The sequence below is a fragment of the Enterococcus sp. AZ062 genome, assembly GCF_051715065.1.
GTDB classification, from domain to species: domain Bacteria; phylum Bacillota; class Bacilli; order Lactobacillales; family Enterococcaceae; genus Enterococcus_B; species Enterococcus_B mundtii.
The window spans coordinates 1-115,343 of sequence record NZ_JBIOTB010000001.1; the positions used below are offsets into that span (position 1 = coordinate 1).

The window sequence follows — 115,343 nt, forward strand, 5'->3', positions numbered from 1 at the left end:
ATGGTATCCCTCGATGCTTTATGGACTGAATTAAAAACGACTTATCAAAAAGAACTGTCTCCAGCAAGTTACAATACTTGGATTGAGACAGCACAACCTAAATCCTTAGAACAAAGCCAATTAGTGGTGACTGTTCCAAGTAAGATCCATAAGGAATATTGGGAAAAAAATCTCGCAACAAAGATTGTTGAGGTCGGCTACATGTTAACGGGAAAAGAGATCATTCCACGTTTTGTGACCGGTGAAGAAGCGGAACAAGAAGAAGTAGAAGAAATCAAAACAATGAAAGTTCCCCCAATCACACCAATCAAAAAAGCGATGTTGAATCCTAAGTATACCTTCGATACATTTGTGATCGGAAAAGGTAATCAGATGGCTCATGCCGCTGCCTTGGTCGTTGCTGAAGATCCTGGTTCGATTTATAATCCATTGTTCTTCTATGGTGGTGTCGGACTTGGTAAGACTCACTTGATGCACGCGATTGGTCATCAAATGTTGTTAAGTCAGCCAAATGCGAAGGTCAAATATGTAAGCAGTGAGACGTTTGCCAATGATTTTATCAATTCGATCCAAAATAAAACGGCCGAAGAATTTCGCCAAGAATATCGAAATGTCGACTTACTATTAGTCGATGATATTCAATTTTTTGCTGAAAAAGAAGCAACTCAAGAAGAATTTTTCCATACCTTCAATGCGCTCTACAATGAAGGCAAACAAATCGTCCTAACGAGTGATCGTTTACCAAACGAAATCCCTAAATTGCAGGAACGTCTCGTTTCTCGCTTTGCTTGGGGACTTTCAGTAGATATCACGCCACCTGACCTTGAAACAAGAACAGCTATTTTGAGAAAAAAAGCCGCAGCAGAACGCTTAGAAATTCCTGATGATACCTTAAGTTATATTGCGGGACAAATCGATTCCAACATTCGTGAACTAGAAGGCGCTCTTGTACGTGTTCAAGCATTTGCTACGATGAACAGTGAAGATATATCAACTAGTTTAGCTGCTGATGCTTTAAAGACATTGAAATCTGGCAAAGGACACCCGCAACTCTCGATTTTGCAGATCCAAGAAGAAGTTGCAAAGTATTACCATATTCAATTAAAGGATCTAAAAGGAAAGAAACGCGTCAAATCGATCGTTGTTCCTCGTCAAATCGCTATGTACTTGGCTCGGGAATTAACCGATAGCTCTCTTCCTAAAATCGGCGCTGAATTTGGTGGAAAAGATCACACAACTGTCATCCATGCGCACGAAAAAATCCAGCAGCTGATCGATTCAAGTGTCAGCATGCAAAATGAAGTATCAGAAATCAAAAATTTTCTATTAAACTAAAAAGATGCTTGATAGAAAGAAAAACACCTTGTGGATAAAATTAGAAATCATTCAAAAGTTATGCACATATTTTCCACAGCTGTTTTTTCTTTTCTCTTCTAGCATTTTTATAGTTTTCCACAGTATCAACAGTACCTAATACTTTTATTACTTTATTTACTAATAATAAAATAAATATATGGCAAAGGAGATCTACAATGAAAGTAACCTTAAACCGCGCAACATTTATGCAAGAATTGCAAACTGTTCAGCGTGCGATTTCAAGTAAAACGACAATTCCTATTTTGACAGGGGTTAAAATCACCCTCAATCAAGAAGGACTGACTTTAACAGGTAGTAATGCAGATATTTCAATTGAGACGTTTCTATCTGTTGAAAATGAAAAAGCGCAAATGCAAATTGAAGCAACAGGAGCCATTGTTCTACAAGCTCGCTTCTTCAGTGAAATCATTCGTCGATTGCCCGAAGAAACCTTTACGCTAGAAGTGTTAGAAAACAAACAAGTGGCCATTACTTCAGGGAAAGCGAATTTCTTAGTGAATGGGTTAGATGCGGATAATTACCCTCATCTTCCTGTTGTAGAGAGTCACAACCAGATGAAATTACCTGTACATGTATTGACCAAATTGATCAATGAAACAGTGTTTGCTGTTTCTCAACATGAAAGTCGCCCAATCCTTACAGGTGTTCATTTCATTTTGAAAGACAACTCGTTATTAGCAGTAGCAACTGACTCACATCGTTTGAGTCAACGAGTGATCCCGATCGAACAATCAGCTGATCAATTCGATATCGTGATTCCTGGAAAAAGTTTGACTGAATTATCACGTTCATTGACAAATGAAGAAGAAATCGTAGAAATCAGTATTATGGAAAACCAAGTATTGTTCAAAACTGAAAATATGTATTTTTATTCACGCTTGTTAGAAGGGAATTATCCCGATACGAATCGTTTGATTCCTTCAAGTTTCAATACCGAAGTTGAATTTTCTGTTCCAAGCTTTTTAGCAGCGATCGAGCGTGCCTCTTTGCTCTCACATGAAGGACGCAACAATATCGTTCGTTTGTCGATCCAGCCTGATTCTGTTGTTCTATACGGTAATTCTCCTGAAATCGGAAAAGTAGAAGAGAGCTTGAACTATACGACTAGCACCGGTGATCCGCTGGACATTTCCTTTAATCCGGACTATATGAAAGCTGCTTTGCGTGCATTTGGCGATATGAGTATCAAAGTAAAATTCATTTCTGCCATTCGTCCATTTACGTTAGAACCAACGGAAGATGGGGTACAATTCATCCAATTGATCACTCCAGTACGCACAAACTAAAATACTAATTGAAAATAAACTGAAAAATAAACCATTTTAAACAGAAGGCCCTAAAATCAATTTTAAGGCTTTCTGTTTCTTTTTGTTCAAATCACCTTTTTTCATTTAAATCCGCTCATATGGAAAAATATATGGATAAATTTGTTTTCTTGCGAAAAAAAGGGTATAATAAAGTATACTTTTAATAATGAAAATGAGGGATGAAGAGTGAAACAACAAGTCATTCTAAAAACTGAGTTTATGACGTTGGGTCAAATGCTGAAAGAAGTCACAGTCATCGGCAGTGGTGGACAAGCAAAATGGTATTTAGCAGAAAACACGGTTTTGGTTGATGGCGAGCCAGAAAATCGTCGTGGACGAAAGCTTTATCCCGGTATGATGATCGAAGTTCCAGAAGCAGGAACTTTTTTTATGGTAAAAAAAGGGAATAACGATAATGAGGCTGAATAAGCTGCACCTCAAAAATTATCGAAACTATCAAGAATTGCAAATTGATTTTTCCAAAAACCTCGTGATTTTTTTAGGAGAAAATGCCCAAGGAAAAACGAATCTTTTGGAAAGTATTTATGTGCTTGCAATGACAAGAAGTCATCGTACAAATAGTGAACAAGAGTTGATTGGATGGAACGATGAGCAGTCGATGATCCAAGGGGAGATCACCAGAGGAACCTCTAAGATTCCGTTAGAGATCCAACTGTCTAAAAAAGGACGAAAAACAAAGATCAATCATATCGAACAAAAGAAGTTGAGTAGTTATGTTGGACAATTGAATGTCATTTTATTTGCTCCTGAAGATCTTTCTTTAGTGAAAGGAAGCCCACAGATCCGACGCAAATTTTTAGATATGGAATTAGGTCAGATCAATCCAATCTATCTTTACGATCTTGTCCAATATCAAGCAGTCCTAAAGCAGAGAAATCAATATTTGAAGCAATTGAATGAGAAAAAACAAACGGATTTACTTTATCTTGATATTTTATCTGAACAACTAGCAGAATTTGGTAGCAAAGTACTAAAGGCAAGAGCGCAGTTTATCAAGCGTTTAGAATATTGGGCAAATTCTTTACATCAACAAATCACGCATCAAAGAGAACAGTTGGCAATCGAATATGTGACCGCCCTCTCTTCTTTAGACACTATGACAGTTCAAGAGATCCAGTCACAATTTTTAACGTTGCTCGAACAAAACAAAAAGAAAGATCTCTTTCGAGGGACAACGACTGTAGGTCCCCATCGAGATGACCTTTCTTTTTTTGTCAATGAAAAAAACGTGCAAAATTTTGGTTCTCAAGGTCAACAGCGAACAACGGCATTAAGTGTCAAATTAGCAGAGATCGATTTGATCAAAGAAGAAACAGGCGAGTATCCGATCCTATTACTGGATGATGTAATGAGTGAGTTAGACGACCAACGTCAACTCCATTTACTTGAAACGATTGAAGGGAAAGTACAGACATTCTTAACTACTACCTCCCTAGATCACGTTAAAAATAAAATGACTGTTGAACCTGAGATTTTTTATGTTCAGCAGGGAGAAATAAAAGGAGAATAAACATACATGACAGAAGAAAGAAGTTTAGTCGAGCGCGCAAAAGAATATGATGCCAGTCAGATTCAAGTGCTTGAAGGTCTTGAAGCCGTTCGGAAACGTCCGGGGATGTACATTGGTTCAACAAGTTCAGAAGGACTTCACCACTTAGTATGGGAAATCGTCGATAATTCGATCGATGAAGTCTTGGCAGGATTTGCGACAAAGATCCAAGTCATCATTGAGGAAGACAACAGTATCACTGTCATCGATGATGGTCGTGGGATTCCGGTCGATATCCAAGCGAAGACCGGTCGTCCAGCTGTAGAAACAGTTTTTACTGTCTTGCATGCGGGTGGTAAATTTGGCGGAGGCGGCTACAAAGTATCCGGTGGTCTTCATGGGGTTGGTTCGTCCGTTGTGAATGCACTATCGACACTATTAGATGTCAAAGTGTACAAAGATGGTAAGATCTATTACCAAGAATATCGTCGTGGGGCGGTAGTCGATGATTTGAAAGTCATCGGTGACACTGATTTAAGTGGAACGACCGTTCACTTCATCCCAGACCCAGAAATTTTTACAGAAACGACAACTTTCGACTTTAATAAATTAGCGACTCGTATTCGTGAGCTGGCTTTCTTGAATCGTGGGATGAAAATCTCAATTGAAGATCGTCGCGAAGAAAAGCCTGTCGTGAAAGAATACCATTATGACGGTGGAATCAAAAGCTACGTCGAATATTTAAATGCGAGCAAAACAGTGATTTTCCCAGAACCTGTTTATTTAGAAGGGGAACAACAAGAAATCACTGTCGAAGTTTCGATGCAATATACAGACGGTTATCATTCTAATATCATGAGTTTTGCCAACAATATCCATACGTATGAAGGCGGAACACATGAATCAGGATTTAAGACAGCTTTGACACGGGTCATCAATGATTATGCACGCAAGCAAAAATTGATGAAAGAAAATGATGATAATTTGACAGGTGAAGATGTGCGTGAAGGCTTGACAGCAGTCATTTCGATCAAGCATCCAGATCCTCAGTTTGAAGGACAAACGAAAACAAAATTAGGAAACTCAGAAGTACGTACGGTCACTGATCGTTTGTTCAGTGAGCATTTCATGAAATTCTTATTGGAAAACCCAAGTGTGGGCCGTCAGATTATCGAAAAAGGACTACTTGCCTCTAGAGCCCGCTTAGCGGCTAAACGCGCGCGTGAAGTGACGCGGAGAAAAGGGGCATTGGAAATCAGTAATCTACCTGGTAAATTAGCCGATTGTTCCAGCAATGATCCTGAAAAAAGTGAATTGTTCATCGTCGAAGGAGATTCAGCTGGTGGTTCAGCAAAACAAGGACGAAGCCGTGAATTTCAAGCGATTTTACCGATCCGTGGGAAAATCTTGAACGTTGAAAAAGCAAGTATGGATAAAATTTTAGCCAACGAAGAAATTCGCTCACTGTTTACAGCGATGGGTACAGGGTTTGGTGAAGATTTCGACGTGTCCAAAGCACGTTACCATAAATTAGTCATCATGACCGATGCCGATGTCGATGGTGCCCACATTCGTACGTTGCTATTGACGCTCTTTTATCGTTATATGCGCCCAATCGTGGAAGCTGGCTATGTTTATATCGCGCAACCACCGCTATATGGCGTTAAACAAGGAAAGAAAATCACGTATGTCCAACCAGGAAAAAATGCCGAAGAAGAGTTGAGAAAAGTCATCGAATCATTACCAGCAACACCAAAACCAAGTGTTCAACGATACAAAGGGCTTGGTGAAATGGATGATCATCAACTATGGGAAACGACGATGGACCCAAGCAAACGTATGATGGCTCGTGTCAGTGTAGATGATGCGATTGCTGCCGATGAAGTGTTTGAAATGTTGATGGGTGATCGAGTAGAACCTCGTCGTGCATTCATTGAAGAAAATGCTCACTATGTTAAAAATCTAGATATTTAATCATGAAGGAGGAAGAAAAATGAGTGAAGAAATCAGAGAAAACATCCATGATGTCAATCTAACCAGCGAAATGAAAGACTCCTTCATAGATTACGCCATGAGTGTCATTGTCGCTCGGGCTTTACCAGATGTTAGAGATGGATTAAAACCAGTTCACCGCCGTATTTTATACGGGATGAATGAGCTAGGTGTCACACCAGACAAAGCACACAAGAAATCAGCCAGAATCGTGGGGGACGTTATGGGTAAATACCATCCCCATGGTGATAGTGCGATCTATGAGTCAATGGTTCGGATGGCGCAACCTTTTAGCTATCGCTACATGTTAGTAGATGGTCATGGAAACTTTGGGTCAGTTGATGGAGATGGCGCAGCTGCGATGCGTTATACTGAAGCCAGAATGAGTAAAATCGCGACAGAAATGTTACGTGATATCAATAAAAATACGGTGGATTTCCAAAGCAACTACGATGATACGGAAAAAGAACCAGTTGTCTTACCGGCACGTTTTCCTAACTTGCTAGTCAATGGTACGACAGGGATCGCAGTCGGAATGGCGACGAATATCCCGCCACATAATCTGACAGAAGTTGTAGCAGCGATTGATCTATTGATGGAAAATCCAGATGTGACAACCAATGAATTGATGGAAGTCTTACCTGGGCCTGATTTTCCTACAGGCGGATTAGTCATGGGGAAATCCGGCATTCGTCGAGCGTATGAAACAGGAAAAGGTTCAATCACTGTTCGAGCAAAAGTAGAAATCACGGAAATGCCAAATGGAAAAGAGCGGATCTTAGTCACTGAATTGCCATACATGGTCAATAAAGCGAAATTGATTGAGCGAATTTCAGAATTGCACCGTGACAAACGAATTGAAGGTATCACGGATCTAAGAGATGAATCTTCTCGTGAAGGAATGCGTATCGTGATCGATGTGCGTCGTGACGCGAGTGCCTCTGTTATTTTGAACAATCTCTACAAATTGACATCCTTACAAAACTCATTTGGTTTCAATATGTTAGCGATCGAAAAAGGCGTACCGAAAGTTCTAAGCTTGAAGCAGATCCTTGAAAATTATATCGAACACCAACGCGAAGTTATTACACGTCGTACGGTCTTTGAAAAGGATAAAGCAGAAGCAAGAGCACATATCTTAGAAGGACTACGAATCGCCTTAGATCATATTGATGAAATCATTGCGATCATTCGTGGGTCCAAATCAGATGAAGAAGCGAAAAACGCGATGATCGAACGCTTTGATCTTTCTGACCGTCAATCGCAAGCAATCTTAGATATGCGTTTGCGCCGTTTGACTGGTTTGGAAAGAGAAAAAATCGAAAATGAATACCAAGAATTATTGAAACTCATTGAAGATTTAGCTGATATTCTTGCTCGCCCTGAACGGGTAACAGAAATCATCCAAACCGAACTTGCTGAATTGAGTCAACGATTTGGCGACAAACGTCGTACAGAATTACTGGTCGGTGAAGTCTTGAGTTTAGAAGACGAAGATTTAATCGAAGAAGAAGAAATCGTGATCACATTGACGAATAATGGCTATATCAAACGTTTAGCCAACAACGAATTCCGCGCACAACGTCGTGGGGGTCGAGGCATCCAAGGAATGGGTGTTCATAACGATGATTTCGTGAAAAATCTTGTTTCTTGCTCCACACATGATACATTGCTGTTCTTTACCAATAACGGAAAAGTGTATCGTGCGAAAGGATACGAGATCCCAGAGTACGGACGTACAGCAAAAGGGATTCCGATCATCAACTTACTTGGCATTGATTCAAGTGAGAAGATCCAAGCAATCATCGCAGTAACTGGTGAAGCAGAGGAAGGACATTACTTGTTCTTTACTACGCGACAAGGAACAGTCAAACGTACGACTGTCACTGCTTTTGCCAATATCCGTAGCAATGGGTTGATTGCGATTGGTTTGAAAGAAAATGATGAATTGGTCAACGTCTTATTGACTGATGGCAAATCAAACATCATTATTGGTACACACGATGGATATTCTGTGACTTTTGCAGAAGATGCCGTTCGTGATATGGGACGTACAGCCTCTGGGGTTCGTGGGGTTCGTTTGAGAGAAGACGATTACGTCGTTGGAGCAGCCTTGATGAATGAGGATCATGAAGTCTTGATCATCACAGAAAAAGGTTATGGAAAACGTACCAAGGTTTCTGAGTACCCTGTCAAAGGACGTGGGGGTAAAGGGATCAAAACTGCGAATATCACTGAGAAAAATGGTCCATTAGCTGGATTGACGACGGTGACAGGCGAAGAGGACATCATGTTGATCACAGACAAAGGCGTCATCATCCGCTTCAACGTTTCAACGGTTTCTCAAACAGGTCGGGCAACGCTAGGCGTGCGCTTGATCAAGATGGAAGCAGAAACGAAAGTGGTGACCATGGCAGCAGTAGAACCAGAACCTGCGGAAGAAACGACTGTCGAAGCAGAGACAGTTGATGTGGAAACTGATACTACAGAAGAATAGAAAATAGGCGTAAAACAAAAGTGAACGTCCTAAAATCAAAACTCCCAAGAATAGGTAAAACTATCTTTGGGAGTTTTTGGTCGTTTCAAAAGAAAAATTTGGAAAACAAAGAACAGCAGCTTGCTTTTTTAGTGCGTTGCGTGTATAATTGAGGATTGTGAGTAGTCTAATTTATTAGAAAACTCTCCTTGCTCTTGGGAAAGCTGAGAGCCGAAAGTCCATAGGGAGGTGAAAAATCAATGGAAAACACGAAATATGAAATCATGTATATTATTCGTCCAAACATTGATGAAGAAGCAAAAACTGCTTTAATCGAACGTTTCGATTCAATCTTGAAAGATAACGGAGCTGAAGTTATCGAATCAAAAGATTGGGAAAAACGCCGTTTAGCATACGAAATGAACGGTTACCGTGAAGGTATCTATCACATCGTTAAAGTATCTTCTCCATCATCAGCAGATGCAATCAACGAGTTTGATCGTCTTGCTAAAATCAATGACGATATCGTTCGTCACATGATCGTAAAAGAAGAAGCTTAATTATTGTTTCACATGGAACAATCAAACGATGAGAGGAGATGACCATTTTGATTAATAACGTTGTACTAGTTGGACGTCTGACAAAAGATCCAGATTTACGATATACATCAAGTGGCACTGCTGTAGCAACGTTCACTTTAGCTGTCAATCGTAACTTCACGAGCCAAAACGGCAACCGTGAGGCGGATTTTATTAATTGTGTGATTTGGCGAAAATCAGCAGAAACACTAGCAAACTATGCACATAAAGGAACTCTTTTAGGTGTAACTGGTCGTATTCAAACGCGTTCTTATGATAATCAACAAGGACAACGTGTGTACGTAACAGAAGTAGTTGCTGAAAACTTCCAATTATTGGAAAGTCGTGCAGCATCTGAAAACCGTCAACAAAGCGGTGGCTACCAAGACACTGGTCAATCGACAAATAATTTTGGCGGAAACGGCGGAAACAATAACTATAATCAAACATCTCAATCATCCAACGGTATGCCTGATTTTGATCGTGATTCTTCTGATCCATTCGGATCAAGCTCAACGATCGACATTTCAGATGATGATTTACCATTCTAAACGAATTTGATAGGAGGGAAATAGAATGGCACAACAAAGAAGAGGCGGACGTAAACGTCGTAAAGTAGACTACATCGCTGCTAACCATATTGAATATATCGATTATAAAGATATCGAATTACTAAAAAGATTTATCTCAGAACGCGGCAAAATTTTGCCACGTCGTGTAACAGGTACAGGCGCTAAAAACCAACGTAAAATTACGATTGCAATCAAACGCGCACGTATCATGGGATTACTACCATTCGTTGGCGAAGAATAATTCGCTTTAGGAATGATTCTGTAGGAATACCCAATCGTTTCAAACCATTACAGAGGAAGTTATGACTACTGTCGTGACTTCCTCTTTTTGTTCCATTTAGGTGTTTAGTCGCTTACATGACATGAGTTATGGTAAAATTAGGCTAATCAGTTACGGGAGGAAAGACATGGATAAAGAAAAAATAAAAGTAAGCCCGAGCCCTCTGCTCATTCTTTTATTGATCCTTGCAGAAGTTTTGGTTGTATTATTGATGCCATTTCGATTGATCAGTGCGTTGTTCATCCTGATCGTGAATCTATTTTGTATTCGTTATGGTTTAAAGATGAAACGGTGGTTGACTCTAAGGAATCGTGACAAGATCCAACAAGCTTCCACAGTTGCGGAATCCAATTTGAATTATGTTTCTGAGATCATGCCAGTCGGAATCATCTCTTACCAACCAGCGACACAAACCATTGATTGGCTGAATCCTTTCGCATTGAATGTGAAAGACCAAAGCTCTTTATTGGAAGCAGACTTGTTAGAAACTTTTTTTTCAGCAAAAGAAAAAAAGAAAAATCAAGTCTATTTAGCTGACAAAACGTTTCAATTTGAATTGGATACGGTGAAAGGGGTCGTTTACTTTATTGACGTGACCCAGAACCAATTACTGAAGATCCATCAAGTGAATAGCCAGCCAATCATTGGTATTCTTTCAATCGATAACTATGCAGATACGGTCGATAAATTGGATGAAAAAGAAGTTTCTTATTTGAACTCCTTCATTACGACACTGATTTCTGACTGGATGAATGAATATCATGTGTTTTTTAAACGAATCAATTCAGAGCGCTTTTTCTTTTTTGGACAGATGAGTGACTTAAAGAAAATGATGGATAAGAAATTTGATCTTTTAGATCGCTTACGAGCAGAAGCTGAAAGACAAAACCATCCGTTGACCCTTAGTATGGGCATTGCCTATGGACAACAAACACTAGAAGAAATCGGTAGCGAAGCTCAAAATAACTTAGATATCGCTTTGGTTCGTGGTGGGGATCAGGTCGTGGTGAAAGAAGTTCGTGAAGGAGCGAAACCTACTTACTATGGTGGGAAATCAGCAACGACCATCAAACGTACGCGCGTTCGTTCACGGGCGATGAGTACAGCTTTACGCAAAATTTTTGATGAAACCGGCGATGTATTTATTATGGGGCATCGCTTCCCTGATATGGACGCTATCGGTTCAGCCGTTGGAGTCAGTTGTCTGGCACGCTTCAATCAGAAAAAAGCCTATATCGTCATCGATGAAAAAGAAATCATTCCAGATGTGGAACGCTGTTTAACAGAAATCCATAAAGAACCAGAGTTGGAGATGCAATTGATTACGCCAGAACGTGCAATGGAGCTTAAGAAAGCCAAGGATCTACTCGTAATGGTCGATTACCATAAACCATCGCTATCGATCTCTCAGAGCCTTTACGAGCAATTTGATAAGATCGTGATCATTGACCATCATCGTCGAGGCGAAGAGTTTCCAAGCAAACCGCTCTTAACGTATATTGAATCTTCTGCGTCTTCTGCCTCTGAATTAGTCACAGAATTGATCCAATACCAAAGTAGCCGAACCAATCGGATCAGCCGTTTAGAGGCGACATTGTTGTTAGCTGGCATGACCGTTGATACGAATAACTTCAATGTGCGAACGACAGCACGTACGTTTGATGTTGCAAGCTATTTAAAGACTTGTAGTGCGGACGCATCCTTAGTACAATATTTATTGAGCTCTGATTTAGCCACTTATTTAGAAATCAGCCACTTGATCGCGCACAATGAACAAGTGACAGAGGATATTGTGGTGGCAGCAGGGACAGATGAAAAAGAGTATAATAGTGTTATTGCAGCAAAAACAGCAGATACGTTGCTCTCAATGGTCAATATCAACGGCGCTTTCGTCATTACGAAACGGACGGATGGCTTAGTTGGTATCAGTGCCCGCAGCACAGGAACGATCAATGTCCAATTGATCATGGAATCCCTAGGTGGTGGCGGACATTTCACCAATGCGGCAACACAACTGGAAAATGTGACTGTAGAAGAAGCAAAACAACAACTGCTCGCTGCTATCCAAGAAAATATGAATCAATTATATAAAAAGGAGTAGATGAGATGAAAGTCATTTTCTTACAAGATGTTAAAGGCAAAGGCAAAAAAGGCGATGTCAAGGAAGTTCCTACAGGCTATGCGCAAAATTATTTGATCAAAAACAATCTGGCAAAAGAAGCAAATAAAAGCAGTATCAGTCAGTTAGAAGGACAGAAAAAAGCCCAAGAAAAGCAAGAAGCAGAAATTCTTGAAGAAGCCAAAAAATTAAAAGAGTTTCTTGAAAAAGAAGAAACAGTCGTGGAATTAAAAGCCAAAGCAGGAGAAGATAGCCGTTTATTTGGCTCGATCCCATCGAAACAAATCGCTGAAGGTTTGAATAAGCAATACAAAGTAAAATTAGACAAACGTAAAATCGAGTTGAATAACCCAATTCGTACGTTAGGCTATACCAACGTACCTGTGAAACTACACCATGAAGTAACTGCAACGATCAAGGTACACGTTGTCTCTGAATAAACGAAAAGAACATGTGACGAAATCACTTCGATAAATCAGCCGCAGAGGACAAAAATCGCTTTCGATTATTTTTGACTTTTGCGGTCTATTTTCGAAGGAAGAGCTTTTGGAACAGATGTTCATTTTAGGGATGACTTTTCTGCCATTTTCTTGTAAAATGAAGCAATTGAAAGCAAGGAGCGATAGAATATGAGTGAAGTGTGGCAGGATCGAATTCCACCGCAAAATATTGAAGCTGAGCAAGCGGTTCTAGGTTCTGTTTTTCTAGACGCTGAAACGATCATCGATGCCATGGAGTACATAGAACCGAAAGATTTTTATCGTCGGGGACATCAAATCATTTTTGAAATCATGATCGAATTGAATGACCGTAGTGAAGCGATTGATGTCGTGACCGTCAAAGATCGTTTGGAGCAACGAAATCTCTTGGAAGATGCTGGTGGAGTCAGTTACTTATCTGATTTAGCTTTAGCTGTACCAACGGCAGCAAACATTGTCTACTACGCAAAAATCGTGGAAGAAAAATCATTACTCCGTAATTTGATCCAAACAGCAACAGGGATCGTGACTAGAGGTTTTGAACAAGGAGAAGAAGTCCAATCCATCTTAGATGATGCGGAACGTAGTATTCTTGAAGTATCAGAAAAACGTAATCGTAGCGGGTTCTTATCCATTGCGGAAGTCTTGAATTCTACGATTGAAAATATTGACCAACTCGCGCAAAACAATGAAGAGATCACAGGTTTGCCAACTGGTTACCAAGGATTAGATAAAATGACTGCTGGCTTCCAAGCAGAAGAGCTGATTATTTTGGCTGCACGTCCGGCGGTAGGGAAAACCGCCTTTGCCTTGAATATTGCCCAAAATGTCGGTACAAAGACAGATCGTTCCGTAGCGATCTTCAGTCTAGAGATGGGGGCAGAATCATTAGTCAACCGGATGCTTTGTGCGGAAGGTTCGATTGAAGCGAGTCACTTACGTACGGGACAGCTTTCAGAAGAAGAATGGTCCAATTTGATCGTTGCGATGGGTAGTTTATCCAAAGCAAATATCTTCATTGATGATACACCAGGGATCAAAATCTCTGAGATACGAGCAAAATGTCGGAAACTTGCACAAGAAAAAGGGAATCTAGGTTTGATACTCATCGATTACTTGCAGTTGATCGAAGGAAATGGGAAAGAAAACCGCCAACAAGAAGTATCCGATATCTCACGTCAATTGAAAAAGCTAGCGAAAGAATTAAAAGTTCCCGTCATTGCTCTTTCCCAGCTTTCTCGTGGAGTGGAACAACGCCAAGATAAACGACCTGTTTTAAGTGATATCCGTGAGTCTGGTTCGATCGAGCAGGATGCAGATATCGTAGCATTCTTATATCGTGATGATTACTATGAACGCGAAGGTGGCGAAGATGGCGATGCGCCAGAACCACAAAATGATAATGTGATCGAAGTCATCATTGAAAAAAACCGGAGTGGAGCAAGGGGAACGGTCGAATTGCTCTTTATCAAAGAATACAATAAATTTTCCTCGCTTTCTCCGCGAGAAGAATATTAGGACGAATAAATCTGAATAAATCAAACATCGAGGTCGGGACAGAAGTGTTTAGCCTCGAGAAATAAGGTGCCAGCCACGAAAATTGTTCTTCAAATTTTTGTGGCTGGCGCCTTATTTTTTGAAGTGGTTACTTCAGTTCCCGCCGTTTATTCGATTTTAGGTGGTGCGAGAGGACGAATGTCCGGACATGTTTTTTTCAAACTCAGTCAGGTCAGGCGCCTACTTGTTAGTAACCAATGGAACGTAGCAAATTATAATGTTCGCTTTTTAAACGTTTTCTCTAAAATATATTAAATATCATTCGATTTTAGTTGAATAAAGTTTGAAGTATTGTTACAATAATTCAGGATTAAATAATATTAAATGAGGTGTTCAAATGTCATCTGTAGTAGTAGTGGGTACACAATGGGGCGACGAAGGGAAAGGAAAAATTACTGACTTTCTTAGTGAAAATGCTGAAGTGATCGCACGGTACCAAGGTGGCGACAATGCGGGACACACAATTAAATTCGATGGTGTTACGTATAAACTGCACTTGATTCCTTCGGGGATTTTTTATAAAGATAAAATCAGCGTGATCGGGAATGGTGTAGTAGTCAATCCGAAATCTTTAGTCAAAGAATTGGCTTATTTACATGAAAAAGATGTGACGACAGATAATTTACGTATTTCTGATCGTGCGCATGTGATTTTACCGTATCATATCAAATTAGACCAATTGCAAGAAGATGCAAAAGGAGAAAATAAAATCGGTACGACCATCAAAGGGATCGGACCTGCTTATATGGACAAAGCCGCTCGTGTCGGTATCCGTGTAGCCGATTTATTGGATAAAGAAATTTTTGAAGAGCGTTTACGAGTGAATTTAGACGATAAAAACCGTCAATTTGTGAAAATGTTTGATTCAGAGCCAATCGACTTTGAAGAAATCTTTGAAGAATACTACGAATATGGCCAACAAATCAAACAGTACGTGACGGATACATCAGTTATCTTAAATGATGCGTTAGATGCAGGAAAACGTGTTTTATTTGAAGGCGCACAAGGTGTGATGTTAGATATCGATCAAGGAACGTATCCATTTGTTACCTCATCGAATCCAGTGGCTGGTGGTGTAACGATCGGTAGTGGGGTCGGACCTTCTAAAATCAATAAAGTGGTCGGTGTATGTAAAGCTTACACATCACGTGTGGGAGATGGCCCATTCCCTACTGAATTGTTTGATGAAACAGGTCAACAAATTCGTGAAGTCGGTCGCGAATATGGTACAACGACTGGACGTCCACGTCGTGTCGGCTGGTTTGATACAGTCGTGATGCGTCACTCAAAACGTGTGTCAGGTATCACGAATCTATCATTGAATTCGATCGATGTCTTGAGCGGTTTAGAAACAGTGAAAATCTGTACAGCGTACGAATTAGACGGCGAACGAATCTATCATTATCCAGCGAGTTTGAAAGAATTGAACCGTTGCAAACCAATCTACGAAGAATTGCCAGGTTGGTCAGAAGACATTACTGCTTGTCGCACACTAGCTGAATTACCAGAAAATGCACGTAACTATGTAAGACGTATCTCAGAGCTTGTAGGCGTGCGTATTTCAACATTTTCAGTAGGTCCTGACCGAAACCAAACAAATATCTTAGAAAGCGTGTGGGCGCAAATCTAAGCCTTTCAGTGATGATTCGCTAACAGGAACATTCTTTTAAGAATGAGTGGACCACTGAAATCACGTGAAATAAATGAAATCGGGACAGAAGTGTTTAGCCTCGAGAAATACGGCGACAACCACGAAAATTGTTTTTCTAATTTTTGTGGTTGTCGCTTTATTTTCCAAGAGATTACTCCTGTTGCCATTATTTATCGGTTTTAGGGCGACACACAAAAATGAATGTGACTTTTGTTTTAGACTGATCGTGTTCATTTAAGCGTTCGCTTGATTGGCTTGTACCAAGTACAACGAATATAAGAGCTGAAGTTATTTAAAATTAAAGGAGTTTGCTATAATAGACTGCGATGAAAAGTGGAGAAAAAAAGGAGTTGGAACGAATGTATCAAATAGTCACAGATTCATGTTGCGATCTGCCCTATCAAGTGTTGGCAAATGCAAATGTTGATTTTTTATCCATGGAGATCCAGATTGGTGAGGAAATACGAATCGATGATCTGGGAAAAACATTTGATTATGAAGGGTACATCCAACAGTTACGTGAAGGAGCAATGCCTACGACCTCACAAATCAATGTGGGTCGCTATTTGGAATTCTTCCGTAGCTATGTGGAGAAAGGCATCCCAGTCTTGTACGTTGCTTTTTCGAGTGGCATGAGTGGTTCTTACAGCAGTGCCTTACAAGCAGTCGAATTATTGAAAGAAACCTATGAGGACCCGCAAGTTCATGTGTTTGATACGAAAGCCGCAAGTATCGGGGAAGGACTACTTGTATTAGAAGCTGTTCGTTTGAAAGAATCGGGTTATTCTTTGGAAGAAACATTGGCTTGGTTAAAAAATAATTACCTCAAAGTTCATTCTTGGGTAACCGTTGATGATTTAAAACATTTAGAACGTGGAGGACGCATCTCTAAAGCAAGTGCTGCTATTGGTAGTCTGTTAAGCGTGAAGCCGATCATTACCGTTGAACCAAGTGGTCATTTGAAGAATGTCGATAAAGTGCGTGGTAGAAACAAATCCATTCAGAAAATCGTGGAGGAAACGGTCAAAACGATCGTCGCTCCATTGGAACAAACGGTGTATATCGCTTATGCCGGAGACCTAGAAAGTGCTGAGAAAGCCAAAAAATTATTAGAAGAAAATATCAAAACAAAAGAAATCAAACTCTATCCCTTAGGACCAACGATCGCCAGTCATACAGGCTATGGGTGTATCGCCATCTTTTCAATGGGTGTGAGTCGATAAAAAAGAAAAACAGCTGTACAACGTAAGACTACTCAACGTTGTACAGCTGTTTTTATAGTTATTTTTGGAATATTTAGTTCCACAATTGTTCTAATTGTTTTTGGATGTCTTTGTTCTCTAAGAATTCATCATATGTCGTATCTGCACGATCGATAACGCCTTTATCAGAAACAGCAATGATACGATTTGCTAACGTTTGGATGAATTGGTGGTCATGAGAAGCAAATAGGATCGAACCTGAAAATGCCATCAAACCATCATTCAACGCAGTAATTGATTCTAAATCTAAATGATTCGTTGGGTCGTCTAAGACAAGTACGTTTGCTTTTGAAAGCATCAATTTAGAAAGCATGCAACGCACTTTTTCGCCCCCAGAAAGAACATTCACGGGTTTTAGTACTTCCTCACCAGAAAACAACATACGACCTAAGAAGCTACGTAAGAACGTATTGTCGTCTTCTTCTTTACTTGCATATTGACGTAACCAATCAAGAATCGTTAAGTCCGTATCGAATTCCTTCGTTGTATCCTTTGGTAGATAAGCATTGCTTGTTGTTACACCCCAACGGACAGTACCGGTATCAGGTGTTAGATCACCCATGATGACTTTAAATAGCGTTGTAGTTGTTATATCGTTTTCGGCAACGAATGCTACCTTGTCTTCTTTGTTTAATGTAAATGATATATCATCTAAAATCTTTTTACCATCTATTGTCACACTAACGTTTTCTACTTGTAGTAAGTCATTTCCAATTTCACGCTCTGGTTTGAATCCAACGAAAGGATAGCGACGTGAAGAAGGTTGGATATCATCCAATGTGATTTTTTCTAACATTTTTTTACGGGATGTTGCTTGTTTTGATTTTGACGCATTTGCACTGAAGCGTGCGATAAAGTCTTGTAATTCTTTGATTTGTTCTTCTTTTTTCGCATTGGCGTTTGCTTGTAACTTAGTTGCTAATTGGCTTGATTCTAACCAGAAATCGTAGTTTCCTACATAAAGCTTGATTTTTCCAAAGTCTAAATCTGCCATATGGGTACATACTTTATTCAAGAAGTGACGGTCATGGGAAACAACGATCACTGTATTCTCAAATTCGATCAAAAATTCTTCTAACCAGTTGATCGATTGGATATCTAGTCCGTTTGTCGGCTCATCTAAAAGTAAAACATCTGGTTTACCGAATAGCGTTTGTGCAAGCAACACTTTCACTTTTTGGCCACCAGTCAGTTCGCTCATCAATTGATGATGCAACTCTTCAGGGATATTCAATCCTTGAAGTAAAACCGCTGCTTCTGGCTCTGCTTCCCAACCGTTTAATTCTGCAAATTCGCCTTCTAATTCTGCCGCACGAATCCCATCTTCATCTGTGAAATCTTCTTTCATATAGATGGCATCTTTTTCTTTCATTACTTCATATAAACGTTTATGGCCCATGATTACTGTTTCCATCACAGTATATTCTTCATAGTCATAGTGGTTTTGTTTCAAAACAGCCATACGTTCATCTGGACCTAATGTGACAGAGCCTGTTGAAGGTTGCAAGTCACCTGATAACACTTTAAGGAATGTTGATTTACCTGCGCCATTTGCTCCAATTAAGCCATAACAATTGCCGGGAGTGAATTTTATATTAACATCATCAAATAGTTTGCGATCTGAAAAGTGCAAACTTACATCATTTACAGTAATCAATTTTTTTCCTCACTTTATGTTTATAATATTTGCCAAGTCTTCTAGAATTATATAGGGGAATGTTGAAAGTTTCAAGGAAATCAGTAATTCTTTACGTTTCACGTGAAACAATCAAAAGAAGAAAAGAGATAAACCGTTTTTTTACAACTAAAGCATTTTCATAAATGCTAAATTTTTGAAGTTATTTAAATGGGGGCGTAAGATAGAAATAGATTAAAAGAAAGTAGGGATTAAAATGAAAGAAAGTAGAAAAATTGATTGGGGTTCACTCGTTTTAGGGATATTATTTGTTTTAGTTTCCTTGATTTCTTTTCGCGATCCAGTAGGTAACTTAGTTGCTATCGTTATTGTATTTGCTATTTTTGCGATCCTAAAAGGATTATTTGAGTTATTTCTACGTAGTCGAGTAAAAGAACTGACAGGATATAAAGGGAAGATGCCGATAGTGATTGGGATCATTGATTTATTGATTGGGATCTTTTTCATTTTCAATATTGGTGCTGGGGTAGTTGCACTACCATTTGTCTTCGCTGTTTGGTTTATTATTGATTCTGTTTTGGCTTTATTTACTGCTGATTTATTCAGAGGAATAAGCGAAGGACATTATTGGTTTACAGTGGTCATCAATGTATTGGGTATCTTACTAGGTATTATTTTATTATTCAATCCTTTATCCTCTGCGTTGACGCTAAGTTTTTTAGTTGGATTTTATTTTATGGTCGTTGGGATCAATCAGATTGTTTATGCGTTTAGATGATTAGTAATAAAATAAGTGTATGAAATTTGAAAAAGATCCACCTCAAATCCTATCAATTTGAGGTGGATCTTTTCTCACTAACTTGTGGTTTACTGGATTTTTACAACTGTTTAGAAAGATGATGCGTATATATTTCATGAAGCACCGGCATATCATGTACTTCGTATTTTTCTTTGAAGCGCTCAATTTCTTCTTCGCTATACTTTCTTGGGTCTAAGTGTAAGTCTTCGACAGGTAAGGGCCGTTTGTTGGGGATCTTGACGTCGATCACGACTGGTCGATCAGATTTCGCCGCAGCATCGAAGGCAGGGCGTAATTGTTCGTAGTGTGTGATCGTGAAGCCATCGGCACCTAAGGCTTCGCAGGCTTTCCCAAAATCAGCTTGTTCAAGGGAAACACCAAATTTTTGTTGTTCAGTATCTTCTTGTTCTGCTTCGATAAATCCGAATGAATCATTTGAGAAAACGACATTGATGATTGGCAACTGATAGCTGACTTGGGTCAAGATATCTTGCATCACCATGGCAAAACCGCCGTCTCCGCTTAAAGTAAAGACTTGTCTCTCCGGAAAACTTAATTTAGCAGCAATGCCTCCTGGTACACCGTTGCCCATCGTTGCAAACCAACCAGAAGTAGTGTGTAACTGCTCACCAGTCATGTTCAGCAAACGGATCGAATGAATGGTCGTATTTCCAACATCTGTCACAAAAATAGCATCACGCTCAGCAATCCGGTTGATTTCTTTATAGATTGCTTCTGGTCGAATCGATTGCTCTGTGGGTTCTTCAAACGATGTTAACCAACGCCGCCAATTGCGAAGATTTTCTTGATTGGCTAGATACCAAGCATCTTCTGAGCGCTCTTTCCCCAATTCAACTAGGTTTTCTAACGTTGTTTTACCATCACCTAAGATAGCTAAATCGGTGTGGTGGCGGCGGCCGAATTTGGCGGCATCAATATCGACTTGGATAAAGGCAGCTTCTGGATTGAAGAACGCCCGCCCAAAAGGGAAGTCACTTCCTACAAATAAAATCAAATCGGCTTCTGCCAACGCTTCATTCGCAGGTTTTGTCGCTACCCGACCTGCAAATCCAAGAAAATTTTTGTCTTCATCTGGCACGATCCCTTTTGCTAAAACAGAGGCAACCACTGGCATTTTGAAATATTCGGTAAATTTCTTGATCTGATCATAGCCATGACGAACACCTTGACCGATGAACAAGACAGGCTTTTGAGCTTGTTCGAGATAAGGAAGGGCTGCTTTCACGTCTTCCATCTCAGGGAGGATCACCCCTGTTTTGTACGTAGAAGCATTAGAAACATCCTGCCACTCGATTTCTTCAAAACCAAAATCAACTGGGATCGTCACAACAGCGACTCCTTGATGTGCATAAGCTGCCTTGATCGCTTCGTCAACGACATAAGGTAAACTTTCTGGTGTCATGACTGTCCGATTATAAACACTAACATCAGCGAAAATTGGATTTTCATTTAATTCTTGAAAGGCAGTATAATTCATAGAAGTCGAAGCCACTTGTCCTAAAAGGGCGACAACTGGGACGTGATCCATTTGGGCATCATAAAGTCCGTTGATCAAATGGGTGGCTCCAGGACCAGCTGAGCCAAAGACAGCTCCGACTTTTCCTGTTAATTTGGCATCCGCTGCGGCAGCTAACGCGCCCACTTCTTCATGACGTACTTGGATATAATCGATTTGGTCTTTTTCATGGTACAACGCATCCATAATGGAATTGAACGAACCACCCGGAATCCCATAAATATGATCAACTCCCCAGCTTTCAAGCACTTTTACCATGGCAATACCGGCATTTATCGTTGACATTTTGATCCACTCCTTAAAAAAACAAATTATATTTATTGTCTAAAGTATAAATCTTCCTTATCAAAAGCCCAACTAAAGCGACTTTCAACCAAGTAGAGTGAATTGCCAGTAATGTGTGAAACTATGTTATAGTGGATTCAAAATGTTAGGAGGAAGAGTATGCTGAAAATCGGGATTATGAGCGGTGCCTCGATCGTACCTCGTTTTGTGGAGGGAATCAAAGAAAGTGGCGTGGCACAAGCTGTAGCGATTGCGACACGTCGCTTAGAAAAGGCGCAACAGTTAGCCACAGAGTTAGGTATTCCAAAAGCGTATGGCAGTTACGCAGCGTTACTTTCTGATAACGAGATAGAACTGATTTATATTCCATTGATCAATCACTTGCATTTTTCAGCTGCGAAAGACGCGATCCAAGCAAAGAAACATGTGCTTTTGGAGAAGCCTTTTACGCTACATTCGGAGCAAGCACAAGAACTCTATGCCTTGGCTAAGGAACACAAGGTTTTTCTCATGGAAGCACAAAAAGCCCTATTTCTACCTGCAATCGAAGACGTAAAAAAAACCATTGGATCAGGAAAAATCGGTCAAGTAAAATTAGTCGATATTCGTGATGCTCGACCGGGTTCTGAAAAAATCCCTTGGTTCTGGAAGATGGAACAAGGAGGTGGCGTATTGATTTCCAACGCCTCTTACCCATTAAGTGTCAGTCAATATTTATTTGGTACAGGATTTGATGAATATAACGGCTTATGTGTAGAACATGGAGAAGGTCTGACGGACGAAGAGTGTATGGTCAACCTGAAGAAGAAAGACCTTTTAATCAGTTTATTCCTTACGACAAAAATGGATTTTACTAGTACGTATACCATCATTGGAGAAAAGGGCACGATCATCATCCCTAACTATTGGAAAACAGACCATTATACGATCCAGATGAATAACGGAGAAGTGTTAACAAAAGATTTTCCAATGGATAGTGAATTTGTCTTTGAGATCCGTCATGTCGCCGATTTGCTTTCTTCAGGTAAGAAGCAAGATACGGTGGTCGATCCAAACATGACGATTATAAATGTTCAAGTCGTTGATGATCTTTACCATAAGTGGTTTGGGAATGATTGGAAAAGCGTGAGGGGATAATCGCTTAGAATAAGCGATCATCAGATTAATAGTAGAATAGTAGTCACATTTTTGGCAATATGCTAGAGTAAGAATAAAAAGGTGAAAGGGGAATTGTATGGTTGATTGGTTACTGAAGCTAGAACCTTGGCAGCAAGCGTTGATGGGTACGGCATTTACTTATTTTATGACTGCGCTTGGGGCTGGCTTAGTATTTTTCTTTAAAGAAATCAAAAAAGATGTACTCAATTTGATGTTAGGTTTCGCTTCGGGTGTGATGATCGCCGCCAGTTTTTGGTCTTTATTAGATCCGGCAATCACAAAAGCAGAAGAAAATGGTGATATTGCTTGGCTTGTGGTGAGTATTGGTTTTGGGCTAGGGGGATTATTTTTATACATTGCCGACAAAACCTTACCACACATGCATTTTGGTCCAGCACACGAAAAAGAAGGCTTACCAACACATTTAAAACGCACGATTTTGCTTGTCTTTTCCATTACCTTGCATAATATTCCAGAAGGATTAGCAGTAGGTGTTGCATTTGGTGCAGCGGCAACTGCAGATAATCCAACGACTGCGGTGCTAGCAGCGATCTCTGTTGCGCTAGGTATTGGTATTCAAAACTTTCCAGAAGGTGCGGCTGTTTCGATTCCTCTCCGACAAGAAGGATTAAGTCGAACAAAAGCTTTTGTCTATGGGCAAGCTTCAGGAGTGGTTGAACCGATTGCTGGAGTCATCGGGGCAATCTTAGTGACAAAAGTTGCAGTCTTACTACCTTATGCCTTAGCTTTTGCTGCGGGTGCAATGATTTACGTCGTCGTGGAGGAACTGATTCCTGAAGCGCAACAAACACTTTCAAGTAAACGACACTATGCAGTTTTTGGTGTTATGACTGGTTTTATTATCATGATGATCTTAGATGTAGCATTAGGTTAAATGATATATCATTTAAAAGAAGTAAAAAAAGAGGCAGAAATTTTCTGTCTCTTTTTGTTTTTCATTTAGGAAAATAGTATTAGTAGTATTTTCTTTGTTGCGTGGTGCGAGTGATCCAACGGACTAACCAAATTGCAATGGCTGCTGGAATCAACAATTTAATACCTAACCATAATAAACCACTGATCACGCCAACGAATAGATTGAGGACAAAGCTAGCTACGACGAAACCTACCACTAATAGGATGATTGTTTGAAACGTATTTCTTTTTTGCATGATGATCGCCTCTTTTCTCGTTTGATAAACTTCTCAATAGAAGTTACGCTTGCTGTTTTCTATATAGTAAGTATAGCAAGGATTGATTGACTTAACCTCCACCCAGAGCCCGATTTCTACTTGCTACTTTGGTGTGAAAAGGTTGCTTTTTTGCCCTTATTACGAATAAAATGAAGCGAAAGGAGAGGAAAGTCATGCCGAAAAATCGACTAGAAGCCTTTACAGACGCTGTGATCGCTATTATTATGACGATTTTAGTGTTGGAGCTACATGAACCACACTCAGATACCTTGGAAGCGCTAGTTGCACTTGCGCCACGTTTTCTTATTTATATCATTAGTTTCTTTACCCTAGGCATTTATTGGAATAACCACCATCATTTGTTTCAAGCCGTCCACAAAGTGAATGGGCGAGTGCTCTGGGTGAATAGCTTTTTTATTTTTTTCCTGTCGCTGTTTCCTTTCGTTACTTCATGGATCAGCGAATACAGTAACAGTCTTGTCCCTGAAATGACCTATGGTATAGTGATATTAGGAGCGAATCTCACGTATTATTTGTTAGCAAGGACATTAGTTGCCTCAGAAGAAGACGAGAATGCATCTATCAAAGAGTTGTTTGGCAATTATCGTAAATCCTACGTATCTATTGGTTTGAATGTCGTGGGATTGATTTTGGGATATTTGATTGCGCCCATCGCCGTGTTAATAGTCAATGTCTTGATTTTGGTTACTTGGTTGATCCCAAGTCGTAAAATTGAAGCGTACTATCGCTAGATACTTGAATAACATAGTCAATCAAAAGACACAGAATAGTTAGGGAATACTCCTTTCCTGTTCTATGTTTTTTTGTATGCTCTTGACTCGTTTAACGATTATAAAAAAATTTAACAGAAACATAAGTAAAAAATAAAAAAACAATCGAATTTTTTAGGCACAATGATAGTTAAAGAGGGATGCATATGAGAAAACGAAAAAAATTTTATCCAGCAATCATTACAAGTTTTATTACCGTACTTATTTATGTAGAGCAATCGAGGTGTAATTTGCTCGTTCTCCTGTTGTCAGTTTTACTTACTGCCATCGTTACCCTTAAAGGATAGGCGATACAAAGAAGTAAACAAACCTGAGCTCGATCGGTCACCAAGTTAAAGATGACGGATTTTGTGGACAAATAGAAAGAGCTAACGAGTTATCCACTGTGGATAACTCGTTATTAAATCAAAACTTTAGATAACAATTACTTTTATTTGTTATTGTTATTTTAAATAACATAGATCAAACGATACTAAAGGATGGACAGATATTCGTTGGAACTCAAAAAAAAAGCAAACTGAAAGGAAGAGGAATTTCTTCGTTTCAGTTTGCTTTTTTATAGTCTAAATGTAAATTTATATTTACCCCTGCAGGGTATATCAGCGTGTGTTGTAAGGTTCTCCTTCAATGGATACATTGTTTTTGTAGGCAAAGTAGCGATCATTTTTTTTCGCAATGCCAAATGTATCAGAAACATGAATGTTTTGTGGAGAGAATTTTATTGCTGGAATCGAGAACGATTGCTCTTTTGGATCAGTCACTCTGATTTCAAACGATAGTTCATTTTCATCTTCTTTTGTTAGTACGATATGGGGTGTATCATTAAAATTGATTTCTGTTACTTCGTAGATGCCTAAAAAATCGACCGAGTCACCAATGCTTTTCAATAATTGATTTTTTGTAGGAACATATTCCATTTTAATTTCGTCTGTTTGGATCATTTCAGCTTTGGAGGTAACATCTCGAACAGGAGAATTCAAAAAATGAATAAAAGAAAATAAACCGACACATGCAAACAAGCTACTGATAATTAAAATAATTTTCTTCATTTTCCTTACTTTTTGTCCTTTCTGTGTTCTCCAACGTATATGTCTGATGTTAAAATCAAAAAAACTTTATGTAACAATAAATTTTAATTTTTTTTTGTTATTAAAAATGATTTCTTTCATAGTATTAATTTAAAATACAAAAAAATAAAGCAGATTTCACAAATTCTTTGACTAGATGAAAAGCTTTTAATTTTAGATAGCTAAAACTATCTATATTATTACAAATAATGGTGGTTATTATTAATTAATTATAATATTTAATTAGTTATTTAATGATTGGTGGGAATTTCTGGCTGTTTAAGCGATGAAAATTGGTGTTATACTAGATAAAGTAAATTCGTTTAAATTTTTCTCTGGAAAACTCTCCTTTTACTTCTAATAGTTGATTTCTTTGATACTTCTTATAAATAGACAAGACATCCTTAAGGCGAAAACGATTTTTATATACATTTCAAAATAAGGAGGTTTTTTATGGTTAAATCTTATTTTACATTTAACAAAATTCAAGAAAATCCATTTCGTATCATGAATCTGATGGTGATGATCTTTCTCGTTTTATGGATCGGTTACATCAATCATAATTTTTTGATTTCAAGTTTCTCTTCTCTAGGTATCTTTACCTTCTTTTACTACCAGAACATTCCGATGAAGCAATTATTAAAGCGCCTATTTTTGATTGGTTGCGGTCTATTACTGGCTTTTACATTAGGGCTATTGTCGACGTATGTCATCTGGCTTGAACCATTTGCTGTTGGAGCAGTTGCTTTTTTCAGTCGATTTATTTTGCGTTTGTTCCATATTTCTAAACCAGGGGGCTTATTCTTTGCGATGCTAGCGGCTATGGGAACGAGTATGTCCGTTCCATTTTCCCATTTGCCGACAGTAGCTTCTTTTTTCTTTATGGGTGTTGTGTTTGCTTTGATTGCTGCATTTCTAACGAAAAAAATGGATTCACGCCCGGAACAGGAAGTGATAAAGGTATCCTTGAAGGAGCGTTTTCACCAAGAACCTTTAGTGATCATTGATTCTATTTTTTACAGCGCTGCATTATTCCTTTCCGTTTATGTGAGCCATGGCTTGAACATGAAAAATCCTTATTGGCTGACACTGTCTTGTGCCTCGATTTTATTGGCTGAGAATTTAGATGCGATGAAACATCGGCAAGTGCAATATTTGATTGGTTCGATGTTAGGGTTGTGTTTATCGGCTGTCTTATCACTGATTCCTTTTTCCCAACTTGAAACGATTTTTTTAATTACGTTTCTTTATGGTATTTCTCAGTTTTTAGTGGCTCGAAATTATGCAGTGGCGAATATTTTCTTGAACCCCATGGCATTGATGCTTTCGACACTGGTCAGGAACACGTACTTGATCTCATTGATCGAGTATCGTTTTATTGGTATCGTCATCGGTAGTTTCATTGGTCTAGGCGTAGCCTGGGTAATGAATATCGGTCTGCAACATTACTTAGCAGTTGTGAAAGAAAAATATGAAACATAACAAAGAAAGGCGGTCACGACAATGAAGTCGGATCGCCTTTCTTTCTTTGTTCGTTACTAAAGCTGTTCACCATTTGTTTCAATCACTTGTTGGTACCAAGCAAAGGAATCTTTTTTCAAACGTTGTAAGGTTCCGTTACCGGTATTATCTTTATCGACATAGATCATGCCATAGCGTTTTTCCATTTCACCACTGCCAAAGCTGACGATATCGATGATTCCCCAAGGTGTATAACCAATTAATGGTACGCCATCTTCAACTACTGCTTTTTTCATTTGTTCGATGTGTTCTCTTAAATAATTGATCCGGTAGTCATCATGGATCTCATTTGAATCAGTTAACTGATCGTAGGCACCAAAACCATTTTCAACGATAAACAGTGGGAGATCATAACGCTGGTACACCGTATTCAATACATAACGCAACCCAACAGGATCAATCGGCCAGCCCCAGTCAGAAGCAGTAATATAAGGATTTTTAACTAGTTTGGCTGAAGGAATATCTTCTGTTTGTCTGCCCTCAACATCGGGAAGGGTTGTGATCGTTCCCGACATATAATAGCTAAAACCGATATAGTCAACAGTTCCTTGACGTAAAATTTGTCGTTCTTTCTCGCTGATCTCGATTGTGAGCCCTTTTTGTTCCCAATACTTTTCTGTGTAGGTAGGGATTTCTCCGCGTACATGGACGTCACTGTAGAAGAAACGACGTTCATTTGCTTTGACTGAAGCGATCATATCTTCTGGCGCACAGGAGTAGGGATAGATTGGAACGTAAGCCATCATACAACCAATCTGAAAATCGGGATTGATCTTTTTCCCTTCATTGACAGCCCAAGCACTGGCAATCAGTTCGTTGACCCCTGCTTGGAATACTAAGGCCTCTTTATCTTGGTCATCTTCAATGATCATGGCTGAATTGGTCCAAACATGAACGGGCTCTTGTCCGTCCGCCTGATTATTGATTTCATTGAAGGTCATCCAGTAAGTTACTTTGTCTTTGTAACGGTCAAATACGCACTGAGCAAATTTAACAAATAAAGGAATGACCGCTTTATTGGCAAAGCCACCAAAATCTTCATAAATGGCATAAGGAATCTCAAAATGAGACAACGTGACTACCGGTTCGATCCCGTTTTTTAAGCATTCGTCAAAAAGATCATCGTAAAATTTTAATCCCTGTTCATTCGGTGTTTCTTCTTGACCAGTAGGAAAGATCCGACTCCATGAAATGGATGTGCGTAGACATTTTAAGCCTAGTTCTTTAAATAATTGGATGTCTTCTTTGTAACGATGGTAAAAATCAATGGCTTCGTGGTTTGGGTAATATTCCCCTTCGACGACTCCTTTAGTGATCTTCCGCGGAATCCCATTTCCGCCAGCAGTCATAACGTCAGCGATACTTGGACCTCGTCCATCAATATTCCAAGCACCTTCTGCTTGATGAGCAGCAATTGCGCCTCCCCATAAAAAATCTTTGGGTAACTCTCTATTCATACAAATTCCTCCTAAGTTTCATTGATTCTTAAGTTATATCTCTGTGCGTTGTGCGCGGTTGGAAGCCATGACAAAAGGTAGGTAAATCAAAACGGAAATCGCTAAACAAAGTACGCCTATTACAATTCCCATGATATTCCCACCAGTTCCTAAAAACAAATTGATGATCCCTGGGGTGGTCCAAGGTAAACCAATTGCTGGTGATGGCATGATTGGCCAGACGACTGTGACGAAGTAACCGACCAGAATATTGACCATCGGTGTTAAAACAAAAGGAATGATCATAATTGGATTTAAGACGATCGGTAGTCCAAAAATCATCGGTTCATTGATTTGGAAAATACCTGGTACAAAAGATAGTTTGGCAATTTCGCGATATTCAGGTCGTCGTGAAGCAATAAAAATCGCAATGATCAAGCCTAAGGTCATACCCGTTCCACCCATGTTTGCAAACATATCATTCAAGATGCCCCAAGTTTCCTTGTAAGGGACATCCCATAGCGAACCACCATCATTGATGAATTGGAGATTGGCTAAGTCTTGCTCGGTAAAAATCGCTGAACGAACAGCATTCAATGTGTTTGGACCATGAATACCAATAGAAAATAGCAGTGTCTGAATAAAAGCTAAGAGTAGGACACCAAACACATTCCCACCTAAGTCACGTAAAGGTGCTTGGATACCGGCATAAATCAACTCGTTGATTCCTTCAGGCGCGATCATCAAGACGAAGAAGTTGATCAAAGCTGACATAGAAACAACGATAATGATTGGGATCATCCCAGAAAAAGAGCGAGAAACAGCTGGTGGAACGAGTTCAGGCATCTTGATTTGTAATTTCTTGACTTTGAATAATTTCGGTAAGAATTCGCCAACCAAGCAAGCGACAATCATCGCAACGAACAAACCTTGAGCACCCAAATATTGCGTCGAGATGACATTCATTTCATCGACTGCAAACGAAGTAGGGTAAAAGATCATAAAGCAAGCGACACTAGTTAGCCCAACTAAGGTTGCATCAGCTTCGAAATGCTTTGCTAAAAGCTGAGCGACTAAAAATGCAATAAACAAACTCATGATATTGATTGTGCCGTTTGCTACAGAAGCAAGGACTTGTTGCGCACTTTCTAAATTTGGAAAGATACGTGAAAGTTGAAATAATTGCACGATAAAACTGTCTTTTGAAAATAAAATATTATTGACTAGGATGACTAATGAAGAAGAAATCGTCAATGGAAAAATAAGCATGAATGCATCTCGAACGGCTGCAATATGTCGTTGGTTGTTTAACCGTGTTGCAATAGGAACAAGACTTCGATCTAATAAATCATTGAATTTTTGCATAAGAATAACACCTTTCGCTATATGATGGATTCATTATAGCGAAAGGTGTGAAAGAAAAGTAAGCGCATTCTTATTTAGGATAAAAATTTGGAACAATGAAAATTATTTCGTGGTAGGAACATAGTGTTCCAAATTGAGTGGTGAATCATTCATCCTCTAAATAACCGATCAGTGTTTCAAGGATCGCCATGGAAGGTAGCTGACTAGTCAAATCAAGAAAGATGTCTTTCCGTTCTTCTTTAATGGCATAGTCAATTGAGTAATCACACAATTGGGCCAAAGAACTTTCTTTATGAGCGGTAATACAATACTTATGCACGCTATCCGCATGAGCTAAACCTGAAATTACTTCGATCAGTTCTTTTGTTTCACCTGAAACACTCAAAAAGACTAACGCATTTTTTTGATCTGGACGCAAAAAACTACGAATGGGGTAAGTCAGTTCATCTAAGCTAATACAAAAGTAACCGATATTCGCTAATTTTCTTGCCACATATTGCGCTAATGCTCCCGAAGCTCCCATGCCCATAAATAGAATAAAATCAGCTTGACGCAATGTTTTTGCCATTTTTTTGATTTGATATTCAATATCGGGATGAAAAATCGTCATGTTCAACTGATTGATTCGTTCTTCTAACATTAATTGCTTGTCATCTGTTTCATAATGGGCTTTTTCCAAATGGTTTTTAATATAAAAACGAAATTCCGGAAATGACTCAAAGCCGACTTTTTGGATAAAACGAAAGACAGAGGTTGAAGAAACATGCGCATCCGTCGCAATATCTCGTACCCGCATATAAGGTATTTTCTCAAGGTTATTAACGATAAAGCGATAAATCTCTTGTTCAACGGCAGACAATTTATTTAAGTTAAGACTTTCAAAGATAGCCATGTGTTTACCTCAAGATTCTTTTTCTTTAGAGTATAGCACGATGGAAAGGGTTTTTCTAAAAAAATTGGAAATGGCATCGTGAGAAGACTACATATTGAACCGGTTCTCTAGTTTTTGTTTGTGGTGATGAATGATTTCTTCGAAGGATAGGTCATATTTATCAGCAAGAATCAGAACATTATCTAAGACATCACCCAATTCCTCCATCAGATTTTCCTTGTAAAAATCAATTGTTTGTATAGATTCATCCGGACGATCCCGACCGATTTCGAGACTTCGAACCGCTCTTGAAACTTCGCCAACTTCTTCAGTTAAAAAGCCGATACGGATAAATGGATCGTAGTCGTACCACTTTCTTTTTTTATAAAAATCAACCACCCAGTCATTGTATTCTTTTATGTTCATGTTGAGGTTAACCACCTTTCAATTATATAATAGCATAAGCTGAAAAAAAATTGGAAGGGGTTTCGGGAATGAACATTGCAGTCTATTGCGGAGCAAGTAAAGGGAATTCTCCAGAATTTTAACGAGTAACGAGAAGCTTAGGTGAGTGGATCGGGAAGAATGAGTATCAATTGGTTTATGGTGGTGGAAATGCTGGTTTGATGGGGATTATTGCTGATTCAGTACTAGGATCTGGAGGAAAAGTGACAGGTATCATGCCTGACTTTTTGGCAAAACGAGAACTAGCAAAAAAAGATGTCACCTCTTTGATGATCGTGTCGTCGATGCACGAACGGAAACAAAAAATGATTGAATTATCAGATGTGTATATTGCACTGCCCGGCGGTCCTGGAACCATCGAAGAAATTACTGAAGTGATTTCTTGGGGAAGGATCGGCCAGCATGTCAATCCATGTGTGTTAATGAATCACCAAGGTTTTTTCGATCCATTGAAGCAACAGTATCAATCGATGGTCGATCAAGGATTTTTAACAAGAGAAGACTTCGATAAAATTTTGTTTGCGGATGCGCTGACAGAAATTCAACCTTTTGTAGATCAGTATATCCCGCCTAAAATCAGGGAGTATAAATAAAAGCAATTACATGAACGCTCTCCTTTCAAAACGACTAAAATAGTTGACTGCGCCATCCAGGAATATTTCTCCCGTTTAGAAAAAATTACTTTGGTGTACCATTATTTTATAGATATGCTTCTTTTACAATCGTTTTATATTTACCAGAGAAAAAATTGACAATTACTGGTATGTCCTATAGAATGAAACTATAAATTTAACAGAAAAAGGTGATGAATCCGGCATATCAGATGTTATATAATCAGTAACATGGGTATGACTGGAAGCGAGTAAATAAAATCAATTCAATAGGTAAAAAATTTAGCTGAGACACAGCTTTATTTAGCGTACCTATGTATTTGATTTTATTTTACTCGCATCTTCGCCTTATGCAGGGAAGCCGTAGAGTAAAATCTACGGCTTTTTTCTTTTGTTCAAATTTATAAAAAAAATGAGGAGATGGAAAACAATGATTGAAACACTTTTTAACAAACCAACACTTTATCAACAAACGAAAGGCGCATTTTGGGATGATCGTCACATCTCAAAACAAATGTTACAAGCACATCTTGACCCTGAATTTGAAGGCGCAAGTCGAAAAGCTAGGTTTATTGATGAATCTGTTCGTTGGATCAATACAGTAATTCCGCCGAAAACCTATCCAACGTTATTAGATATTGGCTGTGGTCCGGGAATCTATGCAGAAAAATTTAGTCGATTAGGGTATGAAGTAACGGGGCTTGATTTTTCTAAGCGTTCGATAGCGTATGCCAAAAAATCCGCGGAAGACCAACAGTTACCGATTACGTACCATTATGCAGATTATCTGACAATGGATTTAGATAAACAATACGATAGCATCACAATGATCTATTGTGACTTTGGAGCGTTATCAGCGAGTGATAGAAAAAGATTATTAGGAAAGATTTATCAGCATCTAAAACCGACGGGGAAAGTTTTATTGGATGTTTTTTCGATGGCAAGTTATCAATCATTTGAAGAAAAGCGAGTTTGGGATACTTGTCCAGACGGAGGATTTTGGACAGAGGAACCTCATGTAGCATTACAATATAATACAAAATACAACGAACATGTAACTTTAGAACAAACGACGATCCTTACCGATCATGAAAACAAAAATTATTATCTATGGATGACGTATTTTACAAAAGAAACTCTGCAAAAAGAAATGGAAGCTGCTGGTTTTGTTGTTAGTGGGTTTTACGGGGATGTAAAAGGAAGTCCTTATGATGAGAACTCGCCGACAATGGCTGTAGTGTTAGAAAAGAAAGAATAAAAATTTTACTATTAGTCCGAAAGAGAAATATTTAACATAGATAAAAGTAGGAATCCACAAAAGTCGTTCATCGGATTTTTGTGGATTCTTACTTGTTTTTTTAAGAGGATGGAGGTTAGATTTATACAATCGTTTCTACACGAGAAGAGATTTGAATGAACTTATTGGCAAAGTTTTTATTTTCCTTGTCATGAGAGGTGAATAAAATGATTTTATTTTGTCTTACGTTCATGAGTGTGTCAAAGATGGCATCCGCAGAGTCTTTGTCGATACTACTCGTACTTTCATCTAGAATCCATATCCTACTATCTTGTAGTATCATACGGGCAATGAACACGCGTTGTTTTTCGCCCCCCGACAGGTTTGCGCCATTATCAATGATTAAAGAATCCCAGTCTTTGTTTTTAAAAATCGGAGCAAGAAGTGTTGAATTTCTCAGCGCTTCTTTTTTTTCTTCTGAAATCGGTTGACCAAGAGTGATATTGTATTCAAGTGTATTTGAAAAGAGCAAAGTTGTTTGAGAAAGATAAGTGATTTGTTCTCTGACTTGCTTTCCATTCATCTGATCAAGAGGGAAGTCGTTGATATAGATACCATTACTTGCATAAAAGCTCAAGATGGCTTTTATCAGCGTCGATTTTCCAGAACCTGAAGGGCCTTCGATATAACAAATATCTCCTAAATTCAGTGTTTCAGTCAATGACAAATGGATTCTTTTCGCATTTAATGCCATCGTGATTTGCGGATCGGTAAATTTGATGCTAGTGATTGGATCAATTGGTGTGCCGGATAAATCTTCTTGATGAAGTTCTAAGTTTTCTTGAACAAATTGTTGGTTTGCTACGACTGTTCGATAATCGACATTGATTTTGGATAAATCAGAAAGGGAAGTGAAGAAAACGGGCATTAATATACTAACTACCATCATATTATTCAACTGGAGCTGTTGGTTATACACCAAGTAGCTGATCGTTATAAAAATAATATTTTGAGAAAGTTGGTTGATGAATGAGACAGTATAACTAGTGATTTGAGCAAATTTATTTGTTGCTGCCAAACTTGTGTACATTTTTTTGAGTGTTTTTGAAGTTAGTTGTTTGACAGTATCAAAGCTAGTTAACATTTTAAATTGTTCTGGATTACCCAAGAGTAAAATCAAATCTTTTTGAGCATTGGCATTTTCGTCTTGCATCGTTTTGATTCTTTGATTGAGTGTTTTATTGATAAAAAGATAAGAGAAGATGTTTATAGGGATCAAAAGAAGCGTAATCAGGAAAATAGTTGAATCGAGCGTTAAAAATATACCTAACACGATAAGAATTGAGATGGCTGATTTCAGTACTAAAAAGAAGCTGGTCGTCATAAACATATAGGAAGTATCCACAATTCTGAAAATTCGAGTGACTAGATTACCAGATTCTAAATTGATATATTTTTCAAATTTCAAAGTATATATTTTGGCTAACAAATCGGAAATTGAGTTCAAATTGAATTTTTTTGCAAAATTTTCTCGGTAAATGATCAAACAAACCTGAAAAAGATAAGAGAGTGACATGGCACCAATTATTAGGAAGATAATAGGAAAAATAGTGGTTGACTGATAACTATTGATACTATTAAGAATAAAGGGAGCAATCAAGGTGGTTAGTACGGTTACTAAAACTAATAACATAGATATAAATAGATATATGTAGCCTTTCTTTGTGAGAAAATTCATTTTTCATTACACTCCTTAAGTACGTGGTTGACAAATCATTATAAAGAATATTATACTTTTGTTAGGAAAAAATGGAAAGGTTATTTTTCTCTTTTTTTCATAAATATATGAGTGTGTAAAGACAGAAAAATTAGGTGGTTACTTAACAGAATTTATGTTGTTTCGTATGCTCATGCTGATTTTTTGATATGGTTTGAAAACGTAAAGGAGGAATAGTAATGTTCAAAAAACCTGAATTGAAAAGAATTACAGGTACATACGCAGTTCCATGCGACTGTGGGATTATTGCTGGTCAAGGATCGTAAATAGAGATGAGACGATGACAACATGTCTTACCTCAAGAAATAAGCTGAAGATTACGGAAATTGTTCATGCGATTTTTGTGACTTTCAGCTTATTTTTGAAAGGGGTTTTAAATTTTTGCTACTTATTTTTGGTGCAGAAAGTGGGCGCTCCCTTCGGTTTACCCTGCGAAAATGAACTTGTGGTTTAAAAAATGAGGTGATTTTATCCGAATCAAAGAGAATCTTCATGCCTATCGATTCAATGAACAATTTATTGTACATAATGTCCTACGTAGTACATGGATATTAGTTGATCAAGAAGAATTAAACAAAATAAAAAAGCAAGATTACAAACATCTACCAATGGCAACCCAGAAAAAGATGGATCTGTTTCAAATCCTTTTAGAAGACCCGATTGAAGTAGAAAAAACGGAGCATGGAATACCAGAGACAGCTTATTTGGTTATGACCCATCAATGCAATTTGAAGTGTGTTTACTGCTATGCAGAAGCCAGTCCTGAAAAGGAATATGAGGATAGTTTAAACTTTGTCGAATGGATCGACGTTCTCAATCAATTGAAGGATTGCGGTGTAAAGAAAATTATCTTTACTGGCGGTGAGGTTGGGTTAAGTAAGGATGCGCTAAAATATATCGATTATGCCAAAAAAATTGGTCTAACTATTGGTTTGATAACGAATGGGACTTTAGTGCGGAATGCAAAAGATGCAGCGTTTCTAGCTGAAAGATGTGCTTCGATCACCATCAGCTTAGATTCGATCGACCAAGTCGCAAATGATAAAAATAGAGGAAAAGGCTGTTATCGCATAGCAATGAGAGGGATTCAAAATCTATTAGACTTGAATTATCCAAATATTGCAGTCAATACAATCATTACCAATAATAATTTTAATAATATTGACGAAACGGTGGAATTTTTAAAGAAGAATAACATCAATTATAAATTAGGCGGATTCAGTGAACTAGGACGTGCAAAAATGGCAGAAATTTCTTTAACTGAGAGTGAGAGAACGGAAATCGAGTTAAAACAAAAGAACAAAAATCGTTCACCATTTTTAAAACCTTTCACCATCAAAGAATTCTGTGGACTTGGCGTTGGAGAATTTGCAATCAATCCTGTTGGTGATATATTTGCCTGTAAACTGTTAGAAACTGCTGACTACAAACTGGGAAATATTAGAGAAAAGCAACTTAGCGAGGTTTTTGGCGAAGAGAATATTACCTTTATTCGCTCTCAAAGCATCAATCATTTAACAAAATGTAACGATTGTTCATTCCGTTACTTATGCGGTGGAGGATGTCGTGCACATCATTATTATGCAACCAATGATACCCAAGGTGTAGACGAAGCAGAGTGTAATTTGATCAAGGAAATCCTAAAGCATCAAATGGTTCGTAGCTGTACAAATGAATAACGAAAAGAGTGGAAGACATGAAACTCAATGAGCACATCACATATGAAAAAATGGGAAATGACTTATACATCATGGTCGAGGATGAACGTTTTGTTTTAGACAATGACGTAGCAATTGATATATTTAATTTGTTAAAGGCTGAATCGACGAAAGAAAACATAAAAGCCTTTGTGCGAGACAAGTATCGTTTAGATCAAGAATTTACAGATGATGAAAAAGATAGTTATGTAGAGGAATTTTTGACCGTACTTAAAATTAATGGAATTATGATTGGATCTTGAAGATCGTTGAATCTAGCAAAATAAGCAGCAACCGATCAAATTTGATGGGTTGCTGCTTATTTTTTCGAGAGGAGACCGATTTGTTCTACTCTCGTTTTTAGTGATGCTGAAAGTAGCACGCCATTGACACGTATGGACGAAAAGTACTAAAAACTACTTCCCCAAACAATTTTTAGTCCCGATTGTTTCATCCACAATAATTGTATTCAGGATAGCAGTCCTTCGTTCGTTTATCAATAATCTAATTTTTGATACAATATAAGATAACGAACCAATCTATATTGTATTACTGAGCTATCCATTATCCAAAGTATAACATCTTTTTCCTTCCGCTCTATTTATTATTTTTTCTCAAATTAAAAAAAATAGTATACTAAATCAATTTGTTTTTAGATTTGATAAATTATTGAGTTCACTCATAAAAAAATATATTTCAATCTCAAGATAGACTGGTCGAAAATGAATAACCAAGCTATCTTTTCTAAAACTACTAGTACAGAAATAAAAACAGTGTATATTTATCTGTGAGTAAAAAAGTTGCTTTTTCCTTTCTTTTAATGGATTATAAAAATAGATGTTTTTGTACTTTATTTACTCTTTTAAAAATTCAGATAAATCTTTTATTAGCAATAAAATTAATACAGTTTTTTTCTTTGTATTATTCTTTTAATTGCATGTATAGACTGGAGGAAAAATGTGATCGAGCTAGTAAATGTGTCGAAGCAGTATGAAAAGACCAAGTCGTTGCATAAGATTAGTTTTACTGTAAAACAAGGGGAAGTGATCGGGATCGTTGGGAAAAGTGGTTCTGGGAAATCGACCTTGTTACGTTTATTGAATTTGATGGAAACGCCTACTGAAGGCACAATCAAACTAAATGGTGTAGATGTTCAGTCATTATCAAAAAAAGAGCGCCGGCAGCAACAACAAAAAATAGGCATGATTTTTCAACATCATAACCTACTTGAAAATTTACGTGTTTATGAAAATGTCGCATTACCATTGAAGTTACAAAGGAAAAAAGAGCCTAAAAAAATCAATGATCTACTCGATTTTGTTGGCATGAGTCATAAAGCAGAAAGCTATCCAGTCAAACTTTCTGGCGGAGAAAGACAACGGGTTTCTATTGCAAGAGCGTTAAGTAGAGATCCGCATTTGTTACTTTGTGATGAAGCAACGAGTTCTTTAGACGAAGAAAATACAGAAAGTGTGGTTCGTTTATTACATAAAACACATGCCGAGTTTCAACCGACTATTTTTTTTGTTAGTCATGAACTGGAAACGGTCAAACGCTTATGTAAACGGATCTTAGTCATGGAAAATGGGCATCTGATCGGTGAATTGACGAATGACCCAAAACAGTACGAGGAAGAGGAACTAACTTATTTTGAAAAAATAAAAAGGAGTTTGACTGATGAACTTGCCCACAGCATTGATTGAATATTGGCCGTCTCTAATCAATAGTTTGAAAGAAACGGGCATCATGATGGCGATTTCCATGTTCGTTTGTGTGTTGGGAGGTTTGCCAGTAGGATTAGGTCTATATTTGACGAATCCCAAGGTCAGAGGGACACACCCTTGGTTATACTGGTTGCTCAACTTCATTGTGACAGTCGTTCGCTCGTTTCCTTATCTTTTATTAGTGATTGCGTTGATCCCAGTGACGCGATCAATTTTAGGAAAGGCCTTTGGACCTGTTCCTTCATCTATACCACTTAGTATTGTAGCAGTCGCGATTTTTGCTCGTTTAGTGGAGCAAGTGTTGTTAGATGTCCCTGAAGAAATCTATGCCTTATCGAATTCATTAGGTGCTTCCAGATTTCAATACATCTGGCACTTCTTATTTGTTGAAGCGCGAAGCGGCTTAGTGTTGGCTTATACTACGACAACAGTTAGTATGATCTCTTATTCTACCGTCATGGGTGTCGTAGGTGGGGGCGGGATCGGTGATTTTGCTGTCCGTGTCGGCTATCAACGGTATGAGTATGGTGTCATGTATGTTGCTATTGTGATCATGATCGCTTTGGTCTTCATTTTACAAATGTTTGGAAATTTTGTTGCACAATCATTAGATAAACGAAAGTAGGAGAAAAGTTATGAAAAAGTTTTATTTATTTGCGTTTGCTTTAGTTGGAGTTCTAGTTTTAGCAGCCTGTGGTGGAAGCAATGAAAGCGCAGAAAGCAAAAAAGAAATCACTGTAGCGGTTCAATTGGAATCCTCAAAAGATATTCTAGAAATTGCCAAAAAAGAAGTAGAAAAATCAGGCTACACAATCAATATCATGGAAGTCAGTGATAATGTTGCTTATAATGATGCCGTCCAACATAAGGAAGCAGATGCAAACTTTGCGCAACACGAACCCTTTATGGAACGATTCAATCAAGAAAAAGACGCTGATTTAGTAGCTGTCCAACCAATCTATTATTTTGCTGGCGGATTTTATTCAAAAGAATATGATGATGTCAATGATTTGCCAGAAAACGCAAAAGTCGGTATCCCTAGCGATCCAACAAATGAAGGTCGTGCGTTAGCGATTTTGAATGAGAATGGGATCATTCAATTGAAAGATGGAGTTGGTTTTGATGGTACAGTCGCAGATATTGTAGAGAATCCTAAAAATCTTACCTTTGAAAGTATTGATCTTTTGAATCTAGTAAAAGCTTACGATGAAAGTGATATTGCGATGGTCTTTTGTTACCCAGCATATTTGGAACCAGCAAACTTGACGACAGAAGATGCCTTGTTACTTGAAGATGAAGCAGCAAGCAAACATTATGCGTTGCAATTGGTTACTCGAAAGGAAGAAAAAGATAGCGAGAAAATCAAGGTGTTGAAAGAAGCGATGACTACACCAGAAGTCGCTGACTACATCAAAAATAATTCAAAAGGCTCAAATATCCCAGCATTTTAAACAACGTGCTCACCATAACGAAAAATGTTGTGAGTGATACCTTTAGGTGTTATGTTCTGATAGATTGATTTTCTTGGATGATTTCTAAAATAAAATTCAAAAAATACAGCCTTGTGCTGTATTTTTTTATTTTATCCAAGAAAAGGAATAATTGAAATCATTCGATGAACTTAGTGAACTGTTGATTTTTTACGGTTATTGTCCATTACTTATTTTTGTCCAGTGTTATGTTTCCATAAAAATATTTTTTCAGAAAAAAGTGTTTTCTTGTTGAGATATTTATCAGTTATTCTTTTTAAAGAGCGAGATAGATTATGTTTTATGGTTTACTGTATAACGAACTATCCGCTAAAAAAATCAATAAGGAGCTTGAGATGAAAAAAAACAACTTGAAAAAAATTGCAGCAACAAGCATGTTACTTCTTACATTAGGAGGACCAGTCGTGACATCTGCGGCAAGTCAATCAACAGGTGATTCGGCGAATGTCAGTAATCAGGTAGAAGAACAGTTGACGATCAAAAACGGTGATTTCAATGAGGGTTTGAACCATTGGATCGTTTCTAGTCCAGGTACACAGAATCCAACAATCGAAGAGTTAAGCGGAAATAAATATGCAGTTGCTACTTATGGGGAAAACATTCATCAATATTTGGCACTGAAACCAAACACGACCTATACATTCGGCTATGATGTAGCAGGTAGTGCTGATTTTCCAGCAAAAGTTGAATTTGGCACGATGAATCATGATGAAGGTTTTATTTCGTTAGAAGAAACATCACACAACAATGAAAACTGGACACGTAGAGAATTTACATTTACTACACCTGAAACAGACAATACATACATTATTCGTTTCTCTTCAACAGGAAATGGCTGGGCGAAATTTGACAATATTCAAGTAGAACCAGAAAAAACAGAAACGAGTTTATTGACTGTAGGAACACAAGATCGTGAAGCTTATGCGTATTTAAATCTAGATGCAGAACGTTTCAACAGTTCAGAACGATTGATGGTCTATGTTGATGGTCGTTATCATTTTGAAACCTATAAAGGTAAAGCTTACTATTCATTTACAAGCAAAACCGATGAAGGTACTCAAGTACGTCGTAGCATTTCCGGTGTCAAAGGACAAGTAATCGAAGTCTATACCGCACCAAATTCACCTGGTCACAGCTCAACAGGCAAGCGCTTGTTAGAATCGATCACATTAGAAGAAGATTTAGCAGTGGACACTTCTTTATTAGAACATGCGGTGAAGAATATTCAATTAACAGGAAACAGATTAGACGTTGATTTTGATCGTGCAAGTTTCGAAGGGAACAACCGAATGTTCATTCGTAAAAATGGTGCCTATGTCGCAGAAATCTATAAAGGTAAAGTTTATTATGGATCAGTTCGTGAAAGAGCAGAGGACAGCGTAAAAGTTAGTAAAACAATTGATTATAAAGCTGGCGATGTGATCTCAGTTGAATTAAGCAGTGGAACACCTGGTGGTTCATCGAATGTGTTGCAAGTATTAGCAACGTATGAAGTAGAATAAATCGATCAGAAGCTGAAACAATAGGAGGTATCCTCCAAACATCAGGCGGCAACTACAAAGCTTTCGTAGTTGCCGCCTTATTTCTCGGGAAATGTGAACAATTGTAATGATATAGATAGCTTATAAAAAGTGTCCAATGGATTTACTGTCATTATTTTGTCGGAAAATCAATCAATGACACAAATCAAACTAAAAAATTAAGGAATAAATCGAAGACTAATGCGTAATTGGAAGTTTAAATTTTATTGAACGAAAATCTTGGCTATTTGGGTTAAGTAAATCACGTAGATAATAGTATTCAATATTAATTGTTTGAACGTTAGTGTTTTTCATATCTTCATCTAATACAAAGTATGACTCGACTACTCCTGTTGCACCAATTTCTAAAGGATCAGTTTCCGGTTGATTGTCTGGTTGGGATTGCACTGTAGGATCGACATGGATGTTATCTTCTGTAGTAATCTCAAAGTTTCTGTAGAACTTCGATCCATTGTTAAAATCTTTTATTGAATGATTTTTCATGCGAATGTCAAGTCTAATGATAGTATCTATAGGATAAGCCAAGTACTCTTGTTCTTGAATGATATCATTAGGGTGGGCACTGGATTTAATAATTTCGATAGTAACTGCAGGTTCTCCATTTAAGTAGATTGTGGCCGGATCGTTTAATCCATGAAGTGTTGTCGTATCATTTGATGATTCGCTCTCTGAATCTGAGTGATCAGAGGGTGTTGCGGATGATTCATTATCTGTAGTTACTGTACTAGCGATTACCGAAGAGTCTGTGTTTGTGGTACTTGTAGATTTGCAGCTTGTTAATGTAACCAAAAAAAATAAGCTACTCATTGTTAAAAAAAAACCTTGTTTTTCATATACTCGTGAACTCCTAAGTGATAGATATAGTTTGAATACATATTATTATAACATCAGTATTTTAACTTAGTACAGGCATCTATCACTCATCCAGCAGAAAGCTTACTAAAGGGCTGAAAATGGTATTTAGTCGCAGATGGAGTAGAAGATTTAAAAGATCCAGAAGGTCAAACGCAATATGAAATTGATGCGAGAATTAATGTTGCTTATGTAAGTTTTACAAGTAGCGAGGGCTATTTATACGATGCAAACTCATTTATAAAAGCTCAAAAGGAAATCGTCATTATGGATTTGAAATTCAATGTCAAGGCGTGTAGTATAAAGATGCTTATACGAGTTTTTGGAATTGGACAAATCAATTTACCGATGTATTTTTAAGTTAAATAAAAAAGATTGTAGATGAATTAGACAAGGTAAATTACGCAGCAGCAATCCAGCATTTTAAGGTTATACGATTGGTAATTTCCTTGACTATGTACCTGATCAAGATTGGTTAGAAAAAATTCGTCCTAAATTGATTGCTAAACGATGCAAGAAGATGTAGTAAATGAGGTGACTATATTTAATAGATACAAAGATACAAGATTTATCTAGTTCATCAGATATATGAAGAGTCTTAATTGTAGTGGGATGTATATTCTGGTAGTAATAGTCATTGTTTCTTTTTTGAGTTTTAATTTTTTGTAATCTATGGAGTTCACTTATTTAAAATTTTCAGTTGGTTTTGTGATGAGACTTATCAATATCGAAAATTCTACTGCAAATCATCTATAGATTTGGATAGAGAACTGACTCGAGATAGTAAATAGAGTCAAGATCAGGAAAAATTGGAGAAGAGTAAATCGTTAAGTTAAAAGATTTTATCTTAATAATAAAGATAAAGCTGTTCAATGAGGTATATAATATATACTCTGTTGTGCATGGCTAAAAAATAAATATTTTACGGGTTAGTTTTTTTGATTGTTATTGAAAAATTTTGTCAAGTAAGAACACGTGGATTTGATAGTACGAACATACTGAGATCAGTGGGTAAGGTATTCGACGGAATATCTTACCCACTAAACTTAGTATGTTTTTATCAAAAATATTAGTTGAATTAATGCTTTAAAGTATCATAATGAGATAGAATCAATAATCTTTTTGTTTTCAGATAGCCAGGTACTAAATGATACTTCATTGAGTCCGTTATTATTATCCCACTCTATATTTGATAAAATTTTTGAATTTTTATAAATGATGAATGCTGGTGTTTGTGAGAATCCATACTTCTCTTTGAATTTTAGCCATTCACTTTTATTAGTTCTTAAATAGCTACATTCGATATAAGATAACTTGTTTTCTAAATTGAATTCTTTGAATTTTTCTTTGAAAATAGGGTAAAATGCGGAGCAATCAGAACATTCTAAATTCCCCATGTAAACGAACATCAAATCTCCATTTGAGACTTTATTCTCAAATGTATTAATAGGGTATGAAATAATATCTTGATATATTTGTACATTGTTTTTTTCTATTTGCAATGATTTATCAATTTGATTTAGCTTGTCTTGTTGTATTTTGAAAATTGTTACTAACAACAAAATTATGAATATACCTATTAAGCAAAGTACAATTTTTGTTTTATCAAACTTATTTAGGCTCATATTTAAGTTCTCCAATCATTTTTTGTAATTCTTGATTATCAAACTCACCAACTATTCTTGCTCTTTCAATACCTTTTTTAAAAAAAATAATAGTTGGATAGAGAGAAATTTCAAACTTATTAACTAATGAATTCTGTTCTTTTTCTTTATTTGCAGTTATTGCTAGAATATCGATATTTGTCATCTTAGCAGCTTCATTTATAATTGGTTCAACATTTTCACAATGTATACAACCATCTTTTTTTATGAAAAGAATGAAATCTCTTTGATCCTTGGTTTTCGAAATAATTTCGTCGTATGAAATTGGTTCATAGTTTTTTATTGTTTCTTCAGTAATTTTATTAAATGCAACGTAAAAGCCTGCAATTCCAATAAAAATTAGAAATAATGTAACCATTTTTTTCATATTACACCTCACTAACTTGTTAACTTATCTACATTTATTTCTTTGTGACAACTTTGCACAAGTTCTGTATCATGAGTAATAAAGATTTTAATTCCTGGTAATCCTATCAAATAATTGATTAATTTTGATTTATTAGCTTTATCTAGTCCGTTAGTTATTTCGTCAAATATATATATTCTTTTTTCTTCAACTGTAGCCCTAGCAATTTTGATAAGTTGTTTTTGTCCTAAGCTTAGATTTATCCCATCAATACCTATAGGTGTATCATAACCCATTGGAAGATTTTGTATGAGATCGTGTAAACCAGTAGATTCAGATATTTGTTTTAATTTTTCGCTATCTATAATTCGACCTAAACAAATGTTTTCTAGAATTGTTGCTGACATTATCTTTTCTTCACTGTCAATATAAATCAAATTTTTTACTAATTCAGATTCACTTATACAATTTATATTAGTTCTGTTTAGTAATATTTCTCCTTTGTCTGGTAAATACAATCTAGCTAGTAACTTTCCAAGTGTTGTTTTACCTGAACCATTACTTCCGGTAAAAGCTATGGACGTTTTATCTTCGATTTTTAAGTTAATATTTTTTAGAAGAGGTTTTCTACCGTCAAATGCAAACCCTAAATTTTTTACTATAATTGCGTTTTTAGTTTCCAGGTTAGGAAAAGAACTTGAGCCAAAATGATTAAGTTCACTACTAAGTAAATTAAATAGCAATTCTTCAGCCACTTTACCTTGTGTTATTAAAGACTGAGAATTTATAAGCATTAAAATAGGATTGATAGTAAAACCAATTATCGAATTATACATTAACAATGTGCCTGTTACAAAAGTCCCTTTAATTATTAAATAAGAACCTAGTGAGAACAAAATCACATTAAACATATCTAAAACCATTGCTTTAATACCTTCAAGTTTAGCATCAAAATTAAGTAGCGAATTTCTTATTGAAATATTCTCTACTAATTTATTTTTACCTCTATCTACAAAATAGGTTTCTTGTTGATACTGTTTAATTGTATTTATATTTGAAAAGGTATCAATTATATTGTCATTAAATTCTTTATTTGACTGAATTAATTTTTTGCTAAATGACAGATATTTTTCATTTGAGTAGATGATAATAAGCAAAAATATAATAATAAGAGATAGCAAAAGAAATGCTAAATATAGATTTATTCTAGTTAAAATATAAAAACTACTTAGTACTAAGATAACATTTAGTGGTACGGCAATAATTAAAGTAAAGAACCGCTGTCTAATCATAATTATGTTTGATAGAGTCGCAATGATATCACCCATACCAAAATACTCTAGAGAGGCTGTTGACTTTCTAAATAGCGTCTGGAAAAATTCTGTACTTAAAACAGCATCTATTGTTTTGTTAAGTGAATTTGTTACAATAGTAGTTAAAAAATTTAATATGAACTTGAATAGTGCTGCAATCAAATAGACTATCATAATGGAAAATATCAAACCAATTAAGGAATTAGGAACAATTATATCAAAATATGTAGTATACATAGATGCTATAAAGAGTCCTAACATGTAGCTGAGAAGCGATAAAATAATTATAAGTGTGACCTTACCTTTAACGTTTCTGAGCAAACCTCTATAATTTAATTTTTGGAGATTTTCAATTATATCTAAATCAAGGGCGGAGTTTTTTAGGTCAATTTGTATGATATAGGGTATCCAAGATTTTATAAAAACATCAATAGTTTTTTTTTGTATCTTAGATAACTCAGGATCTGCGTAATAAACATGTTTGTTTGTAATTTTGATTAGTAGCAAATAATGATACGAATTATCCGTTTTTTTTATTTGTGTTAATAGAGGTGCTTTCATTTCATTAAATGCCGCTTTGTCTTTTTCTGCTTTGAAAATTGTTGCTTTAATTCCAATTTTCGTTAACCCTTCTTTTAAATCACCAAAAGAGGTTCCAGTATGAGTATTTTTTATTATAGGTCTAATTTCACATAATGATACTACTTTATTAAAATAATTGGTCAATAGCATACTTACGCAAGCTGCTCCACAATCCGCTTCTCCACTCTGAGGGGTAATTTTAAAGTTCATTTTCATCCCCCTTATTCCAAGGTAACAACTGGAATAATTCGTTTAGCATACCTTTATAGTTAACTTCTTCTAATTTTTGTTCAATTTTTATTGCTCTTGAAATATCACCTAACGACCAATATAAAAATCCGATGATATCGTCAAAATTATACCCATTTTCAACGGTCCTATAAGAATCGTTTTCTATATTATTTTTTGTGTTAATCATAATTCTTAGCAATTCTTGCTGAGTTGCCATTATTTTTTGGATTTCATTAAGTACTGTTAAGTAGACTAAACCCGTGTTTGAAAATGTCTCGCTGTTCTTTAAATCTTCCCAATATTCTTTTATATATGTTTCTGCCAAATCAGTCTTACCTTGCTCAATTAAGCAACTAATTAAATCTAAATAGACTTCGTTTTTAAATCTGCTAGTAGGAAACAGATCAAAAAAATTTATTAGTGAAAGTTCATAGTCGGTTATACTCAACAATGGTTTAGCATCTCTACAATAAAAATAATAGTACCTATCATTATCAGGATACTTTTTAAGCATTTTTTCATTCAAAAAAGTATTTCTTTTTGATTTTCTTTTTTCTTCCATAATATTTTCTTCGTAACCATCATGAACCATTACTACTTCTTCAAGAATAATTGTCTTAATGTTATCTGTATTTATATTATCTTCACATACTGGGAATTCATGGACACACCCGCAAAATTTATATAATCCATTGTTTTTAATTATTCTGCCAGTATTATAAACGATGCTATCATTTGTATTGAGAACTTTTGGACAAAAAACGACAGCTTCATCTGATAATTTCTCTATTTCTTTAATATATTTTTTTGCATTATTTAATCCCTCAGATTGAATTACCTCATCTGCATCAATAAAGAAAATCCACTCTTTTTTAGATAGAGTAATAATGAAATTACGAATTTCTGAAAAATCATTCCTCCAGTCTTTAAAATAAAGCCTAACTTCTGAAAATTTTTCTTTTATTATATTTATGGTTTGGTCTGTAGATCCTGTGTCGACAATAATAATTTCATCGGTGTTTTCTATTTGCAATTGTATAGCGTTTATACATCTTTCAATACTTCTTTCTTCGTTCTTGCACATTATCCCTATAGAAATTGAAGGGCTATTCATTTTTTTCCTCCTTCACAAAAAAATTGCTATATATTTGTGTGTATTCAAAAAGCGAGTTAGAATCAACTCGCTTTTTGAACTAAATTAACGACAATATTTTGATAAGTAAGAAGACATAGTTTGATAATCTCTGCAACCACATTTGTTTCCTGCAGCACAAAGCGCTGCCGCAATAGGTAATTGCGCAGCATAAATTGCGCACCATCCGCTAGCTCCACCGTTTTTAGTTTCATTATTAACTTCTGTGACACTGATCTTTTTTAAAAATGAACTCATAGTATTATACCTCTTTCTTATTTTTTCAGTTTTTTAAGGGAACTTAAACCCTGGATCCCAATGGAAATAATAAATATAAATTAATAAAGTATTAGTAGTAAGTACCACATATGATTACTCCTATACATATTTTTTAATTCTTTAATGTGATTATATTATATATTTTAATGTGTTATAAAAAACTCGCATATTTGGGAGGTCAATATTGGTTTAAAAAAAGTTAAACTTATATTGTTATAAAATAAATTATTTTCATAAGATAAGGAGAGATAAATAATATGTACTCAAGAAAATCAATCGGAAAAACAATCTCTATCATTCAAAAAAAGAAAAATATTAAAATAAAAAATATCTGCACAGATTATTTTTCAGAGTCAACATATTTCAGAATAGTCAATGATATGGTAGAAACATCAATAATAAATTTTGATCACATAATTGAAAAACTAAATGTGTCATATGATGAATTCTTTTTTTTATGCAATGAAAAAACTGCTCAAACACATGAAACACTAATGCATGATATAAAAATTGCATATTTAAAAAAAGATGTTTCTGAATTACAAAACATAAAAAAAGCAATGGTTAATATAGAGAAAAATTCTAAGATCCTGCATTTAAAGTGGATATGTGATTTATTAATTAAGCGATTAGAAAATAGAGTAACTCTAAACAATGAAAATAAACTGGCCCAATATCTTTTATCTATTGAGGAATGGACTAGATATGAATTGATGTTATTTAATAATAGTATTTTTTCTTTTGATATTGATGCTGTAAATTTGGTAATCCAAAATACTCTAACAAAAAACTCTTTTCAAAATTCTTACAAAAAAAACAATAAAGAACTATTTAAATTACTAATTAACGTAACTTGTTGCAATATTCAAAATAATAATTATAACAAAGCAAAAGAAATATTTTTTAGAGCAAAAGAAATATTTTTAGAAGAAGAGGCTCTCTTTGAAAAAACGATTATCCTTTTTTGGGATGGTTTTTTTGAATTTCATGATGGAAATGAAGTTGGAAAGAAAGATATAGAAAGTGCATTAAATATTTTCCAATTACTTGGATCAACAAATTTATTGAATATGCATAATGAGCTATATGAATTTTTTTAAAGAAATAATGTTCATTTAATAAGGAGATAAAATCGTTTTAAAATATGATAAAATAGAATTCAACTAATAGTTTAGGTATCATTACCTCTATTCAACAATCAGTTCATTGAAAAGTTACCCTAATGGGAGGTATATTAATGTTAGATATAGGAAAAAAAATCAAAGAATTAAGACAATCTAAAAAGATGACCCAAAAAAGCTTAGCAAAAATTTTGAATGTTACTCCACAAGCTGTATCAAAGTGGGAAAGAAATGAGAGTAATCCAGATATTCAGACTCTTATAGCTTTGAGTAACTACTTCAATGTTTCTGTTGACGAGATTTTGGGGAAGAAACGACCCACTTTTTTTGAGACTCTTTTTTCTAAAAAGAAAGGATACCAGCAAATGGAAAAAACAGGAGATTTAATTAAAACAAATGATTCAGTAGAAGAAAAGAAACGGAAAAAAGTAATTATTTTTGATATCGTTTTCAGTTTTATTACGGATCGAGGGATTTTACAAACCCAAGCTTTAAATAGGAAGCTGGAGTTGTTAATGCAGAAAAAAGGGCAGCAAGTTTTAATTGAGACATATAATTCGAATAAGGTAGATCAACATGGCGGTGAAGCTGATCTTATTTTGTTGACACCTACTTTTGGATATGCCAAAAATGATATCGAAAAAAAATTTCCTACAACACCAGTCAGGGTCATTTCAAAACAAGATTACGGGATGCTTAATGTTGAAAAATTATACAAAGAGATAGAAAGTGTATTGGAACTATAAGTGATCACAAGATTTTTTACTTTCTAAGATAAAAGCTATACGTGAGAGAGGGTACCTATAAATAAGTACCCTTTTTTCTTTGTTCCCTATTGAGGTACGAATATTATTATTTGTTAAATATGTCATTACTATCTTCATGTCAAATATCTGTTCTTCATAAAAGGAGTCCAACAGAGTACACCCTATTGTTACATTTTTCAGAGATTTTATTATTTCAATTTTAAGTAATATATATAATATTGCAATAGTATACAAATTGTAATAATAAAAATGGACTGATGCATACTGTATTTAAATAAATTAAATATTTATTTAAATACATAGGAATGGGGAAAAAAATGAAAGTAATGTCTAAATTATTATTAGGTGCGGTGGTTGGAGTAAGTTTATTCGCAGGAGGTAATTCTGTAGCTGCAGGTTCTATTGATGATGGAACTGACCATGGAGGCGTTTTTGATAATATACCAGTTTATGTTAAAAGTTATGAGGATAAGTCATATGCTCTTACTTGGAGTAAAGTAGCAAATATGGATGAAGTTAGCATGCAAAAGACTACTAACGATGACTCTCAAAAATGGGTTATGAAGTATGATAAAGCTACAAATACCTACAAACTTCAAACTTATTCACAATACTTCACTAGTACTGGTATGCAATACGGATATTTACATTCATCGTCTGGTTTTGATGTGAATAGTGATAGAATCGTAGGAGCAATTCCGTCATCGAAACCAGTGGAAGCACAACAATGGAAAATTCGTCATCTAGGGATGGTTTCGGGAAAAGGGAATGTATATCGATTGATTAATAATCATGAACAGCGAGTGTTGAGCCATAGAGGTACTTTATTGGGTGATAATAACTATTTAGTTACCCAAGAATTTAATGATGCTAGCTATCAAACTTTTATTCTTACATCCGCTAGATAATTAGAGGGGATAATTTAGTTCTTTATATCTTTTCTGATTTATGTCGATTGTACCAAATGATGTAAATTAAAAAAGCACAACGAGAGTAGAACAATAATCTTTCTCGAAATACAATTAAGAGACCAATGTTGATAGATTGATATGCTCCCTATAAAGTAGGTAAGGAAAAAAATTACAAATCTACTTTATAGGGAGTTTTTTGTATGCCTAAGAAAAGCCTTTATTCTCCAGAAGAAACATATCAGGTCATTTCAGAGGTGATAGATGGTCGTTGCAACGTGAACAGTATCACTAAGAAATATTCTCTTTCCATTGGGATTATAGAAAGTTGGGTGCATAAATATAACGAGAATGCATTTGAGGGGGAAAAGAGGTGAAACCCTGGAATAAGTTATGGATAGTATAAAATTTTCCGAAGTGAACAAAATTTCACATCGGTCCTTATCATTTCGTTACAACATAGTTAAGTATATATATAAATTTCTTCGATTAATTAAACTAAAAAGTTATTAATAATATGCGTTATAATAATACTGATAAATTAAATAGAGGTGTTCAATATGAAAAAAATAGTACCAATCAGTATCTTATTAATAATTCTTCTCACAGGATGTGGCTCAAAAAATAATGAAACCGTTCAATCCTCCCATGGTCAAATAATTGAAAGTAGTAATAAAAAAGAATCTTCATCTAATACAAGTGAGAATCATTCACAGCAATCAACTGTTCAAAAAACAGAAGAAACAACTTCTACTCTTTCAGAAAGCAAGACAATAGAGTCTACTGTTTCAGAGAGTGAAATAACCGAAAGCGAACCTTCAACAACTTTTCCAGAGGATTCAGCAACATCCTCAACAGTACCCTCGGAATCCATAAATGATCCGTTAAGTGTTTACTCAGACGATCAAATTGAATATGCACGCGTCTGGTTAACTATAAATGGTACGGCGTATAAAAATGATTTAGGTAATGCAGGGTTTACATTAAATGTTAACCATTCTCCAGCGGGTACAAAAATCAATCCTTATGACGAAAATAGCATAGTTTATCCTCAAGAGACAGTAACCTTAACCGGAAAATATGGGTATCAAGGTTTAGTTGTTTATTCTAGTAACCATGATGGTTCAATAATGTATTATCCTGTACCAAGTCACTTTCAACAGTCAGATGATCCAGTTACTATGAAGCAGGAAGAACAGAAAATACTCGATAATGCGCAGAGAATAAATATACCTACGGGAAATACAGAAGATATCCAGATCTTGATTAGTGCGATGAACATATTCAACTAAGCAAAAAATAGCCTATATTAGCTTTACTGATATATAAACAATAAATAAGTACCATGTTAAGGAACAAGGTACTTATTTATTGTTTGTTAGCTTAAGTGAGATTTTATTCATAATGTCAATGTGTAACTGGAACTTTAAATTTTATTGAACGAAAATCTTGGCTATTTTGGTTGACTAAATCACGCACGTAATAATATTCAATGTTAATTTCATCAACGTTAGTATTTTTCATATCACCGTCTAATAAGAAGTAAGCTTGGACCACACCTGTGCTTCCCAATTTTAAAGGGGCTGTTTCTGGCTGACCGCTGGGTTGGTGTTGCAACGTAGGATAAACATTAATTCCGTCTTCTGTAACTAAATCAAAGTTTCTATAAAATTGCGAACCATCGTTAAAACCATTAATTGAATGGTTTGTCATGCGAATGTCAAGTCTAATGATAGTATCTAATTTTGGAACTAAGTAGGCTTGTTCCCGAATAACGTCATCTGGTTGGGCACTGGCTTTGATAATTTCGATAGTAACTGCAGGTTCTCCATTTAAGAAGATTGTGGCCGGATCGTTTAATCCGTGAAGTGTTGTCGTATCGTTTGTCGATTCGCTCTCAGAATCTGAGTGATCAGAGGTCATTTCTGATGATTCATTGGCTGTAGTTACTGTACTAGCGATTACCGAAGAGTTTGTACTTGTGGTACTTGTTGATTTGCAGCTTGTCAATGTAAACAAAAAAAATAAACTAATCATTGCTAAAAAAACCTTATTTTTCATATACTCGTGAACCCCTAAGTGATAAATATAGTTTGAATACATATTATTATAACATCTGTATTTTAACTTAGTACAGGCATTTATCACCTATCCTGAATGCTAGATAAGCCAGAATGGAAAGATAAGCTATCCAGCAGAAAGCTTATTAAAGGGCTGACAATGGTATTTAGTCACAGCTGGAGTAGGATATTTACAGAAGTAAATACAAATTAGAATTAATTTCTTGTCGCTAATTTTTTATACATTCTAAATTTACTTTGTTATTTAAATGATTTTTTATTCCTTCTAAGTGTTTATTTACCTGAGAAATTGTCTTGTGAAATATAGTTTAAACACTTCCTACGTGTGATTTTTAGTTAAGTGTTACACTAATTAATAACGTATGTTAAAAGGAGTGTTCATGAAGTGTTAAAAGATCAACTACTTGATAGTTATGAACTTAGGGAATTACGTTTGTTGGATGAGCTATATATAAATGCGGGGAAAGTAGATAAGGAAACTTTGAAAAATAAATTATCTGTATCCCAAAATGTATTATTTAACATTGTAGACTCTGTAAATTTCCGTTTATCGAATCACTTTGGAACTGAGTGGATACACTATAAAAAAAAATCGAATATGTTTGCATTGTCTGACCAAGGTCATTCGAAATTAGGGGAGATTATTGGTATCTACACAGCGACGTCGATTAATTATTTGCTTATTCGAGAGTATTTGGAACAGCGCTCAGTTAGTGCAGAATATTTGACTAGGACTCTACAGATCAGTAGAGCTGATTTGTATCGAAGAATGAAAAAAATTAATCTAGTACTGAAGCAATTTGATATAGAGATCAAAGATAATCAATTAAAAGGGAATGAATTACAATTACGATATTTTGAACATATTTTTTATCAAAATATTTTTCCAGAGGAATATTTATTTTACAATTCTCAAGATTGTATTCAATTTGAACATTTATTTAAGCGCTTAGAATCCTATTATGGTGCAGATTTAGAGCCGATACAAAAAGCAAAACTTTCTTTATGGTTTTCTAGTTTGTTGAAGAATAGGCAAAAAAATCGTGAGGTTGGGGAACTCAGTGCATGTTTACTGCATTACTTAAAAAACAATATTTTTTATAATGAATTTACAGAAATTCTCGTTAATTTTTTTAAGTTATTTCATATTGAACTAACAGAAATTGATAAAGTCAGCAGTTACTTATTCAATCTTTCTTTTTTTACCGTGCCTTCTTCTTCAAATAAAATAAAGGATATGATTGATTACTCAATAGACCGCAAAGATATAGTTGGGCAATCGATTGCAGAATTAAGTACCTACTAGGATAAGTTCCTGTTTTTAGATGAATCTGTTAGCATTTAAACAAGTAACAATTAGAAAAAAACATTTATGTACTATTTGATGATCGATGAGCAATATACAAATGATATATATGAAATATTGTAAAGCTATAGGTTACAAAAAAATAAAATACATCTCCTAATGTGTTTTCTAAAATTATAGCATAAAGCTTATAATGTATTTTTTTAGTAATTAATTTGACCTTTTCAATTGTATAGAAAATTATCGTTTTCTATACAGTTGGATTTGACTTATAGCTATTTGTAATTTACTACAATTCTTTCGCTATAGCAGCAGCTATTACACTATAAAGACATATACAGCAACTCCTTAAATGGGTTTCGTATGTGTCTTTATAGTATTAATCACTTGATATTTTAGTTGGTCAAAACCCTTATCATATGTAGCAATATATACCACTAAATTTACAGCATTTTTTTGATCAATAGCTAAAAGTTGTCCATTGATTTTCAAAAAAACAAAAGTAGCTAAGAAAGCAGTACGTTTATTTGCATTGTGAAAAGGATGTTTCTTTATCAATTGTATAAGTAGGATAGCTGCTTTTTCATAAATCGAAGGATACACCTCTTCACCAAAAGCTGAGGCTCGAAGTTGCCCTACACACATTTCTAAAGCATTTGCATCCTTTACACCAATTGGTTCATTAGGAGAGTATTTCTTTATCTGGATCACATTCATTTTTATGATATCTCTGGCTTCAAGATAATTTGTCGTCATTTATCAACTAACTCTTTGAAAGTTGAGTCATAATCTATTAGTGCTTGGGCTATTGCTACATCGATTTCATCAGATACAGGTTGTTTCTTTGTAATTGCAGCTTTCAGTTTTTCTTCATCTAAAAAAACTGTATCCCCAGGATTCAATCCATTTTCTTTAAGGAATTCTTTTGAAATAGTCAACACGACTGAATTCCCTACTTCTCTAAATTTTCTTTCTTTAATAGGCATATGTGTCTCCCCTCTCCTTTAACGTATATACAGTATATACGTTAAAGCGATTAAAATCAATTTTATCTATTTTTTTAGTTTAATTGTATAGAAAAATGAGTTTTTCTTTACACTATTGTTCTCAGCTCAGTTCTCAAAGTAAGTGAAATAAAAAATCGTCTGTTATGTGTGTGTGGAGTAGCTAATTCTATAATAAAATACTTCAAATTACCGAAACGAGGTTTAGTTTCTATTGATAGCGAAAGTAAGAAGAGTTGAGGAATAAACCAAAGATATCGCCTATACAAGATATTGCTGTATTAGAATAGAGCGGCTCTCATAACTATTGTTCAACTAAAGAATGAAGCGCAAAAATCAGTGATTTTTTGCGTTTTTTTTCCGATAACCTGTCGGAGTCATTTGCGTTTCACGTTTAAACAGGCTAGTGAAGTAATTAGGGTCTTCAAAACCAGCTTCCAAGGCAATATCGATGATTTTCAAATCTGTATGCAGTAACAGGTACTCGGCTTTTTTGATGCGCATTTGATTTAAATACGTGAAAAAAGTCATACGAAAATGTTTTTTAAAAAAACGACAGAAATGCTCTTTGCTATATCCGATATGACGACTGATTGCTTCAAGAGTGATCGTGTTTTGGTAATTTTCTTCAAGGTATAGAATGATTTTTTTACAGCGATACGTGTTGAGTTTGTTTTTACTAGCAACTAACTTTGCAGGATTCACTTGAGTACTGTAGCGCGAAAAATGTTTGATCAGTAAGAACAATTGTGCTTTGATCGTCAGTTCAAAGCGAGATTCTTTCAAGGCAAATGTATCAATGATTGTGATTACCAGTTGTTGGATCTCCGAAATACTTGAGTAATCATTTGTAAAATGGATCGCTACTTGTTCTGGTGAATGGAGCAATGGATCAAGATAAGTTTGCTGGATATGATCGGAAACGCGACTTTCAATGAATGAAGCATCAAACACGATGGCAAAAAATGCACAGGCATTCATTTGATGATTGAGTGCTTCATGTAATTGATTCGCAGGAATAAACATAACCTCTCCTTCGTGAACAACGTAAGGTACTCCTTCTATTTTGACTTCCATGAGTCCTTGATAGACATAAAGAATCTCTAGTTCTCGATGCCAATGGGGGTGGATCATATTTTCCTGATGGGCTGGATGATTCGTATAGTGAACGGCAATTGGAAACAAACTATCCCCATGTTCGGTCATTTCCTTTAGCGTGGTATCAATATCTTGTTGACTAGGATTGGGGGTAAAAATATCGTTTGGACTAAACATCACATTTCCTCCATTTTGATCAATATTACAAGGTATTTTGATTAAGATGGCGATTACATACCGTTGTAAATATCAATATAATCAATTTGTTAATAAGAGGAGGAGGAATAATCATGAAGAAACAACGAGGATTTTTAATACTTGCTTTTATCATGGTGTTAGGAATTACTGGCTGCGGTACGGCACAAAGCGGGTCTTCAGATGATGGTAGTGTAACATTAGAGATTTTCAATATCAAGACAGAAACAGCCGAGCAAATGGATGCTTTGGTAGAGGATTTTGAAAAAGACCATCCGCAGATCAAGATCAACTTGACGACGGTTGGCGGGGGAACCGATGCGACAGCAGCGTTGCAATCAAAGTTTTCCTCAGGGGATGAACCAGATATCTTTATGTTGAGTGGATTAGCAGATACGCAGATTTGGCAACATAAACTCTATGATCTTGGGGAAACGACGTTAGCTAAACAAGCAATTGAGGGAACATTAGAGGGGGCTACACTCGACGATACGGTCTATGGGGTGCCGATGAATATCGAGGGATATGGCTGGTTGATCAACCAGAAGATTTTTAAACAAGCTGGCATCGATAGTGGATCGATCAACTCATTTGAGGCATTTGAAGAAGCCGTTCAATTATTGGATAGTAAAAAAGATGAACTTGGGCTACAAGGCGTATTTGGTTTTAGCGGGGCAGAAACGTGGGTATCCAGTCAATATAGTTCAAATTTTCTTGCTCCGGAGTTTGATAACAGCTTAGAAATGACCTATGAGGCACTGGAATTAAGCGTAGATTATGCCGAGCAAATGAAAAACTACACCGACTTGGTCATTAAGTACAATGCACAACCAATGGAGGCAATGGATTACAGTACATCTGTTGAAGAATTATTTGCCAGTGAAAAGGTGGCTATCATCCATCAAGGAAATTGGATCGTACCGACATTGGATAGCTTAGATGAGACGTTCACGAAAGAAAAACTAGGGATTCTTCCTATGCAGATCGAAGCATCGGGAGAAAGCAACATCGTGGCGGGGCCAGCTTGGTATTGGGGGGTCAATAAAGACAAAGACCAAGAAGTCATTGATGCGTCGATCGAATTTTTAACGTGGATGTATACGGATGAGCAGGCGATGACAGCAATCATCGATGAGTTTCAATTCATTCCGGCGTATACCAACTTTTCGAGCGAAGCGATCAATGATCCGTTATCTAAGGAAATCTATACGTATTTAAGCGAAGGTAAAACCGTTCCATGGGTCCATAATTCCTATCCAGATGGGTTTGGACAAAATATATTTGGTGTCCAGATCCAAGCGTATGCAGCCGATCGAATCTCTTGGGAGGAATTTATTGATACCTTGCAAACCAATTGGGCACAAGAAAGGAAGTAAGCGGTGAACGGTTGGTTTTTATCTAGTGAGATACAAGGAGGGTTCTCATGTTAACAAATCGCACAAAAGCTTTTTGGTTATTACTTGCACCAGCGTTATTGGCGTTAGCGATCGTTTTGTTCATTCCATTACTGACAGGTAGTTATTATTCACTGACAAACTGGAATGGCAATACAGTAGGTGAATTCGTTGGATTTGAAAACTATCTTCGGGCATTTAATGATCAAGGATTTATCGACAGTTTACTGTTTACCGCAAAATTCTCATTTTTCAGTGTGATTTTGATCAACATCGTGGCTTTAGGTCTAGCGATGTTCGTGACACAAAAATTAGGTAGATGGACGACTTTTTTCCGTACGATCTTTTTCATGCCAAATTTGATTGGAGGGATCATCCTAGGATTTATTTGGCAGTTTATTTTCAATAAAGCATTTGAAAGTCTGGCGACTATGACGGGCATTGATTTTTTTGCCGGTTGGCTGAACACGCCGGAAACGGGGTTTTGGGGGCTCATTATTTTATTTGTTTGGCAAATGAGTGGCTATATGATGCTGATCTATATCTCATTTCTCAACAATATTCCAGAAGAGATTTTGGAAGCGGCAGATATGGATGGGGCGAATCCTTTGCAAGTCTTTTTCCGTATCAAATTACCCATGTTGATGCCAGCTTTCACCGTCACTTTGTTCTTGACGTTGTCCAACGCATTTAAAATCTATGATCAAAACTTAGCACTGACACAAGGTGGTCCGTTCAATTCCACGCAAATGGTGGCGATGAATATCTACAATGAAGCATTTGGGATGCGAAAGATGGGGTATGCACAGGCGAAAGCGGTGATTTTTCTTGTCATTATTGTGATCATCTCAGTGGTTCAAATCTCACTGACACGGAAAAAGGAGGTCAGCGCATGAAGCAATCAAAAGTGAAACATCCACGACAGGTTAAGAAGTCTCTACTGATTTTTAGTGGATTGGTGCTTGCAAGTCTGTGGTTTTATCCGTTTTTCTTAGTGGTGATCAATTCATTCAAAACCAAAGCAGAGATATTCCAGAACACACTCACTTTACCAACTGGGCTAACACTTGATAACTATATCGAGTCGTTCGAGCGATTGGATTTTTTCAAAAGTGCAGCTAATTCGTTACTGATAACGATCGGATCTTTAGTATTGATTGTGTTTGTTTCTTCCATGGCGGCCTATGCGTTATCGAGAAATACGAGTCGCTTAAGTTCATTTCTTTATTTTATTGTCGCAATTGGCTTATTGATTCCTTTTCAGGGAATCATGATTCCCTTGATTTCACTTTTTGGGCAAGTCAGTATGCTGAATCAACCAGGCTTGATGGTGATGTATCTAGGATTAGCAACAAGTATGTCGACCTTTTTATATTACGGTGCTTTACGAGGGATTCCGAAATCATTAGATGAAGCGGCATTGATCGATGGGGCAAATACCTTCCAAATCTATTGGCAAGTCATTTTTCCTTTGCTGAAGCCTACGACAGTGACAGTGATCGTGTTGAACGCCTTATGGTTTTGGAATGATTATCTGTTGCCTTCATTAAGCATCAACAAAGCAGGGATGTATACAATTCCTTTACAGATGTTTTATTTCTTCGGCGAATTCAATAAGCAGTGGCACTTGGCACTGGCTGCGCTAGTGATCGTCGTCTTACCGATTATTATTTTATTTGTTGTCTTGCAAAAACATGTCGTAAAAGGCATTTCAGATGGCGCAGTGAAGTAGGAGGAAAATAAATGAAGTTTACAAACGGCTATTGGTTGGCAAAAGAAGGGTTTCATCTTGAACACCCGAACCATGTCTATGAAGCTCAAGTGAAGGAGGATAAGTTAACTCTTTTCTTGCCTTATAAATCGATCCAGACAAGAGGGGATACCTTGAATCTAGGGATGACGACCTTGTCTTTTGAATCACCAAGAGAAGATATTATCAAAGTACAACTGGTGCATCATGACAAAGCACAAACCGGTCCTCATTTTCAACTCAACAAGCAATCATCTTCGGTCATGATCGATACAGAAAATGAAAAATTTTATACGTTCCAATCAGGACAATTAGTCGCACGAGTGCCGAAAAACGCCGCATTCCAAATTGATTTTCTCGCGGAAGGGAAATGTTTGACTTCTTCTTTGCCAAAAGCACAGGCGTTGGTCAAAAGTAGTGACGGCCTGTATTACATGCGAGAACAGTTATCATTAGATCCGTATGAATATGTCTATGGCTTAGGTGAACGATTCACCCCATTCATCAAAAATGGGCAAATCATTGACTGTTGGAATCAAGATGGTGGTACTGGTAGTGAACAAGCGTATAAAAATATCCCATTTTATTTAACGAACCAAGGGTATGGTGTCTTTGTCAATCATCCTGAAAATGTCTCATTTGAAGTTGGTTCGGAGAATGTTTCACGCACACAATTCAGTGTAGTAGGTGAACGATTGGAATACTATGTCATCTATGGACCCGATATGAAAACGATCTTAAGAAAATACACTGATTTAACGGGCAAACCCGCATTGCCACCTGCATGGTCGTTTGGTTTGTGGTTATCAACTTCCTTTACGACGGATTATCGTGAAGAAACAGTCATGGGATTTATTGAAGAAATGCAGACACGAGAGATTCCGTTTGATGTCTTTCATTTTGATTGTTTTTGGATGAAAGAATTCGAGTGGTGCGGTTTTGAATGGAATCGCGAGCTGTTTCCAGATCCGCGACAACTGATTGAAAAAATCCATCAGAAGGGCTTGAAGATCTGCGTATGGATCAACCCGTATATCGGACAAAAAGCGGCAGCCTTTCAAGAGTGTAAAGAGAAAGGCTATTTCATCAAAGATAAACATGGCGAAGTTTGGCAATGGGATCTTTGGCAAGCGGGTCAAGGAATCATTGACTTTACAAATCCAGAAGCGCGTCATTGGTACAAAGAAAGGCTGAAAGAACTCATAGAAATTGGTGTCGATTCCTTCAAGACGGATTTTGGTGAACGTATACCTACGGATGTGAATTACCACGATGGTTCTGATCCGCAAAAAATGCACAACTATTATGCGTATCTTTATAACGAAGTCGTCTTTGAATTATTAGCAGAATTACGCCCAGATGAAGCGGTCGTATTTGCTCGTTCTGCTTCGGTTGGTTCACAAAAATTCCCAGTTCATTGGGGTGGGGACAACTTATCGGAATACCCGTCCATGGCGGAATCACTGCGGGGTGGACTCTCATTTGTGTTATCCGGCTTTGGCTTCTGGAGCCATGACATTGGTGGATTTGAAGAGAATGCGACAGCGGATATTTATAAACGTTGGACACAATTCGGATTATTATCTACTCATAGTCGCTACCATGGTAATATTGAATACCGAGTACCGTGGAACTTTGGGGAAGAAGCGGTATTGGTCAGCCAACGATTTTCAAAATTAAAAAATCGCTTGATGCCTTATATCTATGAGCAAGCGGTAGAAACAGCGCAAACAGGTATCCCTATGATGCGTCCAGTGATGCTGGAATTTCCAGAAGACTATACGACGCATACGATCGATAAACAGTATATGTTCGGTGAACGGCTGTTGATTGCACCGATTTTCAATGGGCAGGGAAAGGTCACTTTTTATTTACCAGAGGGACGTTGGACGAATTATTTAGATAATCATGTATATGAAGGACAACAATGGTACACACAGACCTATGATTACTTCCACTTACCCCTCATGGTCCGTCCTAATTCATTGATCATCGAAGGTTCCGTGGATACGACCGCTGCATACGATTATACGAAAGACTTGACCGTGCATGTCTTTGAGCTGACTGAAACAGTGAGGCAACAAGTGGTAGATCAACAGGGGCTTCCAGTTGGTACGATCACTGTCATACCCGAAGATGATAGCTATCAGGTCAAGATAGAAGGGTTATCACATGTTCAAGTCGTGCTTAGAAATCGGAAAGTACAAGGATGGACGGAACATCCACTAGGCTGTTCCATCCTGGTTGAACACTAGAAGAGTCGTTTGATTTGAGACAACTAAAAAGACGAAACGACACTTTCACATCAACCAATGGGAGTAGGTAGAGTGTGCGTGCTGTTTCGTCTGTTTTGTCTAGCTACCAATGGTGGTTCCGAATGAATGGGAAATCGAAAGCGAGAAGTTACTCTCCCATCACCATGACGTGACAGGTTCGGTTTCGTACACGATTTTGGTCAAAGTCTACGAAGTAAATATAGCCAACAGAGCCAATCTCTAATTTTCCTTTGCTCAAAATAAAACTTTCGCTTGCACCGAAAAAGGAAGAGCGGATGTGAGCATCGCCATTTAAAATCGTTGCAGGATCGGTTGGATAGTTAGGATCATCCAGACCCATCAGGAATTCTAAATGCTTCGGTCCTGGATAACGATAATTCGTGTTCTCAGATAGCTCTCTCGGAATGATTTTATCTAAAATACGATTTAGGTCTACTTGTAGAAATTCATCGCCATTAAAATCGGTATCGTGCATATACTCTTCAAAAATCACTGAGCAAGTCGTATGAGGAGATTGAACGAGACAAATACCATTCGTGATTTGACTTTTCTCAACGATTGCTTTGACCTGTTCAGTAATATTATGATAAGACACACGATTACCATTTGAAGTCAAAGTTAATTGATCTTTTGCGAATTTCATCTATTTAAGCTCCTTTTTTAGTTCTGCTGCTTTCTGGATCATATTCGTCAATGTTTGAGCAGGGTCGTCAGCCGCCACTATACCGCTTGTTCCCCCAGTACCATCTGCACCGGATAATAACGCTTTTTCTACATCTTCAACAGTAGAAATCCCCGCTGCTTGTAAGAGCTGGATGTTTGGATTGATCTTACGAACGGCCTCGTTGGTTGCTTTCATGTAAGAAATATCACTGGATTGACCAGTGCCAATCAACTCCGTCGGTTCACAGACCATCACATCAGGATGAAGGGTGGCCACTGCTTGTGCTTCTTCAATGGAATCTGCACAAACGATCGTAAGGATGCCTAATTCATCTGCACGTTTTACTGCTTTTGTAAGTTCATTGACAGTCATTGGATGTTCCGCATGATTTAAAAACGTAGCAGTAACCCCAGCTTCAGCAACTGCTTCAGGAAGGATATAGCCCATGCCACGACCGACTTGGAGACCATCCAAATGTTGGACAGTAATAAATAAATTAGAAGTTTCGTTTTTGATTCGGGCAGCATCGACATGCTGGACAGTGAATAAAATGTCAATATCGTGTGTAGCAGATAGTTCATCTGCTACCTTGGCTAAGGCAAGTGCCTGGTCGCCATATAAATAAGCTTTCGGATTAACAACAAAGAATGGGGCACGTAAGGTTCTTTTTTGCATAATTACACTCCTTTATTCATGAGAAGCTGTGTGGAAGACATTAAAATAATGCTCTAGAGTTTTAGCGATTGCTTCGTTTGCATCATGGATCAAGTCAAAGTAATTTTCTGGTTGCTTTTCACGGATCTTATCCATTGATGCTGTGATAAAGTCGGTAAAGATATTGATTTTACGAATCCCGTTGAGCGCACATTTCTCAAGATTTTCATCCCCAGAAGAAGAACCACCGTGTAACACTAAAGGAATAGCTAATGCCTCATACAGCTGTTGTAGAACATCGAAATTGATTTTAGGTGTACCTGTATAGTGACCATGGGCGGTACCGATAGATACTGCCAATGAGTCTATGCCAGTTGCTTCTGCAAATTTCACAGCTTCACTAAATTCTGTATAGATGGAGTCACTTTCCTCTGATTCCAAGCTATCTCCAGCGCCGACGTGACCGATTTCTGCCTCAACAACCACACCGAAAGGATGAGCATAATCAGCGATTGCTTTTGATCGGCGAACGTTCTCTTCGAATGAATCTTCTGATGCGTCGATCATGACCGAAGTAAATCCTAGATCGATTGCTTGCTTGATGATTGCTTCGTCTTGACCATGATCTAAATGTAAGGCGACAGGTGAAGTACTTTTTTCTGCTAAGAATTTACCAATCAAAGCGGCTTCTTCTAACGACATCATATTCATATGAGACTGGGCAAACGCCAAGATCAATGGTTTCTTTAATCGTTCAGCTGTTTTTACGTACGTTCTTGCGCTATTTAAATCGAAAAAATTGGCAGCAGGGATCGCGTAATTGTTTTTATCTGCCTGTTCAAATAATTCTTTTGTGGTAACCAGCATGTGGATTCTCCTTTATTCGTTGATTTTCTTCTCGATTTCAGCATACATCGCTTCGGTACCGATACCTGTCAACAAAGGCAGACCCATAATGACACGATCTTTGATTGAATCTGGCACGACTGTCGTACTGACAACAATGTCATATTCATCGATTTTATTCATTTCGTCGGCTACTTTTGATTGATACAACTTTACTTGCTCCGTTAGCCCTTTTTCTTTTAACCATTCTTTTACTTTGTTCGTTACAACGGTAGAAGTTGCAACACCTGTACCACACATAATCAATAATTTTTTCATTCTAGTTTCCTCCTATTCAGCTGTTTTAGCTGCTTGTTTTTTTGGTAAAATTTTGTTGACGTAGATCAATCCGAAAAGAACAACTGCACCGATGATCGCTAAACCACCCCAGCTTAAAACTTTTGTTAGTCCGACATACATCCAAGTGGTCCAAAGACCGCCTTCTGCCATCGCAGTAATCGTTGAGTTTCCTTGTAAATCAAAGTTTGCCGAACGAGCAGCTGTTGTGACTAGTGGGGCAACCCAAGATGTGATGTAAAGAATACTTACCATATAGAGTGTTCCAGCGATTACTGTTCGAATAATGTTTCCTGCAAAGACTGCAGCCATCAAACAGATCAAGAATGGAATCGTTGCTAAGTCACCAAAAGGCAAAGTTGTATTGCCGGGTAGGATAACCGCTAATAAGATCGTAATCGGCACGAGTAATAAGGAAGAAGAAAGAACAGCTGGATGACCTACAGATAACGCAGCATCCATTCCGATATAAAGTTCTCTTCCTGGGAAACGTTTTTTGACAAATTCATTGGCAGCTTCTGATATTGGAGTAAGCCCTTCCATTAATAAAGCAACCATTTTAGGCATGATCACCATAACTGCTCCTGTTTGAACCGCCAATTGACCAGTACCTGCAACATCATAGCCAGCTAAAATCCCCATCACCAAACCAATCAGAAAGCCCATTACAGTTGAATCACCAAAAACACCGAATTTCTTTTGAATCGTTTCTGGGTCAGCTTTCCAATCTTTCAATCCTGGGATACGGTCAAAAATCCAGTTCATTGGTAATGCAAAGACAAATCCTGGAGCTGCTGTTCCATGAGGGAACGTAATATTCGGGAATCCATAAAATTTGTTGATAATCGGACCTAAAATATCGCCCATCAAAAGGATCATCATCAAATAAATCACCGTTGCAGCGATCCCCATAGCGAAATCACCGGTCAAAGCAAAAATAAGTGAAGAAATAAATGCAGCATGCCAGATATTCCAGATATCGACATTCAATACTTTCGTCAAGCCGAGTAAAATCAGTACGATATTCAGTACCACACCGATGGGAATAGCGAGACTCCCCAAAATCGTTCCATAAGAAATCGCTGCGGCTGCTGGCCAACCGACATCGATCGTGGTCAAGTTTAACCCTAAACGCTCAACCATGTGCTGTGCCGCTGGTCCCAAGCTGTTTCCTAGTAAGTCAATTACTAGATTCAATCCGACAAAACCAACACCAACTGTCAACGCCGAAGTAAATGCTTTTCCTGGTTTTGTTCCTAAAATGATCCCGAAAATAAAGATAAGGATAGGAAGGACAACAATCGAACCTAAATCAACAAACCACTGTAATGCGTCTAACATAAATGTTCCTCCTTAATGTAAGCCATATTTTTTGATAATCGCTAGATATTCTGTTTCTGTAGTGAGTGTCAAGAGTTCCTCTAAAACGCCAGGTTTCTGGAACATCTCGATCAATTTTTGCAACATCTCCAATTGTTCATGAGGTTCTTTCAACGCAAGCATAAACAACAATGAGACTTCTATTTCTTTGTCATTTGTCCCCATTTCAATAAACGGTAAAGGTTTTTTCAATGACATGAACGCTACTTGAGATTCATTGACATACTGGCTATCTGTATGTGGGATCGCAACGCCCATACCGTTGATGGCCAAACCTGTCGGAAATATTTCCTCACGTCGAATAATATTTTGATAGAAATCATCTGTGACACATTGTTTCTTTCGTAGTTCTTCTGATAGCTTTTGTAGTGCTTCTTCTTTCGTTGTGAATGATTGATTCAATAGTGCAAGTTGATGATCAAAAAACAAGCTCATTCCCTCCTCTTAAAAGTCTGTGATAAAGTTCATCTGGTGTTTGACTCGCTACAATCCACTGGATTTCTTCTGAGGAATTGAACAAGTCATAAATTGAAGCGATCAATTCTTTTGCTTCGGTCATATTCTTTTCGGCGATCGCTAATAAGACGATCAATTGGATCTTCGTATCTCCCCAAGCAATCGGTGAAGCAAGTGTGACAAATGCCAATTTTGTTTCTTTCACTGTATGTGGATCAGCATGAGGGATGGCCACCCCGGTTTTTAGTCCTGTACTACCTAATTCTTCTCGATCAAATAAAGAGCGTTTAAAACCGTGGCTAACTAAGTCTTTTTCCAAGTAATCATCGGCTAAAAAAGACAAGATCGCTTCTTTTGTTGAAAAGGGCTTTTGTATATAAATGAAATCTGGATCAAGATATTTTTTTAGTAAAGTGGGCGATTGATATTTTTTTGAATGGAATTTTTTTTCATTTTCATTCAAATTAGAAATTCTTGCTGAAATGTTTGTGATTTCCTCGGTAGTTGGTAAAGCAGACACGTACATAACAGGCGGTTCTACTTCTTCTAAAGGGATTGTTGAAATGATTAGATCAACCATTTCCAAAGAAGTATGAGAGAGTTTGTTTGATTGAATGATTTCTAAAACAGTATTCGCCGAAATGGTCTGCTTGATCCGATTGAAAATCAATTCTGAAGTGGCAAGGCCAGAGCGACAAACGATGAGGATATGATTTGTCATCTTTCGCTTTTCAAAAGCCAGTTGGAAATGAATCGTGAGAAAAGAGACTTCATCCTCTGTTAAAGAACAGCGGAATTCTTTCTCTAACTCGCTAATCGCATACTTGGTCAATGTGAACATCGTCGAATATTGTGTTTTGATACTTTTAAGCAAAGGGTTCTTGATCAACATACCAGTTTTCAGACGATGGATCATGGGTACGATGTGTGAGAGCAAGGCTTGTAACAACAGTTCATCTTGTGTCAGATCAATTTTCAATAAAGTCGACATTTTATCAATGATTTGTTTTGTGGAAACAGTGATGACTGAATCAGGCTTATCCGTACTTTGGACATAAGGTTCGATCCCGTGAGCAAGTAAGAGCGAACAGATATATTGGATATCTGACTCCTGTAATGAAATAGACAAGGATTCATTGACCATTTCGGCAAATGAACGGGCAATCATATACAGTTTCATTCGTTTCAATTCATCAAAGACTAGCTGTTCTTGCTTTTCGATGTGATGATCTAAAAGAAGCCTAGATAAAAAAATCTGTAAGGATAAAGATAATGATTCTACAAAATAGTTATTAATTTGCCGTCCAATTTGCTGGATCATCCCATAAATAAACTGTTCTGTCAGGTCAATAATTCGCTCATCAAACAGCGAAGGAATAGAAGTATGTTGACTTCCTTCAGTTTCCATATATGGTTCTAAGAATGATTTGAAAACATTTTGTTGAACAGACTCATCTGCGATCAATTGCAATCCATGTGACGTTACTTTTCCTGTGATCTGTTTGGATTGGCAAAATCTTACGATGTCATCTACATCATTTTTGATTGATTGCTGGCTCACAAAAAAGTATTCAGCAAACTCATGATAACGCATGGCTTTTTCTGAAAAAAAATAGTTCCCAAATATGAATAAGCGTCGGTATTCTGGGGAGTATTCATCAAGAATGAGTTGCTCATATACCAACAAAGAACGTGCATTTTGTTTCGCTGATTCAGTACCTTCTAAGCGAATACCCTTGCGAGGTAGCTTAGTGATCACGGTACCAGTTTCTTTTATTTTTTCTTCCAAACTTGTTAAGTCGTTGTAAACTGTCTTAGGAGAGACATACAACTGTTTTTGGAAAAATGCTGCTGGTTGATACTTTTCTTGGTCTAAAAGTAGACGTAGCAACAACTTTTCCCTTTTGCTTAAACTCATCGAACCCACCTCCGGAAGCGCTTCCTTAATTCTATCTTAATGAAATTTTGTTATGTAGTAAATGATAATTAATTACCACATTAATGTGGTAGTCCTTGGTATAACAATGTTTTTTCGATTTCAACGGACAGTTTATGAGTGGGACAAGGTAATGATAAAAAGGAATTAATCAAAGTTTAATGTTTAGCAGAATGTTTAAAGAGGACGAGTGAGTAAAAGAGAAGTTGTTGTTTCAATACTGATTTTTAGTTGTTAGTGTTTGGCTTAAATAAATGCCAATAGAATCCAAGTGCATGAAAAACGAAGGCTTTAGAATGAAAAAGAGAATAGGCAAAGTGAGCAAATCAGTGTTAATTTTTATCAAGAGAATCTGAACAAATCGATGTATTTATTAAAGTGGATTTTACTCTGAGCGTTCTGATTTCATATATACAGCTGTGCGAGCGGAGCTAGAAAAAATATAAAGAGCATATAGCTATTATTTTAGAGAGTGACTATCCGTATAGAAGTAATGTTTTTTTTATTATTGATAAAGAAATCAGCGGAGAGTTGCCAAAAGATACAGTTATCAGTATCAATGTTTGGGAAGAATCAATGTAACAGTTGGAATCAAAGAGATATTTAATAAAATTGGTACTTAAAATAGCATAAAAAATAGTCTAGATGACCTATTTAGAATAGAAGTGAGCATTCAAAATAAGCCATCAAAGCTAAAAAAAATTTTTGGCTTTGATAGCTTATTTTTTGAAAAAAATACTTTACGATTATGACCTCAAAAGGGTATTTTTTGACTAATATGAACAACCATCGACAGAAAATGGTATAAGTGATGTAGATCCACTTGTGAGTAAGTTAAATAGCTAGTCTATGCAAAAACATCTATTTTGGAGTTGACGTAAACATGAAAATCATACTAAGTAATATATTAAGAAACGTGTTACTTGCTTCATATTTAAGTACGATAGTAATTGGGCTAATAAAAATATTTTTAAAACAAGAATTTGTTATATTCAGCCTACCTGATATTTTATTGATTTTAGGATTAGCGATACTAAATGAAGAAAAGATCTATCTAAAAATTGGTAAACTGAAAGCATTTTTGCTCACTTTTCTTTTGCTGTATACATTTGAATCAACAGTGGAATACAGGAGTAATTATAAAATCGTTCTTCCCCTTAATAAGTACTTATGGATAATAGCAGTAGCTTCTTTAGGAATGTGTTTCTATTATCTGAGGAATTACTTTGTAAAGCAGAGCAAAAATTTCAACTGATTTTAGAGCGAACTAGTCAAAGATGTTATAAAAAGGAGCTGTTTCTGGAATAGTATATATTCGGTTTTGATGGCATAAAACGATTATCGTTCCAGGCTCCTCTTTATCCAATCATCAATAATTGAGTAAGCGCTTAAAATTTACGGACTTGATTTTTTTGCTTCGTTTGTTTGTCTAAATAGGTTTCTTGGATCAAGAAGAGTAATTCTTTCCATCTTGTTTCATTATCTAATGACTCTAAATAAAAAATCTTCTTATTTGCTGTGGACCGTTCTAATGTATCTGTGATGACGATATCTGATAAAGAATAATTATCTGTGATCATAATTTGCTTTTCATTGAATAGATGTCTAAGCTGATTCTCAATAAAAAAACTTGCAGTAAAATCTTTGGACAGATATAAATAGATGTTCACTTCTGACTTCATTTCAGAAGTGAGAAGAGTATAAAGTTGATTTGATAAGTAATTTTTATGCTTTTCATTAAGAGTAAGGGATGACAGATTCATTTCAATGATCGACATATATTCATTTTTTACATGTGACTGAAAAGACCAAGAAGGAATAAATAAATCAGTAAAGCAATCTAATACATCACCAACTAAAAAATAAAAAGTATTGAACAATGTTAAATAGTAGTTAAATAAATATCGTTCTTCTTCTGAAGTACTATCGTCTATCAAAATAGCATTCAAGCTAAGAATATCTCTAGACAATGTACAGTAAGGATGGTTTTCTTTAACAAAAGTTTTTCCTAAATCGATTTTATCCTGTGTTTGAATGATATCTGAAATAAAAATACGTGCAAGGAAATTAAAATATTGAATTTCCGTTTTTTCCACGTTTCTTTCGAGAGGACCAAATATATTCTGTTGAAAAATCGAAGCTATACCAAGAATTTCATGAACAATCGTGAAGAGCGTTTGGATCAATCGGTCTTTTGGTGGAGTCACATAATTCTGATTTTTGACTCTGATTTGCAAAATAGCATAGAGAATACAAAGGGATCTATTTTTTATATTTGATCGTTTGTGTGAGTTGGTCAATATTTCTTCTGGAATATTCTTTAGAATGCTTTCAAGGGATATATCACAAAAAGGCCATTCTATATCTTGAAATGAATCCTGCAAGAATACATAAGAAAACAACCGTATATTCATTTCATTTCCTTTTAAAGAATAAATTCCTTTTGTAATAGTAATTGTGAAGTCGAAAGCTGAGAATAATTCATTTAGATTCTGGGTAATCTTATTCAGATAACTAGTTGAGATAAAAAGCTCATTTATGATTGTATTTTTATCAAGTGAAGTTCTAGTGAGTAATAAAACAGTATAATTAAACATCGTATTTCTTTTAAGTAATTGAAGCTTTAGATTGTATGCCACATCGATTGCTTTTGATTTAAATGTGGGATGGATTTGAATAATACCAGATTTTTTTATCACTATAAAGTCTTTGAGATCTTGATGTTCTTCTAAATGTTTTTTTATAGTTGAAATGGCTTCTCTAACGGTTCTTTTAGATAACTTCAAATCTCGTGAAATATCAGCAGTCGTTGTTTGATCTTTATTTACAATAAAAAATAGAACTGCTAATTCTTTTCTTAAATAGTCTGGTATCATCCTCATTTACTCCATTTCTTGAATACAATTTTTGTCGTTTATTCTACAGAAATTGTGGATAGTAGTCGTTTTTTCGTCATGTTATTATATCACTGTTGGTATAGATATGTAAAACGATAAAATGTTATTTTTTAAAATTTTAAATCCTGTATTTAAATGTTTTTCATTTTTTCAATGTTATTTTTTAGATGGTTGGAAAATACATTTATCAAGTTTACACATCTGAATGGGAAAATAGGTTGAAAATGAAATGGAGAGAAGCAATGAAAAAGAAATTTGTAGCTATTTTTAGTGTCATGCTATTAGTAAGCCCTTCCTTAGTAGGAACAGGACAAGTAGTGGCGGAGACTATTGAAACAGAGCAGTCACAGGAACTAGAGGCGCAAGAGGTCGACAAAGGAGATATGACTGGTAGCACTGAAAGCATGCTTGAAAATAGCACAACTAGTGAATCGATTGAGAGCATTGTAGAAGATTCTACCAATCAATCCAATAACACTGAGGGAGAAAATGAGAAAGCATCTTTCAGTGAAGATTCAATGCCCATTGTAGAAGTGGAAGATAGTTCTTTAGCTAACACAGTTGGAGAGGATTTAGTGTCGCAAGAAGAAACTACAAATGGAGAAGTCAGTATAATAGTCAATGAAGTTGCATCTGGTCACTTGGGTACAGTTGATTGGGTAATTGAGGCTGATGGCACTTTGCATATAGGGGCAGGTCAATTATCGCCAACGGTTATGACGAATGGGCGTTCACCATTTTTTTCATATGCTGATCAAATTACTTCAATAATTTTTGAAGGAAAGGTAATAGCAGGTGAATCTTTAGAAATGCTATTTTGTGATTTGAACAAAGTTAGAAACATAGAAAAGCTAAGCTATCTTGATACGAGCCAAACCACTAATATGCATGATATGTTTTCGGGTATGTCTGGATTAACTTCAATTGATGTATCAGGATTTGACACAAGTAAAGTGACGGATATGAGAAAGATGTTTGCTGGAGCAAGCAGTTTGACCTCTCTTGATATATCAAATTTTGATACGAGTTCTGTCACGTATATGGGAGAAATGTTTTATGCAATGACAAATTTAACTTTACTTGATTTATCCAATTTTGAAACACCTAATCTTACGAATATGATGGGTATATTTTCTTATGCGGGTATAAAATCACTGGATATATCAAATTTTAATACCTTGCAAGCAAAAATGGGTCCAGATACTTTTTGGCAAACGCCGATTGAACATATCAAGCTAGGAGAAAATTTTGTATTTAAAGATTCTCTATTAGGTTCACCACCAATTGATAATACCTACATTGGAAAATGGCAGAAAGACCAGTCAGGTCCTCTTTATACTTCTTTAGAGTTAGCAACTAATTATATGGGTGCAACCATGAAGGGAGATTGGTATTGGGCTACTTCACAAGAAAGTATTGAAGTGATTGATTCTTCTATCTATGAAGGGGATAAATGGGAAGCAAAAGATAATTTTGTTTCTGCGAAAGATAAAGACGGGAATCCAGTGGCTTTTGAAGATCTGACAGTTGAAGGCACAGTGGATACTACGAAGGCTGGTACGTATGAAGTGAAATACAGCTATGACGGAGCAACAAGCATTGCTACAATCACAGTGAAAGCAATCCAAACGGCTGTAAATGTCCATGACTCCACTGTTTATATCGGTTCAACATGGAAAGAAGAAGATAATTTCGACAGTGCAGTTGATAAAGATGGCAATCCAGTAGGTATCGAGGCAGTGGCAGTTGAAGGCACAGTAGATACAACGAAAGTCGGCACCTATGAAGTAAAATACAGCTATGACGGCGTGACAAGTATCGCTACAATTACGGTGAAGGCGAACCAAACAGTAGTGAATGTCCATGACTCCACGCTCTATATCGGTACGAATTGGAAAGCAGAAGATAACTTTGACAGTGCGGTTGACGGAGAGGGCAATCCAATAGGCATGGAAGCTGTGACAGTCGAAGGCACGGTAGATACCACGAAAGCTGGCACATATGAAGTAAAGTACAGCTATGACGGCGTGACAAGTATCGCTACAATCACAGTGAAAGCAATCCAAACAGCTGTAAATGTCCATGACTCCACTGTTTATATTGGTTCAACATGGAAAGCAGAAGATAACTTTGACAGTGCGGTTGATGAAGATGGCAATCCAGTAGATTTCAAAGCTATAACGGTGGAAGGTGCGGTGGATACAACGAAAGCTAGCACGTATGAAGTGAAGTACAGTTATGCCGGCGTGACAAATGTCGCCACGATCACGGTGAAAGAAATCGGAGCGCCGACCATAAATGTCCATGACTCCACGCTTTATGTTGGCGCAACATGGAAAGCAGAAGACAACTTTGACAGTGCAGTTGATGAAGATGGCAATCCAGTAAGTTTCGAAGCTGTAACGGTGGAAGGTAGTGTAGATACCACGAAAGCTGGTACCTATGAAGTAACCTATAGCTATAAAGGTGTAACGAGCACCGCCGCGATCACTGTTAGAGCTAAAGACAAAAATGGAACTACAAGCAATGATAATAAAGGTACACATTCTCAAAATACAAACAATAAAACAAGCAATAAAACAAGCAATAAAACAAGCAACAAAACTAGTAATAGAACGAATAATAAAATCAGCAATAAAAATCTACCCCACACTGGAGAGCAAACAAACCATATATGGCAACTAGTTGGACTAGTAACATTTCTTGTTTCATTAATCTATTTAACAAGAAGAAAGAAAATCCAATAAGATGATTCAAGTAGATAGAATGTTCAATCATTTGCTAATAGACTAAAGTTGATTTCTTATTTTTTGATCAAACAATACCAGCATGAGAACGAATTTTGTTTGAAAAAATCAAAATTTGTTGAGCTGATATTAGGTGGTTCTGATATGTATAGATTCACCTTTTATGTAAAAATTAGGTAGTTGAAGTGATTGAGATGCTTAGTGAGAAAATTTAAATATGATTGAAGACTGAGAGCTTAGATACCTCTCAGTCTTTTCGTTATTCGATCCAACTTTTATTCAGCTGATTTGACAAGGTATCCATTGTTTAAGAAAAATTTTTTGAAAGGGAACTTTTTGCATGTTTTTTTGCTCTAATAGAGTAGATAAAGGTGGTGAATTTCTATTGTTAAGTGAAAAATGGCTAGTTAAAAGAGCTCAAAAAGGGGATGGGGAAGCCTTTGTAAAGTTAATAGAGCAGTATGAAAATGTTCTTTATGGGATAGCCAAAAGATATTTAGGTATAGAAGATGCAGCCGATGTTTTACAAGATACTATTTTAATTGCTTTTGAAGAAATTGGGAATTTGAAACAGCCTCAATATTTTCATACGTGGATAACAAAAATATTAATTAATCAGAGTTATAACCTGATTAAGAAAAACAATAAATTTTCCTATAACTATTCTGACAATCATCAAAAATTATTAGTAGAAGATTGTGAAGAAGGATTGGAACTTGAAAACCTTATTTCAAAGCTAGATCCGGTGTATAGAGTACCGATTTTACTTTATTATTACAGCGGTTTTTCATACAAAGAGATTAGTATTATTCTTGGAGAACCATTAGGGACTGTTAAATCAAGAATTTTTAGAGGTAAAGCCTGGTTGAAAAAAGAATACACGAAAGGTGATTAAAAATATGAATGAAGATTTTGAAAAAGAATTAACTAATCTAAAATATAATGAAGAAAAAATACCTAGGGAAGTAAAAGAAAAAATAGATGTCGCATACCAAAAAATCAAAACAAGTAAAAATAGGAGAATAAATTATAGAATAATACTAATAGCTAGTATAGCTGCGTTGGTTTTGATAGTTGTTTGCATCTCTCCAATAACACAAGCTGTTGGAAATTATTTGAAATTTGGACAATTTACATCCAAAAAGTTAGTGGAAGGAGAATTTGTTCATCAACTAAATAGTGTTGTTAAAGACAACGAAATTGAAATCAAATTAGAAAAAGCTTACATAGACCAGAAACAATTAGGACTATATTTCATTATCAATCTTCCTGAAAAATCCAAGCTTGTGTCCTCAAAAATAGATTACTATAACCTAGGATTTTCGATAAAAGAAGACGGCGAAGTACTATTTACAAATAACTCTACAGAAGATTCTCAAGTTGACTCGTATACATTTAATCAATATTTCGATGATTCCACAAATACTTTAGAAATTTCTTATCTAATAAATAGTTTCGAAAATGATTTTGATACTATGGAGGAACTGTCAGTTGAAATTAACAAAATAAGTGGAGTAAATCAAGGTGAAAAAGGAGCTGGGAAAGGATTTTCTAAGGTTGAAATATTAACTACGGAAGGTAATTGGCCTTTACCTGTAAATGTACAAGAAATGAAAAATTTTCAACCAATTGGTTTTACAGGTAATGTAATAGAAACTGGTAATAAAGCCTTTGGTAAAGCTTATCCTACAATGTTTGTTGTAGAAGCTGATCAGTTGAATGTTGCAAAAAATAGTACCGACATAAAACTCACCTATGAAAGTGAAGGTAAACTGAAAGAATCTAACTTATTGGAAAGTCGTTTATCTAGTGAAGGTAAAGTACTTTGGTATTTTGATTTTATTGGATACGATGAGCAAGGTGTATTAAATGTCCAAATTGATGGTAAAGATGTCATTGTATTAAAAAAATAGTGTTTTAAAAAGTTAGATTATTGGTCTCATTTTTCAATGGATTTCAATTTGTGTGTTGAGTAGAACCTTTCCCATAAAATAAAGCAAGACAAAAGCTATAAAGACATATCTTTATGGTATAAACTTCTTGTTCAGAAATTTAGCTATGACACAACTATAAATAGTACATCAAAGAAACAAAGTTATTCAATGGACTTCTTTTTGTATTCCTATAGATACAAAACAAAAAAACCGTGAATCCCTTCATTAACAAAGGATTCACGGTTATTTTGATTATTCTATTCCCACTCCACAGTTGCTGGTGGTTTAGAGGTAATATCGTACACGATACGGTTCACGTGTGCGACTTCATTGACGATGCGTACAGAGATTTTTTGTAGCACATCCCATGGGATACGTGCAAAGTCAGCTGTCATGCCATCAATCGATGTGACTGCACGGATGCCGACTGTGTAGTCATACGTACGACCGTCGCCCATGACACCAACAGAACGGATACCAGGTAAAACCGTGAAGTATTGCCAGATGTCACGGTCAAGACCGGCAGCGGCGATTTCTTCGCGTAAGATCATATCTGATTCACGGACGATCTCCAATTTTTCTTCAGTGATTTCACCTAAGACACGGATACCAAGACCTGGTCCAGGGAATGGTTGGCGCCAAACGATTGAGTCAGGCATACCAAGCTGTGTCCCTAGTTCGCGGACTTCGTCTTTGAATAATGTGTTCAATGGTTCGATCAATTCAAATTGCATGTCCTCAGGCAAGCCACCTACGTTGTGGTGTGATTTGATCGTTTGGGCAGTTTCTGTTCCACTTTCGATTACGTCGGTGTAAAGTGTTCCTTGTGCTAAGAAAGACACACCTTCTTCGCCGGCAAGCTTTGTTGCTTCGTCGTCAAACAAGTAGACGAACTCGTTACCGATGATTTTACGTTTTTGTTCAGGATCAGAGACACCTGCAAGTTTATTTAAGAAACGTTCTCTTGCATCTACTTTGATGATGTTCAAGCCGAATTTTCCGCCTAAGCTTTCCATGACTTGATCCGCTTCGCCTTTACGCAATAGACCATGGTCAACGAAAATCGATGTTAATTGATCACCGATCGCTTTTTGTAAAAGGACACCAACGACGCTTGAATCCACTCCGCCAGATAAACCAAGTAAGACTTTTTTATCGCCAACTTGTTCACGGATTTTTTCGATCTGCATGTCGATGAAATTGTTCATTGTCCAATTGCCTTCACAGTGACAGATGTCAAAAGCAAAATGACGTAATAATTCGATTCCGTATTCTGAATGACGGACTTCTGCGTGGAATTGGATACCGTAGAAGTTACGTTCTTTGTCTTGGATCGATGCAATTGGGCAATCGCTACTTGTAGCAACAGTTTCAAAACCTTCTGGTACTTTGGTTACTAGATCCCCATGGCTCATCCAAACGGTTTGTTGTTTTGGTGTTTGGCTGAATAGTGCCGCATCATCGGCTGTTACTTCAAGCAATGCTTTGCCGTATTCACGGTTTTTCGCAGGCTCAACAGAACCGCCAAGTTTGTACGTGATCAATTGCATACCATAACAAATACCCAACACTGGAATTCCTAAATTGAAGATTTCAGGATCAATGCCAAAAGCATTCTCATCATAGACACTGTTTGGTCCTCCAGAAAGGATGATCCCTTTCGGATTCATGGCTTTCACTTCTTCAGCTGTAATACGGTGGCTCAATAATTCAGAAAAAACACCTAAATCACGGATGCGTCGTGTAATCAATTGATTATATTGACTACCGTAATCTAGTACGATGATTTTTTCAACGTTTGTCATATCGGCAACGTTCGTCACATTTATTACCCCTATCCCTTTAAAATTTATCTCAAAATAGTTGAACTATTTTAAAATGCTAATATTTTCGCATGAAAATCGAATCGATAATATGATTTTCAGTTTTATGGAGAATTATATCGGCTCTTCCACGAGTAGGCAAGATATATTCGTTTAAATTCTTCAAATTCACATTTTTCCATACATCTCTTGCCATTTTAAACGCATCTTCACGATTACCAATGGCAAATTGGTAGTAATAGTTTTGTGGATGTTGAAAAGCTGTATCAAGTAACGCGCCAAAGCGATCCAAATACCATTTTTCGATCAATTCAGAATCTGCATCAACGTACACAGAGAAATCAAAAAAGTCACTGACGTAAATTTGTTGATTAGCTGGTAGTTGAAGCGTGTTGATTCCTTCGACGATCAAAATGTCCGGTTGTTGGATCAGTTCATATTCATCGGGAATAATATCATAGACATCGTGAGAGTAGACTGGAACTTTGGTTGTTTCTTGACCGGATTTCACTTGATTAAGAAAATCGATCAACCTTTCCATGTCATAACTTTCCGGAAATCCTTTCCGGTCCATGATACCACGTTCTTTTAAGACTTTATTCGGATATAAAAAACCATCTGTGGTGATTAGCTGGACATTTCTTCGTTTGAATGTCCGAGACAAAATCATTTGCAATAAGCGCGCGGTGGTGCTTTTACCGACTGCGACACTTCCGGCAATCCCGATAATAAACGGTGGGACTTGAGTGTATTTATGAAGGAATAACCCTTTGCTCAGAGAGAGGGATTCAAACTCTTTCATATGCAGAAAAATCAAGTGCGCAAGTGGTACATAAATGTCGCGAACATCTTGCATGGAAATACGGTCATTCAAACTTTTTATACTATCTAGTTCATCTTGTGTCAATGGAGCTTGACCATTTCGGTAAAATTCGCGCCACTCTTCTCTTGCCACACGGTAATAATTCATTGGATCATTCATACATAGCCTCCTGGATTCTCCCATCAATGGACCTATTTTAACATAAATGCGTGTCAAACCCTACCACTTAGGCGAGAAACTAAATGGTTTTTTCTCATATCAAAGGATGGAAGAATAGGCGTTCTTTCTTTTTTGATAACTGAAAAGAGGCGAAGAGAATAGAGGATTGTATAAGAAAAAAGTAACAGTTTAACTCAAAGTTAGCTGAAATAGTAGGAATAGAAGTAACATTCTGGGAAATAAAACGACACCCACCAAAAATTGAAGAACAAATTCAGTGGAAGCCGCCTTACTTTTCGAAGATAAATCTCTCTGGGATCTCTTATCGGTGTTCATTTACGACATTGAAATACTTGTTTTATTTTGATTTCAGTATTTATCGTTTTGGCAAGTAATAGGTGCCAGTATCAGCAGAGCCCATCATTTGTGTAGTGTGACATGTTTGATTGAAAATCGCTTGGATTTCTTTTTCAACCTCTGGATAGAAGTAAAAGTTTTCTGATTCACTGTTTTTATAAAGATAAAAATGAATGGTTGGAAATGTTGGCAGCGAGACAAAACAAACAGGTTCAATAGCTAAAAGTTCTTGCGCAAAGGTATTGGCTAATAGCATTCCTTTTCCTTCTGTAATCATTTTCGTTGCTCCTAAACTATCTGGACAGACGATATATTTTGGTTCATTGGTCAGCTGTTTGACTACTTTTTTTGTAATCACTTGATGTTCGACATGGTCGAGTAAAAAGATAAAAGGTAACTCTTCTAGTACTTCCGCGGATAATATCCCATCTGGTTTTACAAAATAGCTACTGATTGCAACTTTAAGTTCCAAAGTGGCTAACCTTGTTTGAATGAATTTGGGGTGATCTAAGGTAGCAGAAGTAATGGCAAAGTCGATTTCTTTCTGACTTAGTTTATTTAGCAGATCCAATGAAGGAATATAACGGTAGTCGATCGTAAAGTTTTGATGCCGGCTTTGATATTTGTTTGCTTCAAAGATAAACGAAGCATCGCTTGTGCCGACACGCAAAGAAGGATAGTCTACTGATTCATTTAATGAGATATTCAATTTCTTCGCTTCCGCCAAAATCAATTCTACGGAAGGAAGGATTGCTTTTCCATGGGTACTCAATATGATCTTTTTCCCGTGACGCTCAAACAGATCTGTCCCGATTTCTTGTTCTAAACTTTTTAACGAACTACTTAACGAAGAAATACTAACATGGAGCTCTTTTGAAGCTTGTGAGAGACTATTGAAACGGGCAATCATATAGAAATATTCTAATTTTTCGATCGACATACAGCTATGCCTCCTTTATCATTCTATTCTCCTCTTAAAAAAACAATAGTTATGTTGAGGCGCACGTAGAGATTAAACAATCCTTAATAAATTGTGAAATAAATCACTATATAATTGAATAGTAAATGAATCCGTACAATTTATTGTTTGCTGATGGAATTGGATGTGAGTTGGTCATTAATAAATTTTTTTCTGGAAAGACAGTCATTGCTTTGTTGTAGTGGATGAAGCGAATCTCAACCAAGTAAGGAAATCGAAATAGTTGAAATAGCAATAGGGTACCAAGACAGCCATGTTTACCTAAAGCAATGTTCACCGGTTTCTTGGTGGTGCAATTTTTGCTGACAACATAAAAAAGCCTCCTTAATACATAAAGGGCGGCGTACTCAAATAAACATTGGAAAGTGTAATTTGCAATTGTGGTGCGCAATTGTAATCACGTTAATTGAGCTTTGGCTTTCTGAGACGTAAGAAACAAGTTCTAGTTATCTTAGAAAAGCCTTAATTCGACAATCCCTGCTTTACTCGTTACTGTCTCTCGACATTTCCGAGCGATAACCTATGTTCTTCAGAGTAACCTCACCTAATATGATTATTTTTTCAATCACATCATAAAGGTCAGCGGAAGTAAGAGTCAATAATACTCCTTCTTTTAATCGGGTGATCATCTCGCTATTTATCATCATAAAGACGGTTATATCAAGGGTCATGCTCGTCCGATGTACCCTGTTCCTACTTTCACGAAACAGATTACGCAAATACCGAAAAAGGGTAAATAGAGAAATACTAAGGAATGCGATTTTTCTTTCTGTATTGCATTAAATCGCTTGATTCTGTAAAAGAAAACCGAAGACATACAGTTTCACTTGCACCTTCTCATGGAACACGTTAGACTATGAACAACTAACAGATAAGAAGGATGGAAACTATGACGAATCATTATTATTCCGAACACCCAGAGACAGCTCATGAGTTTGACGAATGGTCATTTGAGCTAAGAGGGAAAACCTTTCAGTTCGTGACGGACTCCGGCGTGTTTTCACGTGAAACAGTTGATTATGGCTCACGTGTATTGATCGATGCCTTTGAATGGACACAGTTACCAGAAGGCAAAATTTTGGATGTTGGCTGTGGCTATGGTCCAATCGGGCTTTCGCTTGCCTATGCGAGTGAACGTTTCGTGGAAATGGTAGACATCAATGCCAGAGCGGTTGATTTAGCGCAAGGAAATGCGAAGCGAAATCAAATCAAAAATGTAGCGATTCATCAGTCAAACATTTATGAAGAGGTGACAGAAACAGATTACGCTGCAATCGTCAGCAATCCGCCGATCCGAGCAGGCAAAAAAGTCGTACATGAAATCTTGACAGGTGCGTATCCTCGTTTACGTACGGGCGGTACTTTAACGATTGTCATTCAGAAAAAACAAGGGGCACCTAGCGCACAAAAGAAAATGCAAGAAACATTTGGAAACGCAGAAATCGTGATCAAAGATAAAGGCTATTATATTATCCGAAGTGTGAAGGAAGACTAAAAACAACTGAATATAAGCAACGAAACAGTTGAAGAAATGAGTAAGGATTTCTTTAACTGTTTTTGTTTGTACAAGAAGTTGATCAATGGATGTGAAAGGAAAATGATAGTGCCAATAAAGTAATAAATAAGTAATGCAAGATAGAAAAATAACATATTATTTAATGCTTTTACATATCTAAAATAACAGTAAAAAAGCACATCGAGTTTTTTTAAAAGTCTTTAAAATCAGAGCAATTTAAATATACTAGCGTGGGTCGGTCGAGTTGTAGAGTATAGATGTTACTACACCAAATAAACGGATAGTCATCGGTGATAGGTAAATAAAGTAGGATAAGGGGAAGTGAGAGTGAACCACGAAACATAAGACATTGTTATAAAATTTATCTAGTGAATCTCTATATGAGACTCATTTACTTTTGACCAAGCCTCATTTCCTCTATCCATTTTGAAAACCATTTGGTACACTGTTAGGGAATTTACATATATAAAGGGGGAACAAAAGTGAAACTGACAATTCGAGATATTGCTGAGATGGCGGGTGTTTCAGTGACGACTGTGTCACAGATTTTAAATAATAAAGGCAGCCGTTTTAGTGAAAAGACACGAAAAAAAGTGTTGTCGATCGTAAATGAACATCATTACAAGCCAGATTATTTTGCTTCTAATGTGATCAATCGTCACTCAAAAACGATTGGTATGATCGTGCCAGATGTGACGGATTTCTTCTTTTCAAAAGTGATCGAAGGGGTTGAAAGTTATTTAAATCCCTTAGGATATGTCATCATTCTTTGTAACTCCAGACATAGTCAAGACAATGAACTGAAGTATTTAAGGGAACTTTCTCATCGATCCGTGGATGGTTTATTGTTAGCAACGCCGAATGTATTGCCTCAAGAGTATGCCCTTGATAGTGGTTTTTATAACAACATGCCGATCATCCTGATCGATCGTGGGTTGAATCGTCGGGATAACGGTCGCTTGATCGTGAAGGAATATGAAGGCGCTTATCAAGCTGTCTCGTTATTGATCAAAAATGGTCATACTAAAATTGGTATGCTAAAAGAGACAACTGGCTATTATCAGTTAGAAGAGCGATTCAATGGTTATCGTCATGCATTAAAAGATCATGGATTAGCGTTCAACGGTAAGTTTGTAGAAGAAGGAGATCTGACTGTCCAAGGAGGGTACGAAGCAAGTAAACGCTTGTTACGGCACAAAGATGTGACGGCGGTGTTTTGTGGCAATGATGCCATGGCGATTGGTTGTTACCAAGCAATCGATGAAATGGGCAAGCGTATTCCAGAGGATATTTCGGTCATCGGCTTTGATGGATTAAAATTGTCTGAGTATATGATCCCTAAGTTGACAACGGTCAAACAACCGAGTTTCGATATTGGTTTTTATGCAGCTCGCTTTTTGATTGATACGATTGAATTTCCACAAAGAAAAGTTCCGAACAAAGTCTTTGAAACAAAATTAATTATTCGTGAGAGCGTAAAAACATTGACAAAGGTCTAGTAGGGCGTTATATTGCTTATGTAAGTGTTTACAAAGCTGGTAAGATACATTGCGGGAAAATAGTAAACCGGTTTACTAAAGTGGTTTACCTTTTTCAAAATTCCTGTATAATACCGAATGAAGAACGAGGAGGATTACGGCATGCGGATGGTCGATTTGATCGAAAAAAAGAGAGATGGACACCAGTTATCAAAGGAAGAGATTTCGTACATTGTCACGAACTACACAAATGATAACATTCCTGATTACCAAATCAGCGCATTATTGATGGCTATCTTCTATCAAGATATGACCGATGAAGAAATCACTGATCTAACGTTGGCAATCGCTCATTCTGGCGATGTGATCGATTTGAGTTCCTTAGATGGGATCAAAGTCGACAAGCATTCTACCGGAGGGGTAGGGGATACAACCACCTTGATTTTAGCACCTTTAGTAGCAAGTGTAGGCGCAACTGTGGCAAAAATGTCAGGGCGTGGTCTTGGTTACACAGGTGGTACATTAGATAAGTTAGAGGCTATTCCTGGATTTCGGATCGAACTATCAGATGAAGAATTCATCCGCACCGTGAACGAAAGTAAAGTAGCGGTGATCGGCCAATCGGGCAATCTCGCTCCAGCAGATAAAAAATTGTATGCCTTGCGTGATGTGACGGCAACGGTCAACTCGATCCCATTGATTGCGAGTTCGATCATGAGTAAGAAAATCGCCGCAGGAGCGGATGCGATCGTGCTAGATGTGACGACGGGTGACGGTGCCTTCATGAAAAATATCGAAGATGCAAGACGACTAGCGAAGACCATGACACGGATCGGCAAATTAGCCGGTCGCCAAACAGTAGCAGTGATTTCTGATATGTCTGAACCGTTGGGTGAAGCAATCGGCAACAGCTTAGAAGTCGTTGAAGCCATTGAAACACTTCAAGGGAACGGACCGGAAGATTTAGTTGAAATGTGCTATGCTTTAGGTAGTCAAATGGTCGTTTTAGCCGAAAAAGCGGCATCGATCGAAGAAGCGCGCGAAATGCTGAAAGAAGCCCTTGAATCAGGAAAAGCTTTAGCTAAATTCAAAGAAATGATCCAGAACCAAGGGGGCGACCCAACAGTTGTCGATGAACCTGCGCGGTTGTTAACTGCTCGTTATATTTATGAACTGCCAGCGAAGACAACAGGTGTCGTGACAAAAATCGTTGCGAACGAATTAGGGATCGCAGCAATGATGCTTGGTGCAGGACGTAAAACGAAAGAAGATTCGATCGATCATGCTGTTGGTTTGCGATTGAATAAGAAAATCGGTGATAAAGTAGAAACTGGCGAATCGCTATTGACGATCTATAGTAATGAAGAAGACATTTCGCCAGTGATCGACTTGTTATATAAAAATATTGAAATCGGTGATACGGCTGAACAGCCTATCTTGATTCATGACATCATTACAGAGTAAAAGGAGAAGAGACATGGAATTAAATCGAATGATCGACCACACAATTCTAAAAGCAGATGCAACAAAAGCAGATGTGATGCGCATTATTGAGGAAGCAAAAAAACATCATTTCTATTCAGTATGTATCAATCCAACATGGGTTGCCTTGGCGAAAGAGGAATTACAAGGTGAGCCAGTCGCTGTTTGTACCGTTATTGGTTTCCCATTAGGAGCAAATACAGCCGCAACAAAGGCATTTGAAACAACGAATGCGATCGAAAATGGCGCAGATGAAGTGGATATGGTCATCAATATCGGTGCCTTGAAATCTGAACAAGACGATGTCGTGAAAAAAGATATCGAAGCCGTAGTCGAAGCTGCAAAAGATCGTGCGTTAGTTAAAGTAATTATTGAAACAGCCTTGTTAGAACAGGCGGAAATCATCAAAGCTTGCGAATTAGCGAAAGCTGCAGGAGCTGATTTTGTGAAAACATCTACTGGGTTCTCAACAGGTGGCGCGAAAGTGGAAGATATCCGCTTGATGCGTGAAACGGTTGGTCCAGAAATGGGCGTCAAAGCTTCAGGAGGTATCCACAATGAAGCAGAAGCCATTGCGATGATCGAAGCCGGTGCAACACGAATCGGTACAAGTGCTGGTGTGTCAATCATGTCCGGTTCAACTGGCGAAGGCTATTAATATTCTAAGGAGAAAAAGATGTCAGAAATCAAACAAGAATGGATCGATATCGCTATCGACGCTTTGGATAAAGCGTATGTGCCTTATTCCAAATTTCCAGTAGGTGCTTGTTTAGTGACAGCATCTGGGAAAACCTATCAAGGATTGAATATCGAAAATGCGTCATTTGGCTTAACGAATTGCGCAGAACGTACTGCGTTTTTTAAAGCAGTATCTGAAAAAGAAATGGACTTTACACATCTAGTCGTTGCAGGTCATACACCTGAGCCGATTTCTCCATGTGGTGCTTGTCGCCAAGTAATGGCAGAATTTTGTGACCCAGAGATGCCAGTCACGTTGGTTGGCGACAATGGTGTGGCGAAAACGATGACGGTAAGAGAGTTATTACCTTACGCATTTTCAGAAAAAGATTTATAAATTATGTTCAATTCAGTCAGCTGACTGTTGAAAAAACAACTACTTTTAGGGGGCTTTACAGAAATGAAAAAAGCAAAATTATTTGGTTTAGGTGCTATCGCACTATCAGCAGGCTTACTTTTAAGCGCATGCGGTAACGGCGGTTCAGATTCTACTGATTCAACCGGTGGAAACAGTGCATCAGGAACAGCAACTGCAGCATTGATTACAGATACAGGTGGCGTCGACGACCGTTCATTCAACCAGTCAGCTTGGGAAGGGTTAGAAGATTGGGGTAAAGAGCAAGGCTTGTCACGTGGAAACGATGGCTTCCAATATTTCCAATCTGCCAATGAATCAGACTATATCCCAAATATCGATCAAGCGTTAAACGCTGGCTTCAAAACAATTTTTGGGATTGGGTTTAAATTGAAACCTGCAATCGAAGAACAAGCAACAAGTAACCCTGAAACAAACTTTGCAATCATTGATGATGTGATCGAAGGAAAAGACAACGTCGTTTCAGCAACATTCAAAGATAACGAAGCTTCTTATCTTGCTGGAGTTGCAGCAGCTTACACAACTGAAACAAATGTGGTTGGATTTATCGGTGGTGTTAAAGGTGAAGTAATCGACCGTTTTGAAGCTGGTTTTAATGCCGGAGTTAAAGCAGGTGCTGAAGCGTTGAACAAAGAAATCGAAGTATTGAACCAATATGCAGGTGATTTCTCAGCTCCAGATAAAGGACGTTCAATCGCACAAGGTATGTACGCACAAAATGCTGACATCATTTTCCATGCTTCAGGTGGTACAGGTAACGGTGTCTTCCAAGAAGCAAAATCATTAAATGAATCAGGCGACAAAACAGTTTGGGTAATCGGTGTTGACCGTGACCAATCTGACGAAGGAAACTACACATTGAATGGTGAAGACAAAAACTTCACATTGACATCAACACTTAAAGGTGTAGGAACAGTTGTAAAAGATTTAGCTCAACAATCAGCAGACGGTAACTTCCCTGGTGGCGAACACACTGTTTATGGTTTGAAAGAAGATGGTGTCGGTATCACTGAAGGCCAACTTTCTGATGAAGCGAAAAAAGCAGTAGATGAAGCAAAAGAAAAAATCATTTCAGGTGATATCGAAGTTCCTGAAACTCCTGAAAGCTAATAAATACCATTTCTATAGCCTTGTTGGACAATTGTTTAACAGGGCTATCGTTTAGTTATCTACTTAATGTTGTTTTTTTATGCAAGTTGCTAGGTACCCCGATTTGGATAAGGGAACAACTTGTAACAAGTAGCTTAGCTCCTTGGATTTTGGTTACTCGATGAGCGACGTTTTGTGAACGATCGTCATCGTCCCTTTTATTTTTTAAACAATGTCGTCTGGATATAAATTGTTAGGATGTGAAAAATGTGGATCAAGAAAATATTGTCATCGAAATGCGAAATATCACGAAACAATTCGGTACTTTCAAAGCAAATGACAACATCAACCTTCAAGTGAAAGCAGGAGAAATCCATGCCTTGCTTGGTGAAAATGGTGCAGGTAAATCAACGTTAATGAATGTTTTATCCGGTCTTTTAGAGCCAACATCAGGTGAGATTTTGATGCACGGCAAAGAAGTAAACATCACGAGCCCGACGAAAGCCAATCAATTAGGGATCGGAATGGTGCATCAACACTTTATGTTAGTCGATGCATTCACAGTAACAGAAAATATCGTACTAGGTAGTGAGCCAAGTACAGGCGGTATCTTGAACCGCAAGAAAGCCCGTGAAGAAATCAAACGATTATCTGAACAATACGGCTTAGCAGTGAATCCGGATGCGTACGTTCGTGATATTTCTGTCGGTATGGAACAACGTGTGGAGATTTTAAAAACACTCTATCGTGGGGCAGATGTCTTGATCTTTGATGAGCCAACAGCCGTACTGACGCCGCAAGAAATCGATGAATTGATCGTGATCATGAAAGAGTTAGTCAAAGAAGGAAAGTCGATCATTTTGATCACACATAAATTAGATGAGATCAAAGCAGTTGCCGATCGTTGTACGGTCATTCGTCGTGGTCAAGGAATCGGAACGGTCAATGTGAAAGATGTTTCTTCGCAACAGTTAGCCGATATGATGGTCGGAAGAACCGTCTCATTCAAAACAATGAAAAAAGAAGCACGTCCACAAGAAGTGGTGCTTTCTGTTGAAAATCTTGTAGTTAAAGAAAACCGGGGATTAGAAGCAGTGAAAGATTTGAGTCTGGAAGTCCGAGCAGGTGAAGTCTTAGGTATTGCTGGAATCGATGGAAATGGACAATCGGAGTTGATCCAAGCGTTAACTGGTTTACGTAGAGTAGAAAGTGGAACGATTCGTTTGAAAGACGAAGAGATCACGAATAAAAAACCACGTAAAATCACTGAATCTGGGCTAGGACATGTGCCAGAAGATCGACATAAATATGGCTTGGTCCTTGATATGACTTTATCTGAAAATATTGCCATGCAAACCTACTATCAAAAACCGTATAGTAAAAATGGTCTGTTGAATTATGGTGTGATGAATGAACATGCGAGAGATTTAATCGATGAGTATGATGTGCGGACAACGAACGAATTAGTTCCAGCGAAAGCTTTATCTGGTGGGAACCAACAAAAAGCCATCATTGCACGTGAGATCGATCGTGACCCTGATCTACTGATCGTTGCGAATCCAACACGTGGATTAGATGTTGGTGCGATCGAGTTTATCCATAAACGTTTGATTGAGCAACGTGATAAGTTCAAAGCAGTTTTATTGGTTAGTTTTGAATTAGAAGAAATTTTAAATGTGTCCGATCGTATTGCGGTAATCCATCAAGGAAAAATCGTCGGGATCGTTGATCCAAAAGAAACATCTGAAAACGAGCTAGGTCTATTGATGGCGGGTTATACTTTAGAAGAAGCACGTAGAGAGTTAGAAAAGGTTGGTGACACACATGAATGATCGTAGCGAAAGGTTCCGTAATCTGCTAGTGCCTATATTTTCGGTTATTTTAGGGTTGATTCTAGGTGCTATTTTGATGGTTGCCTTTGGTTACCATCCAATCCAAGGATATTCTTCCATGTTGAATGCTTCGTTAGGTTCACAACGAAGTATCGGTGAAACATTAAGACAAGCAACACCTTTGATTTTTACAGCCTTAGGTTTTTCTGTTGCAAATTCAGCCGGATTCTTTAATATCGGGCTTTCTGGACAAGCACTTTGTGGTTGGATCATAAGCATTTGGACCGCATTAGCTTTTCCAGATCTACCAAAAATCATTCTCTTGCCAATGTGCGTGATTTTAGGTGCACTTGCTGGGGCAATGGCCGCAGCTATTCCAGGATTGTTACGTGCGTTCTTTGGAACAAGTGAAGTTATCGTAACAATCATGATGAATTATATTTTGCTCTATTTAAGTACGTATACACTTCATGAAATAATGCCTGAATCTTATCGTTCAAGTTTAGACTCTTCAAATATGATCAGTGAGAATGCTTCCTTACGTATTCCTTGGCTAACGCAGATGTTTGGAGGCTCTCGTGTGAATGGCGGACTCTTCTTGGCACTGATTGCGTTAGTGGTTGTATGGATCGTTATGAAGAAAACAACCTTAGGCTTTGAGATCCGTTCTGTTGGATTGAATCCATACGCCTCTGAATATGCGGGAATGAGTAGTAAACGAACAATTGTCTTATCCATGGTTATTTCTGGTGGATTAGCTGGACTAGGTGGTGTGGTCGAAGGACTAGGAACATACCAAAACTTCTTCGTTCAAACAACTTCATTATCCATCGGGTTTGACGGTATGGCCGTGTCATTATTAGGTTCTGGTTCTGCCATTGGGATTTTGTTATCTGCGCTATTATTCAGTGTCCTAAAAATCGGTGGATTAGGGATGCAGACCGGTGCTGGGGTACCGTTTGAAATCGTCAATGTATCGATTGCCTTGATCATCTTCTTCGTGGGGATCAACTTCTTGATTCGTTTCCTTATGGCGAAATTCTTCCAAGGGAAAAAACAAGAGGAAATCGTCGCAACGATTGAAACGAAACCAAATCATCAAAATCAAGAAGGAGGAGAGCTGTAATGTCAACAGTAGAACTGATTTCCTTGATCCTTACATCAACACTTGTTTATTCAACACCGTTGATTTTAACCTCCTTAGGCGGAACGTTTTCTGAACGAAGCGGGATCGTCAACGTTGGGTTAGAAGGCATCATGGTGATGGGGGCGTTTAGTGCGGTCGTCTTCAACTTGACGATGAGTGACACATTAGGCTCAATGACTCCTTGGATTGCTATTTTAGTCGGTGGCGTGGTTGGTGTTCTCTTTTCCTTGATCCATGCAGTCGCAACGATCAGCTTGCGCGCAGACCATATCATCAGCGGAACGGTCATCAATTTGATGGCACCTGCTTTAGGTGTATTTTTGATCAAAGCATGGTATGGTAAAGGACAAACAGACAATATCTCACAAAACTTAGGTTACTTTTCATTTCCTGGATTATCTGAGATTCCAGTGATTGGTCAAATTTTCTTTAGAAATACATTTTTACCAGCGTATTGTGCGATTTTAATTGCTGTTATCGCATGGTTCGTCATCTTCAAAACTAAATTTGGTTTACGTTTACGTTCTGTTGGGGAAAATCCTCAAGCTGCAGATACACTAGGGATCAATGTATATGCGATGCGCTATTCAGGTGTCTTGATTTCTGGTCTTCTTGGAGGAATGGGTGGAGCTGTTTTTGCTCAATCGATCTCTGGGAACTTTTCAGCAGGAACGATTGTCGGTCAAGGGTTCATCTCAATGGCTGCAATGATTTTTGGTAAGTGGAATCCACTAGGTGCGATGGGTGCATCCTTATTCTTTGGTTTTGCACAAAGTTTGAGTATCATCGGCGCGCAATTACCAGTTATTTCTTCAATTCCACCAGTTTTACTACAGATTGCGCCTTATCTATTAACAATTATCGTTTTAGTGGCGTTCTTAGGTAAAGCATCTGGACCAAAAGCCAACGGTAAGAATTATATAAAATCCAAATAATCGTTTAGTGATTAAAAAGGGCGGGTTACGGGAAGTTTTTTTCGGCTCGCCCTTTTTACTTTATAAAGAAAATAAATAGAAAGAAGGAATACTCATGTTTAAACGCGTACATTTGATCGTCATGGATTCAGTCGGAATCGGAGAAGCACCTGATGCTGAAAAATTCGGAGATAAAGGTTCGGATACATTAGGTCATATTGCTAAAGAAGCTGGGTTGACGATACCGAATTTGGAGCAACTTGGATTAGGAACGATTCGTCCTTTAGAAGGGGTCGAAGCAGTGCAAGATCATCAAGGGTATGCGACAAAATTGGAAGAAGTTTCTGTCGGCAAAGATACAATGACAGGACATTGGGAAATCATGGGCTTGAATATCAAAACACCATTTCGTGTTTTTCCAAACGGCTTCCCTGATGAATTATTGAAGAAAATCGAAGACTTCTCTGGACGTAAAATTGTTTGTAACGAACCTTATAGCGGAACAGCAGTCATTGACGACTTTGGTGAACATCAAATGAAAACCGGCGACTTGATCGTTTATACGTCAGCTGATCCAGTGTTACAAATTGCTGCACATGAGGAAATTATTCCTTTAGAAGAACTTTATCGGATTTGCGAATATGTTCGTGAAATCACAAAAGATGATCCTTATATGATCGGTCGGATCATTGCCCGTCCATATCTTGGTGAGCCAGGTAACTTTACGCGAACAAGCAACCGTCACGATTACGCATTAGATCCATTTGGACATACGGTTTTAGACTCATTGAAAGAAGCCGGCAAAGATGTTATTGCAGTCGGTAAGATCAATGATATTTTCAATGGTCAAGGCATCACCGATTCTGTTCGTACGAAAAGCAATATGGACGGTGTGGATCAATTATTGAATGTGATGAAACAAGACTTCACTGGGTTGAGTTTTACAAACTTAGTCGATTTTGATGCGTTATACGGTCATCGTCGCGATGTGGTTGGTTATGCGCGCGCCATTGAAGATTTTGATTTGCGTATTCCAGAATTATTAGATGCAATGGCTGATGATGATCTATTATTGATCACCGCTGACCATGGGAATGATCCAACTTTCACTGGTACCGACCATACTCGCGAATATGTGCCACTACTTGCTTATAGTAAACAAATGAGTGGGCAAGGTAGTTTACCACAAGGTTATTATGCGGATATCTCTGCAACGATTGCCGAAAACTTTGACGTAGCAGCAACTGAAAATGGCGAAAGCTTTTTAAAACTATTGAAATAACGACGTGCATCATCCATCAATGAATCATCATTGGCTTTATTATGTAAGATAGAATAATCAAAATTTTATATATAGGAGAAAAACAATGAAATTAAATGAGATGTTACAAGAGACGACTGCGTTTATCAAAAGCAAAGGTGTCGGAACGATCGATTTTGGCATGATCTTAGGTTCAGGTTTAGGTGAATTAGCAGAGGAGATTGAAGAAGCAATCGTGATTCCTTATGATAAGATTCCGTTCTTTCCAACTTCGACAGTCGTTGGACATGCAGGTCAACTTGTTTACGGAACGCTTTCAGGCAAAAAAGTATTGGCGATGCAAGGACGTTTCCATTTTTATGAAGGTCATTCGATGCAAACAGTCACTTATCCTGTGCGAGTGATGGCTGCGCTAGGCGCGCATTCAGTTGTTGTGACCAATGCGTGTGGGGGCGTGAATGAATCATTTGCACCAGGTGATTTGATGCTGATCACGGATCATATCAACTTTACAGGTCAAAATCCATTGATTGGACCTAATGATGAAGAAATGGGTCCTCGCTTCCCTGATATGAGTGAAGCTTACACAAAAGCGTATCGTGAAATGGCAAAAGCAGCAGCGACATCATTAGACGTAGAATTAAAAGAAGGCGTGTATATGGGCTATTCTGGTCCAACTTATGAAACACCCGCTGAGATTCGTATGTCTCGCGTGATGGGAGCAGATGCAGTGGGCATGTCGACTGTACCAGAAGTCATTGTTGCAGCTCATAGCGGGTTGAAGGTCTTAGGAATTTCTTGTATCACCAACTTGGCTGCTGGTATGCAAGCAAACTTGAATCACGAAGAAGTCGTTGAAACAACTGAGAGAGTCAAACAAACATTTAAATCATTGATCAAAGAAACACTTTCTTTACTATAAAAAATTGATTGAGAGGTCTGGAAATGAGTGTTCATATTGAAGCAAAACCAGGAGAGATCGCAGACAAGATTTTACTTCCTGGCGATCCACTAAGAGCGAAGTATATTGCAGAAACTTTTTTAGAGAATCCCGTTTGCTATAACCAAGTACGCGGTATGCTTGGTTATACTGGAACGTATAAAGGCGAAAGAGTCTCTGTTCAAGGAACAGGAATGGGGATGCCTTCAGCGATGATCTATGCGCATGAGTTGGTCAATTCCTATGACGTAAAAAAATTGATTCGTGTTGGCACGTGCGGTGCCTTGTCAAAAGACGTACACGTTCGCGACTTGGTGTTAGCACAAGGAGCTGCGACTAGTTCTTCCATGATTGAGAAGGATTTCAACGCCTTCCACTTTCCACCAATCTGTGATTTTGACTTGTTGTTAAAAGCATACGAAGTAGCGAAAGAAAAGGGTTTTACTACACACGTCGGCAATGTACTATCAGAAGATTCTTTCTACAAAGACGATTTGACAGAAACATTCAAGTTAGCAGAACTTGGTGTGATGGGCGTGGAAATGGAAGCTGCTGCGTTGTATTATCTAGGTGCAAAATACCACGTGCAAACACTAGCGATCATGACGGTCAGTGACCATCTGATCACGGGTGAAGAAACAACTGCCAGCGAACGTCAGACAACATTCAATGACATGATTGAAGTAGGATTGGAAACGGCGATTCAAGGATAAAGTAATAATTAAACAGCAAGAAAGTGTGACTGCCTAAACTTCTATTAATAGAAAATTGGCAGTCACATTTTTTTGCAGAAACTGTCTCACATAACCTGAAATCAATGACAACCGTTGCTTCAGTTACTTCGAGAGTCCTTCTAAAGTCAACCATTTGAATGTCTAAAATGTGAATCGACATTCCTTCAATTGCAGACGAATGGCACAATCTTAACCAAATAAAATAGAACAGAAAGAAGCGAGTTACGCTCTTTCTGTTCCGAACTAGGCCACCAACAGGATGTGACAAATGAGTCATATCCTGTTGGTGGCTTCGTCTAGATGAATACCTTAATCATTTATTTGCTCACGTAATATGGTATGATTTATGATCATTTATGATTAAAACAAATCTGCTTCAATAGTATATGATTCTAACAATACTCGTCCTGGTAAATGTTGTCCTGGGTGTCCAGGTGCTCTAAAAACTTCGATAACTTGACCTGCAGTACCTGCAATGGCTTGTAGGATTTGGATATTGCCATCAATGAATCTTCTATAGGAATAGTAATGCATCCCGTTGTGTGTTTCAAAAAGGTATCTTCCATCAACAGTCACGACTAGTCTTTCTCGGCTATTGAAACGATCCTGATCTAAAGTTAAGTAGGCAAATGCTCGATTACCTTCTCTCCCTACAGATAACAAGTTTGTTGCTGTTACGCCTGTTTCCACTTGGATATTGTCATATTTCGCCCAACCAGTCCATGTAGAGGCAAAGCGCACAAGGTATGTATTTTCAGCGTCTGGAGTCGTAAAGGTAAGTTTGCCACGTTCCCAGTCCTCATTATTATGTTCAACGCGCTCTAATACATCAAAACCGACACCATGAGTCATGATCCCTAATTCAACACGTCCTGGTGCTGATTCGCTTGCTGCAACATCATAACTGAATGTATACGTTGTATTTGGTTTTAGAGTGACATACTGATGAACGTTTTCACCATTTGTTGCTAAAGCAAAGTTATTTCCATTAACGGTTTGAAGTGTGGGATTATTTGAATCTGGGTCACTAACGATCCAACGATCAAACCCGTCATTAAAGTCACCATTATGGATATACAATTGTTGCTCAATGGCCTGTTTGCTTGTACTAACGATGTCAGTTGTTGATAGACTTGTTGCGAATGTCGAAACTGGCCCTCCTAGACTTAAAACTACCATTCCTGCTGCCATCATTTTCTTTAAATTGTTTGTAATCATCTTGTATCTCCTCACTATATATATTTTTTTATTTTGTATTTTCTATGTAAGATTCAAATGCGATCATCTCTTTGTATCTTACAAATTAATCATAACCGAGAAAATAGCGACTGTGTAAACGCTTTTTTCTCGATAACGTTGATTATTAGAAAAAAATGATAAAATAAAAAGAGTTATAAGGTTGATTTTTATCTAAATTTCATTTATTAGTAACATAAGAAAAGATGGAGAGTTGTGGTGATAGCTCATACAAATGAAAACTTCCTCTTAGAAACAGGATAAAAGAATGAAATTCAAATAAGTTTCTACAAAAAATGTTCGCTCCACAACTGAATGATTGTCTGACATCTTGCTATGCAAAAAAAGGAAGAGGTATAATGAAAAGTAATAGGTCATGTTTTGAGATAATTGAGAAAGTGGTGATGAAAATAATAAAGAGTACTTTTACATAGCAAATTGATAAATTGGAAGGGAGATACCAAAAGATATTGTTTATTTAATAAACATAAGCATTGTATGTTGGGAATGCGATAAGAAAGAGAATTACAGTGTTTTAACTATCTAAGCGAATACTGCTTGCTTTTTCAGGAGTCGGTGAGAAGGGGGACAAGATGATTCATAGTTCTATTAATTGGTGGTCAAGGTGAAGATAGATCATATGCGGCTAACTCTAATAAAAAGTATCATCCTAACTGTCTGGATAACCATTTTTTGTATAACAAACTTTGGAATAATAAGAAGTAAGACCATTCTCATACTATTAGAAAATAACCAATTGGGTCTAAATCTGATAATGATTTTATTTATTTACTTACTTTGCATGCCCGAATTAAATCGAGCATTACAAGGTATGAATCTGTCAATGATGAAACAAGTAGGATTCACTTTGCTACTTTTGTTAGTGACGAATTTTATATATATGGTACTTGTATTTGGCAGTTTTGAAGTAGTCTCACAAAATTACGATAGTGTTGTTCTATTTTCTGTCATAGTGATTGCCCCAATAAGAGAAGAATTAGTGTACCGTTACCTATTTTTGAGTATAACTGATTCTAATTGGTTAAAATTAGTGTATGGGCTGGTTTCAACAGGATTCTTTTTCTATGGGCATAGCTTTACATATGGTGGAAATCTATACGCAATGACTCAAGTTCTATTTTTGACTTTAGCTACAACCTATCTATACGTGAAAACCAACAATATATTACCTGCTATTATGTTACATAGCTCATATAATCTATTTCTCCTCTCGCTATCTATTGCCCAATAAAAAGCCCAACCTAGAAAGAATAGCTAGGCTGGACTGTTAGTAAAATGTCTTACATAACGAATAAGGTATACAGAACTAATTGGAGTCTACTATATTTTGTCTCCTTGCCTCGCTTTATCTTGTAATAGTAATAGCTGTATGGTGCGAAGAGATAAACTACCACTATTAAAATCGTTCCTAAGATCATAGCTTTTGAAAAAGGAGTTGCTCAGAATTTGTCCATTGTTCATGCGCAATTGGTGTGACAGGGAATAAACCAAACGTTCTTTTTTCTCTCCATGCTACGCCTTCCCTCTTAATTTATTCAAACAGTACTTACTATTATGATCATTAGTTATTATGTAAATTGATGTCACTCGCATTAGATAGCTAAGACTGCCGTCTATCCAATATCTAAAAAAACAGCCCCTTCATCTCTTACAATAAGTAGGAAAGGATGGGGCTGTCTTGTTTATAATAGAGTGTCTATTATAAGTAGTATTTTTTGATGACAGTCAAGTCGTCGTTTAGTTCATAAACAAGTGGTTGACCTGTTGGAATTTCAAGATCCATGATGTCTTCATCAGAGATTCCTTCGATGTGTTTTGCTAATGCACGTAAAGAGTTACCATGTGCAGCAACTAAGACAGTTTTGTTGTCTAACAAAGCTGGTGCAATTTCGTCTTGCCAGAATGGCAATGCGCGTTCTAAAGTAACTTTCAAGTTTTCTCCACCAGGTACGTCGCGTTTGTCTAACATTGCATAACGACGATCGTTTGCTGCTGAACCTTCATCAGTTGCTTCCATTAATGGAGGAAGAGTGTCATATGAACGACGCCAGATGTGAACTTGTTCGTCACCGTATTTTTCTGCTGTTTCTTTTTTATTTAATCCTTGTAATTTACCATAATGACGTTCGTTCAAGCGCCATGATTTGATTTGTGGTACCCAAAGTTGATCTGAGTATTCTAAAATCAAGTTACAAGTTTTGATGGCACGAGTTAATACAGAAGTATAAGCAACATCAAATTCGATTCCAGCTTCTTTGATTTTACGTCCGCCTTCTTTTGCTTCTTCGATTCCTTCTGGTGCTAGGTTTACATCTGCCCAACCAGTAAATTGGTTCAATGCATTCCATTCGCTAAGACCGTGACGAGAAAAAACTAATTTTGGCATGTTTAACTCTCCTTTAAAATAAGTGTTATTTCTGAAAATTTCAGTTCTGCCTTATTGTACAATGTTTTTCATAAGATTTCCATTGTAAAATGAAAGCTGTTTGTTTAAAAGACCACAGACGAACTAAAAAAAAGGCTGTAAACAAGCGTTATTACAGAGCTTTCACTCAAAAAACTTGTTTGACAACCTTTTTATCTATTAAGTAAAATAATTTCTGTTTGTTAAGTGTGGGTTCTTTCGATCAATTATTGAAATCAACGGGTTTATACTTGCTAATTAATTGAATAATTGCTGAAGCTCTTTTTCAGGTAGGTTGATATATTTGTAGCAAGTACCGACTGAAACTCCACATTTTGAAGAAATAAATTGGATCGTTTCTTTCTTTTCATAGTAGAGACGACGAATTTTTTTGATTGTTTTGGCATCGATTTTTGGTCGTCCGCCGATTTTTCCTTTTTTACGTGCTTCATCTAATCCGATCAGCGTGCGTTCTTTGATCAATGCACACTCCATCTCAGCTAATCCTTCCATTAATTGGAAGTAGACCGTCCCCATAGGTTCGCGAGTATCGATTTTTTCTGTGATGCTGACTAGATGTAACCCACGGTCTTTAAATAATTTCGTGAATTCTGTTAGTTGTCTTGTCGATTTTCCTAGATGATGAAGCTGGCAAATCACTAATGTATCGCCTTGCTCCATTTTTTCGATGACTTTTTCTAAACAAATGGCGTCAGATAAACTGTCTTTTTGACCATACGTTTCGTGAAAAATTTCGTGACAACCAAAATCAGAGAGTTTTTGCATTTGAGCCGTCAAATCGACATCATTGATAGTTGTACGTGCATAACCGATAATCTTCATGGTGATTCCTTTCTAGCAAAGTTTTCTAAGTGTTTGAGACAAGTAAAAATGTAGCATAAAGTAACTGAAAAAGATAGTTTTTTTAGGCATTTTCAACGAATCTCTTTCGCATTATTTTTGAAAGGGAGTATCGAGTACAGACACGCCATTTTCAGAGGCAACGACAACCTTTGAAACCATATTTAAAAACAAGCCGTGTTCGACGACACCGACTAATTGATCCAAATAAGTCGCTAATTTTTCGGGATCCTCGATTCGTTCTAAATGAAGGTCAATAATATAATGCCCACTATCTGTTACGACGGTCTCCCCAGTTTCTGTGTGACGTAATACAGGCTGATAGTTTTTTTCTTCAAAAAGACGCATCAGTTGTTGAGAACCATAAGGGATGACTTCGACAGGGAGTGGAAAGCGCCCTAGTTGATCCACCATTTTTGATCCATCGACGATCCAGATCGTTTGTTTTGAATAAGATGCAACGATCTTTTCAAATAAAAGAGCAGCACCGCCACCTTTGATTCCCTGAAAATCGGCACTGATTTCATCGGCACCATCGATCGTCAAATCGACGACTGGGACTTCATCAATACTTTTCAAAGGGATACCTAAGCTTTCTGCTTGTGCTTTTGTACCGCTAGAAGTAGTGACACCAGTGATTTTCAATCCTTCTTCGCGCATGCGTCGGCCAATTTCTTCTACCATATAATAGGCAGTAGAACCAGTTCCAAGTCCAACGATCATGCCATCTTCAACAAATTCTGCCGCTTTAATGCCTACTAATTGCTTTAAGTTCATTTCTATCCCTCCAGCATTTTTATAGCTCTTTAACTGCTATTTTATCTTGATTTAATCGAAAAAGATAGGGAGCATAACACAATTTTTATAGGATCGAAAAAAATGTATATGTTTGGTTGACATTCTTTTTTATCCGTGATATTCTAACCAAGGTGCTTTATCTACAGGTCTCTGTTAAGAGACGTGCTGACTGTTTATCAAAGCATATTTGATAAAGATGCATAACTGCATTTATTTTTTATCGCAAAAAAAGAACCACCTGGATGTGTGGAACTAGATGTGAATCGTGGGAAGGAGGAACTAGGAATGCCTACAATTAACCAATTAGTACGTAAACCTCGTAAATCAAAGGTGGAAAAATCTAATTCACCTGCTTTGAACAAAGGATATAACAGCTTTAAGAAAACTCAAACAAACGTGAACTCTCCTCAAAAACGTGGGGTAGCTACACGTGTGGGAACAATGACACCTAAAAAACCGAACTCAGCTTTACGTAAATATGCTCGTGTTCGTTTGTCAAACTTAATTGAAGTTACTGCTTATATCCCAGGGATTGGTCACAATTTACAAGAGCATAGCGTGGTACTATTACGCGGTGGACGTGTAAAAGACTTACCAGGGGTACGTTATCATATCGTTCGTGGTGCACTAGATACTGCTGGTGTGAACGACCGTAAACAAAGCCGTTCTAAATACGGTACGAAAAGACCTAAAGCTTAATTTTAATTATTTACTACAAATGAAAATCGAACCTACTATATAATAGTCGTTCGATCAACTATGAAGAATATTTCGGAAGGAGGAGTTACGGATGCCACGTAAAGGTCCTGTTGCAAAACGTGATGTTTTACCAGATCCTATTTATAACTCAAAATTAGTAACTCGCTTGATCAACCGTGTAATGGTTGATGGAAAACGCGGTGTTGCTGCTAATATTATCTATAATGCCTTTGATTTGATCAAAGAATCTACAGGTAACGATCCATTAGAAGTGTTTGAACAAGCAATGAACAATGTTATGCCTGTTCTTGAAGTTAAAGCACGTCGTGTTGGGGGTTCAAACTATCAAGTACCAGTTGAAGTTCGCCCTGAACGTCGTACGACTTTAGCGCTACGTTGGGTAGTTAACTACGCTCGCTTGCGCGGTGAACACACAATGGAAGAACGCTTAGCGAAAGAAATCATGGACGCTGCAAACAATACTGGAGCTTCTGTTAAAAAACGCGAAGACACACACAAAATGGCAGACGCGAACCGCGCATTTGCTCATTATCGTTGGTAAGATCCTCTCTGTCTGTCGGCTAACCCCACAGCAGAAAGTCAATTTACAATCGATTTAAACAAAGAGAGGAGTAAGAAAATGGCAAGAGAATTTTCGCTAGAAAAAACTCGTAATATTGGTATCATGGCTCACGTTGATGCAGGTAAAACTACAACAACAGAGCGTATCTTGTACTATACTGGTAAAATCCATAAAATCGGTGAAACTCACGAAGGAGCTTCACAGATGGACTGGATGGAACAAGAACAAGAACGTGGTATCACGATTACATCTGCTGCCACTACTGCGCAGTGGAAAGGTTACCGCGTAAATATCATCGATACACCAGGACACGTAGACTTCACAATCGAAGTTCAACGTTCTCTACGTGTATTGGATGGTGCTGTAACTGTACTTGATGCACAATCAGGTGTTGAACCTCAAACTGAAACTGTTTGGCGTCAAGCAACTGAGTACCGAGTACCTCGTATCGTATTCTGTAACAAAATGGATAAAATCGGTGCAGACTTCTTATACTCAGTAAAATCATTGCACGATCGCTTACAAGCGAACGCGCATCCAATCCAATTGCCAATCGGTTCTGAAGATAACTTCACAGGTATCATTGACTTGGTAACGATGAAAGCAGAGATCTACACAAACGATCTAGGCACAGACATCCAAGAAACTGAAATCCCTGAAGAATATGCAGAACAAGCACAAGAATGGCGTGAAAAATTAGTCGAAGCTGTTGCTGAAACAGACGAAGAACTAATGATGAAATATCTTGAAGGTGAAGAAATCACTCAAGAAGAATTGATTGCCGGTATCCGCCGTGCAACAATCAACGTTGAGTTCTTCCCTGTGTTAGCTGGTTCAGCATTCAAGAATAAAGGGGTCCAATTGATGTTGGATGCTGTTCTTGATTACTTGCCATCACCACTAGATATCGAAGCAATCAAAGGTATTGACTCAAAAACAGACGAAGAAACAACTCGTCCTGCAGATGACGAAGCTCCTTTTGCTTCATTAGCATTTAAAGTAATGACTGACCCATTCGTAGGTCGTCTAACTTTCTTCCGTGTCTACTCTGGTGTCCTTGAAAGTGGTTCATACGTATTGAACGCATCAAAAGGCAAAAAAGAGCGTATCGGTCGTATTCTACAAATGCACGCAAACACACGTCAAGAAATCGACAAAGTGTATTCAGGTGATATCGCCGCTGCTGTTGGATTGAAAGATACTACAACAGGGGACACATTGTGTGCGTTAGATGCACCAGTTATCCTTGAATCAATCGAATTCCCAGAACCAGTTATCCAAGTCGCTGTTGAGCCTAAATCAAAAGCTGACCAAGATAAAATGGGTGTTGCGTTGCAAAAACTTGCAGAAGAAGATCCTTCATTCCGTGTTGAAACAAACGTTGAAACAGGTGAAACAGTTATCTCAGGTATGGGTGAGTTGCACTTGGACGTATTAGTAGACCGTATGAAACGCGAATTTAAAGTTGAAGCAAACGTTGGTGCGCCTCAAGTTTCTTACCGCGAAACATTCCGTGAAGCAACAAAAGCGGAAGGTAAATTCGTACGTCAGTCTGGTGGTAAAGGTCAATACGGTCACGTATGGGTTGAATTTACACCAAACGAAGAAGGAAAAGGCTTCGAATTCGAAAACGCAATCGTTGGTGGTGTGGTTCCACGTGAATACATCCCAGCAGTTGAAAAAGGATTAGAAGAATCAATGAATAACGGTGTTCTTGCTGGATACCCATTAGTGGATATCAAAGCAAAACTTTACGATGGTTCATACCATGACGTCGATTCAAATGAAACAGCGTTCCGTGTTGCTGCATCAATGGCTCTAAGAGCTGCTGCAAAACACGCACGTCCTGTGATCCTTGAACCAATGATGAAAGTTACGATTACTGTACCAGAAGATTACTTAGGTGATATCATGGGACACGTAACAAGCCGACGCGGACGTGTTGAAGGAATGGAAGCACACGGTAATTCACAAATCGTTAATGCAATCGTTCCATTGGCAGAAATGTTCGGATACGCGACTACATTGCGTTCAGCAACTCAAGGTCGTGGTACATTCATGATGGTATTTGACCACTACGAAGACGTACCGAAATCTGTTCAAGAAGAAATCATTAAGAAAAACGGCGGAAAAGCTGAATAATTTCTTAAAGCAAGGTAGTCTCGTGAAGAGATTTATCTAGAGACTGTATTTTTTATGCAGTTTCGTGTAAAATAACTTTTGATGATACGGGCATGTGATCGGCAATTTTGTCTATCACATACCTATCAGACAAATAAAAATTAAACTGTAATTTTAGGGAGGATATTTTAAAATGGCAAAAGAAAAATTTGACCGTTCGAAACCACACGTTAACATTGGTACTATCGGACACGTTGACCATGGTAAAACAACTTTAACAGCTGCAATCACAACTGTACTATCTAAGAAAAACGGCGGCCAAGCAATGGCTTACGATCAAATCGATGGTGCTCCTGAAGAACGCGAACGCGGAATCACTATCTCAACAGCTCACGTTGAGTACGAAACTGACGCACGTCACTATGCTCACGTTGACTGCCCAGGACACGCGGACTACGTTAAAAACATGATCACTGGTGCTGCTCAAATGGACGGAGCAATCTTAGTTGTTTCTGCTGCTGACGGCCCTATGCCTCAAACTCGTGAACACATCCTATTATCTCGTCAAGTTGGTGTACCATACATCGTTGTATTCTTGAACAAAGTAGATATGGTTGATGACGAAGAATTACTTGAATTAGTTGAAATGGAAGTTCGTGACCTATTAACAGAATACGAATTCCCTGGTGACGATGTTCCTGTAATCGCTGGTTCAGCTTTAAGAGCTTTAGAAGGCGACGCTTCATACGAAGAAAAAATTCTTGAATTGATGGCTGCAGTTGACGAATATATCCCAACTCCAGAACGTGATAACGACAAACCATTCATGATGCCAGTTGAGGACGTATTCTCAATCACTGGTCGTGGTACTGTTGCTACAGGACGTGTTGAACGTGGACAAGTTCGTGTTGGTGACGTTATCGATATCGTTGGTATCGCAGAAGAAACAGCTCAAACAACTGTAACTGGTGTTGAAATGTTCCGTAAATTATTAGACTACGCTGAAGCAGGCGATAACATTGGTGCGTTATTACGTGGTGTTTCACGTGAAGACATCCAACGTGGTCAAGTTTTAGCTAAACCAGGTACAATCACACCTCATACAAAATTCTCTGCAGAAGTATACGTGTTGACTAAAGAAGAAGGTGGACGTCATACTCCATTCTTCACTAACTACCGTCCACAATTCTACTTCCGTACGACTGACGTAACTGGTGTTGTTGAATTACCAGAAGGAACTGAAATGGTTATGCCTGGCGACAACGTAACAATGGAAGTTGAATTAATCCACCCAATCGCTATCGAAAACGGTACTAAATTCTCAATCCGTGAAGGCGGACGTACAGTTGGTGCTGGTGTCGTTACAGAAATCAAAGCTTAATTCATTTTAAGCCTAACAAAGTAACATTTATTCGGACGTTGAAGTTCGAGGTAAGGATCTTGATCCTTTGCCTCGAACTTTTTTTATTTGAGCAAACGATTCGTTAGGAGAGAGGCTATGAAATTGGGGGATATCCAAAAATATTCTTAATATGTAGTGAATTTTCTTTTTTATCTAAATAGGTGAATGAAAATCGGAAGGAAAACAACAAATCCTCCTATAAATAGAGAAGAATTTCTCGTTTTTTAGCTAAATGAAAACTTATGAAAATAAATTGTTTTTTACAGCAAAAAAACCTTGCGTTGTGAATTTAGATATATTATAATGACAAAGGTGCGTTTACCTTAGGTGAATGGCACAGACGAAATCAAAATGATTTTGTCGGCTAAGAAACGAGAGGTTGCGACACGCCCGGACGCTTTGCCACGAACGAGCGTGACGGAAATTTTCGTGGAGCTATGTCTACTTTTCAAAATAGGCGAAGGAGGGAACAAGATGGCAAAACAAAAAATTCGTATCCGTTTAAAAGCGTATGAACACCGTATTTTAGATCAATCAGCGGATAAAATCGTGGAAACTGCAAAAAGAACTGGAGCTGGCGTTTCTGGTCCAATTCCATTACCAACTGAACGCAGTCTTTACACAGTTATTCGTGCGACTCACAAATACAAAGATTCACGCGAACAATTCGAAATGCGTACACACAAACGTCTTATCGACATTGTGAACCCAACACCAAAAACAGTTGATGCTTTAATGAAGCTTGACTTACCATCAGGTGTTAACATCGAAATCAAACTATAAAAACTAAACTAATAATAATGGAGGTGTACTCATGACCAAAGGAATCTTAGGGAAAAAAGTGGGAATGACACAAATCTTCACTGAATCTGGCGAATTAATTCCAGTTACTGTTGTAGAAGCTACGCCAAACGTAGTACTACAAGTAAAAACAATGGAAACTGATGGCTACGAAGCTATTCAAGTTGGTTACCAAGACAAACGTGAAGTTTTATCAAACAAACCTGCGAAAGGTCATGTTGCAAAAGCAAACACGGCTCCTAAGCGCTTCATTCGTGAATTCAAAAATGTTGAGCTAGGAGAATATGAAGTAGGAAAAGAAATTACAGTTGATGTTTTCCAAGCAGGAGACATTATTGATGTAACAGGTACTACGAAAGGTAAAGGATTCCAAGGGGTTATCAAACGTCACGGCCAAAGCCGCGGACCAATGGCTCACGGTTCTCGCTACCATCGTCGTCCTGGGTCAATGGGTCCAGTTGCACCTAACCGTGTATTCAAAAACAAACGTCTTGCTGGCCGTATGGGTGGCAACCGCGTAACTATCCAAAACTTGGAAGTTGTACGTGTAGATGCTGAAAGAAACGTAATCTTGATCAAAGGTAACGTTCCTGGAGCGAAAAAATCATTAATCACTATCAAATCAGCTGTGAAAGCTAAATAATAGTAGGAAGAAAGGAGGAACTAAGGAATGCCGAATGTAGCATTATTCAAACAAGATGGAAGCCAAAACGGTGAAATCACTCTTAACGAAGAAATCTTCGGAATTGAACCAAATGAAAGTGTTGTTTACGACGCAATCGTTATGCAACGCGCATCATTAAGACAAGGAACACATGCGGTTAAAAACCGTAGCGCTGTTCGAGGCGGTGGCCGTAAACCATGGCGTCAAAAAGGAACTGGTCGTGCTCGTCAAGGATCAATCCGTTCACCGCAATGGCGTGGAGGTGGCGTAGTCTTCGGACCAACACCACGTTCTTACAGCTACAAACTTCCTAAAAAAGTTCGTCGTTTAGCAATGAAATCTGTATTGTCAGAAAAAGTTGCTGAAAACAACTTGGTAGCAATCGAAGGATTAAGCTTTGATGCACCAAAAACAAAAGAATTCAAAGAAGTTCTTGCTAAATTATCTATTGACTCTAAAGTATTGGTTGTACTAGAACCTGGTAACGACTTTGCAGCTTTATCTGCACGTAACTTATCAAACGTTTCTGTAGTAACTTCTGACAACGTTAGCGTTCTAGATGTTGTATCAAATACAAAAGTTTTAGCAACACAAACTGCTCTTACTCAAATTGAGGAGGTGCTTGCATAATGAACTTACTAGACGTAATCAAACGCCCAGTGATCACTGAGAAATCAATGCTTGCCATGGATGACAAGAAATATACTTTCGAAGTAGACACTCGCGCAAACAAAACTTTAGTAAAACAAGCGGTTGAAGCTGCTTTTGACGTGAAAGTCAAAAACGTGAACATCGTGAACGTACGTGCGAAATTCAAACGTATGGGCAAATATGCAGGATATACAAAAAAACGTCGCAAAGCGATCGTTACATTGACTGAAGATTCAAAAGAAATCCAATTATTCGAAGCTGCTGAATAAGCAACACTCGATAACTGATTAAATTAGGAGGGGAAAACGTGGCGATTAAAAAGTACAAACCTACCACAAATGGCCGTCGTAACATGACAGGTTCTGATTTTGCTGAAATCACAACATCAACACCTGAAAAAACATTGTTACAGCCATTGAAAAACCATGCTGGACGTAATAACAACGGCCGCATCACTGTACGTCATCAAGGTGGCGGACACAAACGCCAATACCGCGTGATCGATTTCAAACGTAACAAAGACAACGTTGTTGCTACTGTTCAAACGATCGAATATGATCCAAACCGTTCAGCTAACATCGCGTTAGTACATTATGAAGATGGAGTGAAAGCTTACATCTTAGCACCAAAAGGACTACAAGTTGGAATGAAACTTGTTTCAGGTCCTGAAGCAGATATCAAAGTCGGAAATGCTCTTCCTTTAGAAAACATTCCAGTTGGTACTGTGATCCACAATATTGAAATGAAACCTGGTAAAGGTGGACAATTGATCCGTTCTGCTGGTACAAGTGCTCAAGTACTTGGTAAAGAAGGCAAATACGTATTGATCCGCTTGAACTCTGGTGAAGTTCGCATGATCTTAGCTGCATGCCGTGCAACAATCGGTTCTGTAGGTAACGAACAACACGAACTTATCAATATTGGTAAAGCTGGCCGCTCTCGTTGGATGCGTAAACGCCCAACTGTACGTGGTAGCGTAATGAACCCTAACGATCACCCACACGGTGGTGGTGAAGGTAAAGCTCCAATCGGACGTAAAGCTCCAGTTTCTCCTTGGGGTCAACCAGCTCTTGGTTACAAAACTCGTAACAAGAAAGCTAAATCAGACAAACTTATCGTTCGTCGTAAAAATAAATAATTACTTTGACCATGTGTCGCACATTTTGAGAGGAGGTTCACCATGGGTCGTAGTTTAAAGAAAGGGCCTTTCGTTGATGAGCATTTAATGAGTAAAGTTGAAGCTCAAGCAGGGGCCGAAAAGAAAAAAGTAATCAAAACTTGGTCTCGTCGTTCGACAATTTTCCCAAGTTTTGTTGGATATACCATCGCAGTATATGATGGACGTAAACACGTACCAGTTTACATCCAAGAAGATATGGTAGGACACAAATTAGGTGAATTCGCACCAACTAGAACTTATCGTGGGCATGTCGCTGACGACAAGAAAACGAGACGCTAATTCGAGGGGAGGATAAAAGCAAATGGCAGAACAAATCACATCAGCTAAAGCAACTGCAAAAACAGTTCGCACTTCACCTCGTAAAGCGCGTCTAGTAATTGACCTTATCAGAGGTAAAAGTGTTGCGGATGCAATTTCAATTTTGAAATTCACACCAAACAAATCTGCTGGGATCATCGAGAAAGTATTGATGTCAGCAATTGCAAATGCAGAAAACAACTTTGACTTAGATGTTGAGAACTTGGTAGTATCTGAAGCATTTGTTAACGAAGGACCAACAATGAAACGTTTCCGTCCACGTGCAAAAGGTTCAGCTTCACCAATCAACAAACGTACAAGTCATATCACGGTAGTCGTATCAGAAAAATAAGGAGGGATAATCTGTGGGTCAAAAAGTACATCCAATTGGAATGCGTGTAGGCATCATCCGCGACTGGGATGCAAAATGGTTTGCTGAAAAAGAGTATGCAGAGTTCTTACACGAAGATTTAAGAATCCGTAAATTTATTTCAACTAGACTTGCTGATGCTGCTGTATCAACAATTGAAATCGAACGCGCAACTGGCCGCGTAAACATTTCAATCCACACAGCTAAACCAGGTATGGTTATTGGTAAAGGCGGATCTGAAGTCGAAAACCTAAGAAAAGAATTAAACAAATTAACTGGTAAAAGAATCCATATCAACATCGTGGAAATCAAAAAACCAGATTTAGATGCTAAATTAGTAGGTGAAGGAATTGCACGTCAATTAGAAAACCGTGTTGCATTCCGTCGCGCTCAAAAACAAGCGATCCAACGTTCAATGCGTTCTGGCGCTAAAGGGATCAAAACTCAAGTATCTGGACGCCTAAACGGTGCGGATATCGCTCGTTCAGAAGGATACTCAGAAGGAACAGTTCCTCTTCACACTTTGCGTGCGGATATTGATTACGCATGGGAAGAAGCAGATACAACATACGGAAAACTAGGAGTTAAAGTGTGGATCTATCGTGGAGAAATTCTTCCAACTAAAAAAAACACTGAGAAAGGAGGGAAATAAACATGTTAGTACCTAAACGTGTAAAACACCGTCGTGAATTCCGCGGAAAAATGCGTGGTGAAGCAAAAGGCGGAAAAGAAGTAGCATTCGGTGAATACGGCTTACAAGCTGTTGAATCACACTGGATCACAAACCGTCAGATCGAAGCTTCTCGTATTGCTATGACTCGTTACATGAAACGTGGCGGGAAAGTATGGATCAAAATTTTCCCTCATAAATCATATACATCTAAAGCGATCGGCGTTCGTATGGGTAAAGGTAAAGGGGCTCCTGAAGGATGGGTTGCACCAGTAAAACGTGGTAAAATCATGTTTGAAATTGCAGGCGTTTCTGAAGAAGTAGCTCGTGAAGCATTACGTTTAGCTTCTCACAAATTACCAATGAAAACTAAGATCGTAAAACGTGAGGAAATGGGTGGTGAATCGAATGAAGGTTAAAGAAATCAGAGAATTAACCACTGCCGAAATGCTTGATCAAGAAAAACAATTAAAAGAAGAATTGTTTAATCTTAGATTCCAATTAGCAACAGGTCAATTAGAAAACACTGCACGTATTAAAGAAGTACGTAAATCGATTGCACGCATCAAAACAGTTTTGCGTGAACAAGCTAAGTAATTATGGAAGGAGGCCATTAAGCGTATGACTGAAGAAAGAAATCAACGCAAAGTTTATCAAGGTCGCGTGGTATCAGACAAAATGGATAAAACAATTACCGTTGCTGTCGAAACAAAGAAAAACCACCCTATCTACGGTAAACGTATGAACTATTCTAAGAAGTACAAAGTACATGATGAAAACAACACAGCAAAAGTTGGCGACATCGTGAGAATTATGGAAACTCGTCCATTATCAGCTACAAAACGTTTCCGTTTGTTGGAAATAGTCGAAGAAGCAGTTATTATCTAATAACACGAGATTTTCCTATATAGATTGAATGCAAAATCTGAAAGGAGGATACACAACGTGATCCAAGCAGAAAGTCGTTTAAGAATCGCTGATAATTCAGGCGCACGTGAAATTTTGACGATCAAAGTCCTTGGCGGATCTGGTCGCAAAACTGCGAATATCGGTGATGTGATCGTTGCTACGGTTAAACAAGCAACGCCAGGTGGGGTTGTCAAAAAAGGTGACGTCGTTAAAGCCGTTATCGTTCGTACAAAATCAGGAGCTCGTCGTGCAGACGGTTCATATATCAAGTTTGATGAAAATGCTGCAGTGATTATTCGTGATGATAAAAGCCCTCGTGGAACACGTATCTTTGGGCCAGTTGCACGTGAACTACGTGAAAACAACTTCATGAAGATCGTTTCTCTAGCACCAGAAGTTTTATAATCTTGAGACACTTAACAAAGGAGGTGCGAAACAGTTATGTTTGTTAAAAAAGGCGATAAAGTTAAAGTGATCACCGGTAAAGACAAAAACAAAGAAGGCGTTGTATTAGCAGCGTTTCCTAAACAGGATAAAGTGGTTGTCGAAGGTGTGAACATGATCAAAAAACACCAAAAACCTTCTCAAGCTGCTCCTCAAGGTGGAATTGTTGAGATGGAAGCGCCACTTCACGTTTCTAACGTGATGGTCATCGACTCTACTGGTGTAGCTGGCCGAGTTGGCTACAAAGAAGTAGACGGAAAAAAAGTCCGTGTTTCTAAAAAAACCGGTGAAGTTTTAGATAAATAAAAAGTTTAAGGAAGGAGGGTCTTACTGAATGAACCGCCTAAAAGAAAAATATCTTAAAGAAGTAACTCCATCATTGATGGAAAAATTTGACTATAGCTCTGTTATGCAAACACCTAAAGTTGAAAAGATCGTCATCAACATGGGTGTTGGTGATGCGGTATCAAACGCTAAAAACTTAGACAAAGCAGTTGAAGAACTAACTTTGATCACTGGACAAAAACCAATGATCACAAAAGCTAAAAAATCAATCGCTGGATTCCGTTTACGTGAAGGAATGCCAATTGGAGCAAAAGTTACCTTACGCGGAGAAAGAATGTACGAATTTTTAGATAAATTAGTATCAGTTTCTCTACCACGTGTACGTGACTTCCATGGTGTAAGTAAAAAAGCCTTTGATGGTCGTGGAAACTACACTTTAGGTATTAAAGAACAATTGATCTTCCCAGAAGTAGATTATGATTTAGTAGATAAAGTACGTGGTATGGACATCGTCATTGTAACGACAGCAAACACAGATGAAGAATCTCGTGAGTTGTTGACACAATTAGGCATGCCATTCCAAAAATAATTAAAGGAGGCGAACTACGTGGCTAAAAAATCAATGATTGCTAAAAACAAACGTCCTGCAAAACATTCAACACAAGCTTACACTCGTTGCGAACGTTGCGGACGTCCACATTCAGTTTATCGTAAGTTCCATCTTTGCCGTATTTGCTTCCGCGAACTTGCCTATAAAGGTCAAATTCCCGGCGTGAAGAAAGCTAGCTGGTAAAAAAGTAAATTCGCATAAGAAGGAGGTAAAAGTTCAATGGTCATGACAGATCCAATTGCAGATTTTCTAACTCGTATCCGTAATGCAAACATGGTTAAACATGAGGCTTTAGAAGTTCCTGCATCAAAAATTAAACGTGACATCGCTGAAATCTTGAAACGTGAAGGTTTCGTCCGTGATGTTGAATATATCGAAGATGACAAGCAAGGCGTGATCCGTGTTTTCCTAAAATTCGGTAAAAGCGGCGAACGTGTTATTACAAACTTAAAACGTATTTCTAAACCAGGCTTACGTGTTTATGTTAAAGCTGGCGAAGTGCCAAAAGTTTTAAATGGCTTAGGTATCGCTATTATTTCGACTTCTGAAGGTGTTGTCACTGATAAAGAAGCTCGTGAGAAAAACATCGGCGGCGAAGTTATCGCTTACGTATGGTAATCAAGTAGAATCTACAAGGAGGTGTCTTTAAGTGAGCCGTATTGGAAATAAGATCGTTGTGATCCCTGAAGGAGTAACTATCACTCAAGATGGAAACAACGTTACAGTTAAAGGACCAAAAGGGGAATTGACTCGTACATTTTCTGCTGATATCAAAATGAATATCGAAGGAAATGAAGTGACATTCACTCGTCCAAATGACAGTAAAGAAATGAAAACTATCCATGGAACAACTCGTGCTAACTTCAACAACATGGTTGTAGGTGTTAGTGAAGGTTTCCAAAAAGGATTAGAATTAATCGGGGTTGGGTACCGTGCGCAAATGCAAGGAACAAAACTTGTATTGAACGTTGGTTACTCACATCCAGTAGAAATCACACCACCAGCTGGCGTGACTGTTGAAGTACCATCTAACACACAAGTAATTGTGAAGGGTGCGAACAAAGAAGAAGTTGGCGAATTAGCTGCGAACATCCGTGGTACTCGTCCTCCAGAACCTTATAAAGGTAAAGGTATTCGTTATGTTGGCGAATTCGTACGCCGTAAAGAAGGTAAAACTGGTAAATAATCGTTTCGAAAAATTTCATAGAAGCCAGCAGCAGGAAAAAAGGATTTTGCTGAAGTATGCCTTCATTAAGAGAGAGTTTACTTGTGCCGCAGCTTCTATTTTTTCAAAACTGATCATTTCTACTGTCTGACAGTAGAAAAAATAAAAATAAAGAGGTGACAATTGTGATTACAAAACCAGATAAGAACAAAACACGTCAAAAGAGACACCGTCGTGTACGTAATACTATCTCTGGTACTGCTGAGCGCCCACGCTTGAACGTTTTTCGTTCTAACAAAAACATCTACGCGCAACTTATTGATGACGTAGCGGGTGTAACGCTAGCAAGTGCCTCTACCTTGGATAAAGAAATTTCAGGTGGAACAAAAACAGAAGCAGCACAAGCTGTCGGTAAATTAGTTGCTGAACGCGCAACTGAAAAAGGCATTAAAGTCGTAGTCTTTGACCGTGGTGGATACCTTTACCATGGCCGTGTGCAAGCTTTAGCTGAAGCTGCTCGCGAAAATGGACTAGAATTTTAGAAGAAGGAGGAATACCATTCATGGTTTATATCGATCCAAAACATTTGGAATTAGAAGACCGCGTTGTTGCAATTAACCGTGTAACAAAAGTTGTTAAAGGTGGACGTCGTCTACGTTTTGCTGCTTTAGTTGTTGTCGGTGACAAAAACGGACACGTAGGATTTGGTACTGGTAAAGCACAAGAAGTACCTGAAGCGATCCGTAAAGCAATTGAAGATGCGAAGAAAAACTTAGTTGAAGTACCTATGGTTGGTTCAACAATCCCACACGAAGTAATCGGTGCTTTTAGTGGTGGTAGAATCCTAATGAAACCTGCTGTTGAAGGTTCTGGGGTTGCTGCTGGTGGACCAGTTCGTGCCGTATTAGAATTAGCAGGGGTAGCAGATATCACTTCTAAATCTTTAGGCTCAAACACACCAATCAACGTTGTTCGCGCAACTGTTGAAGGTTTGAAACAATTAAAACGTGCTGAAGAAGTTGCAGCTCTACGCGGCAAATCAGTAGAAGAATTAATCGGATAAGGAGGACAAACATAATGGCTGAATTAAAAGTAACTTTAAAACGCAGTATTATCGGACGTCCTCAAAACCAACGCGATACTGTTAAAGCGTTAGGTCTTACAAAGATTAACAGTTCTGTGGTTAAGCCTGCTAATGAAGCAATCAAAGGCATGATCAACACTGTTTCTCACTTAGTGGACGTTGAAGAAGTTTAATTAAACAAATGAAATAAGAACTAGGACAATTAAGGAGGTGCCAAACCTATGAAACTTCATGAATTAAAACCCGCTGAAGGTTCACGCCAAGTACGTAACCGTGTTGGTCGTGGTACTTCTTCAGGTAACGGAAAAACTGCCGGACGTGGTCAAAAAGGACAAAAAGCTCGTTCAGGCGGTGGTGTACGTCTAGGATTCGAAGGGGGACAAACACCATTGTTCCGTCGTTTACCAAAACGTGGATTTACAAATGTTAACCGTAAGGACTACGCAGTCGTTAATTTAGATGTCTTGAATCGCTTTGAAGACGGAGCTGAAGTAACTCCTGTTGCTTTAGTAGAAGCTGGAATCGTGAAAAACGAAAAAGCTGGAATCAAAGTTTTAGCTAACGGAGAATTGAACAAAAAGTTAACTGTGAAAGCAGCTAAATTCTCAAAAGCAGCACAAGAAGCAATCGAAGCGGCTGGTGGCTCTGTTGAGGTGATCTAATGCTTAAACTATTAAAAGACGCTTTTAAGGTCAAAGATATTAGATCGAAAATCCTTTTTACCGTATTTGTTCTCTTTGTTTTTCGTTTAGGGGCACATATCACTGTTCCCGGCGTAAATGCAAGCTCATTACAAGACCTATCTAGCTTACCGTTTTTCAACATGTTGAACTTGGTAAGTGGTAGTGCAATGCAAAACTTCTCGATCTTTTCGATGGGGGTTTCGCCTTACATTACTGCTTCGATCGTGATCCAATTATTACAAATGGATATCGTGCCACGTTTTGTGGAATGGTCGAAACAAGGAGAAGTTGGTCGTAAAAAGTTGAATCAGGCAACAAGATATTTGACGTTAGTATTGGCATTTATCCAATCTGTCGGTATCACAGCAGGGTTTAACCAATACGCTCAATTAGGTTTTGTCAACAATCCAAATGTCTCTACTTATGTAACGATCGGTTTGATCTTAACTGCAGGAACGATGTTTGTTACTTGGTTGGGTGAACAAATCACTGAAAAAGGTATCGGTAATGGTGTGTCAATGATCATCTTTGCAGGGATCATTTCAAGATTACCGGAAAGTGTACGTGAAATTTATGAAGATTACTTCGTAAATATCAATTCTTCCGATATCTGGAGATCTGCGATTTTCGTTGCCATCTTACTAGTTGCGGTTCTAGCAATCGTGACATTCGTAACATTTTTCCAACAAGCTGAACGTAAGATCCCGATTCAGTACACCAAACGTATAGCAGGTGCGCCAACAAGTAGTTATCTACCGTTGAAAGTAAATGCTGCTGGGGTAATTCCGGTTATCTTTGCAAGTTCATTTATTGCGACACCAAATGCTGTGTTACAAGCGTTAAGTGGGCGATTCGGATCTGAAAACTGGTATAAAATAATGATGGAGATCTTTAACTATAATACGGTGCCTGGCGCAACGATTTATACGGTATTGATCGTCGCATTTACATTCTTCTATGCCTTTGTTCAAGTAAACCCTGAGAAATTAGCGGAGAACTTACAAAAGCAAGGAAGCTATATACCAAGTGTACGCCCTGGTAAGGGGACTGAAGAGTATGTGTCAAGCTTATTGATGCGATTAAGTACAGTTGGAGCACTATTCCTTGGTTTAGTGGCATTATTACCAATCATTGCACAAATGATTTGGGATCTGCCACAATCAATCGGATTAGGTGGTACAAGTCTGTTGATCGTGATCGGTGTGGCTTTGGAAACTGCGAAACAGTTAGAAGGCTTAATGCTGAAACGTAAATATGTTGGCTTTATTGAGTAAGAAAGCGTGTTGAGGTTTTTCCTCAACACACGTTCTCACATTTATTAGGAGGGAAAGCAATGAACCTCATTTTAATGGGGCTGCCAGGTGCAGGTAAAGGAACACAAGCTGAAAAAATCATTGACGCTTATGGGATTCCTCACATCTCAACAGGAGATATGTTTCGTGCAGCTATCAAAAATGAAACAGCTCTTGGCTTGGAAGCAAAGTCTTATATGGATAAAGGTGCATTAGTTCCTGATGAAGTAACAAATGGAATCGTAAAAGAGCGTTTAGCAGAACCCGATACAGAGAAAGGCTTCTTATTAGATGGCTTTCCTCGTACAATCGAGCAAGCAGAAGCTCTAGATGCAATGCTAAAAGATTTAAATAAACAAATTGATGCTGTCATCGATATCCACGTGGGTGAAGAAGTCTTGGTTGAGCGTTTAGCAGGCCGCTTCATTTGCCGTAACTGTGGAGCAACTTACCATAAAATTTTCAACCCTACAAAAGTTGAAGACACATGTGATCGTTGTGGTGGGCATGAATTCTATCAAAGAGAAGATGATAAACCTGAGACGGTTAAAAATCGTCTGGCTATCAACATCAAAAATAGTGAACCAATCTTGGCTTATTATAAAGAACAAGGTTTGCTACACACTATCGATGGTGATCGTGAAATCGATGCTGTATTTACTGATGTCCAAAAAATCATTGAAAAATAGCACGATTGCCCGTAGCCGACTTGCATTAAGCAGTTACTCTTGTCAAGTTCAATAAATTATGATAGAATATGTCAGTCCGACTTCTAGAGAATCCTCTAGATGATCCATTTTGAGAATTTTGAGGTGGGAACTGCAGTTTCCGCCATTTTATCGTGTGAAAATGCGAAACAAGTACAAGGAGGTACTGTGCGTGGCAAAAGAAGATATGATTGAAGTCGAAGGTACAGTCGTCGAAACTTTGCCGAATGCAATGTTTAAAGTTGAAC

Annotated in this window: 113 protein-coding genes, 1 pseudogene and 1 riboswitch (1 of these 115 running past the window's edge); of the genes and pseudogenes, 80 read left to right on the top strand and 34 right to left on the bottom strand. The window is 37.6% G+C overall.

The features are described from left to right. The 14 genes from dnaA to IGJ00_RS00070 all read left to right on the top strand — a co-directional run. The coding region (gene dnaA / locus IGJ00_RS00005; protein WP_023518857.1) for a chromosomal replication initiator protein DnaA at nt 1-1,335 on the top strand (1,335 nt) is incomplete at its 5' end. Between the two features lie 197 nt (nt 1,336-1,532). Continuing rightward, nucleotides 1,533-2,663 carry a DNA polymerase III subunit beta gene (dnaN, locus tag IGJ00_RS00010; protein ID WP_019723042.1) on the top strand — a complete coding sequence of 377 codons (1,131 nt, stop codon included), beginning with the start codon at nt 1,533-1,535 and terminating at the stop codon, nt 2,661-2,663. Between the two features lie 207 nt (nt 2,664-2,870). After that, on the top strand, nt 2,871-3,113 hold the full coding sequence (gene yaaA, locus IGJ00_RS00015) for a S4 domain-containing protein YaaA (RefSeq protein ID WP_019723041.1): 243 nt from the start codon (nt 2,871-2,873) through the stop codon (nt 3,111-3,113). Further along, nucleotides 3,100-4,215 (top strand): DNA replication/repair protein RecF, encoded by a 1,116-nt coding sequence (gene recF, locus IGJ00_RS00020; RefSeq protein ID WP_071867654.1) that lies wholly within the window; start codon nt 3,100-3,102, stop codon nt 4,213-4,215. Before yaaA ends, recF begins: the two co-directional genes overlap by 14 nt. A 6-nt stretch (nt 4,216-4,221) precedes the next feature. Then, nucleotides 4,222-6,168, top strand: coding sequence for a DNA topoisomerase (ATP-hydrolyzing) subunit B (gene gyrB / locus IGJ00_RS00025; protein ID WP_071867653.1), 1,947 nt, complete (start codon nt 4,222-4,224; stop codon nt 6,166-6,168). A gap of 19 nt (nt 6,169-6,187) precedes the next feature. Further along, nucleotides 6,188-8,683 carry a DNA gyrase subunit A gene (gene gyrA / locus IGJ00_RS00030; protein ID WP_086335262.1) on the top strand — a complete coding sequence of 832 codons (2,496 nt, stop codon included), beginning with the start codon at nt 6,188-6,190 and terminating at the stop codon, nt 8,681-8,683. 239 nt (nt 8,684-8,922) lie between these two features. Beyond that, entirely contained in the window at nt 8,923-9,222 is a 300-nt protein-coding gene (gene rpsF, locus IGJ00_RS00035) for a 30S ribosomal protein S6 (protein ID WP_019723039.1), read from the top strand. Between the two features lie 47 nt (nt 9,223-9,269). Then, nucleotides 9,270-9,791 carry a single-stranded DNA-binding protein gene (gene ssb, locus IGJ00_RS00040; RefSeq protein ID WP_010734556.1) on the top strand — a complete coding sequence of 174 codons (522 nt, stop codon included), beginning with the start codon at nt 9,270-9,272 and terminating at the stop codon, nt 9,789-9,791. A gap of 25 nt (nt 9,792-9,816) precedes the next feature. Continuing rightward, nucleotides 9,817-10,053: a 30S ribosomal protein S18 gene (gene rpsR / locus IGJ00_RS00045; protein WP_010734555.1), complete on the top strand. Its 237-nt coding sequence runs from the start codon at nt 9,817-9,819 to the stop codon at nt 10,051-10,053. Nucleotides 10,054-10,219: 166 nt separating this feature from the next. Continuing rightward, nucleotides 10,220-12,193, top strand: a complete 1,974-nt coding sequence (locus tag IGJ00_RS00050) for a DHH family phosphoesterase (RefSeq protein ID WP_074801123.1) — start codon at nt 10,220-10,222, stop codon at nt 12,191-12,193. Between the two features lie 5 nt (nt 12,194-12,198). Continuing rightward, complete coding sequence (gene rplI / locus IGJ00_RS00055) at nt 12,199-12,651, top strand: 50S ribosomal protein L9 (RefSeq protein WP_010734553.1); 453 nt, start codon at nt 12,199-12,201, stop codon at nt 12,649-12,651. 189 nt (nt 12,652-12,840) lie between these two features. Next, on the top strand, nt 12,841-14,208 hold the full coding sequence (gene dnaB, locus IGJ00_RS00060; protein WP_010734552.1) for a replicative DNA helicase: 1,368 nt from the start codon (nt 12,841-12,843) through the stop codon (nt 14,206-14,208). Nucleotides 14,209-14,584: 376 nt separating this feature from the next. Next, entirely contained in the window at nt 14,585-15,877 is a 1,293-nt protein-coding gene (locus IGJ00_RS00065; RefSeq protein WP_104872007.1) for an adenylosuccinate synthase, read from the top strand. A 380-nt stretch (nt 15,878-16,257) separates the two neighbouring features. After that, complete coding sequence (locus tag IGJ00_RS00070; RefSeq protein WP_438843988.1) at nt 16,258-17,121, top strand: DegV family protein; 864 nt, start codon at nt 16,258-16,260, stop codon at nt 17,119-17,121. A 73-nt stretch (nt 17,122-17,194) separates the two neighbouring features. On the opposite strand, the gene IGJ00_RS00075 is transcribed toward IGJ00_RS00070, so the two are convergent. After that, the gene (locus IGJ00_RS00075; RefSeq protein ID WP_010734549.1) at nt 17,195-18,817 is read right to left on the bottom strand and encodes an ABC-F family ATP-binding cassette domain-containing protein; all 1,623 of its coding nucleotides are present in this window, start codon (nt 18,815-18,817) and stop codon (nt 17,195-17,197) included. Nucleotides 18,818-19,052: 235 nt separating this feature from the next. Between IGJ00_RS00075 and IGJ00_RS00080 the strand changes: the two genes are divergently transcribed. Next, nucleotides 19,053-19,574 carry an HdeD family acid-resistance protein gene (locus tag IGJ00_RS00080; RefSeq protein ID WP_019722684.1) on the top strand — a complete coding sequence of 174 codons (522 nt, stop codon included), beginning with the start codon at nt 19,053-19,055 and terminating at the stop codon, nt 19,572-19,574. Nucleotides 19,575-19,674: 100 nt separating this feature from the next. On the opposite strand, the gene spxB is transcribed toward IGJ00_RS00080, so the two are convergent. Beyond that, nucleotides 19,675-21,417 (bottom strand): pyruvate oxidase, encoded by a 1,743-nt coding sequence (gene spxB, locus IGJ00_RS00085; protein WP_438843989.1) that lies wholly within the window; start codon nt 21,415-21,417, stop codon nt 19,675-19,677. 159 nt (nt 21,418-21,576) lie between these two features. On the opposite strand from spxB, the gene IGJ00_RS00090 reads away from it, so the two are divergent. Both IGJ00_RS00090 and IGJ00_RS00095 read left to right on the top strand, forming a co-directional pair. Continuing rightward, complete coding sequence (locus IGJ00_RS00090) at nt 21,577-22,554, top strand: Gfo/Idh/MocA family protein (RefSeq protein WP_438843990.1); 978 nt, start codon at nt 21,577-21,579, stop codon at nt 22,552-22,554. Nucleotides 22,555-22,651: 97 nt separating this feature from the next. Further along, nucleotides 22,652-23,470 carry a ZIP family metal transporter gene (locus IGJ00_RS00095; RefSeq protein ID WP_034689684.1) on the top strand — a complete coding sequence of 273 codons (819 nt, stop codon included), beginning with the start codon at nt 22,652-22,654 and terminating at the stop codon, nt 23,468-23,470. A 79-nt stretch (nt 23,471-23,549) separates the two neighbouring features. Here the strand turns inward: IGJ00_RS00095 and IGJ00_RS00100 are convergent, their stop codons facing one another. After that, nucleotides 23,550-23,747, bottom strand: a complete 198-nt coding sequence (locus tag IGJ00_RS00100; protein ID WP_065096712.1) for a hypothetical protein — start codon at nt 23,745-23,747, stop codon at nt 23,550-23,552. A 194-nt stretch (nt 23,748-23,941) separates the two neighbouring features. Between IGJ00_RS00100 and IGJ00_RS00105 the strand changes: the two genes are divergently transcribed. After that, entirely contained in the window at nt 23,942-24,520 is a 579-nt protein-coding gene (locus tag IGJ00_RS00105) for a TMEM175 family protein (protein WP_071867646.1), read from the top strand. Between the two features lie 638 nt (nt 24,521-25,158). Here IGJ00_RS00105 and IGJ00_RS00110 read toward each other — a convergent pair. Further along, nucleotides 25,159-25,608 (bottom strand): hypothetical protein, encoded by a 450-nt coding sequence (locus tag IGJ00_RS00110; RefSeq protein WP_019722679.1) that lies wholly within the window; start codon nt 25,606-25,608, stop codon nt 25,159-25,161. 471 nt (nt 25,609-26,079) lie between these two features. On the opposite strand from IGJ00_RS00110, the gene IGJ00_RS00115 reads away from it, so the two are divergent. After that, nucleotides 26,080-27,108 (top strand): FUSC family protein, encoded by a 1,029-nt coding sequence (locus IGJ00_RS00115; RefSeq protein WP_071867644.1) that lies wholly within the window; start codon nt 26,080-26,082, stop codon nt 27,106-27,108. 56 nt (nt 27,109-27,164) lie between these two features. Here IGJ00_RS00115 and IGJ00_RS00120 read toward each other — a convergent pair whose 3' ends face one another. From IGJ00_RS00120 to IGJ00_RS00135, 4 genes are all read right to left on the bottom strand, one after another. After that, nucleotides 27,165-28,604 carry a 6-phospho-beta-glucosidase gene (locus IGJ00_RS00120; RefSeq protein WP_071867643.1) on the bottom strand — a complete coding sequence of 480 codons (1,440 nt, stop codon included), beginning with the start codon at nt 28,602-28,604 and terminating at the stop codon, nt 27,165-27,167. 33 nt (nt 28,605-28,637) lie between these two features. Beyond that, on the bottom strand, nt 28,638-29,948 hold the full coding sequence (locus IGJ00_RS00125) for a PTS sugar transporter subunit IIC (protein ID WP_019722676.1): 1,311 nt from the start codon (nt 29,946-29,948) through the stop codon (nt 28,638-28,640). Between the two features lie 145 nt (nt 29,949-30,093). Then, nucleotides 30,094-30,840, bottom strand: coding sequence for a MurR/RpiR family transcriptional regulator (locus IGJ00_RS00130; RefSeq protein WP_438843991.1), 747 nt, complete (start codon nt 30,838-30,840; stop codon nt 30,094-30,096). 87 nt (nt 30,841-30,927) lie between these two features. Further along, complete coding sequence (locus tag IGJ00_RS00135; protein ID WP_104775953.1) at nt 30,928-31,245, bottom strand: MazG nucleotide pyrophosphohydrolase domain-containing protein; 318 nt, start codon at nt 31,243-31,245, stop codon at nt 30,928-30,930. A 68-nt stretch (nt 31,246-31,313) separates the two neighbouring features. On the opposite strand from IGJ00_RS00135, the pseudogene IGJ00_RS00140 reads away from it, so the two are divergent. Next, nucleotides 31,314-31,877 (top strand): annotated as a pseudogene (locus IGJ00_RS00140) (TIGR00730 family Rossman fold protein). 448 nt (nt 31,878-32,325) lie between these two features. Next, on the top strand, nt 32,326-33,153 hold the full coding sequence (locus IGJ00_RS00145; protein ID WP_438843992.1) for a class I SAM-dependent methyltransferase: 828 nt from the start codon (nt 32,326-32,328) through the stop codon (nt 33,151-33,153). A 121-nt stretch (nt 33,154-33,274) separates the two neighbouring features. Here IGJ00_RS00145 and IGJ00_RS00150 read toward each other — a convergent pair whose 3' ends face one another. Beyond that, nucleotides 33,275-34,870, bottom strand: a complete 1,596-nt coding sequence (locus tag IGJ00_RS00150; protein ID WP_438843993.1) for an ATP-binding cassette domain-containing protein — start codon at nt 34,868-34,870, stop codon at nt 33,275-33,277. Between the two features lie 647 nt (nt 34,871-35,517). Between IGJ00_RS00150 and IGJ00_RS00155 the strand changes: the two genes are divergently transcribed. From IGJ00_RS00155 to IGJ00_RS00180, 6 genes are all read left to right on the top strand, one after another. After that, entirely contained in the window at nt 35,518-36,588 is a 1,071-nt protein-coding gene (locus IGJ00_RS00155) for a radical SAM/SPASM domain-containing protein (protein WP_195274460.1), read from the top strand. A 17-nt stretch (nt 36,589-36,605) separates the two neighbouring features. Continuing rightward, nucleotides 36,606-36,869 carry a hypothetical protein gene (locus IGJ00_RS00160; protein WP_019722664.1) on the top strand — a complete coding sequence of 88 codons (264 nt, stop codon included), beginning with the start codon at nt 36,606-36,608 and terminating at the stop codon, nt 36,867-36,869. 696 nt (nt 36,870-37,565) lie between these two features. Continuing rightward, the gene (locus tag IGJ00_RS00165) at nt 37,566-38,309 is read left to right on the top strand and encodes an ATP-binding cassette domain-containing protein (RefSeq protein WP_438843994.1); all 744 of its coding nucleotides are present in this window, start codon (nt 37,566-37,568) and stop codon (nt 38,307-38,309) included. Beyond that, nucleotides 38,284-38,955 carry a methionine ABC transporter permease gene (locus IGJ00_RS00170; RefSeq protein ID WP_062805922.1) on the top strand — a complete coding sequence of 224 codons (672 nt, stop codon included), beginning with the start codon at nt 38,284-38,286 and terminating at the stop codon, nt 38,953-38,955. The genes IGJ00_RS00165 and IGJ00_RS00170 overlap by 26 nt, the downstream gene beginning before the upstream one ends. A 10-nt stretch (nt 38,956-38,965) precedes the next feature. Beyond that, nucleotides 38,966-39,781, top strand: a complete 816-nt coding sequence (locus IGJ00_RS00175) for a MetQ/NlpA family ABC transporter substrate-binding protein (RefSeq protein ID WP_438843995.1) — start codon at nt 38,966-38,968, stop codon at nt 39,779-39,781. Between the two features lie 374 nt (nt 39,782-40,155). Next, entirely contained in the window at nt 40,156-41,322 is a 1,167-nt protein-coding gene (locus tag IGJ00_RS00180) for a carbohydrate binding domain-containing protein (RefSeq protein WP_438843996.1), read from the top strand. 216 nt (nt 41,323-41,538) lie between these two features. Here IGJ00_RS00180 and IGJ00_RS00185 read toward each other — a convergent pair whose 3' ends face one another. From IGJ00_RS00185 to IGJ00_RS00210, 6 genes are all read right to left on the bottom strand, one after another. Then, entirely contained in the window at nt 41,539-42,150 is a 612-nt protein-coding gene (locus IGJ00_RS00185; protein WP_438843997.1) for a hypothetical protein, read from the bottom strand. Between the two features lie 1,157 nt (nt 42,151-43,307). Next, nucleotides 43,308-43,838: a DUF6568 family protein gene (locus tag IGJ00_RS00190; RefSeq protein ID WP_074801090.1), complete on the bottom strand. Its 531-nt coding sequence runs from the start codon at nt 43,836-43,838 to the stop codon at nt 43,308-43,310. After that, nucleotides 43,825-44,244 (bottom strand): thioredoxin family protein, encoded by a 420-nt coding sequence (locus tag IGJ00_RS00195; protein ID WP_438843998.1) that lies wholly within the window; start codon nt 44,242-44,244, stop codon nt 43,825-43,827. Before IGJ00_RS00195 ends, IGJ00_RS00190 begins: the two co-directional genes overlap by 14 nt. An 11-nt stretch (nt 44,245-44,255) precedes the next feature. Further along, the gene (locus IGJ00_RS00200) at nt 44,256-46,328 is read right to left on the bottom strand and encodes a peptidase domain-containing ABC transporter (RefSeq protein WP_438843999.1); all 2,073 of its coding nucleotides are present in this window, start codon (nt 46,326-46,328) and stop codon (nt 44,256-44,258) included. After that, a complete protein-coding gene (locus IGJ00_RS00205; protein WP_438844000.1) occupies nt 46,318-47,463 on the bottom strand; it encodes a glycosyltransferase in 1,146 nt (381 codons plus the stop codon). Before IGJ00_RS00205 ends, IGJ00_RS00200 begins: the two co-directional genes overlap by 11 nt. A gap of 84 nt (nt 47,464-47,547) precedes the next feature. Then, complete coding sequence (locus IGJ00_RS00210) at nt 47,548-47,739, bottom strand: hypothetical protein (RefSeq protein ID WP_074801080.1); 192 nt, start codon at nt 47,737-47,739, stop codon at nt 47,548-47,550. Between the two features lie 278 nt (nt 47,740-48,017). Between IGJ00_RS00210 and IGJ00_RS00215 the strand changes: the two genes are divergently transcribed. The 4 genes from IGJ00_RS00215 to IGJ00_RS00230 all read left to right on the top strand — a co-directional run bounded on the left by IGJ00_RS00215 (nt 48,018) and on the right by IGJ00_RS00230 (nt 51,848). Beyond that, the gene (locus IGJ00_RS00215; protein WP_074801078.1) at nt 48,018-48,860 is read left to right on the top strand and encodes a hypothetical protein; all 843 of its coding nucleotides are present in this window, start codon (nt 48,018-48,020) and stop codon (nt 48,858-48,860) included. 137 nt (nt 48,861-48,997) lie between these two features. Further along, a complete protein-coding gene (locus IGJ00_RS00220; protein ID WP_074801075.1) occupies nt 48,998-49,627 on the top strand; it encodes a helix-turn-helix domain-containing protein in 630 nt (209 codons plus the stop codon). Between the two features lie 338 nt (nt 49,628-49,965). Continuing rightward, entirely contained in the window at nt 49,966-50,556 is a 591-nt protein-coding gene (locus IGJ00_RS00225; protein ID WP_104872619.1) for a hypothetical protein, read from the top strand. 560 nt (nt 50,557-51,116) lie between these two features. Further along, entirely contained in the window at nt 51,117-51,848 is a 732-nt protein-coding gene (locus tag IGJ00_RS00230) for a hypothetical protein (protein WP_438844001.1), read from the top strand. 115 nt (nt 51,849-51,963) lie between these two features. On the opposite strand, the gene IGJ00_RS00235 is transcribed toward IGJ00_RS00230, so the two are convergent. Then, nucleotides 51,964-52,617, bottom strand: coding sequence for a hypothetical protein (locus tag IGJ00_RS00235; protein ID WP_438844002.1), 654 nt, complete (start codon nt 52,615-52,617; stop codon nt 51,964-51,966). Between the two features lie 405 nt (nt 52,618-53,022). Here IGJ00_RS00235 and IGJ00_RS00240 point away from each other — a divergent pair, with 405 nt between their 5' ends. Beyond that, complete coding sequence (locus IGJ00_RS00240) at nt 53,023-53,943, top strand: helix-turn-helix domain-containing protein (protein WP_438844003.1); 921 nt, start codon at nt 53,023-53,025, stop codon at nt 53,941-53,943. Between the two features lie 348 nt (nt 53,944-54,291). On the opposite strand, the gene IGJ00_RS00245 is transcribed toward IGJ00_RS00240, so the two are convergent. The 3 genes from IGJ00_RS00245 to IGJ00_RS00255 all read right to left on the bottom strand — a co-directional run bounded on the left by IGJ00_RS00245 (nt 54,292) and on the right by IGJ00_RS00255 (nt 56,222). Next, entirely contained in the window at nt 54,292-54,699 is a 408-nt protein-coding gene (locus IGJ00_RS00245; protein WP_066026393.1) for a type II toxin-antitoxin system death-on-curing family toxin, read from the bottom strand. Continuing rightward, entirely contained in the window at nt 54,696-54,929 is a 234-nt protein-coding gene (locus IGJ00_RS00250) for an addiction module antitoxin (protein ID WP_066026392.1), read from the bottom strand. The genes IGJ00_RS00245 and IGJ00_RS00250 overlap by 4 nt, the downstream gene beginning before the upstream one ends. A gap of 354 nt (nt 54,930-55,283) precedes the next feature. Then, a complete protein-coding gene (locus IGJ00_RS00255; RefSeq protein ID WP_438844004.1) occupies nt 55,284-56,222 on the bottom strand; it encodes an AraC family transcriptional regulator in 939 nt (312 codons plus the stop codon). Between the two features lie 113 nt (nt 56,223-56,335). Between IGJ00_RS00255 and IGJ00_RS00260 the strand changes: the two genes are divergently transcribed. From IGJ00_RS00260 to yicI, 4 genes are read left to right on the top strand one after another with little or no spacing between them, the layout of a single operon-like run. After that, entirely contained in the window at nt 56,336-57,616 is a 1,281-nt protein-coding gene (locus tag IGJ00_RS00260) for an ABC transporter substrate-binding protein (RefSeq protein WP_438844005.1), read from the top strand. 47 nt (nt 57,617-57,663) lie between these two features. Then, the gene (locus IGJ00_RS00265) at nt 57,664-58,530 is read left to right on the top strand and encodes a carbohydrate ABC transporter permease (protein ID WP_071867759.1); all 867 of its coding nucleotides are present in this window, start codon (nt 57,664-57,666) and stop codon (nt 58,528-58,530) included. Then, nucleotides 58,527-59,366, top strand: a complete 840-nt coding sequence (locus IGJ00_RS00270; protein WP_142433319.1) for a carbohydrate ABC transporter permease — start codon at nt 58,527-58,529, stop codon at nt 59,364-59,366. The genes IGJ00_RS00265 and IGJ00_RS00270 overlap by 4 nt, the downstream gene beginning before the upstream one ends. An 11-nt stretch (nt 59,367-59,377) precedes the next feature. Then, nucleotides 59,378-61,639, top strand: a complete 2,262-nt coding sequence (gene yicI / locus IGJ00_RS00275; RefSeq protein ID WP_142433318.1) for an alpha-xylosidase — start codon at nt 59,378-59,380, stop codon at nt 61,637-61,639. A gap of 148 nt (nt 61,640-61,787) precedes the next feature. On the opposite strand, the gene IGJ00_RS00280 is transcribed toward yicI, so the two are convergent. The 8 genes from IGJ00_RS00280 to IGJ00_RS00315 form a co-directional block, all read right to left on the bottom strand. Continuing rightward, entirely contained in the window at nt 61,788-62,303 is a 516-nt protein-coding gene (locus IGJ00_RS00280; protein ID WP_142433317.1) for a YjbQ family protein, read from the bottom strand. After that, entirely contained in the window at nt 62,304-62,999 is a 696-nt protein-coding gene (locus tag IGJ00_RS00285) for a triose-phosphate isomerase (RefSeq protein ID WP_142433316.1), read from the bottom strand. It abuts the gene before it with no gap. Nucleotides 63,000-63,011: 12 nt separating this feature from the next. After that, nucleotides 63,012-63,845: a class II fructose-bisphosphate aldolase gene (locus tag IGJ00_RS00290; protein ID WP_142433315.1), complete on the bottom strand. Its 834-nt coding sequence runs from the start codon at nt 63,843-63,845 to the stop codon at nt 63,012-63,014. A gap of 12 nt (nt 63,846-63,857) precedes the next feature. After that, nucleotides 63,858-64,142 (bottom strand): PTS sugar transporter subunit IIB, encoded by a 285-nt coding sequence (locus tag IGJ00_RS00295; RefSeq protein ID WP_019722790.1) that lies wholly within the window; start codon nt 64,140-64,142, stop codon nt 63,858-63,860. 12 nt (nt 64,143-64,154) lie between these two features. After that, nucleotides 64,155-65,501, bottom strand: coding sequence for a PTS galactitol transporter subunit IIC (locus tag IGJ00_RS00300; protein WP_071867754.1), 1,347 nt, complete (start codon nt 65,499-65,501; stop codon nt 64,155-64,157). A 12-nt stretch (nt 65,502-65,513) separates the two neighbouring features. Then, nucleotides 65,514-65,969 (bottom strand): PTS sugar transporter subunit IIA, encoded by a 456-nt coding sequence (locus IGJ00_RS00305; protein ID WP_438844006.1) that lies wholly within the window; start codon nt 65,967-65,969, stop codon nt 65,514-65,516. Further along, nucleotides 65,959-67,914 carry a BglG family transcription antiterminator gene (locus IGJ00_RS00310; protein ID WP_438844007.1) on the bottom strand — a complete coding sequence of 652 codons (1,956 nt, stop codon included), beginning with the start codon at nt 67,912-67,914 and terminating at the stop codon, nt 65,959-65,961. The genes IGJ00_RS00305 and IGJ00_RS00310 overlap by 11 nt, the downstream gene beginning before the upstream one ends. A 1,406-nt stretch (nt 67,915-69,320) precedes the next feature. Then, a complete protein-coding gene (locus tag IGJ00_RS00315) occupies nt 69,321-70,808 on the bottom strand; it encodes a helix-turn-helix domain-containing protein (protein WP_438844008.1) in 1,488 nt (495 codons plus the stop codon). Between the two features lie 263 nt (nt 70,809-71,071). Between IGJ00_RS00315 and IGJ00_RS00320 the strand changes: the two genes are divergently transcribed. The 3 genes from IGJ00_RS00320 to IGJ00_RS00330 all read left to right on the top strand — a co-directional run bounded on the left by IGJ00_RS00320 (nt 71,072) and on the right by IGJ00_RS00330 (nt 75,489). Beyond that, on the top strand, nt 71,072-73,576 hold the full coding sequence (locus IGJ00_RS00320; RefSeq protein ID WP_438844009.1) for a bacterial Ig-like domain-containing protein: 2,505 nt from the start codon (nt 71,072-71,074) through the stop codon (nt 73,574-73,576). A 385-nt stretch (nt 73,577-73,961) separates the two neighbouring features. Then, nucleotides 73,962-74,471 (top strand): RNA polymerase sigma factor, encoded by a 510-nt coding sequence (locus tag IGJ00_RS00325; RefSeq protein ID WP_217809049.1) that lies wholly within the window; start codon nt 73,962-73,964, stop codon nt 74,469-74,471. Between the two features lie 4 nt (nt 74,472-74,475). After that, nucleotides 74,476-75,489 carry a DUF4179 domain-containing protein gene (locus IGJ00_RS00330; RefSeq protein ID WP_086335288.1) on the top strand — a complete coding sequence of 338 codons (1,014 nt, stop codon included), beginning with the start codon at nt 74,476-74,478 and terminating at the stop codon, nt 75,487-75,489. 278 nt (nt 75,490-75,767) lie between these two features. On the opposite strand, the gene guaA is transcribed toward IGJ00_RS00330, so the two are convergent. The 3 genes from guaA to IGJ00_RS00345 all read right to left on the bottom strand — a co-directional run bounded on the left by guaA (nt 75,768) and on the right by IGJ00_RS00345 (nt 79,612). Continuing rightward, nucleotides 75,768-77,333 (bottom strand): glutamine-hydrolyzing GMP synthase, encoded by a 1,566-nt coding sequence (guaA, locus tag IGJ00_RS00335; protein ID WP_071867748.1) that lies wholly within the window; start codon nt 77,331-77,333, stop codon nt 75,768-75,770. Between the two features lie 58 nt (nt 77,334-77,391). Further along, entirely contained in the window at nt 77,392-78,315 is a 924-nt protein-coding gene (gene coaA, locus IGJ00_RS00340; protein ID WP_019723173.1) for a type I pantothenate kinase, read from the bottom strand. Between the two features lie 376 nt (nt 78,316-78,691). Beyond that, a complete protein-coding gene (locus IGJ00_RS00345) occupies nt 78,692-79,612 on the bottom strand; it encodes a LysR family transcriptional regulator (RefSeq protein ID WP_071867747.1) in 921 nt (306 codons plus the stop codon). Nucleotides 79,613-80,042: 430 nt separating this feature from the next. After that, a riboswitch (M-box (ykoK) riboswitch) is annotated at nt 80,043-80,210 on the bottom strand. A 330-nt stretch (nt 80,211-80,540) separates the two neighbouring features. Here IGJ00_RS00345 and IGJ00_RS00350 point away from each other — a divergent pair. From IGJ00_RS00350 to deoD, 12 genes are all read left to right on the top strand, one after another. Then, nucleotides 80,541-81,146, top strand: a complete 606-nt coding sequence (locus IGJ00_RS00350) for a class I SAM-dependent methyltransferase (protein ID WP_071867746.1) — start codon at nt 80,541-80,543, stop codon at nt 81,144-81,146. Between the two features lie 503 nt (nt 81,147-81,649). Continuing rightward, nucleotides 81,650-82,666: a LacI family DNA-binding transcriptional regulator gene (locus IGJ00_RS00355; RefSeq protein ID WP_071867745.1), complete on the top strand. Its 1,017-nt coding sequence runs from the start codon at nt 81,650-81,652 to the stop codon at nt 82,664-82,666. Between the two features lie 141 nt (nt 82,667-82,807). Then, on the top strand, nt 82,808-84,109 hold the full coding sequence (locus IGJ00_RS00360) for a pyrimidine-nucleoside phosphorylase (RefSeq protein WP_086335289.1): 1,302 nt from the start codon (nt 82,808-82,810) through the stop codon (nt 84,107-84,109). A gap of 13 nt (nt 84,110-84,122) precedes the next feature. Further along, on the top strand, nt 84,123-84,785 hold the full coding sequence (gene deoC / locus IGJ00_RS00365; protein WP_071867743.1) for a deoxyribose-phosphate aldolase: 663 nt from the start codon (nt 84,123-84,125) through the stop codon (nt 84,783-84,785). Nucleotides 84,786-84,803: 18 nt separating this feature from the next. Then, nucleotides 84,804-85,202, top strand: coding sequence for a cytidine deaminase (locus IGJ00_RS00370; protein WP_071867742.1), 399 nt, complete (start codon nt 84,804-84,806; stop codon nt 85,200-85,202). 63 nt (nt 85,203-85,265) lie between these two features. Beyond that, nucleotides 85,266-86,351: a BMP family lipoprotein gene (locus IGJ00_RS00375; RefSeq protein ID WP_071867741.1), complete on the top strand. Its 1,086-nt coding sequence runs from the start codon at nt 85,266-85,268 to the stop codon at nt 86,349-86,351. 248 nt (nt 86,352-86,599) lie between these two features. After that, nucleotides 86,600-88,162 carry an ABC transporter ATP-binding protein gene (locus IGJ00_RS00380; RefSeq protein WP_071867740.1) on the top strand — a complete coding sequence of 521 codons (1,563 nt, stop codon included), beginning with the start codon at nt 86,600-86,602 and terminating at the stop codon, nt 88,160-88,162. After that, nucleotides 88,155-89,288 (top strand): ABC transporter permease, encoded by a 1,134-nt coding sequence (locus IGJ00_RS00385; protein WP_071867739.1) that lies wholly within the window; start codon nt 88,155-88,157, stop codon nt 89,286-89,288. Before IGJ00_RS00380 ends, IGJ00_RS00385 begins: the two co-directional genes overlap by 8 nt. After that, nucleotides 89,288-90,244 (top strand): ABC transporter permease, encoded by a 957-nt coding sequence (locus IGJ00_RS00390; protein ID WP_010734484.1) that lies wholly within the window; start codon nt 89,288-89,290, stop codon nt 90,242-90,244. Before IGJ00_RS00385 ends, IGJ00_RS00390 begins: the two co-directional genes overlap by 1 nt. A 94-nt stretch (nt 90,245-90,338) precedes the next feature. Then, nucleotides 90,339-91,505 (top strand): phosphopentomutase, encoded by a 1,167-nt coding sequence (gene deoB, locus IGJ00_RS00395; protein ID WP_071867738.1) that lies wholly within the window; start codon nt 90,339-90,341, stop codon nt 91,503-91,505. Between the two features lie 85 nt (nt 91,506-91,590). Continuing rightward, nucleotides 91,591-92,406, top strand: coding sequence for a purine-nucleoside phosphorylase (locus IGJ00_RS00400; RefSeq protein WP_010734482.1), 816 nt, complete (start codon nt 91,591-91,593; stop codon nt 92,404-92,406). Nucleotides 92,407-92,429: 23 nt separating this feature from the next. Next, nucleotides 92,430-93,137, top strand: a complete 708-nt coding sequence (deoD, locus tag IGJ00_RS00405; RefSeq protein WP_019723069.1) for a purine-nucleoside phosphorylase — start codon at nt 92,430-92,432, stop codon at nt 93,135-93,137. 381 nt (nt 93,138-93,518) lie between these two features. Here deoD and IGJ00_RS00410 read toward each other — a convergent pair whose 3' ends face one another. Continuing rightward, complete coding sequence (locus IGJ00_RS00410) at nt 93,519-94,376, bottom strand: carbohydrate binding domain-containing protein (protein WP_430604288.1); 858 nt, start codon at nt 94,374-94,376, stop codon at nt 93,519-93,521. 919 nt (nt 94,377-95,295) lie between these two features. Here IGJ00_RS00410 and IGJ00_RS00415 point away from each other — a divergent pair. Next, on the top strand, nt 95,296-95,646 hold the full coding sequence (locus IGJ00_RS00415) for a lysostaphin resistance A-like protein (RefSeq protein WP_368073470.1): 351 nt from the start codon (nt 95,296-95,298) through the stop codon (nt 95,644-95,646). 468 nt (nt 95,647-96,114) lie between these two features. Here the strand turns inward: IGJ00_RS00415 and IGJ00_RS00420 are convergent, their stop codons facing one another. From IGJ00_RS00420 to rpiA, 3 genes are all read right to left on the bottom strand, one after another. Further along, entirely contained in the window at nt 96,115-96,801 is a 687-nt protein-coding gene (locus tag IGJ00_RS00420) for a 2,3-diphosphoglycerate-dependent phosphoglycerate mutase (protein ID WP_010734478.1), read from the bottom strand. Between the two features lie 276 nt (nt 96,802-97,077). Continuing rightward, nucleotides 97,078-97,662: a recombinase family protein gene (locus IGJ00_RS00425; protein WP_019723066.1), complete on the bottom strand. Its 585-nt coding sequence runs from the start codon at nt 97,660-97,662 to the stop codon at nt 97,078-97,080. Nucleotides 97,663-97,773: 111 nt separating this feature from the next. Further along, complete coding sequence (gene rpiA / locus IGJ00_RS00430) at nt 97,774-98,457, bottom strand: ribose-5-phosphate isomerase RpiA (protein ID WP_071867735.1); 684 nt, start codon at nt 98,455-98,457, stop codon at nt 97,774-97,776. Nucleotides 98,458-98,763: 306 nt separating this feature from the next. Here rpiA and rpsL point away from each other — a divergent pair, with 306 nt between their 5' ends. The 28 genes from rpsL to infA all read left to right on the top strand — a co-directional run. Continuing rightward, entirely contained in the window at nt 98,764-99,177 is a 414-nt protein-coding gene (rpsL, locus tag IGJ00_RS00435) for a 30S ribosomal protein S12 (protein ID WP_010734475.1), read from the top strand. A 91-nt stretch (nt 99,178-99,268) separates the two neighbouring features. Further along, nucleotides 99,269-99,739 carry a 30S ribosomal protein S7 gene (rpsG, locus tag IGJ00_RS00440; RefSeq protein WP_010734474.1) on the top strand — a complete coding sequence of 157 codons (471 nt, stop codon included), beginning with the start codon at nt 99,269-99,271 and terminating at the stop codon, nt 99,737-99,739. Nucleotides 99,740-99,817: 78 nt separating this feature from the next. Next, nucleotides 99,818-101,902, top strand: a complete 2,085-nt coding sequence (gene fusA / locus IGJ00_RS00445; protein ID WP_010734473.1) for an elongation factor G — start codon at nt 99,818-99,820, stop codon at nt 101,900-101,902. 172 nt (nt 101,903-102,074) lie between these two features. Continuing rightward, the gene (tuf, locus tag IGJ00_RS00450) at nt 102,075-103,262 is read left to right on the top strand and encodes an elongation factor Tu (protein WP_010734472.1); all 1,188 of its coding nucleotides are present in this window, start codon (nt 102,075-102,077) and stop codon (nt 103,260-103,262) included. A 495-nt stretch (nt 103,263-103,757) separates the two neighbouring features. After that, complete coding sequence (gene rpsJ / locus IGJ00_RS00455) at nt 103,758-104,066, top strand: 30S ribosomal protein S10 (RefSeq protein WP_010734471.1); 309 nt, start codon at nt 103,758-103,760, stop codon at nt 104,064-104,066. Between the two features lie 31 nt (nt 104,067-104,097). Continuing rightward, nucleotides 104,098-104,727: a 50S ribosomal protein L3 gene (gene rplC, locus IGJ00_RS00460; RefSeq protein ID WP_010734470.1), complete on the top strand. Its 630-nt coding sequence runs from the start codon at nt 104,098-104,100 to the stop codon at nt 104,725-104,727. Between the two features lie 27 nt (nt 104,728-104,754). Continuing rightward, complete coding sequence (gene rplD / locus IGJ00_RS00465; RefSeq protein WP_010734469.1) at nt 104,755-105,378, top strand: 50S ribosomal protein L4; 624 nt, start codon at nt 104,755-104,757, stop codon at nt 105,376-105,378. Next, entirely contained in the window at nt 105,378-105,668 is a 291-nt protein-coding gene (gene rplW, locus IGJ00_RS00470; RefSeq protein WP_002290449.1) for a 50S ribosomal protein L23, read from the top strand. Before rplD ends, rplW begins: the two co-directional genes overlap by 1 nt. 38 nt (nt 105,669-105,706) lie before the next feature. Beyond that, nucleotides 105,707-106,537: a 50S ribosomal protein L2 gene (gene rplB / locus IGJ00_RS00475; protein WP_010734468.1), complete on the top strand. Its 831-nt coding sequence runs from the start codon at nt 105,707-105,709 to the stop codon at nt 106,535-106,537. A gap of 42 nt (nt 106,538-106,579) precedes the next feature. Next, complete coding sequence (gene rpsS / locus IGJ00_RS00480; RefSeq protein ID WP_010734467.1) at nt 106,580-106,858, top strand: 30S ribosomal protein S19; 279 nt, start codon at nt 106,580-106,582, stop codon at nt 106,856-106,858. A 22-nt stretch (nt 106,859-106,880) separates the two neighbouring features. Next, nucleotides 106,881-107,228 (top strand): 50S ribosomal protein L22, encoded by a 348-nt coding sequence (gene rplV / locus IGJ00_RS00485; protein WP_010734466.1) that lies wholly within the window; start codon nt 106,881-106,883, stop codon nt 107,226-107,228. Nucleotides 107,229-107,241: 13 nt separating this feature from the next. Further along, on the top strand, nt 107,242-107,898 hold the full coding sequence (gene rpsC / locus IGJ00_RS00490; RefSeq protein ID WP_010734465.1) for a 30S ribosomal protein S3: 657 nt from the start codon (nt 107,242-107,244) through the stop codon (nt 107,896-107,898). A 2-nt stretch (nt 107,899-107,900) separates the two neighbouring features. Further along, on the top strand, nt 107,901-108,335 hold the full coding sequence (rplP, locus tag IGJ00_RS00495) for a 50S ribosomal protein L16 (RefSeq protein WP_010734464.1): 435 nt from the start codon (nt 107,901-107,903) through the stop codon (nt 108,333-108,335). Beyond that, nucleotides 108,325-108,513, top strand: a complete 189-nt coding sequence (gene rpmC, locus IGJ00_RS00500; protein WP_002288664.1) for a 50S ribosomal protein L29 — start codon at nt 108,325-108,327, stop codon at nt 108,511-108,513. The genes rplP and rpmC overlap by 11 nt, the downstream gene beginning before the upstream one ends. A gap of 24 nt (nt 108,514-108,537) precedes the next feature. Beyond that, entirely contained in the window at nt 108,538-108,804 is a 267-nt protein-coding gene (rpsQ, locus tag IGJ00_RS00505; protein WP_010734463.1) for a 30S ribosomal protein S17, read from the top strand. A 57-nt stretch (nt 108,805-108,861) separates the two neighbouring features. After that, entirely contained in the window at nt 108,862-109,230 is a 369-nt protein-coding gene (gene rplN / locus IGJ00_RS00510; RefSeq protein WP_010734462.1) for a 50S ribosomal protein L14, read from the top strand. A gap of 36 nt (nt 109,231-109,266) precedes the next feature. Continuing rightward, nucleotides 109,267-109,575 carry a 50S ribosomal protein L24 gene (rplX, locus tag IGJ00_RS00515; RefSeq protein WP_010734461.1) on the top strand — a complete coding sequence of 103 codons (309 nt, stop codon included), beginning with the start codon at nt 109,267-109,269 and terminating at the stop codon, nt 109,573-109,575. Nucleotides 109,576-109,603: 28 nt separating this feature from the next. Next, nucleotides 109,604-110,143 (top strand): 50S ribosomal protein L5, encoded by a 540-nt coding sequence (gene rplE / locus IGJ00_RS00520; protein WP_010734460.1) that lies wholly within the window; start codon nt 109,604-109,606, stop codon nt 110,141-110,143. Between the two features lie 18 nt (nt 110,144-110,161). Continuing rightward, on the top strand, nt 110,162-110,347 hold the full coding sequence (locus IGJ00_RS00525; RefSeq protein ID WP_002356214.1) for a type Z 30S ribosomal protein S14: 186 nt from the start codon (nt 110,162-110,164) through the stop codon (nt 110,345-110,347). Nucleotides 110,348-110,383: 36 nt separating this feature from the next. Next, a complete protein-coding gene (gene rpsH / locus IGJ00_RS00530) occupies nt 110,384-110,782 on the top strand; it encodes a 30S ribosomal protein S8 (protein WP_010734459.1) in 399 nt (132 codons plus the stop codon). Between the two features lie 31 nt (nt 110,783-110,813). Then, entirely contained in the window at nt 110,814-111,350 is a 537-nt protein-coding gene (rplF, locus tag IGJ00_RS00535; protein ID WP_010734458.1) for a 50S ribosomal protein L6, read from the top strand. A gap of 164 nt (nt 111,351-111,514) precedes the next feature. Continuing rightward, nucleotides 111,515-111,871 carry a 50S ribosomal protein L18 gene (gene rplR, locus IGJ00_RS00540; protein WP_010734457.1) on the top strand — a complete coding sequence of 119 codons (357 nt, stop codon included), beginning with the start codon at nt 111,515-111,517 and terminating at the stop codon, nt 111,869-111,871. Nucleotides 111,872-111,891: 20 nt separating this feature from the next. Then, nucleotides 111,892-112,392 (top strand): 30S ribosomal protein S5, encoded by a 501-nt coding sequence (gene rpsE / locus IGJ00_RS00545; RefSeq protein WP_010734456.1) that lies wholly within the window; start codon nt 111,892-111,894, stop codon nt 112,390-112,392. 14 nt (nt 112,393-112,406) lie between these two features. Then, nucleotides 112,407-112,586, top strand: a complete 180-nt coding sequence (gene rpmD, locus IGJ00_RS00550; protein ID WP_010734455.1) for a 50S ribosomal protein L30 — start codon at nt 112,407-112,409, stop codon at nt 112,584-112,586. A gap of 48 nt (nt 112,587-112,634) precedes the next feature. Beyond that, the gene (rplO, locus tag IGJ00_RS00555; RefSeq protein WP_010734454.1) at nt 112,635-113,075 is read left to right on the top strand and encodes a 50S ribosomal protein L15; all 441 of its coding nucleotides are present in this window, start codon (nt 112,635-112,637) and stop codon (nt 113,073-113,075) included. Then, entirely contained in the window at nt 113,075-114,370 is a 1,296-nt protein-coding gene (gene secY, locus IGJ00_RS00560; protein ID WP_023518901.1) for a preprotein translocase subunit SecY, read from the top strand. The genes rplO and secY overlap by 1 nt, the downstream gene beginning before the upstream one ends. 59 nt (nt 114,371-114,429) lie before the next feature. Further along, a complete protein-coding gene (locus tag IGJ00_RS00565) occupies nt 114,430-115,077 on the top strand; it encodes an adenylate kinase (RefSeq protein WP_010734452.1) in 648 nt (215 codons plus the stop codon). A gap of 190 nt (nt 115,078-115,267) precedes the next feature. After that, nucleotides 115,268-115,343, top strand: the start of a protein-coding gene (gene infA, locus IGJ00_RS00570) for a translation initiation factor IF-1 (protein ID WP_002288695.1). Its footprint extends 143 nt past the window's final position; the window shows 76 of its 219 coding nt (coding positions 1-76); it begins with the start codon at nt 115,268-115,270; the stop codon falls past the right edge of the window.

What these genes read in the sequence shown, in the direction of transcription:
- dnaN (WP_019723042.1), top strand. Translation starts at nt 1,533, where the DNA reads ATGAAAGTAACCTTAAACCGCGCAACATTTATGCAAGAATTGCAAACT.
- recF (WP_071867654.1), top strand. Translation starts at nt 3,100, where the DNA reads ATGAGGCTGAATAAGCTGCACCTCAAAAATTATCGAAACTATCAAGAA.
- gyrB (WP_071867653.1), top strand. Translation starts at nt 4,222, where the DNA reads ATGACAGAAGAAAGAAGTTTAGTCGAGCGCGCAAAAGAATATGATGCC.
- gyrA (WP_086335262.1), top strand. Translation starts at nt 6,188, where the DNA reads ATGAGTGAAGAAATCAGAGAAAACATCCATGATGTCAATCTAACCAGC.
- rpsF (WP_019723039.1), top strand. Translation starts at nt 8,923, where the DNA reads ATGGAAAACACGAAATATGAAATCATGTATATTATTCGTCCAAACATT.
- rpsR (WP_010734555.1), top strand. Translation starts at nt 9,817, where the DNA reads ATGGCACAACAAAGAAGAGGCGGACGTAAACGTCGTAAAGTAGACTAC.
- IGJ00_RS00050 (WP_074801123.1), top strand. Translation starts at nt 10,220, where the DNA reads ATGGATAAAGAAAAAATAAAAGTAAGCCCGAGCCCTCTGCTCATTCTT.
- rplI (WP_010734553.1), top strand. Translation starts at nt 12,199, where the DNA reads ATGAAAGTCATTTTCTTACAAGATGTTAAAGGCAAAGGCAAAAAAGGC.
- dnaB (WP_010734552.1), top strand. Translation starts at nt 12,841, where the DNA reads ATGAGTGAAGTGTGGCAGGATCGAATTCCACCGCAAAATATTGAAGCT.
- IGJ00_RS00065 (WP_104872007.1), top strand. Translation starts at nt 14,585, where the DNA reads ATGTCATCTGTAGTAGTAGTGGGTACACAATGGGGCGACGAAGGGAAA.
- IGJ00_RS00070 (WP_438843988.1), top strand. Translation starts at nt 16,258, where the DNA reads ATGTATCAAATAGTCACAGATTCATGTTGCGATCTGCCCTATCAAGTG.
- IGJ00_RS00080 (WP_019722684.1), top strand. Translation starts at nt 19,053, where the DNA reads ATGAAAGAAAGTAGAAAAATTGATTGGGGTTCACTCGTTTTAGGGATA.
- spxB (WP_438843989.1), bottom strand. Translation starts at nt 21,417, where the DNA reads ATGTCAACGATAAATGCCGGTATTGCCATGGTAAAAGTGCTTGAAAGC.
- IGJ00_RS00090 (WP_438843990.1), top strand. Translation starts at nt 21,577, where the DNA reads ATGCTGAAAATCGGGATTATGAGCGGTGCCTCGATCGTACCTCGTTTT.
- IGJ00_RS00095 (WP_034689684.1), top strand. Translation starts at nt 22,652, where the DNA reads ATGGTTGATTGGTTACTGAAGCTAGAACCTTGGCAGCAAGCGTTGATG.
- IGJ00_RS00100 (WP_065096712.1), bottom strand. Translation starts at nt 23,747, where the DNA reads ATGCAAAAAAGAAATACGTTTCAAACAATCATCCTATTAGTGGTAGGT.
- IGJ00_RS00105 (WP_071867646.1), top strand. Translation starts at nt 23,942, where the DNA reads ATGCCGAAAAATCGACTAGAAGCCTTTACAGACGCTGTGATCGCTATT.
- IGJ00_RS00110 (WP_019722679.1), bottom strand. Translation starts at nt 25,608, where the DNA reads ATGAAGAAAATTATTTTAATTATCAGTAGCTTGTTTGCATGTGTCGGT.
- IGJ00_RS00115 (WP_071867644.1), top strand. Translation starts at nt 26,080, where the DNA reads ATGGTTAAATCTTATTTTACATTTAACAAAATTCAAGAAAATCCATTT.
- IGJ00_RS00120 (WP_071867643.1), bottom strand. Translation starts at nt 28,604, where the DNA reads ATGAATAGAGAGTTACCCAAAGATTTTTTATGGGGAGGCGCAATTGCT.
- IGJ00_RS00125 (WP_019722676.1), bottom strand. Translation starts at nt 29,948, where the DNA reads ATGCAAAAATTCAATGATTTATTAGATCGAAGTCTTGTTCCTATTGCA.
- IGJ00_RS00130 (WP_438843991.1), bottom strand. Translation starts at nt 30,840, where the DNA reads ATGGCTATCTTTGAAAGTCTTAACTTAAATAAATTGTCTGCCGTTGAA.
- IGJ00_RS00135 (WP_104775953.1), bottom strand. Translation starts at nt 31,245, where the DNA reads ATGAACATAAAAGAATACAATGACTGGGTGGTTGATTTTTATAAAAAA.
- IGJ00_RS00145 (WP_438843992.1), top strand. Translation starts at nt 32,326, where the DNA reads ATGATTGAAACACTTTTTAACAAACCAACACTTTATCAACAAACGAAA.
- IGJ00_RS00150 (WP_438843993.1), bottom strand. Translation starts at nt 34,870, where the DNA reads ATGAATTTTCTCACAAAGAAAGGCTACATATATCTATTTATATCTATG.
- IGJ00_RS00155 (WP_195274460.1), top strand. Translation starts at nt 35,518, where the DNA reads ATGGCAACCCAGAAAAAGATGGATCTGTTTCAAATCCTTTTAGAAGAC.
- IGJ00_RS00160 (WP_019722664.1), top strand. Translation starts at nt 36,606, where the DNA reads ATGAAACTCAATGAGCACATCACATATGAAAAAATGGGAAATGACTTA.
- IGJ00_RS00170 (WP_062805922.1), top strand. Translation starts at nt 38,284, where the DNA reads ATGAACTTGCCCACAGCATTGATTGAATATTGGCCGTCTCTAATCAAT.
- IGJ00_RS00175 (WP_438843995.1), top strand. Translation starts at nt 38,966, where the DNA reads ATGAAAAAGTTTTATTTATTTGCGTTTGCTTTAGTTGGAGTTCTAGTT.
- IGJ00_RS00180 (WP_438843996.1), top strand. Translation starts at nt 40,156, where the DNA reads ATGAAAAAAAACAACTTGAAAAAAATTGCAGCAACAAGCATGTTACTT.
- IGJ00_RS00190 (WP_074801090.1), bottom strand. Translation starts at nt 43,838, where the DNA reads ATGAGCCTAAATAAGTTTGATAAAACAAAAATTGTACTTTGCTTAATA.
- IGJ00_RS00195 (WP_438843998.1), bottom strand. Translation starts at nt 44,244, where the DNA reads ATGAAAAAAATGGTTACATTATTTCTAATTTTTATTGGAATTGCAGGC.
- IGJ00_RS00200 (WP_438843999.1), bottom strand. Translation starts at nt 46,328, where the DNA reads ATGAACTTTAAAATTACCCCTCAGAGTGGAGAAGCGGATTGTGGAGCA.
- IGJ00_RS00205 (WP_438844000.1), bottom strand. Translation starts at nt 47,463, where the DNA reads ATGAATAGCCCTTCAATTTCTATAGGGATAATGTGCAAGAACGAAGAA.
- IGJ00_RS00210 (WP_074801080.1), bottom strand. Translation starts at nt 47,739, where the DNA reads ATGAGTTCATTTTTAAAAAAGATCAGTGTCACAGAAGTTAATAATGAA.
- IGJ00_RS00215 (WP_074801078.1), top strand. Translation starts at nt 48,018, where the DNA reads ATGTACTCAAGAAAATCAATCGGAAAAACAATCTCTATCATTCAAAAA.
- IGJ00_RS00220 (WP_074801075.1), top strand. Translation starts at nt 48,998, where the DNA reads ATGTTAGATATAGGAAAAAAAATCAAAGAATTAAGACAATCTAAAAAG.
- IGJ00_RS00225 (WP_104872619.1), top strand. Translation starts at nt 49,966, where the DNA reads ATGAAAGTAATGTCTAAATTATTATTAGGTGCGGTGGTTGGAGTAAGT.
- IGJ00_RS00230 (WP_438844001.1), top strand. Translation starts at nt 51,117, where the DNA reads ATGAAAAAAATAGTACCAATCAGTATCTTATTAATAATTCTTCTCACA.
- IGJ00_RS00235 (WP_438844002.1), bottom strand. Translation starts at nt 52,617, where the DNA reads ATGAAAAATAAGGTTTTTTTAGCAATGATTAGTTTATTTTTTTTGTTT.
- IGJ00_RS00245 (WP_066026393.1), bottom strand. Translation starts at nt 54,699, where the DNA reads ATGACGACAAATTATCTTGAAGCCAGAGATATCATAAAAATGAATGTG.
- IGJ00_RS00250 (WP_066026392.1), bottom strand. Translation starts at nt 54,929, where the DNA reads ATGCCTATTAAAGAAAGAAAATTTAGAGAAGTAGGGAATTCAGTCGTG.
- IGJ00_RS00255 (WP_438844004.1), bottom strand. Translation starts at nt 56,222, where the DNA reads ATGTTTAGTCCAAACGATATTTTTACCCCCAATCCTAGTCAACAAGAT.
- IGJ00_RS00260 (WP_438844005.1), top strand. Translation starts at nt 56,336, where the DNA reads ATGAAGAAACAACGAGGATTTTTAATACTTGCTTTTATCATGGTGTTA.
- IGJ00_RS00265 (WP_071867759.1), top strand. Translation starts at nt 57,664, where the DNA reads ATGTTAACAAATCGCACAAAAGCTTTTTGGTTATTACTTGCACCAGCG.
- IGJ00_RS00270 (WP_142433319.1), top strand. Translation starts at nt 58,527, where the DNA reads ATGAAGCAATCAAAAGTGAAACATCCACGACAGGTTAAGAAGTCTCTA.
- yicI (WP_142433318.1), top strand. Translation starts at nt 59,378, where the DNA reads ATGAAGTTTACAAACGGCTATTGGTTGGCAAAAGAAGGGTTTCATCTT.
- IGJ00_RS00280 (WP_142433317.1), bottom strand. Translation starts at nt 62,303, where the DNA reads ATGAAATTCGCAAAAGATCAATTAACTTTGACTTCAAATGGTAATCGT.
- IGJ00_RS00285 (WP_142433316.1), bottom strand. Translation starts at nt 62,999, where the DNA reads ATGCAAAAAAGAACCTTACGTGCCCCATTCTTTGTTGTTAATCCGAAA.
- IGJ00_RS00290 (WP_142433315.1), bottom strand. Translation starts at nt 63,845, where the DNA reads ATGCTGGTTACCACAAAAGAATTATTTGAACAGGCAGATAAAAACAAT.
- IGJ00_RS00295 (WP_019722790.1), bottom strand. Translation starts at nt 64,142, where the DNA reads ATGAAAAAATTATTGATTATGTGTGGTACAGGTGTTGCAACTTCTACC.
- IGJ00_RS00300 (WP_071867754.1), bottom strand. Translation starts at nt 65,501, where the DNA reads ATGTTAGACGCATTACAGTGGTTTGTTGATTTAGGTTCGATTGTTGTC.
- IGJ00_RS00310 (WP_438844007.1), bottom strand. Translation starts at nt 67,914, where the DNA reads ATGAGTTTAAGCAAAAGGGAAAAGTTGTTGCTACGTCTACTTTTAGAC.
- IGJ00_RS00315 (WP_438844008.1), bottom strand. Translation starts at nt 70,808, where the DNA reads ATGATACCAGACTATTTAAGAAAAGAATTAGCAGTTCTATTTTTTATT.
- IGJ00_RS00320 (WP_438844009.1), top strand. Translation starts at nt 71,072, where the DNA reads ATGAAAAAGAAATTTGTAGCTATTTTTAGTGTCATGCTATTAGTAAGC.
- IGJ00_RS00330 (WP_086335288.1), top strand. Translation starts at nt 74,476, where the DNA reads ATGAATGAAGATTTTGAAAAAGAATTAACTAATCTAAAATATAATGAA.
- coaA (WP_019723173.1), bottom strand. Translation starts at nt 78,315, where the DNA reads ATGAATGATCCAATGAATTATTACCGTGTGGCAAGAGAAGAGTGGCGC.
- IGJ00_RS00345 (WP_071867747.1), bottom strand. Translation starts at nt 79,612, where the DNA reads ATGTCGATCGAAAAATTAGAATATTTCTATATGATTGCCCGTTTCAAT.
- IGJ00_RS00350 (WP_071867746.1), top strand. Translation starts at nt 80,541, where the DNA reads ATGACGAATCATTATTATTCCGAACACCCAGAGACAGCTCATGAGTTT.
- IGJ00_RS00360 (WP_086335289.1), top strand. Translation starts at nt 82,808, where the DNA reads ATGCGGATGGTCGATTTGATCGAAAAAAAGAGAGATGGACACCAGTTA.
- deoC (WP_071867743.1), top strand. Translation starts at nt 84,123, where the DNA reads ATGGAATTAAATCGAATGATCGACCACACAATTCTAAAAGCAGATGCA.
- IGJ00_RS00370 (WP_071867742.1), top strand. Translation starts at nt 84,804, where the DNA reads ATGTCAGAAATCAAACAAGAATGGATCGATATCGCTATCGACGCTTTG.
- IGJ00_RS00375 (WP_071867741.1), top strand. Translation starts at nt 85,266, where the DNA reads ATGAAAAAAGCAAAATTATTTGGTTTAGGTGCTATCGCACTATCAGCA.
- IGJ00_RS00385 (WP_071867739.1), top strand. Translation starts at nt 88,155, where the DNA reads ATGAATGATCGTAGCGAAAGGTTCCGTAATCTGCTAGTGCCTATATTT.
- IGJ00_RS00390 (WP_010734484.1), top strand. Translation starts at nt 89,288, where the DNA reads ATGTCAACAGTAGAACTGATTTCCTTGATCCTTACATCAACACTTGTT.
- deoB (WP_071867738.1), top strand. Translation starts at nt 90,339, where the DNA reads ATGTTTAAACGCGTACATTTGATCGTCATGGATTCAGTCGGAATCGGA.
- IGJ00_RS00400 (WP_010734482.1), top strand. Translation starts at nt 91,591, where the DNA reads ATGAAATTAAATGAGATGTTACAAGAGACGACTGCGTTTATCAAAAGC.
- deoD (WP_019723069.1), top strand. Translation starts at nt 92,430, where the DNA reads ATGAGTGTTCATATTGAAGCAAAACCAGGAGAGATCGCAGACAAGATT.
- IGJ00_RS00410 (WP_430604288.1), bottom strand. Translation starts at nt 94,376, where the DNA reads ATGATTACAAACAATTTAAAGAAAATGATGGCAGCAGGAATGGTAGTT.
- IGJ00_RS00415 (WP_368073470.1), top strand. Translation starts at nt 95,296, where the DNA reads ATGGTACTTGTATTTGGCAGTTTTGAAGTAGTCTCACAAAATTACGAT.
- IGJ00_RS00420 (WP_010734478.1), bottom strand. Translation starts at nt 96,801, where the DNA reads ATGCCAAAATTAGTTTTTTCTCGTCACGGTCTTAGCGAATGGAATGCA.
- IGJ00_RS00425 (WP_019723066.1), bottom strand. Translation starts at nt 97,662, where the DNA reads ATGAAGATTATCGGTTATGCACGTACAACTATCAATGATGTCGATTTG.
- rpiA (WP_071867735.1), bottom strand. Translation starts at nt 98,457, where the DNA reads ATGAACTTAAAGCAATTAGTAGGCATTAAAGCGGCAGAATTTGTTGAA.
- rpsL (WP_010734475.1), top strand. Translation starts at nt 98,764, where the DNA reads ATGCCTACAATTAACCAATTAGTACGTAAACCTCGTAAATCAAAGGTG.
- rpsG (WP_010734474.1), top strand. Translation starts at nt 99,269, where the DNA reads ATGCCACGTAAAGGTCCTGTTGCAAAACGTGATGTTTTACCAGATCCT.
- fusA (WP_010734473.1), top strand. Translation starts at nt 99,818, where the DNA reads ATGGCAAGAGAATTTTCGCTAGAAAAAACTCGTAATATTGGTATCATG.
- tuf (WP_010734472.1), top strand. Translation starts at nt 102,075, where the DNA reads ATGGCAAAAGAAAAATTTGACCGTTCGAAACCACACGTTAACATTGGT.
- rpsJ (WP_010734471.1), top strand. Translation starts at nt 103,758, where the DNA reads ATGGCAAAACAAAAAATTCGTATCCGTTTAAAAGCGTATGAACACCGT.
- rplC (WP_010734470.1), top strand. Translation starts at nt 104,098, where the DNA reads ATGACCAAAGGAATCTTAGGGAAAAAAGTGGGAATGACACAAATCTTC.
- rplD (WP_010734469.1), top strand. Translation starts at nt 104,755, where the DNA reads ATGCCGAATGTAGCATTATTCAAACAAGATGGAAGCCAAAACGGTGAA.
- rplW (WP_002290449.1), top strand. Translation starts at nt 105,378, where the DNA reads ATGAACTTACTAGACGTAATCAAACGCCCAGTGATCACTGAGAAATCA.
- rpsS (WP_010734467.1), top strand. Translation starts at nt 106,580, where the DNA reads ATGGGTCGTAGTTTAAAGAAAGGGCCTTTCGTTGATGAGCATTTAATG.
- rplV (WP_010734466.1), top strand. Translation starts at nt 106,881, where the DNA reads ATGGCAGAACAAATCACATCAGCTAAAGCAACTGCAAAAACAGTTCGC.
- rplP (WP_010734464.1), top strand. Translation starts at nt 107,901, where the DNA reads ATGTTAGTACCTAAACGTGTAAAACACCGTCGTGAATTCCGCGGAAAA.
- rpmC (WP_002288664.1), top strand. Translation starts at nt 108,325, where the DNA reads ATGAAGGTTAAAGAAATCAGAGAATTAACCACTGCCGAAATGCTTGAT.
- rpsQ (WP_010734463.1), top strand. Translation starts at nt 108,538, where the DNA reads ATGACTGAAGAAAGAAATCAACGCAAAGTTTATCAAGGTCGCGTGGTA.
- rplX (WP_010734461.1), top strand. Translation starts at nt 109,267, where the DNA reads ATGTTTGTTAAAAAAGGCGATAAAGTTAAAGTGATCACCGGTAAAGAC.
- rplE (WP_010734460.1), top strand. Translation starts at nt 109,604, where the DNA reads ATGAACCGCCTAAAAGAAAAATATCTTAAAGAAGTAACTCCATCATTG.
- rpsH (WP_010734459.1), top strand. Translation starts at nt 110,384, where the DNA reads ATGGTCATGACAGATCCAATTGCAGATTTTCTAACTCGTATCCGTAAT.
- rpsE (WP_010734456.1), top strand. Translation starts at nt 111,892, where the DNA reads ATGGTTTATATCGATCCAAAACATTTGGAATTAGAAGACCGCGTTGTT.
- rpmD (WP_010734455.1), top strand. Translation starts at nt 112,407, where the DNA reads ATGGCTGAATTAAAAGTAACTTTAAAACGCAGTATTATCGGACGTCCT.
- rplO (WP_010734454.1), top strand. Translation starts at nt 112,635, where the DNA reads ATGAAACTTCATGAATTAAAACCCGCTGAAGGTTCACGCCAAGTACGT.
- secY (WP_023518901.1), top strand. Translation starts at nt 113,075, where the DNA reads ATGCTTAAACTATTAAAAGACGCTTTTAAGGTCAAAGATATTAGATCG.
- IGJ00_RS00565 (WP_010734452.1), top strand. Translation starts at nt 114,430, where the DNA reads ATGAACCTCATTTTAATGGGGCTGCCAGGTGCAGGTAAAGGAACACAA.